This is a genomic window from Streptococcus sp. SK643, assembly GCF_000259505.1.
Lineage (GTDB): Bacteria > Bacillota > Bacilli > Lactobacillales > Streptococcaceae > Streptococcus.
In genome coordinates this window covers 230,687-346,029 of the sequence record NZ_AJMM01000008.1, presented here as the reverse complement: position 1 = coordinate 346,029, position 115,343 = coordinate 230,687, and the positions used below count along the sequence as shown (strand labels likewise).

The window sequence follows — 115,343 nt, the reverse complement described above, 5'->3', positions numbered from 1 at the left end:
TGGCTATGAAGCACAAGAAAAAGCCCATACCTACAGACTTTCTTCTAATACCTGCCTTACGGGCGATGTGATTGGTGATTATAGCTTTGAAAATCCAGTCCAAATCGGAGACAGACTTTATTTTGAAGACATGGCCATTTATTCCTTTGTCAAAAACAATACCTTCAACGGTATTGGCCTCCCAAGCCTTTATATTATGGATGAAAATGGAGATTGTGACTTGGTCAAGGCTTTTGGTTATCAAGACTTTAAGGGGAGATTATCATGATGAACAGTCCCAAAAAATTAGGCTATCGTATGCCAGCAGAGTACGAACCACACCATGGTACCCTCATGATATGGCCGACACGACCAGGTTCATGGCCCTTTCAAGGTAAGGCAGCTAAAAAGGCTTTTAGCCAGATTATCAAAACCATAGCAGAAGGGGAAACAGTCTATCTCTTGGTGGAGCAAGACTATCTATCTGAAGCCCAAGACTACCTTGGAGATAGCGTTGTTTATTTAGACATTCCTACCAATGATGCCTGGGCGCGTGATACAGGTCCGACTATTCTCCTTAATGATAAAGGCCAGAAATTAGCCGTGAATTGGTCTTTCAATGCCTGGGGAGGAACCTATGATGGTCTGTATCAAGATTATGAAGCAGATGACCAAGTAGCCACTCGTTTTGCTGAGGCCTTGGAAATACCTGTTTACGATGCCAAGCCTTTTGTACTGGAAGGCGGCGCTATCCATAGCGATGGACAAGGAACCATTCTCGTAACTGAAAGTTGCTTGCTTAGTCCTGGTCGCAATCCTAACCTGACTAAAGAGGAAATCGAGAATACCTTATTAGACAGCCTTGGAGCTGAAAAAGTTATCTGGCTGCCTTATGGTATTTATCAGGACGAAACCAATGAACACGTTGACAATGTTGCTGCCTTTGTTGGTCCTGCTGAGCTTGTTTTGGCTTGGACAGATGATCAAAACGATCCCCAGTATGCTATGTCAAAAGCAGATCTCGAACTCTTAGAGCAAGAAACAGATGCAAAAGGTCGTCACTTCACCATTCATAAATTGCCTATACCTGCAGTTCGACAAGTTGTGACAGAAGAAGATCTTCCTGGTTATTCCTACGAAGAAGGAGAAGAAGAGCGATACGCAGGTGAAAGGCTTGCTGCTTCCTATGTCAATTTCTATATTGCCAACAAGTCTGTTTTAGTGCCACAGTTTCAGGATAAAAACGACCAAGTAGCCTTAGATATCCTCAGTAAGTGTTTCCCAGACCGTAAAGTTATCGGAATACCAGCCAGAGATATTCTCTTAGGTGGTGGAAATATTCACTGTATCACCCAACAAATCCCAGAATAGGAGAAAAAGATGAGAAATGTAAAAGTTTCAGCCATTCAGATGCAATGTGCCAAGGATGTGGAAACAAATATTCAAACAGCAGAGCGTTTAGTACGTCAGGCTGCAGAACAAGGTGCACAAATTATTCTTTTACCCGAATTGTTTGAACGTCCATACTTTTGTCAGGAACGTCAGTATGACTACTACCAGCATGCCCAATCCGTAGCAGAAAATACTGCCATTCAGCATTTTAAGGTGATTGCTAAGGAACTACAGCTTGTTTTACCGATCAGTTTCTATGAAAAAGATGGCAATGTCTTGTATAACTCTATTGCCGTCATTGATGCAGATGGAGAAGTGCTGGGCGTTTATCGGAAGACCCACATACCAGATGACCATTATTATCAAGAAAAGTTTTATTTCACGCCTGGTAACACTGGTTTCAAGGTCTGGGATACTCGCTATGCTAAGATTGGGATCGGTATCTGTTGGGATCAATGGTTCCCTGAAACAGCGCGCTGTCTTGCGTTAAATGGTGCTGAATTGCTCTTTTATCCTACAGCCATCGGTTCAGAGCCGATTTTGGATACAGATAGTTGTGGTCATTGGCAACGTACCATGCAAGGACATGCAGCAGCAAATATTGTTCCAGTCATTGCAGCCAATCGCTATGGCTTTGAAGAAGTCACTTCAAGTGAGGAAAATGGCGGACAGAGTTCCAGTCTTGACTTCTACGGTTCCTCCTTTATGACAGATGAAACAGGAGCTATTCTAGAACGAGCTGAAAGACAAGAAGAAGCTGTTCTGTTAGCAACTTATGACCTAGACAAGGGAGCAAGCGAGCGCCTAAACTGGGGCTTGTTTCGAGATAGAAGACCCGAAATGTATCAACGAATTACGGACTAGTAGGAGAGAAATGAGAGATTCCTTCTGCTAGACTCGTTTTCACTAGCAACTATAAGGATACTAGGTCATCTAGCAAGTGAATTTTATATTTTAATCCTCTAAGGCTTTCTCGCGCTTTTATGCGAGGAGCTTTTCTGTTTAAGCTTTATCAATAAAACATGCTATAATAGTTGCAGAAAGGTTGGTATTTATGGCTAGGATATTGGTTATTGAAGACAATAGTGACATTCAAGAAATTTTGCGAACACTTCTTACTGAGGAGCATGAGGTGATTCAAGCCTTTTCAGGAACTGAAGGAATCATGCTTTTTGACCAAGGTGGGATTGAACTCGTTTTGCTAGATATCATGCTTCCTGGGAAAAATGGGGATCAGGTTTTAAAAGCCATCAGGGAACAAAGTCAAATTCCAGTCATTATGCTAACGGCTTTGAGCGATAAGAAGTTAATCAGTCAATACCTCTTAGACGGTGCCAATGATTACATAGTCAAACCTTTTGACTTAGACGAAGTCTTTGCTAGGGTTACTGTTCAATTACGTCAAAGCGTAGAAAAGCAATCTCTGGAGATAGGAAAAACTGAACATCTGCCACAAAACTTGAAAAATATCCAGTTTGATGCAGAAAGTTTTGAAATCAAAAATAGCCAGGAAACGATTCGCCTTGCAAAGAAAGAATGCTTGATTCTCCAAACTCTCCTTAAACACCCTAAGAAAATTTTCACCAAGGAAGAACTTTATGAATTGGTCTGGGAGGATAGCTACCTACCTGGAGATAATACCCTCAATACGCATTTGAGTAATCTTCGTAAAAAATTAAACCAGCTTGACCCCAATCAAGAATATATTGAAACCATCTGGGGAGTTGGGGTAAGATTAAAAGGAGACAAGCAATGACCTACATGATAATTTTTGTTCTACTGGTACTCCTAATTATTTTATCGATTGCATTGATTCGCTACCATCTAGCACTTAAAAACTTGAGTCAACAGATTGAAGACAAGATTCTTACGGGTAGTATGAAAAGAGTAGGGGTTAGCATTTTTTCCAAACATTTTTTACATCTCTACCAGCAAATTGAGAATCTATTTCAGGAAGTAGAGCAATCTCGATTGGTTATGAAAAGGGAAAAGCAGACTCTGGATATGGCCATCAGCAATATCGCCCATGATATTCGGACCCCTCTGACTATCGCGTCAGGCTACACCCAACAATTGATAAAATCTCCTGAAGACAAATCAGAAACCTTACAAAAAGTAGCCCAGCATCTTGATTTAGTTTCAAAACGTTTGGAGGCTCTCCTAGAATATCGTCGTTTGATGGAAGGAGCTGTCAAACCGAAACTGGAAGAAGTGGATTTTTCAGCTTTTATCACCAAAAAGACTCTGGCTTATTATGATGTTTTTCAGGCGGCAAATATCACGCTTGATTTTAAGGTTGAAGCTGGTTTAACAACGAGGACTGATGAAGACTTGCTGGATCGAATTTTACAAAATCTGCTTGGAAATGTCCTCAAACATGGCAAGGAAGAAGCACGTCTATCTTTGAGAAAGGAAAAGGAACAGCTTGTCTTAGAGATTGCAAACCTTGTCAAACAGCCCATCAAAAAAATAGAAAATCTCAGCAACCGTTTTTATTCTGAAAATATGTCGGATACTGAAGAATCCTCTGGTTTAGGTCTCTATATTACCGAGGAATTATGCCATCTTCTCGGTGCAGAGATGAAACTAAGCACAGATGGGAAATGGTTGTCGGTTTTCATTTACTTTTAACGAAAAGAAACCTCCTCTGTAAGCTAGAGGAGGTCATTTTTTATAAACTTTTCTTTTTGAAAACTGCCAGTCCACTTAGATTAAAGATTACAATAACAGCTAAGCTAACTATAAGTGTATAGAAAATGGATTCACTATTAGCAGTCATAGCATAGAAAAACTGCAAGGACAAATATGGCAAAATTTTGATACTTGGGAAGATGAGCATTGGCATAGAAAGTAAGATAGAGCTGACCAAATAGCCAATAAATACTGCAAGATAAGAATGAGTCAGGTAGAGAATAAAGGAAATAATCGAAAGCCAAGCGAGTAGGCATAGAAATTGAAGGAAAATCATTAAGAGGAGATTGGCAATAAAACCATCAGGCATCGTACCAAGTCCGTTCAGTAGAGTTGAGGGAACAAAAGCAATCACAAGGCTGGCGATGAGTTGCAAGAGTGCAATGCAAGTCAATACAAAGGCTTTGGCAAGGAAAAACTCGGTACGAGAAACACCCACTGTTAAATTATTTTTATAGAGTTTGCCGATTAAATCAACTCCAAGAACGAGGCAGGCTAGAACTATGCAGAGAAAAACGAGGTTTGAACCTTGACTAGATGCGTTAATAAGTGCCTGTACACCGTCCCAACCATGGGTTGGAATTTCTGGTTCTTCTGTATTGATTGCCATCAGATGACCAGTAGCTCCAAAAATAGCCCCCATTAACATGAGTACAAAGAGAATGACCTCTGTAATCCAAAAACCTTTGGAACGGAAAAGACGGTAAAAGTCTGCTTGAATGGTATGTATCATGATTTTCCTCCTATTGGACCAATTGAGTGAAGTATTCTTCTAGGTTTTGACGGGCATAGTAAATCTCGTCAATGGCAACATCTGCCAAGGTTAATTTCTTGAGAATCTGTTTGACATCTTGTTCCTGACCAAAGATATGGATTTCATTTTCTGGATTAACAACCTTGAACTGGAGCTGGATTTGTTCTTTCAATACTTGACAAGCTTTCTCTTGATCAGCTGTCTTAAGGACAATATAATCCTCACTTAGTGTTTCAAATTCAGCTTTGCTGATTTCACGGATAATCTTGCCTTGATCTAAAATACCAAAGCGATTAGCTACGAGGTAGAGTTCTGACAAGATATGGCTAGAGATGAGAATGGTGATTCCTTTTTCTTGATTGAGGCGTTGAATCATTAGTCGAAATTCTTTGATACCGATTGGGTCGAGACCATTGATAGGTTCATCTAAGATTAGGAAATCTGGTTTGGATAGGAGGGCAATGGCGATGCCAAGTCTTTGCTTCATTCCCAGAGAGAAATCTCGAAAGACTTTTTTACCTGTATCTGTCAAACCTACATAGTCCAGCGTTTCTCGAATAACTTGATCAGTATTTGGAATATGACGAATCATACAGTAATATTTCAGATTTTGATAGGCTGTTAAGTGATTATGAGCTACAGGTGATTCTATCACTGAACCTACTCTAGATAGAGCCTTGGTCCACTCATTTTCCGATTGACTAGAAAAGAGGGAAACAGTTCCTTTATCCGCAAACAGTAGTTGCGTAATGATTTTTATCAAGGTGGTTTTACCAGCTCCGTTCTTCCCGATAAGTCCATAAATATCTCCCTCTCTTATCGTTAAATGAAGATCCTGAAGAATAGCTTGTTTGTCAAATTTTTTGGACAATCCATGAATATCAAGTACTGTTTTCATGATTCTCTCCTTTTGATTTATTTTGTTAACTCTAGTATAAAGTATAGAAATCAAAGAAAGCTCAAGAATTTCTAAAGAGTTTCTAAAGTTTTAGGAATTCTTAAATATCAAAACCCAGTTGACATGAACTGGGCTTCTTAATTATAAAATATATTTCTCAATGGCACGCGCAACGCCGTCTTCTTCGTTGCTTGTTGTAACGTCATCAGCTAGGGATTTGACATAATCGCTGGCATTTCCCATTGCAATCCCAAGGCCTGCAAACTGGAGCATTTCGATATCGTTATTGGCATCACCCATGGCCATAATTTCTGATGGCTCAATCTTCAAAATCTCTGCTAGTCGAGAAAGAGCGGTAGCCTTTGTCGTACCAAGTGGCATAGCTTCATAAATGACAGGCTGCGAACGAACTCCACTGAATCGTTGACAGAGTTCTGTAGCAAAACGCTCTTCAAAATCGTCTGTTTGCTCCTCTGTACCTAAAAACATACCTTGGAACATACGATACTTGCCACTAGTTGCTTCCTCAAGGGAAATTTCAGTCAGGTCTGAGAAGACTAGGTCGGCATCATTTTGGATGACTTGATTGGGCTTGCCACCGAGGACAAAATAGTGTGTCTCGTCAAAAAGTGTCAACTGAACATCACTTTTTTCAGCTAGGTCATAGAGGTATTCAATATCATCTGGACTGAGTTCTTGCCAATCAACCAGACTCCAATCACTGGTCTGGTGAGTTGAGCAACCGTTGTTAACAATCACATACTCATTCTGGAGATCAAGCCCCAGTTTTTTGTAGTAGGGGAGGACACCAAAAAGCGGGCGACCTGTACAGAGAACAAGTTTGACACCTTTTTCAATAGCTTGGTGAATAGCAGTAATGTGAGCTTGTGGGATTTCCTTGGCTTCATTGAGGAGGGTTCCGTCCATATCCAAGGCTAGTAGTTTAATCATAGGTCTTCCTTCTTTATCTTTTGGTATTATTATAGCATATTTTGGAGGAAAGGAGGAGGAATCTTCGGGCTAATCATGGTATAATAAAAGGTAATGAAAAATTCCAACGAGGCAGAGATGAAATTACTTTATACTGATATTCGGACTTCTTTGACTGAAATTCTAACCAGAGAGGCGGAGGAGCTAGTTGCTGCTGGCAAGCGGGTCTTCTACATCGCTCCAAACTCTCTTTCTTTTGAAAAGGAACGCGCCGTGCTGGAATGCTTGTCCCAGCAGGCTTCTTTTGCGATTACCGTCACGCGCTTTGCTCAAATGGCTCGTTACCTGGTCTTGAATGACCTGCCTGCCAAGACCAGTCTTGATGATATCGGTCTTGGGATGGCCTTTTACAAATGCCTTGCCGAACTTGATCCTAAGGATTTACGTGTTTATGGAGCTATCAAGCAGGATCCTCAATTTATCCAGCAGTTGATTGAGCTTTACCACGAGATGACCAAAGCTCAGATGAGTTTTTTGGACTTGGAGAGTTTGACGGATGAGGATAAGAGAGCCGATTTACTCTTGATTTTTGAGAAAATAACTGCCTATCTTAATCAAGGTCAGTTGGCTCAAGGAAGTCAGTTATCCCATTTGATTGAGGCTATTGAGAATGACAAAGTTAGTAGTGATTTTACCCAAATCGCCTTGGTCATTGATGGATTTACCCGTTTTTCTGCCGAGGAAGAGCGGATTGTGGACTTACTTCATGGCAAGGATGTTGAGATTGTTATCGGGGCTTATGCTAGTAAGAAAGCTTATACCAGTCCATTCGCTGAGGGTAATCTCTACCAAGCCAGTGTAGAATTTCTTCATCATTTAGGTGCTAAATACCAAACGCCTGCTCTGGACTGTTCTCAAACTCATGAAAAGATGGATAGTTTTGACAAGGCATCTCGTATGCTGGAGTCGTCTTATGACTTTTCAAAATTAACATTGAATATAGATGATGAGGACCGTGAAAACTTACAAATCTGGTCTTGCTTGACGCAAAAAGAAGAGTTGGAATTGGTTGCACGTAGCATTCGTCAGAAATTACATGAAAATCCAGACCTGAGTTACAAGTATTTCCGTATACTTTTAGGTGATGTAGCTTCTTATCAGTTGTCTTTAAAGACCATTTTTGACCAGTACCAGATTCCTTTCTATCTTGGTAAAAGCGAATCCATGGCGCATCATCCTTTGACACAGTTTGTCGAGTCTATTTTGGCTTTGAAACGTTATCGTTTCCGCCAGGAGGATTTGATTAACCTTCTCAGAACAGGTCTGTATACTGACCTTAGTCAGACTGATATTGACGCATTTGAGCAGTATATCCGCTATCTTGGTATCAATGGCTTGCCAGCCTTTCAGCAAGCCTTCACCAAATCCCACCATGGAAAGTTTGATTTGGAAGGTTTGAATGCCCTTCGTCTGCGTATTTTAACCCCTCTTGAGTCTCTTTTTGCTAGCCGAAAACAGAAGGCTGAAAATCTCTTGCAAAAGTGGAACTCTTTTCTAAAAGAAGGAGCTGTGACCAAGCAGTTACAAGATTTGACAGCCACTATGGAAGCTGTAGAACAGGAAAGACAAGCCGAAGTTTGGAAGGCCTTCTGCCATGTTTTAGAACAATTTGCGACTGTTTTTGCTGGTTCACAGGTTAGTCTAGAGGACTTCCTAGCCTTGCTCAATTCTGGAATGAGTTTGTCCCAATACCGTACCATTCCAGCAACAGTAGACACTGTTCTGGTGCAGAGTTACGATTTGATTGCGCCACTGACTTCTGACTTTGTCTACGCTATTGGTCTGACTCAGGACAATTTACCAAAAATCGCGCAAAATACCAGTCTTTTAACTGATGAAGAAAGACAAAGCTTAAACCAAGCAACCGAAGAAGGTGTTCAATTACTGATTGCCAGCAGTGAAAACCTCAAGAAAAATCGCTATACTATGCTTTCATTGGTTAATTCTGCGCGTAAGCAGTTGGTCTTGTCAGCTCCAAGCCTTTTTAACGAAAGTGAAAGCAAGGAATCAGCCTATCTTCAAGAGCTAGTCCATTTTGGATTTAGCAGGAAAGAGAAGAGGTTTAATCACAAAGAGCTGTCTAAGGAGGATATGGGGTCCTATCACAGTCTTTTGTCTAGTCTGGTTGCCTATCACCAGCAGGGTGAGATGAGTGAGACTGAGCAAGATTTGACATTTATTAAAGTTCTGGCGCGTGTCATGGGTAAAAAACTAGACCAAAAAGGGCTTGCAAATCCAGCCCTCCCAACCAGTCCAAGCAGCAATCCCTTGACCATGGACACCTTGCAAGCTCTCTATCCTGCTGATCAGGAGTTTTACCTGTCTACCTCTGGTTTGACCGAGTTTTATCGCAATGAATACAGTTATTTCCTCCGTTATGTTCTAGGCTTACAGGAGGAATTGCGCCTACGTCCAGATGCTCGTAGTCACGGAAATTTCTTGCACCGTATTTTTGAACGTGCCTTGCAGTTACCTGACGAAGATTCCTTTGACAAACGTCTAGAACAAGCTATCCAAGAAACCAGTCAAGAACGCGAATTTGAAGCCATTTATCAAGAAAGTTTGGAAGCACAGTTTACCAAGGAAGTTCTACTTGATGTGGCGCGGACGACTGGACATATTCTCCGACACAATCCAGCTATTGAAACCATCAAAGAGGAAGCGAATTTCGGTGGGAAAGAGCAGGCCTTTATTCAATTGGACAATGGTCGCAGTGTCTTTGTACGAGGTAAGGTTGACCGAATTGACCGTTTGAAAGCTGATGGAGCGATAGGGGTAGTAGACTACAAGTCTAGTTTAACTCAGTTCCAATTTCCTCATTTCTTTAATGGGCTCAATTCCCAGTTGCCAACTTATCTAGCTGCCTTAAAGAGAGAAGGGGAGCAGAACTTTTTCGGCGCTATGTACTTGGAAATGGCTGAACCTGTCCAATCTCTGATGGCCGTTAAAAGTCTGGCAGGTGCAGTAGTAGAAGCTAGCAAGTCAATGAAATACCAAGGCCTCTTTTTAGAAAAAGAAAGCAGTCATTTGGGCGAATTTTATAACAAAAACAAGTCTAATCAGCTGACAGATGAGGAATTCCAGCTCTTACTAGACTACAATGCCCATCTTTACAAGAAAGCAGCTGAGAAGATTTTAGCAGGCCAGTTCGCCATTAACCCTTATACTGAAAATGGCAGAAGTATTGCACCGTATGTTCAGCAACACCAAGCCATCACTGGATTTGAAGCCAATTACCACTTGGGACAAGCCCGTTTCCTAGAAAAGTTGGACTTGGCTGACGGCAAGCGTCTGGTTGGAGAAAAACTCAAGCACGCTTGGTTTGAAAAAATAAGAGAGGAGTTGAATCGATGAAGCCCATTCCCTTTTTAACTGAGAAGGAAATTCAAAAATTACAAGAAGCAGAAGCGCACTCGAGCAAGGAACAAAAGAAAACTGCCGAGCAAATTGAAGCCATCTACACTTCTGGTCAAAATATCCTTGTCTCAGCATCGGCTGGTTCTGGGAAGACTTTTGTCATGGTCGAGCGTATTCTGGACCAATTAGCGCGTGGAGTGGAAATCAGTCAACTCTTTATCTCAACCTTTACCGTCAAGGCTGCCACAGAGCTTAAGGAACGTTTGGAGAAAAAAATCAGCCAACAAATTCAAGAAACGGATGATGTCGAGCTCAAACAACACTTGGGCCGCCAGTTGGCAGACCTACCCAACGCTGCCATCGGTACCATGGACTCTTTCACACAAAAATTCCTTGGTAAACATGGCTATCTGCTTGATATTGCGCCTAATTTCCGTATTTTACAAAACCAAAGCGAGCAACTCCTTCTAAAAAACGAAGTCTTTCATGAGGTTTTTGAAGCCCATTACCAAGGTAAACAGAAAGAGAAGTTTAGTCATTTGCTGAAAAATTTTGCAGGGCGTGGCAAGGATGAACGTGGTCTGCGCCAGCAAGTCTATAAAATTTATGACTTCCTCCAATCCACCAGTAATCCTCAGAAATGGCTGAGTGAATCTTTCCTCAAAGGCTTTGAAGAGGTTGATTTTAGCAGTGAAAAAGAAAGACTGACTGAGCAAATCAAACAGGCTCTTTGGGATTTGGAAAGCTTTTTCCGTTACCATCTGGATAATGATGCCAAGGAGTTTCCAAAGACTGCCTATTTAGAAAATGTCCAGTTGATTCTGGATGAAATTGGCTTCTTGAATCAAGAGTCCGATAGTCAGGCTTTTCAAGCAGTGCTTGCGCGTGTTGTTGCAATTTCGAAAGAGAAAAATGGTCGGGCTCTGACTAATGCCAGTCGCAAGGCTGATTTGAAGCCACTGGCCGATGCATACAATGAAGAGAGAAAGGCCCAGTTTGCTAAACTAGGACAACTAGCAGATCAGATAACGATTCTAGACTATCAAGAACGCTATCATCAAGACACATGGGAACTAGCTAAAACTTTCCAATCTTTCATGAGTGATTTTGTGGAAGCTTATCGTCAGCGTAAACGTCAGGAAAATGCCTTTGAATTCGCTGATATCAGCCATTACACCATTGAGATTTTAGAGAATTTCCCGAAAGTCCGTGAAGCTTATCAGGAGCGTTTCCACGAAGTCATGGTAGATGAGTATCAGGATACCAACCATATTCAAGAACGGATGCTGGAATTGCTGTGTAATGGTCACAATCGCTTTATGGTGGGAGATATCAAGCAATCCATCTATCGTTTCCGTCAGGCCGACCCTCAGATTTTCAATGCAAAATTCCAACGCTATGCGCAAAATCCAAAAGAGGGCAAGCTTATTCTCCTCAAAGAAAATTTCCGTAGTAGTTCAGAAGTACTGTCAGCAACCAATGATGTCTTTGAACGTCTCATGAATCAAGAGGTTGGTGAAATCAACTATGACAGCATGCACCAACTTGTATTTGCTAATACCAAGCTGACTCCCAATCCAGACAACAAGGCAGAATTTCTCCTCTACGACAAGGACGACACAAGTGAGGAAGAAGAGGGTCAGGCAGAAACGAAACTAACAGGCGAAATGCGCTTAGTTATCAAGGAGATTCTGAAACTTCATCAAGAAAAAGGTGTTGCCTTTAAAGAAATTGCCCTTCTGACCTCCAGTCGCAGTCGTAATGACCAGATTCTTCTCGCCCTGTCTGAGTACGGAATTCCTGTCAAAACTGACGGAGAGCAAAATAATTATCTCCAGTCCCTAGAAGTGCAAGTCATGCTAGACACCCTTCGTGTCATTCACAATCCCCTGCAAGACTATGCCTTAGTTGCCCTTATGAAGTCTCCAATGTTTGGCTTTGACGAGGATGAGTTAGCACGTTTGTCCCTTCAGAAAGCAGAGGACAAAGTCCAAGAAAATCTCTATGAAAAACTGGTCAATGCACAAAAAATGGTAACAAGCCAGAAAAACTTGATTCACACGGCCCTAGCTGAGAAACTAAAACAATTCATAGATATCTTGGCTTCTTGGCGACTGTATGCCAAAACGCACTCCCTCTATGACTTGATTTGGAAGATTTACAACGACCGTTTTTACTACGATTATGTCGGGGCTTTGCCAAATGGGCCTGCTAGACAAGCTAATCTCTATGCCCTAGCACTGCGTGCTGATCAATTTGAAAAGAGCAATTTCAAGGGCTTGTCGCGTTTTATTCGTATGATTGACCAAGTTTTAGAAGCCCAGCACGATCTTGCTAGCGTGGCTGTCGCACCGCCCAAGGATGCTGTAGAACTCATGACTATTCACAAAAGTAAAGGGCTGGAGTTTCCTTACGTTTTTATCCTCAATATGGATCAGGATTTTAACAAGCAAGACAGCATGTCAGAAGTCATTCTCAGTCGTAAAAATGGGCTTGGTGTCAAATATATTGCCAAAATGGAGACAGGAGCAGTGGAAGATCACTATCCTAAAACCATCAAACTCTCCATTCCGAGCCTGACCTATAGACAGAACGAAGAGGAATTACAGCTAGCTAGCTATTCAGAACAGATGCGTCTGCTGTATGTTGCTATGACACGGGCTGAGAAAAAGCTCTACCTTGTCGGTAAAGGATCTCGTGAAAAGTTGGAAGCCAAAGAATACCCAGCAGCTAAAAATGGAAAACTAAACAGCAACACTAGACTTCAAGCAAGGAATTTCCAAGATTGGATTTGGGCTATCAGTAAAGTGTTTGTCAAGGATCATCTCAACTTTAGCTATCTTTTTGTTGGTGAAGAGCAGCTGACTAGAGAATCTATCGGAGAGTTGGAAAACAAAAGTCCTCTCCAAGATAGCTCCCAAGCAGACAATCGTCAGTCAGAAACCATTAAAGAAGCTCTTGAAATGCTGAAAGAGGTGGAAGTTTATAATAGTATTCACCGCGCAGCCATTGAACTTCCTAGTGTTCAAACTCCAAGTCAAATCAAGAAATTCTACGAACCAGTTATGGATATGGAAGGTGTCGAGATTGCAGGTCAAGGCCAGTCAGTAGACAAGAAAATCAACTTTGATTTGCCAGATTTTTCAACCAAAGAAAAGGTAACAGGAGCTGAGATTGGTAGTGCTACCCACGAACTCATGCAGAGAATTGACCTCAGCCAGCGACCAACGCTTGCTAGCCTGACAGAAACTCTCAAACAAGTTCAAACCAGCCCAGCTGTCAGAGACAAGATTAATCTTGCGAAAATTCTTGCATTCTTTGACACAGCACTCGGTCAGGAAATTATCGCTAATACCGACCACCTTTATCGCGAGCAACCTTTCTCCATGCTCAAACGAGACCAAAAGAGTCAAGAAGACTTTGTTGTCCGTGGTATCCTTGATGGCTATCTACTTTACGAAGACAAAATTGTTCTTTTTGACTATAAGACAGACCGCTATGACGAGCCAAGTCAACTCATAGACCTCTATCGTGGTCAGTTAGCCCTATACGGAGAGGCTTTATCTCGAGCCTATTCGATTGAAAATATTGACAAATACTTGATTTTACTCGGGAAAGATGAGGTTCAAGTTGTAAAAGTATAATTTATACTCTTCGAAAATCTATTCAAACCACGTCAGCTTCCATCTGCAACCTCAAAACAGTGTTTTGAGCAACCTATGGCTAGCTTTCTAGTTTGCTCTTTGATTTTTATTGAGTATTAGAAAGGAGATCTCATGACACTTCCAGTTAGAAAATCCCTGCATGATGCGGTGTTACAGGCTTCAAAAGCTGATACTTGGGAGCAAGCTACCAAGGAATGGAATGAAGTTTCCTTGATTTTTAACGGTATCGGCCGTAGCAATTGTGTCTGTGGAAATGCTATCAAATACGCTTACGAACTCTTTAATGGTGTCACAGGCCAACGCCTCTTTCCGATTGGTAGCGATTGTGTTCGGCATTTTCATCGATTGACCCTTGACCGGCAACTGGAAGAGGAAGAAAAACTGCTCAGAAAGGTTGAAAATCTGACCAGAAAAGCCCAGAAAAAGGAAAAAATCAAGGTCAATAAAAGTGACTTTGACAAGCGTCTTCTAAAGTGGCTCTGGGAAAAAGGTGTTTTTAAAGCCAATCGAGGAAATCAATTTACTCCAGAAAGAGATTATGAACTATTTCTTGAAGTTTTTAGAGGAGGAAGTTGGACCAAGGCAGAGCCCAAGAAGAAGGCTCGGATGGAAGAAGTCCTTGAAAAGTGTATCAAACCCTTTTTACTTGGAAAACCAGATGACCAACTCTACCTTGTCAAACTAGGTAAGGAAAAAATCGACTACGAGCAAGACCTACGTATCCAGGCAGAGAAAGAGCGCAAGAAGAGGGATAAAATCGCCAAGCAATATGCAGACAATCTAGTCCTAGCTATGGGACCCGCAGAGCGTGCTTATCAAGATTACTTTGGATTTACAGAGACCTTGACCCAAGAAGAACGCAAGTGGGAGAAAATTCTTTTTGGTAAAAATAGAGCAGAACGGGCTGTCAAGTCCAAACAATACCAAAAAGAGCTGGAAAAAGACCAACGAATTGCCAGTCAGGATCCAATTGAAAGAAAACAGAAGCAGACCTGGCTTATCAATTCCTACTTCAGGGACATACCTGATGAAAAATCCCGATTTTCACGTCTTCTCATAGAATACCGTAAAACAGGATACATTCCCTTTTCACAGGACTTCCTCACCGAGCCGATCATTGACTTTTTCTATAAAATGAAAGCTTTTGAGTTTGAAATTTCACCAGATCAAGTTCGAGATTTTCTAAAAGAAAGCCTCCAGTCAGATCATTTATCATCTGCACAAAGAGTTTGGAAAGAAGGTATTTTAACCAACTGTATCAAACCATTTTTAGACCGATTAGTTATTTAAGTAAAAACCTAGCTTGGGAAAATCAGGCTAGGTTTTAGTTTTCTATCTGAAATCTATACTATTATGAAAAATATTTATACATATCGTTCAAAAGCTAAAGAACTAATAGTTTTTTACTTCTTAATTTGAAATTTAATTCTGAATATAAGTAAAACAGCTTTTACAATAAAGACTCCCAAATTTTAGAAATCCTATGTTTGTATTTAAGTTTTTTTTTGTTTAGAAAAGTAAATACTAGCTAGTATCAGTAAGTTAAAAATTAAGTAAAAAATCTACAAATTATAGAAAAGAATTGAAAATTGTAAGTTTATATAATTAAACTGTTGAAAAATCTTATATTATTTTATAAAATAGTAATTATAATAAAAGAATGCGCTTTCAAAAAAGTAAAGCGTTTACTAAAAGGAGGACTTTATGGATAAAGGCCATTGGAATCGGAAAAGAGTTTATAGTATTCGTAAGTTTGCTGTTGGAGCTTGCTCCGTTATGATTGGAACCTGTGCAGTTCTGTTTGGAGAAAATATAGCTGGCGAATCTATAGTATATGCAGAAGAAAATCCTGTCACTCAAACTGTAGAGAAAGAAAATAAGGATAATCCGACAGTAGAAAATAAGGGTGGTCAATCTTTAACTACTAAAGATGAGGTTGCAAGTCCAGAACAAAACATTCCTAATCCAAATGAGACCTCTAATAAAATTAAGAAAGATGCTGAAGTTCTAGCACCTAAAGAAGAAAAAGCAGCCATTAAGCAAGTAGAAAAGGCTCCAAAGGTTGAAACTCAACCCACAAGTCAAGAAAAACCTGTAAAAGAAGATGTTGCTAAAGCTGTAACAAATGAAGAAGTGAATCAAATGATTGAAGACAGAAAAGTGAATTTTAATCAAAATTGGCACTTTAAACTCAATGCAAATTCTAAAGAAGCGATTAAACCTGACGCAGATGTGTCTTCATGGAATAAATTAGATTTGCCACACGACTGGAGTATTTTCAACGATTTTGACCATCAATCCCCTGCACAAAACGAAGGTGGGCAGCTTAATGGTGGTGAAGCTTGGTATCGTAAGACATTTAAACTTGATGAAAAAGATTTAAATAAAAATGTTCGTCTGACTTTTGATGGTGTCTACATGGACTCACAAGTATATGTCAATGGTCAGTTAGTAGGACATTATCCAAATGGTTATAACCAATTTTCTTATGACATTACTAAATATTTAAATAAGGATGGCCGTGAGAATGTAGTTGCTGTTCATGCAGTCAACAAACAGCCAAGCAGCCGTTGGTATTCAGGAAGTGGTATCTACCGTGATGTGACTTTACAAGTGACTGATAAGGTCCATGTGGAGAAAAATGGTACAACTATTTTAACACCAAAACTAGAGGAGCAAAAAAACGGTAAGGTAGAAACTCATGTAACAAGTAAAATTGTTAATACTGATGATAAGGACCACGAACTTGTTGCTGAATATCAAATTGTTGAACGTGGTGGACAGCCTGTAACAGGCTTAGTTCGTACTTCTAGTCGTACTTTGAAAGCTCATGAAACGACACAACTTGATGCTATTTTAGAAGTTGAAAAACCAAAGCTCTGGACAGTCCTAAGTGATAAACCTGCTTTGTACGAATTGGTTACTCGTGTATATCGTGACGGTCAGTTGGTGGATGCTAAGAAAGACCTGTTTGGTTATCGTTACTATAACTGGACACCAAATGAAGGTTTCTCTTTGAATGGTGAACGTATTAAATTCCATGGAGTTTCCTTGCACCACGATCACGGAGCACTTGGAGCGGAAGAAAACTACAAAGCTGAGTACCGTCGTCTTAAACAGATGAAAGAAATGGGTGTCAATTCCATTCGTACAACGCATAACCCTGCCAGTGAGCAAACCTTGCAAATAGCTGCTGAACTTGGTTTGCTTGTTCAAGAAGAAGCCTTTGATACTTGGTATGGAGGTAAGAAACCATATGACTACGGACGTTTCTTTGAAAAAGATGCTACTCATCCAGAAGCTAAAAAAGATGAAAAATGGTCTGATTTTGACTTACGTACCATGGTTGAAAGAGGCAAAAACAATCCAGCTATCTTCATGTGGTCAATTGGTAATGAAATCGGTGAAGCTAATGGTGATGCTCACTCACTAGCTACAGTAAAACGTTTGGTTAAGGTTATAAAAGACGTTGATAAGACGCGCTACGTCACTATGGGAGCAGATAAGTTCCGTTTCGGTAATGGTAGTGGTGGACATGAGAAAATTGCCGAAGAATTAGATGCTGTTGGCTTTAACTACTCTGAAGATAACTATAAAGCTCTTCGAGCTAAGCATCCAAAATGGTTGATTTATGGTTCTGAAACCTCTTCAGCAACTCGTACTCGTGGTAGTTATTATCGTCCTGAACGTGAATTGAAACATAGTAATGGACCTGAACGTAATTACGAACAGTCAGACTACGGTAATGACAGAGTTGGCTGGGGTAAAACAGCTACAGATTCATGGACTTTTGACCGTGACAATGCTGGCTATGCTGGTCAATTTATCTGGACTGGGACAGACTATATTGGGGAGCCAACACCTTGGCATAACCAAAACCATACGCCAGTTAAGAGTTCATACTTTGGTATTGTTGATACTGCAGGTATTCCGAAACATGACTTCTATCTCTACCAAAGTCAATGGGTTTCAGTTAAAAAGAAACCAATGGTCCACCTTCTTCCTCACTGGAACTGGGAAAATGAAGCCTTAGCATCAAAAGTAGCTGATTCAGAAGGCAAGATCCCAGTTCGTGCTTATTCGAATGCTTCTAGTGTAGAATTGTTCTTAAATGGCCAGTCTCTAGGAGAGAAGAAATTTAACAAAAAGCAAACTAGCGATGGAAGAACATACCAAGAGGGAGCTAATGCTAAAGAGCTTTATCTCGAGTGGAAGGTTGCTTATCAACCAGGAACTCTAGAAGCAGTGGCTCGCGATGATGCTGGTAAAGAGATTGCAAGAGATAAAATTACTACTGCAGGTCAACCAGCAGGTGTTCGTCTTATCAAGGAAGATCATGCAATTGCAGCAGATGGAAAAGACTTGACTTATATCTACTACGAAATCGTTGACAGCCAAGGAAATGTAGTGCCAACTGCTAATAATCTGGTTCGCTTCCAATTGCATGGACAAGGACAGCTAGTCGGTGTCGATAATGGGGAACAAGCTAGCCGTGAACGTTACAAAGCGCAGCCAGATGGTTCGTGGGTTCGTAGAGCCTTTAATGGTAAGGGCGTTGCAATTGTCAAGTCAACTGAGCAAGCAGGTAAATTCACGCTTACTGCTCATTCTGATCTCTTGAAGTCTGCGCAAGTAACTGTCTTTACTGGTAAACAAGAAGATAAAGAAAAAACAGTTTTAGGAACAGAAACACCAAAAGTACGCACAGTTATTTCTCAAATTCCAAAAATGCCGAAAACAGTCGCTTTTGTATATAGCGATGGCAGTCGTGAAAAACATCCAGTAACATGGTCACCAGTTGATGTGAGTCAACCAGGAGTTGTGACTGTTAAAGGAATAGCAGAGGGTCGTGAGGTTGAGGCTCGTGTAGATGTTCTTGCAATTGCAAAAGAACTTCCAACCGTTAAACGTGTTGCTCCAGGAACAGATCTGAATGATGTTGATAAATATGTTTCTATCGCAGTAACAGATGGTAGCGTTCAAGAATACGAAGTAGATAAGTGGGAAATAGCAGAGGCAGACAAGGCCAAACTTTCAGTTGCAGGATCTCGAATTCAAATGACTGGTCAACTAGCAGGTGAAACCATTCGTGCTACTCTTGTTGTTGGAGAAGGGGAAGTTTCTGAACCTGTAGTACCAAATGTAAGTGTTGGTGGAGAAGCTATTTCAGGACTTTCAAGCCAAAGCCCAATGCATTATAAAACTCTTCCTTACGGTGCACACTTGCCTGAAGTAACTGCAAGTGCTGAAAATGCTGATGTTACAGTTCTTCAAGCAAGTGCAGCAAATGGTATGCGTGCAAGCATCTTTGTTCAATCAAAAGATGGAGGCCCTCTCCAAACTTATGCTGTTCAATTCCTTGAGGAAGCACCAAAAATTGACCATTTAACTCTACAAGTTGAGCAAGCAGCATCTCTTAAAGAAGACCAAACAGCAAATCTTTTAGTACTTGCACATTATCAAGATGGTACCCAAGCAGTTTTACCAGCTGATAAAGTTACCTTCTCTACTAGTGGTGAAGGGGAAGTAGCGGTTCGTAAAGGCATGCTCGAAATGCATAAACCAGGTGCTGTGACTCTTAAGGCAGAGTATGAGGGAGCTAAAGGTCAAGTTGATCTCACGATTCAACCAAATACTGAAAAGAAAGTTGTACAAGCCATTCGACCAGTAAATGTAGTGACTGACTTGCATCAAGAACCAAGTCTTCCAGCAACAGTTACTGTTGAATACGATAAAGGTTTCCCTAAAACTCATAAAGTCACTTGGCAATCTATTCCAAAAGAAAAATTAGATCGTTATCAAACCTTTGATGTTTTAGGAAAAGTTGAAGGAATTGATTTAGAAGCACATGCTAAAGTATCTGTAGAAGGTATCATATCTGTTGAAGAGGTCAGCGTAACAACTCCAATTTCTGAAGCTCCAAAATTACCAGAAAGTGTTCGTACTTACGATTCTAACGGTCAGGTTTCATCCGCTAAGGTAGCTTGGGATGTTATTAGTCCGGATCAATACGCTAAAGAAGGCAACTTCACAGTTAATGGCCGACTAGAAGGTTCTCAATTGACAACCAAACTCCATGTTCGTGTATCTGCTCAAACAGAGCAAGGTGCTAACATTTCTGATCAATGGACCGGTTCAGAATTACCGCTTGCCTTTGCATCAGACTCAAATCCGAGTGATCCAGTTTCAAACGTCAACGATAAATTAATTTCATTTAATGATCGACCAGCAAACCGTTGGACAAACTGGAATCGTAAACCAGAAGCTTCAGTTGGTGTTCTGTTTGGAGATTCAGGTATTTTGAGTAAACGTTCAGTTGATAACTTGAGTGTCGGATTCCATGAAGACCACGGAGTTGGTGTACCTAAGACCTATGTGATTGAGTATTATGTCGGTAAGACAGTTCCAACTGCACCTAAAAATCCAAGTTTCGTAAGCAATGAAAATCATGTCTTTAATGATGATGCCAACTGGAAACCAGTAACAAATCTGAAAGCACCAGATCAACTTAAGGCTGGAGAAATGAATCACTTTAGCTTTGATAAGGTGGATACCTATGCTATTCGCATGCGCATGGTTAGACTTGACAATAAGAAAGGAACTTCCATCACAGAAGTGCAGATTTTTGCTAAACAAGTTGCTGCAGCTAAACAAGGACACACCAATATTCAAGTTGACGGTAAAGATTTAGCAAACTTCAACCCTGAGTTAAAAGATTACTATCTTGAGTCTGTAGAGGGTAAAGTTCCTTCAGTAACAGCTAGCGTAACGAATAATGGTCTAGCAACTGTCGTTCCAAGCGTTCGTGAAGGTGAGCCTGTACGTGTTACTGCAAAAGCAGAAAATGGTGATATTTTAGGAGAATACCGTCTACACTTTACTAACGATAAAGAGCTGCTTTCTAGTAAACCTGTTGCAGCAGTTAAACAATCTCGTTTGTTACAATTAGGGCAACAGTTAGATCTACCAAGCAAGGTTTCTGTATACTTCACAGGTAAAGATGCTTATGAAGCAAAAGATTTGGCAGTTGAATGGGAAGAAGTTCCAGCAGAAAATCTGAACAAGACAGGTCAATTTACTGTTAGAGGACACGTTCTAGGTAGTGACCTTAAAGCTGAAATCTCTGTTCGCGTAACAGATAAATTAGGTGAGGTTCTTTCAGATAATCCTGAATACAATGAAAATGGTAATCAAGCCTTTGCCTCTGCAACGAATGATATAGATAAAAATTCTCATGACCGTGTAGATTATATCAATGATGGGGATCATTCAGAAAATCGTCGATGGACAAACTGGTCTGCATTACCATCTGCTAATCCAGAGGTCTCTGCAGGTGTTATTTTCCGTGAAAATGGTAAGATTGTTGAACGCACTGTTGCTCAAGCAAAACTTCAATTCTTTGCAGATAGCGGTACTGATGCGCCTTCTAAACTTGTTCTAGAACGCTATGTTGGTCCAGAGTTTGATGTTCCTACATACTATTCAAATTATCAAGCCTATGAAGGAAACCACCCATTCAATACTCCTGAAAACTGGCAAGCTGTTCCTTATAAAGCAGATAAGGAAATTGAAGCTGGAGATCAAATCAATGTATCATTCAAGCCTGTTAAAACCAAAGCCTTGAGATGGCGTATGGAGCGTAAAGCTGATAAGAAAGGTGTCGCGATTCTTGAGATGAGCTTCCTTGCTCCTAGTGAATTACCACAAGAAAGTACAAAATCTAAGATTCTTGTAGATGGAAATGAGCTCCCTAATTTTGCAGAAGATCGTCAATATTATCAAGTAACTTATAAAGGGCAACGTCCAAAGGTCTCAGTTGAAGAAACTGATCACGTTGCTTCAACCGTTGTAGATAGTGGACATGATAATCTACCAGTGCTTGTTCGTTTGGTTTCAGAGAGTGGTAAACAAGTTAAGGAATACCGTATCCAATTTACAAAAGAAAAACCTTTATCTGAGAAGACTGTAGCTGCAGTTCAAGAAGAGACTTCAAGACTTGATGTTGTTGAAAAAGAGTTAGCCTTTAATACAATTGAGAAGAAAGATTCAACTCTCTATATTGGTGAAACTCATGTAGAACAAGAAGGTCAAGTTGGTAAGGAACGAATCTTTACAATTGTAAATCCTGACGGAACTAAGGTGGAAACAGGTCGTGAGGTCGTACAAAAACCAGTTAACCGTATCGTCTTGTTAGGTACAAAAGTAGGAACAGCTTTACCAGAAGATGAAGTGAAGAACCTTGTTCTAGACAGACCAGAACTAATTCTTGAAGAAGAAACTGTTGATTTCAAAGTTGAAGAACGGAAGAATCCAAAACTATATATTGGTGAAACTCGTGTTCTTCAAGAAGGTAAACAAGGTGTCCGAGTTCATTTATATGAAGTTGAAAATGGTAAACGTCAGCTGAAAGAATCTTATGATAAAGTTGCTCTACAAAACCGAATAGTAGAAATTGGCACTAACCCTGGAACAGCTTTACCAGAAGATGAAGTGAAGAATCTTGTTCTAGACAGACCAGAACTAATTCTTGAAGAAGAGACAGTTGACTTTAAGGTAGTGGAACATAAGACTGACAAGTTATATCAGGGTGAGACTCATGTGCTTCAAGAAGGACAAAAGGGATTGCGCATTCGCTTATATGAAGTTGTAAATGGTAAACGTACTCTCAAAGAATCTTATGATAAAGTTATTGCCAAGGATCGTATCGTAGAAGTCGGTTTAGCAAAACAATCAAGCAAACCACTTTCAGACACTAAAACTACTGTTGAACAAGATGTTTCTAAACTTGTAGCTAAGGATAATATGAAACCATTAGCTCAAACCATCACAAAAACTCAAGATGTATCAGATAAAGTTGCTATAGAACAAAATTCTTCAACTCAATCTAACACTAAAGCAGAGAAATCTCAATTACCAAATACAGGAAGTGAAAATAATCAAGCAACAGTGGCTGCAGGGTTAGCACTTCTTGGATTAGGAGTAGGATTAGCTTCAGTAAAAAATAAAAAAGAAGATTAATCTGTTTTTAAACTTCGATTCTTGATTAAAAGAATCGAAGAATGAGAGATTTCACTACATTATAAATGTGAGATGAAAAAGAGAGAACAAATGTTCTCTCTTTTATTTTAATATTCTTATTTTGTTAAAATTAAGAGAATACTTTATTTAAATAATAAAATTAGAACATAAAATTATTTATGTAATATTTTCACCTTAACTATAAGGCTATGCAAAAATTCTTAATTTATGATAAGATATTAAATAAGGATAACTCAATATATATAATATGTTTGGGAGTAGTACAATCATATTCTCTCTTTAAAGTAGGAGTCTTGGTAATATATATCTGACCTCTATTAGAGAAATATAGAATAGATCGGATTTCAATCAGATAGCAAAATAAACTTAAAAAAAAACTGAGAATTGTAGTACATGTGCGATTTCTAATTATTGTACGCAATACCTGATATTGTATTATCAGAATCGGGTGATAGAAGAAATTGTTCTGCGATGTGCAAAAAGACAGCTTTAGCAAGGAGTATCGTCTATGCAGATTTATCTTAAACCACTTCGTTGGTATCTTGTCTTTAATCTTTTTTTTGGTGGTGTTTCCAATGTCTGCACTGCCTTGCTACCCTATTTCACCCAGGAATTGGTTCGGGGGCATTATCAAATTGCCTTGTATGGCTACTGCCTGGCGGTGGTGGGCTATCTGGCTTGCAACTACATCCAGATGCGTTTGGATTGGAAGCAAGCAATCATCTTTTCGACCCAGCTTAAAAATGATTGGTTTCATTCGCTTTTGGAGCTAGGACACCACGATTTTAAACAGAAAACGGTGGCGGAGTATATTTCCTATCAAGCAAACGACCTCGATTCCTTGGAGAAGGACTACCTACCACCTCTTATGAGTTTTATCAAGCAAATTTTGCGGATTCTCATTTACACTGTAGTGATTAGTCACACCATCAATTCTTTGGTCGCTTTGATTTTGCTTGTTTCGACATCTATCAGTATTCAAATTCCCAAGATTGTGGGGAAGTTGACAGCTCAACGTCGGCAGGTTTATCTGGAAAAGCAGGGTGATTACTATCGTACTTTGGAGGATTTGCTCAAGGGACACCATCTGGTTAATCAAGTCACCCTGTCTGGCTTTCAGGACCAGCAACGAAATGCTCTCAATACCTTGCAGGATAAGTATTTGGGTTACGGTTTGACCAAAATTATGGGTATTCTGTTGACTGGGCTTTCCTTTGAGTTTATCAGCATTGTCCTTTTCGCCTATCTCGCCTACTCCCTTGTCACCCAGCAGTTGGGCATTCCTGAGGTTGTGGCTAGCTTTGGCTATATCACTGCTTTTTCGGAGCCAATTCAGGAAATCCTATATGACCTGCAAATGCTGGAGTCGGTCAAACCTGTGGTGCAAAGCTTCCAAGCAATTGTCAGCCGTCCGTCCGCTGTTCAGGCACCTCAGATGTCTTTCGAGACCCTGATGCTAAACCATATCACTAAACGACTGGGGTTGTCTGGTTTGACGATCCCCCACGTTGAAATTCGTAAGGGCGACAAAATTGCAATAATCGGTGAAAATGGTTCTGGAAAGAGTAGTCTGCTCAACATTTTAAACGGGACTGATCAAGATTTTCAAGGAGAAATCTTGCTTGATCAGCTTCCTGTACATCAGATCTGGGGCAAATTTGGTATGATTTTGCAGCAGGAGCACACTTTTATCTCATCTTATGAAAATAATGTCACTATTTTCAATACTTTTGAGGCTAATTTTAGGGATGAAGAGTTTGAAAAGATACCACCCCAGTCCCTGTCAGGTGGTCAGCAACAATGCATGTATCTAAATCGGGAAATAAATCGTCAGAGTCCTCTAATTATCATGGATGAGCCTTTTTCTGCTTTGGATGCCAGCCAGTTTCAAAAGGAATTAGACAAGGTACTTAGCTTGTCAAATGCTGTTGTCCTTACACTTCACCGTCAAGAAGAGGCGCTATCACGCTTTGATCAGGTCTGGGAAATCAAGGATGGGGAGTTGGTTGTCGTGAAAAGAGTTCTAAAACAGAACTAACATAAGCTTTTCACAAGTTCAAAAGAGTTTTCACAAGAATCTAATTTTTGACATTCCTTACTTTCGAGCGAATCCAGAGGAGATTATCTCCATCGTTGATGTCAATGGTACTATCAGGTCAACCTTTATCAATCTTTTGGCAGGATTTTCTTGAAGGATAAGGGCGGCGATGTCCGGGTGCAAGGCATTTCGTATCGCTCCAAGAAAATCCATTCTCTGGTCATGTTTGTCTTGGAGAGCGACCAGGGATTCTACAGTTATCTGACTGCTATGGGAAATCTCCAGTATTTTCTACGTTTGAATGGGACGCTAGCTCATATTAAAGCAGAAGTGAATGACTTGTATGACTAGCTAGCTTTCAATCTCAAAAGGAATACGCTGGTTTTGGAGCTTTCTCAGGGTAATCGTCAGTAATTGACCTTGATCTTAGCCTTGAGGCAAAAACTAAAAGAACATCATGATTCCATTGTAAATCTTCTAATAGATAATACAGGACAATTGGAAGAACTAGCTATCTTTGAAAGAATTCAAATTTACCAACGATATAGAAGTTGTGTATATGATTCAGATGGAGATAAAACTTCAACAACAATCCACCTTCATTACTTACTATTTGAAGAATGGAAGAAAGTTTAGAAAGAGATACTTAAATCTGGAGAAGAAAGATTAAAAGATTTACCTAATCGAAATGCTTGTTATATCACGAATTTTAAAATAAAGTCTATTGATAACTTTTGTTAGTTGTTTGAGATGGACGAAAGGTCTTTGGAATCAAAAAAGCGTATAATATCAAGTGTTGAAAAAATTGATATTTTGTTTTTTGGATCTTAGTCAACAGTAGTTGATTGAATATAAAACTGGAGAGAAGAGAATCCGTTTTTTTAAAATTGTTAAAGTCCTGAGCAATCTTTTTTGTTGATAATTCGAGAAAATTTGTGATTGTTCTTGACGAGAGAAGTCTCAGCTGATTTCCTTGCGGATATCCAAATTAATAGCTTCCATAAATCTAAATATTATAAGGTCTTTAATATCGAGTAGTTTTATGATAAAATGTAATTGTTGCGTATGATTCTTTCTAATGATAGTTTTGTAGTTTTTCATTATAGATATCATAGTTACTTACCTAAAATATTGTTTCGAATTTACTATAAAAATTCAAAAAAGATATTGTCAAATACCACCCACAGTTTGATATAAAGATTGTGAAATCAAGTGAGAATCAAATCAAAGGTTTTTCCCTTACATGGTAGTTTTGGTGTTCGCTTGGTGTTTAGACAATAGTAAAATAAAATAAGGGCTCTCAACCCTTGCTACGAAAGGAAAAAAACTCAATGGCTACTATTCAATGGTTTCCTGGCCACATGTCAAAGGCTCGTAGGCAGGTTCAAGAAAATTTAAAATTTGTTGATTTTGTGACAATTTTGGTGGATGCTCGTCTACCATTATCTAGTCAAAATCCTATGTTAACCAAGATAGTTGGTGATAAACCAAAGCTATTGATTCTAAATAAGGCAGACCTTGCTGATCCAGCTATGACCAAGGAATGGCGCCAGTATTTTGAATCACAGGGTATTCAAACCCTTGCAATTAATTCAAAAGAACAAGTTACTGTAAAAGTAGTGACAGATGCCGCTAAAAAACTCATGGCAGATAAGATTGCTCGGCAGAAAGAACGTGGTATTCTGATTGAAACCTTGCGTACCATGATTATCGGTATTCCAAATGCTGGTAAATCAACTCTTATGAACCGTTTGGCTGGTAAGAAAATTGCTGTCGTTGGAAACAAACCTGGTGTCACAAAAGGGCAACAATGGCTTAAAACAAACAAAGACTTAGAAATCTTAGATACCCCAGGGATTCTTTGGCCTAAATTTGAGGATGAAACTGTTGCCCTTAAGTTGGCGCTAACAGGTGCTATTAAAGACCAGCTCCTTCCCATGGATGAAGTGACTATTTTCGGTCTTAACTTCTTTAAAGATCACTATCCAGATAAACTAGCTGAACGTTTCAAACAAATGAATCTTGAAGAGGAAGCTCCAGTCATCATTATGGATATGACTCGAGCTCTAGGTTTCCGTGACGACTATGACCGTTTTTACAGTCTTTTTGTCAAAGAAGTCCGTGATGGAAAACTCGGTAACTATACCTTAGATACATTGGAAGACCTCGATGCCGACAATTAAAGAAATTAAAGAACTTCTAGCAAGCGTTCACCAACTTGACAGTCCAATATTTAATGAATTAGCTAACGATTCAAGGACTGGAGTGGTTAAAGAAATCCAAAAACGTAAACAGGCCATTCAGGCAGATATAGATGAAAATATTCGCTTGGAAAATATGCTTACTTATGAAAAAGAACTTTATAATCAAGGATTAGCCTTGATTGCAGGTGTTGACGAAGTGGGGCGTGGTCCTCTGGCTGGTCCAGTAGTGGCTGCAGCAGTTATTTTGCCTCAAGGTTGTAAAATTAAGGGCCTAAACGACAGTAAAAAAATTTCAAAAAAGAAACATTTTGAGATTTTTCAAGCTGTTCAAGAACAAGCCCTGTCAATCGGAATCGGAATCATCGATAATCAAGTCATTGACCAAGTTAATATCTATGAAGCGACCAAACTAGCTATGAAAGAAGCTATTGCTCAGTTAAGTCTACAGCCTCAACACCTTTTGATTGATGCCATGAAACTAGATTTGCCTATTTTTCAGACATCTATTATCAAGGGAGATGCCCATTCACTCTCTATCGCAGCGGCTTCAATTGTAGCTAAAGTTACACGTGACGAACTCATGAAGGATTACGATATCCAGTTTCCTGGTTATGATTTTTCAGCAAATGCTGGTTATGGAACAGCCAAGCACTTGGAAGGTCTTGAAAAACAGGGGATTACTCCCATTCATCGTTTAAGTTTTGAACCGATAAAATCCATGGTTTCATCAAAGCAAGAAAGTTAAATTAAGGAATTAACAATGGAAGAACAGACGGAAATAATCCGCTCTAAAAAAGAGTTTGCTTTTGCATCCAGTACCATACTAGCCCAAGTAGGAAGAGGAATTATTGTCGGCCTTGTTGTCGGCATAATAGTTGGATCCTTTCGTTTACTTATAGAAAAAGGCTTCCACTTGATTCAAGGACTATACCAAGATCAAGCACATCTAATCCCTAATCTATTTATACTTGGATTTTTTTATTTCATCATTTGCCTACTCAGTGCCAAACTAACAACATCAGAAAAGGATATTAAGGGATCAGGAATTCCTCAAGTTGAAGCTGAATTAAAAGGGCTTATGTCTCTTAACTGGTGGAGTGTTCTTTGGAAAAAGTATCTTCTTGGTATACTCGCAATTGCTAGCGGATTGATGCTGGGGCGTGAAGGTCCCAGTATTCAATTAGGAGCTGTTGGCGGAAAAGGAATTGCAAAATGGCTCAAATCAAGTCCAGTTGAAGAGCGTTCTTTGATTGCTAGTGGAGCTGCTGCTGGCCTAGCTGCCGCCTTCAATGCTCCCATTGCGGGACTCCTATTTGTAGTGGAAGAAGTCTATCACCATTTTTCACGTTTTTTCTGGGTATCTACGCTTGCAGCTAGTATCGTAGCAAACTTTATCTCACTGTTGATGTTTGGTTTGACTCCTGTACTGGATATGCCCGATAACATCCCTCTTATGACCTTGGACCAGTATTGGATTTATCTTCTTGTGGGGATTTTTCTGGGACTTTCCGGCTATCTTTATGAAAAAGCTGTGTTAAATGTTAGCAAAGTTTATGACTGGATTGGTCAAGTAATCCATCTTGATAAAGCCTATTATCCAATTTTAGCCTTTATACTCATCATTCCTGTTGGTATCTACACGCCAGATATTCTTGGGGGTGGAAATCAGCTAGTCCTTTCTCTAACTAGCCAAAATTTTAGTTTTCAAATCTTATTAGCATACTTCATCATCCGCTTTATTTGGAGTATGATTAGTTACGGAAGTGGTCTTCCAGGGGGTATTTTTCTTCCGATTCTAGCACTTGGTTCTCTCCTTGGAGCTTTGGTTGGTGTTATTTGTGTCAATTTAGGAATAATCAGTCAAGATCAATTTCCTATCTTTATTATTTTAGGTATGAGTGGGTATTTCGGTGCTATTTCAAAAGCACCCCTGACAGCTATGATTCTTGTAACAGAGATGGTTGGTGATATCCGTAACCTCATGCCACTTGGACTGGTGACACTCGTTGCCTATATCATCATGGATTTGCTGAAAGGTGCACCAGTATACGAAGCCATGCTTGAAAAAATGCTACCAGATGAAGTTACGGATGAAGGAGAAGTGACATTAATTGAAATACCTGTATCCGATAAAATAGCTGGAAAACAAGTCCATGAACTTAACCTACCACATAATATTCTTATCACTACCCAAGTGCATAACGGAAAAAGCCAAACTGTTAATGGCTCAACTAGAATGTATCTTGGTGATATGATCCATCTGGTCATTCCAAAAAGTGAAATTGGTAAAGTAAAAGATTTGTTGTTGTAGATCAAAAATATTATTACATAATTTTTATTATGTAATAAATGTATCAAGAATATTTTGTTGATTTTGATAAGGGAGGACATACATCATAATGAAAATACTAGATGCTCTATATGAGTTTTATGGTGATTTTGAATTCATTAAAGAAAAGTGGAATGAAAAATACGAAGGTATTCTTATCAAAATAAAGGATGAGCAAGGATATAAAAGATGCCGCTTAGCAAAAAGAACACCGAAAAAAGAAGGATATTTTACAGTTTTTTGGAAAAAAGACAAAAATAACATGAACATTCCTTATACCAATGAAGATTTGGGAACTGAACTTGTTATCGTTGTCATCGATAATGATAAAAAGGGGCTATTTATTATTCCAAACGAAGTTGCTACTTGTAAGAAAATTCTCTCAACAAAAAACAGCAAAGGAAAAATGTCCATGCGATTTTATCCGCCTTGGTGCACAAATTTAAATACAACGGCTCAATCAACACAAAAATGGCAATTGAAATTTTTTAGAGAAATTGAATTATAAGAATGACTTTGAAAAATTTCTAGTAGATTCATATCAAACACAAAGACTTGGTTCTTTTTTCATAAGAACCAAGTCTTTGTGTTAGTTTCTCAGGAATAAAGTACATTATAGACAATTTTTGTCGAAAAAATTTTTTAGTTATTAAAAATGAAATCATTTTTGGTTTTTTTTAGTTATTCTATTAAAAAGCTCTATAACATCTTTCCGAAAAACTATAATTTTCTTGAAAAATATATAAGTCTATGCTATACTACTAGTAGACTGATTTAGGGAGAAACTTGATGAAACGTGAGATTTTATTAGAACGTATTGACAAACTAAAACAAATAATGCCCTGGTATGTTTTGGAATACTACCAATCTAAGTTGGCTGTTCCATACAGTTTTACTACCTTGTACGAATACCTTAAGGAATATGACCGTTTTTTCAGTTGGGTTTTGGAATCTGGCATTTCAAATGCTGATAAAATGTCTGATATTCCTTTATCTGTCTTGGAAAATATGTCTAAGAAAGATATGGAATCCTTTATTCTCTATCTACGTGAACGTCCATTACTAAATGCCAATACAACTAAGCAAGGCGTTTCTCAAACAACCATCAATCGAACATTATCTGCACTTTCAAGCCTCTACAAGTATCTAACTGAGGAAGTTGAAAATGATCAAGGCGAGCCTTATTTTTATCGTAATGTAATGAAGAAAGTTTCAACTAAGAAAAAGAAAGAAACCCTTGCTGCTAGAGCTGAAAATATCAAGCAAAAACTTTTTCTAGGTGATGAAACTGAAGGTTTCCTTACCTATATAGACCAAGAATATCCTAACGAGTTGTCAAATCGAGCACTCTCATCTTTTAATAAAAATAAAGAACGAGACTTGGCTATTATTGCCCTTCTCTTGGCGTCTGGTGTACGTTTGTCAGAAGCGGTTAACCTAGATCTAAAAGATCTGAATCTTAAGATGATGATTATAGATGTCACTCGAAAAGGTGGAAAACGAGATTCAGTAAACGTTGCTGCTTTTGCTAAACCTTATTTAGAAACCTATCTCTCTATACGAAATCAACGCTACAAGACTGAAAAAACAGATACTGCACTCTTTCTGACTCTATACCGTGGGATTCCAAATCGAATTGATGCTTCTAGTGTTGAGAAGATGGTTGCCAAGTACTCTGAGAACTTTAAAGTACGTGTCACACCCCACAAACTCCGCCATACACTAGCAACTAGGCTCTATGATGCGACCAAATCTCAAGTATTGGTCAGTCACCAGCTAGGTCACGCAAGTACTCAAGTCACTGACCTCTATACTCATATCGTCAATGATGAGCAAAAAAATGCTTTAGACAGTCTATGATTTTACATAAATTATATTATGTATAAATTCTATGAAAAAGATACTAGATAACTAGTCTTTAAAATCAGAAAAACGCATAATACCAGGTCTTGAAAAAACTTGATATTATGCGTTTTGTTATGAAAATTTTTTATTCATTCTCTATTAAAACAGATTTTATTAAATTTAAGAACTGACTTTTTTCATCACAACTTGTAGACGCCATTCATATAATAGACCTGTGGTCACTAAACTTACGATTAGACCAATCCAATAGCCGTATGCTCCTAAATCTGTTAGATGCTCTAGCATGAAACCTAGTGGAATGGAGACACCCCAGTAGCCAATTAAACCCAAGTAAAAAGGAACCACAGTATCCTTATATCCTCTTAGAATACCTTGAAGGGGAGCTGCAAAGGTATCAGCTAACTGAAAGAAGAGGCTGTAAGTTAAAAATATTGCTGTTGTTTCTATAAATTTCGGATCATTTCCATATAAACTAGCTACATTATCTCTAAAAATATAGAGGAAGGTCAAGGTAAAAACTGCAAAAACAAGGGCTACACTTCTTCCTATATGAATAAATTTTTTAGCATCTTGGAATCGTTTAGCTCCAAGTTCATAAGATACAACAATCGCCATGGCAGAAGAAATACTCATGGGAAAGGCGTACATAAGTGTTGAAAAGTTCATAGCCGATTGATGACTGGCTATGATGAGCGATGAAAATTTAGCCATCAACAAGCCGACTACAGAGAAAACAGCAACTTCAGCAAAAACTGTTCCTCCTATTGGCAAACCAAGTCGGACACCTTCCTTTATTCTTTCAAAATCAAGAGGGGTGATTTTGGAAAACTGATATTCTTTTAGCTTCTTATTCTTTATCAACATGAAAATTGAAATGGTTAGAAGGCACCAATAAGCTAGAGATGTTCCTAAACCAGCTCCTGCTCCTCCTAACTCAGGCAAGCCAAAAACTCCATAAATCAAGAGATAGTTGAAGCCACTATTTAGAGGCAATAACAAAAGCATCAGATACATGGAAAGTTTTGTAAAGCCTAAGGAATCCAACAAGGAACGGATAACACTAAAAAGTAGGAGAGGGATAATTCCAATCACTAAAAACTGTAAGTAGTGTACAGCTACTGCTGCCACCTTTGGTTCTAAGCCAATATGATTTAAAATGGATGGTGCTAGGAAAATCACCAATCCAAATAAGAAGATAGAAAGTCCTAAAGCTATGTAAATAAACTGATAAAAATCAGAAGCAACTTCTTCCTTTTTTCCTCTCCCTAAATTGTGTCCAATAATGGGAATCATAGCATAGACGATACCTGTCAAAAATGTGAAAAAAGGGTTCCATAAACTAGTTGCTGTAGAGACACCAGCCAAATCCATGGTATTGTATTGACCTGTCATAGTGGTATCTACAAAGGAAGCGGAATAATTGGCAAATTGATAAATCAGGATAGGGAAAAATATCTTTAAAAATAAGATAAACTTGTCTTTAAAACGATGAGTTGGATACATAAAAAGTCTCTATTCTTTAAAATAATAGAGCAGGGTTCTAACTAGTTTTCATAGACAATTTGTCCTTTACAGATGGTATATTTGACCTGCCCTTTTAAGTTTTCACCGATAAATGGTGAATTGGCTGCTTTAGAAGCAAAATGTGAATCAACAAGACGGTCAGCCTTGGCATCAAAAATAGTAATATCAGCCGGACCATTTTCAGCTAGGCAGCCTGCTTCAAAATTATATAGTTTTGCAGGATTGTATGTCATTTTTTCAAGCAATTCCATCAAGGTTAACTCACCAGATTCCACCAAATAGGTCAAGCCGAGAGACAGGGATGTTTCTAAGCCAGTCATACCAGATGGCGCTTTGGTAATATCCTCAACATTTTTCTCATCTGCATGATGAGGCGCGTGGTCAGTCGCGATAACTGTGATGACACCTGACTTTAGACCTTCGATAACAGCACGACGGTCTGATTCCAAACGAAGTGGAGGATTCATCTTAGCATTGCTACCTTGAGTCAAAAGAAGTGCTTCTGTCTTAGAGAAATGCTGTGGCGCTACTTCTGCTGTGACTTGCGCACCCAGCCCTTGAGCAAACTCCACTACTTTAACACTTTCTTCCTTAGATAAATGCTGAATATGAACATGGGCCTTGGTTGCATAGGCAATCATGACATCACGCGCCATCATAGCGTACTCAGCCACCCCAGTCGCACCGCAGATATGGAAATGTTCTTTAGCGATATTTTCATTAAATCCAAGAATCCCATTCAATCCTGGATCTTCCTCATGAAGACTAATAAAAGTATTAAGCTTTTTAGCTTCCTCCATGGCTTCCTTGACAACTTTACTACTTTCAAGTGGGATACCGTCGTCTGAGAAACCAACCGCACCAGCTTCTAAAAGCGCCTCAAAGTCAGTCAAATCCTGCCCATTAAAATTCTTAGTAATGGTCGCAACCGTCTTAACATTAATCTTTTCCTTGGCAGCTGACTGGAGAACTTCTTGCAAAGTCTCCACGTCCGATATGGTTGGACTGGTATTAGCCATCATAACGACAGTAGTAAAACCACCTGCAGCGGCTGCAAGGGCTCCGGTATGAATATCTTCCTTGTGGGTCTGACCAGGTTCACGGAAATGAACGTGGATATCAACCAAACCAGGAGCAACTACAAGACCTGTAGCATCGATAATGTCTACTCCTTCTTCTTTGATTTCTGGCGCAATTTTGGTAATCTTTCCATCCTCGACTAAGACATCACACACTTGATCCAAACCAGACTTGGGATCCATTACACGACCATTTTTGATTAGTAGCATCTGCTTTCTCCTTTATTCATAGAAATCAACTTGGGTATCCAACAATTTATCCCCATCATAAACAAACTTGGCTGAAAAGAAGGGTTTATCTTCTAAAAGCCACCCAACAAAGGTATGGTCACCTTCCCAAGTCGGCTTACTCAAAACCTCGTCATAGGGGACCCATTCCAGCGTCCCCTCATTGCAATCAATCAAATTCCCCTCAAACTCCGTCACCTTAAAAACATAGGTGTACCAGTCTAAATCTGGTGTGAATTCAGGAAAAGTGATAACACCTTTTAGAACTGGCTTGGCTTTGAGTCCTGTTTCTTCAAGGATTTCACGTGCTGCACATTCCTGTGGAGTCTCACCACGCTCCAGCTTACCACCCACACCAATCCATTTTCCTTCATGGACATCATTTGGCTTCTTATTACGATGGAGCATGAGCAGTTCTTTCCCGTTATCAATGTAGCAAATCGTCGCTAACTGAGGCATATTCTCTCCTTATCTAAGCCAATCGATTGGCTCTTGTCCTGTCTCTTTTAAGAATGCATTGGCCTTGGAAAAAGGCTTGGAACCCCAAAATCCTCTATAAACCGACAAAGGACTGGGATGGGCTGATTCGATAATCAAGTGATGAGGATTGGTAACTAAGGCCTTCTTCTTGCGTGCATAAGCACCCCAGAGTACAAAAACGACTGGTCTATCTAGATGATTGACCACCTGAATCACAGCATCCGTAAAAGGCTCCCATATCTGTCCGGCATGACCATTGGCCTGTCCAGCAGGAACAGTCAAACAAGCATTAAGAAGCAAGACTCCTTGTTCAGCCCAAGCTGTCAAATCATGAGATTTCTTAACACCAATATCATCTGACAATTCTTTCAAGATATTTTGTAAGGATGGCGGAGTTGGGATAGAGTCAGGTACAGAAAAACTCAAGCCCTGCGCTTGACCTGGTCCGTGATAGGGATCTTGCCCTAGAATCACCACCTTAACTTCTTCAAGCGGTGTTGTCAAGAGAGCCTGAAAAACCTTTTCTTTAGGCGGATAAATAGTCCCCTGAGCATAGACCTGATTCATAAACTGATTGATTTTCCCGAAATAACCCTCAGGTAATTGCTCCTTAATCAAAGCATGCCAAGACGAGTGTTGCATCTTTCCCTCCTTTATCTTATCCATCTAAGAGCACGTCTTAATTCATCCGTACCATTTTTAAAAAAGCATAAACCATGTGCAAGTATAATCTTATCCGGTTTCCAGTTTAACATACGGGAAAAGGAAACCTTTGCTTCCCTTTGTCTTCCTAAAAAAGTCATCCGATAATCAATAGGAGTTTGACCATCAGGGGCTGTTACACGAGCTAAACGATAGAATTTTCTGCGGATTGGACTAGCTATCTTTTCAGGTTCAAAATTCTCTATAAGGTCTGTTACAATGAGTGTTTTAGTTGATTTATGAAAAAACACGACCTCTTCGATGACAGAACTTCCCTTAAAAATAAGCTGATCAATCTCATCAGACCATAGGTCAGGAGCCTTATCTGTTAAGGCAGCATCAAATTCCACCTTGACATTCTGACTTTTCGCTCTCTCTTCAACTCCTGGACTAGACCATGCTTGCGCATGAGGATATCTTTTTCTCCAATCTGCAATATAGGCGTAGTGAATCTGATTTGGTGAAATCAGGTAAGCTACTCTGCCCAAAGCGTCCAGTTCAGTAAAGAGTTTCTCGTTTGGTGCAATAGGAGAATGAATCCAAAGTTTGCCATCATTTAACTTAATCACCGTCATACGTGTCTGAAAAGGAAGTTTGAAGATCTTCATATCCATTTGAATCAAATCACCATCCACTATCCAGATATTTTGATCAACTTCCTTTAGTGTATACAATGGTTCATAAAGAGAAAGTTCAGGCCTTGACATCGTTAACTATTCCTTCGTTTTTACTGCCTCTATTATAGCAAAAAGTGGCTTTCTAAACCACTTTTTACAGTTTATCTAAACAATCCAGCAAGTCTTGGTAAGAATAGACTTCGTAAGTCGGCTGGGCTTGTGTGTGATTTTCGAGGTGATGAGGATTATACCAGATAGTGTCTATCCCAGCATTATTGCCACCTTGAATGTCGGCGGTTAGGGAATCTCCAATCATCAGCGTCTTTTCTTTACTAAAACCTGCAATCTGTTGGCCAATCTTTTCATAAAAGAAAGCATCCGGCTTTTGTGTTTGCAACTGTTCAGAGATAAAAACTTGATTGAAATAAGGTGCTAGACCAGATTGAGCCAAACGTCCCGTCTGAATGGCAGTAATGCCATTTGTCGCAGCATATAGCTCATAATCTCGCTCGATAAGGCTGTCTAAGAGTTTATGAGCGCCCGATAGTGTTTGTCCCTGCTGGGCGAGGTAAAATTGGTAACGCTGGGCTAGAAAACTACCGTCTTTTTCCTGTCCAAAATGAGCAAATAAACGAGAAAAGCGCGTGTTAACCAGCTCTTGTTTACTAATTTTCTTTTGCTCCAAGTCCTTCCAGAGAGCTTTGTTCATAGGAACATAATAGTCTTTATAAGCCTGAATATCTTCAACTCCTTCTTCTTTTAGAAGTTGCGTCAAAGCCACATCCTCAGCAGCATCAAAATCAAGAAGAGTGTGGTCGAGGTCGAATAGTAGAAATTTGTAAGGCAATTTGAGTTTTTCCTTTCCCAAGTATCACTTGTATTATTATAGCACAAGCTTGCCTGATAACGTAATTAATTTTTAGGCAAAACTCCTTTCTGACTATTTATATAAGTAACAAACAATTATTTATTAGGAAATCTAAATGTTTTAAATTCACAATGGTCTTTTTAAATAGTTAAAGCTCTTTACAGATGCTTTGATGTGCTTTGAGTTTTTTCAGAGCCCAATCATAGTGACTGGAGGTGCTACTGACAAAGTAGGAACCTAAACTTGTCCCACCGGTCCACTTATAGACACCTTTAGTAAATAGTTCATCATTGCTAAAGGCTTCTATCAACTCTAAAACCTCTCTATGTGATTGTTCTAGGAGTCTAGTCGCTTCTTCTAAGGACGTTTTCTGGTGCTTCTTCCAAAAAGCGACATTCATTTGTCCATAAGTTTTCCAATTATAAGGTTCAGGGAGAAAAGCTCTCTCATAACCTTCTTGATTAGAATGTACCCAGATCAAAAGTAACTGATGCCATTCATAAAGATGAATCAAGACATCCCGTAGATTCTTATCCCTTTTCCAGTGCGCTTCTTTTTTCTTTTGGTCTCTTGAAAAATCAAATGGAGTCTGTAGCTCATTTTCACTTAGTTGGGAGATAAAACGATTGAACTTTTCATAGTTTTCCTTAGAGGTCAGCACTAGCTCCTCTTTTGTTTTTGGTCTAGGCACAGAGTTCTCCCTTCATATTGCTAATTATTATAAAAAATTTTTTCTCCTGTAATCTTTGTGCAAGATTTAAAATCACAAATCTCACAACTTATCCTTTAATTTCTCCACAAAGAGATAGGCTGCTGGACAGGTCAAAGTATTCTTAATCGTTAGATGATTTATTTGATGAATCTTTTTACGGTCTGTGTGTGGAAATTCTCGACAAGCCTTTGGACGAACATCGTAGATGGAACAGAGATTATCTCCTCCTAAAAATGGACAAGGCATGGATTTAAAAACCTTATCCCCATCTTCATCTACCTGAAGGAATTCTGCTTCAAAAGCTGGTAATTTCATCTTAAAATACTTGGCTATTCGTGTAATATCCGCTTCTTTGAAGTCAGGTCCCAAGGTCTTACAACAGTTAGCACAGGCAGTACAGTCAATTTCAGCAAAGACTTCTTCATGAATTTGCTGGGCTATTTTATCCAAATTCTTAGGTGGCTTTTTCTTTAGATTAGCCAACACTTTGCGATGCTCTTTCTGTTTTTGCAAAGCTAGCTGATGGTAGTATTCAATATCAATTTCTTTTGGCATGGTATCTCTCTAATATTGTTCTTTATAGATTTTTTAGCATTTTAATGATGCTAAAAGAAGTTAGTGTTCATTAGCATCTAGACTTGCTTTTATTTATAAAATTTAAAGCTATATTTCTTATATCGCAAAGCCTATTATACCATATTTTCCCCATAAAATTATCTACATATAAAAGAACACCCTTAGGTGCTCTCTCTTATATATCTGTCAATGGTGTTGCAGTATCTGGTGAGGTATCATAAACCTTAAAGTCTACTCCAACTCCCAGATCAGCTTGTGCTAGCTGATTGACCATGGTCATGTGGGCTAACTCCTTGATATTGTTCTCCTTAGATAAATGTCCAAGGTAAATCTTTTTAGTGCGATTTCCTAAGGTCCGAATCATAGCTTCAGCACCGTCTTCGTTAGAAAGGTGACCGAGGTCTGATAAAATCCGTTGTTTCAATTTCCATGCATAGGAACCAGCTCTCAAGATTTCTACATCATGATTAGACTCTATAAGATAACCATCTGCATTCTCCACTATTCCTGCCATACGATCACTAACATAGCCCGTATCAGTCAAAAGGACAAAGCTCTTATCATCCTTCATAAAACGGTAAAACTGAGGGGCAACAGCATCATGGCTAACCCCAAAACTCTCGATATCAATATCTCCAAAAGTTTTAGTTTTCCCCATTTCAAAGATATGTTTTTGAGAAGAATCGACCTTGCCAAGATACTTACTGTTTTCCATAGCTTGCCAAGTTTTTTCATTAGCATAGAGATCCATGCCATATTTACGAGCAAGTACACCTACTCCATGGATATGGTCTGAATGCTCATGCGTAATTAAAATGGCATCCAAGTCTTCTGGTTTTCGATTAATCTCAGCCAATAGACTAGTGATTTTCTTACCAGATAAGCCTGCATCTACTAAAATTTTCTTTTTTGGTGTCTCCAGATAAAAAGAATTTCCACTGGATCCTGACGCTAAAATACTGTATTTAAAGCCTTTTTCATTCATTCTAGTCTTCTACTTCGTCCTCCCATATTTCTTCTTTTACGGCGTCCTTATCATAAGGGAGCACAATGGTAAAGGTTGAACCTTTACCGTATTCACTTTTGGCCCAGATAAAACCTTTATGTTGTTTAATGATTTCTTTAGCAATAGATAATCCTAGACCAGTACCGCCTTGGGCACGACTTCGAGCACGATCCACACGATAAAAACGATCAAAAATACGAGGCAAATCTTGCTTAGGAATTCCTAAGCCTTGGTCTGAAATAGATAAAATCATCTGTTCATCTGTCGTTTTCATGCTGACAGTTATTTTCCCACCGTCTGGTGAATACTTAATGGCGTTATTAAGAATGTTATCGATAACTTGGGTCATCTTATCAGTATCAATCTCAATCCAAACTGATGTAATAGGATAATCTCTTACTAGTTCATATTTTTGTTGATCATCTTGTGATTTGATTGTATCAAAACGGTTTAATATAAAGGTGATAAAGGCAGTAAAGTTAATCAACTCAACATCTAAGTGACTAGTGGTATTATCAATTCTAGACAAGTGTAAGAGGTCTGTTACCATCCGCATCATACGATTGGTTTCATCTAGAGATACTTTGATAAAATCAGGGGCAACAGGCTCAGAAAGAGCACCTTCATCCAAGGCTTCAAGATAGGATTTAACACTAGTTAAAGGAGTTCGTAATTCATGACTGACATTCGAAACAAAGAGTCTGCGCTCTCGTTCTTCCTTTTCTTGCTCTGTTGTATCGTGTAATACGGCTACTAAACCTGATATAAAACCAGACTCACGACGAATCAATGCAAAACGGACACGAAGTATCAGATACTCACCATTATCATCTTGGGAATCAATCATAAGTTCGGGAACTTTTGTAATTAAATCCCTAAGCTCATAATCTTCCCCAATATTTAATAAATCTAAAATATTTTTGTTTAGGGCATCTTCCTTTTGTATTCCTAATTGTTTCTTGGCCATATCGTTTATCATGGTTATTTTTCCACGACGATTGGTTGCAAGGACCCCATCAGTCATATAAGAAAGAATACTATTTAATCTCTTAGTCTCTTGCTCAAGATTTTCTTGTGTTAGGCGGATAACTTCTGATAAATCATTTATATTGTTTGTAATGTTTGTAATTTCAGAGCTTCCCTGCATATCCAATACTCGAGAATAATCTCCTGAAATCAGGTCCTTTACTTTTTGATTAATCTGCTTCAAACGAATATTATCTCGCCGATTTTCAAGCAATAGCAAGGTAACGACCATGATAAAGCCTATCAAAATTAGAATGAAGATAAAATCCCTAGTTAGAACTATTTCTTTCAATAATTTAATCATTATTTCTCATATAATAGCCGACACCACGACGTGTTAAAATATACTCTGGACGACTTGGGGTATCCTCGATTTTTTCACGTAAACGTCTTATAGTGACATCTACAGTACGTACATCACCAAAATAATCATATCCCCAAACCGTCTCAAGCAGATGTTCTCGAGTTATAACTTGGCCAATGTGAGATGCTAAATGGTACAAGAGTTCAAATTCTCGGTGGGTTAATTCAAGTTCTTCACCGTATTTTTTGGCTACGTACGCATCAGGTACAATTTCTAAATCACCGATTATCAATGGTTGAGTCTTTTTCTCTTCGGAATCTTGACTATCGACAGATACAAGTTCTGTACGACGGAGAAGCGCCTTAACACGTGCCTGTAACTCACGATTTGAGAAAGGCTTTGTGACATAATCATCCGCACCAAGTTCTAAACCAATGACCTTATCAAATTCGCTATCTTTAGCAGAAAGCATGATAATAGGAACACTACTTGTTTTTCGAATAGTTTTGGCAACTTCCAGCCCATCAATTTCTGGCAGCATCAAATCCAAGATAATAACATCTGGTTTCTCTGCTTCAAATTGTTCCAAAGCCTCACGTCCATTAAAAGCAGTTACAACTTCGTAACCTTCTTTACTCATATTAAATTTTATAATATCTGAGATCGGTTTTTCGTCATCTACGATTAATATTTTTTTCATTTATTCACCTTTTTTCTACTATTATATCAAAAAATAAAAAGAAGACACAATTGTTAGGCTTGGCTATCATACAATCCTGATCTTTGATAAGCTTGCCAAATTTTTTGTTGGGGCTTAGCAAATGGATAATCTTTAAACTCTTCTGGTGATAACCAGCTCACTTCTCTATCTTGAAATTCATGGAAATCATTGACTTGACCTGCTAAGATTCTTACATGCCACTTACGATGACTAAAGACATGCTTAATTTGTTCAAATTGATAGTCCATCCAATTAACTTCCAGATCATAGTCTTGTTGAAAGCTCTCTTTGGGACTAGGACCAAAATAGATACTTTCTTCAGAAACCTGATGAAAAAGATCAATTTCCTCTTCTTGTGAAAAATCATTAACTTCTATCAAGGGAAAATGCCAAAAACCTGCCAAAAGTTTCTCGCTTTCATTTTTTTCAAGTAAAAATTTACCATCTTTATTTTGAACTACTAAAGCATTGAGATAAATGGGAATAGGTTTTTTCTTTGGAGCTTTAATTGGGTAACGGTCCATAGTTCCATTTTGATAAGCTGCACTAAATTCCTTTACCGGACTTTCTTCTGGCCGTGGATTTACTGGTGATTCAATATCAGAACCCAGGTCCATAAGAGCTTGATTAAAGTCACCTGGTCGTTTGGGATCTATTAAGATTTCCATCATGGCTTGGAAAATCTTTCGATTGCTTGGGTTCCCAATATCATGATTAACCTCAAATAAGCGAGCTAAAACACGCATGACATTACCATCTACAGCCGGTTCCGGTAAGTTAAAAGCAATACTTGAAATAGCTCCCGCGGTATAAGGACCAATCCCTTTCAAACTAGAAATTTCTTCATACGAGTTGGGAAATTGACCTCCAAATTCAGTCATGATTTGCTGAGCTGCAGCCTGCATATTACGTACTCGAGAATAATAACCTAAACCTTCCCAAGCCTTCAACAAACGTTCTGCAGGAGCATCAGCCAAATTTTCTACAGTTGGAAACCATTCTAAAAATCTTTTATAATATGGAATGACAGTATCCACTCTTGTCTGCTGGAGCATAATTTCAGATACCCAAATGTGATATGGATCTCTACTTCTTCTCCAAGGCAAATCACGTTTATTATTATCATACCAGACGAGCAACTTTTTTCTAAAAGAAAAAATCTTTTCATCAGACCACATGTCAATACCAAATTGTTTTAAATCTAACATATATCTAGTATAACATAGATGGCTCTAACTGTCTGTTTATGAATATATTCTCTTTAATGCACTTATTTAACTATATTATTTGAAACATTAAACACATAGAATTAAAGGGCTATCTAATCGTAAAAAATACTTCTTGTTAGGAATACAATTTTAAAATAGTTGGACTATATTTTGGATGATTTTTGGGTAGACATAACAAAAACCCTTTTTAATCAAGGGTTTTTCAGTTCATATTATGCTAATTGCCGGGATTGAACCGGCGACCTCATCCTTACCATGGATGCGCTCTGCCAACTGAGCTAAATCAGCTTACATGAAAAGTATACTATATTTATAAGTTTTTGTCAAGATTTGCAAAGTTTGAAAAAGTGAAAAAGCTAGATGATTATCAACTAGCTTTTATTTGTTATCTGGTAAGATCAATTCGTCGCGCAATTTTACCTATAATAATGGCCCCAACAATTAATGAAGCAAATTCACCGATACCTGTTGTAACCCAAGTAAGGAAAAATGGCAATTGAGCTACGATATTTAACTCTGCTGCAATGGTAAACATAGAAAGTGAAAAGAGGATTGAAAAGTAAAAATGATCTTTTCGAATTAAACCATTAAAGAGGTAATCCTTGCTATATTTACTAAATAGCCAGACTCCTAAACTGAGGAAAACTAAAGTTGAGCCTCCACCAACATACACGTCTAGCATTCCAAAACTAAAGAAATTCGCAATCATACAACCAAGAGTCACACCTATGATGTATTTAGGATTATAGAAGGCCATAAAGTTCATCATTTCGGAAATACGAAACTGATAGGCGCCGTAGCTAATAGCATTAAGTGGTGGTGTAATGGTTAAAACTATATAAATGGCAGCAACAATTGAGATATCTGCTATATCACGAATAGTAAATTTTTTCATCTTTTCTCCTTTGGCGGTTTCCCACGTAAAATATGCTTGGTGAAAGAAGCTAAGCACCAAGGGTTGTTTAAATCAACTTTACTAGTATAGCACAAAGGCTTGCTTTATGCTATACTTAAATCATGAAAAAACGATTAATGTTCCTCTTTAACAGTGAACTCTTATCCTATATCTTTTTTGGTGGAGCAACAACACTTATTTCTATCATAACTCGATTAGGAATTTATCATGTAACACAGCAAGAACTCTTTGCAACAACTTTGGCAAATATAGTCGGAATTCTATTTGCATTTATAACCAACGATACAATTGTATTTAAGCAAGAAAGAAAAGATTGGCACCTTCGTTTGATTAAATTTTCAACTAGTCGGATTTTTACCTTACTACTAGATTTGTTACTCACCTATATTTTTGTAACCAAATTTCCTCAGATTATCGGACAATTTGTATATAATAACATTACCAATGTAAATGCAATTGAAACTTTTATATCACAAACCTTGATTATAATAATAAATTACTTTCTCAGTAAAATGTATATTTTTAACAAATAATTTGAATAATGTAAGCATATGGGTTGATTTCTATTTTAATTTAAGATATAATTAAGAATAAAATTTATGAAAGGATTTTATAAAAATGTTAAAAGATCTTAAAGCATTTTTACTTCGTGGTAATGTTGTTGACCTTGCTGTCGGTGTGATCATTGCCTCTGCTTTTGGTGCAATCGTTACATCACTTGTTAACGATATCATCACTCCACTTATTTTGAATCCAGCCTTGGAAGCTGCGAAAGTACAAAACATCGCTGAGCTTGCTTGGAATGGTGTTACATATGGTAAATTTTTGAGCGCTGTTATTAACTTCCTAGTTATCGGTACTGTTCTCTTCTTTGTTATTAAAGGTATCGAAAAAGCTCAAAGTCTTACTAAGAAGGAAGAAGCTGCTGAGGAAGCTCCAGCTGGTCCAACTGAGTTGGAAGTACTTCAAGAAATCAAAGCTCTTCTTGAGAAAAAATAATCGATTAAAAGGATCTAGCACAAAGCTAAATCCTTTTTTCTTTACTCTTTTGGTAACTTACCTGCTTTCTCAAGCATTTTCTTGATAAGATATGGCATCTTAACATTTTCACGACCTTTTTTCTCAATCAATTTTTTCACAAATTCTGGCATTTGTAAATCTTGAGATTCGGCCAAGATATTTTTCGTTTCATCTGAAGGAACTAGCTCATCAAAGGTTTCTTCTTCTGGGAGAAATTCCTTAAATTCTTTGTTCTCATTAGCTCTGACGGTATTAACCAAGGCATCAATCAAGCGAGAATCCGTATTTGGCATTGGTGGACGATGGTAGTTCACACCCAGTTGCTTACATAAATCATAACATTCTACATCATTATCAAATAAAACTTCAATGTGCTCACTAATAAAACTAATAGGTACAAAAATATAATGAGCTGGATGTTTTGTCTGTTCTCTAAGATATTCTAAGACATCTGGCTTAATCCATGGAATACCGATGTCACTCTCACTTTGCCAGGTGTTAGTATATTGCTCAGAACTCAAACCTAGTTTTTCAGCGACTAGCTTGCTATTTTCAAAAATTTGGTCAATATATGGGTCACCAAAATCCAAGGCAAAAATAGGCACACTATGGGCAGAAAAGATGACTTTAAAGCTTTCTTGCTTCACTTCATATTTTAAAATCTTATCAATTTCATCTGCCCAATAGTTTAAGAGCGCTTCTTCTTGATACCAGTCCTTAATAACTAAAAATTGAATTTGTTTGCTTTCTAAAAATTTCTCGTATCCCATGACAGAATAAAAAGAATAATGGGGCTCCAAAATCAAGCAAATACACTGCTCGATTCCGTCTGCTTCCATCTGACCTATCACATCTGGGATAAAGGGTCTAGAAAACTTATTAGCAAAATAGACACTGTATTCATTCCCTAGCCTCTCTTCTACCAAAGCAACCTCTTCCCGGGTAATTTTTTGAAGAGGTGTTCCTCCAATTAGTACATAATTATCGTAGAGCGTTTGAATTTCGTGATCTTGCGGTCTCACTCCACGACGAATATTTGTGAAAAAATCAGCCACACCTTCAAAGGTAATCTCTTCTGGCGAGCCGAAAGTCATCATTAAAATTGCTTTTTTCATAATCGCTTCCTTGTGATATTTTTATCAAGTTTATTTTATCATTAATTCGTTGATAAGTAAACGCCAACATAGTGAATTTCCCTAACTTCTGTCTTTTGTTTTTCTCCCTTTTCTATGATACAATGGAAAAAATGAAATCAAAGGAGTTTTTTATGACTTATCCCAATCTCTTGGATCGATTCCTAACCTACGTTAAGGTCAATACGCGCTCTGATGAACACTCTACTACTACTCCAAGTACGCAGAGTCAGGTAGATTTTGCTACAAATGTTCTTATTCCTGAAATGAAACGTGTTGGATTACAAAATGTTTATTATCTACCAAATGGTTTTGCAATTGGAACCTTACCAGCCAATGATCCATCTTTAACACGTAAGATTGGCTTCATCTCCCACATGGATACTGCTGACTTTAATGCCGAAGGAGTCAATCCACAGATAATTGAAAACTACGATGGTGGTGTGATTGAACTAGGAAATTCTGGTTTCAAACTAGATCCCGCTGACTTCAGGAGTCTGGAGAAATATCCAGGTCAAACTCTTATCACAACAGATGGTACAACCTTACTAGGAGCAGATGATAAGTCTGGAATTGCTGAAATTATGACAGCAATTGAATACTTGAATGACCATCCAGAAATCAAGCATTGTGAGATTCGTGTTGGATTCGGTCCTGATGAGGAAATAGGAGTCGGTGCAAATAAATTTGATGCTGAGGACTTTGATGTAGATTTTGCCTACACTGTTGATGGTGGTCCACTGGGAGAACTTCAATACGAAACCTTCTCAGCAGCAGCTGCAGAAATTCATTTCCAAGGCCGCAATGTCCATCCTGGGACTGCAAAAGGGCAAATGGTAAATGCTCTTCAATTAGCTATTGATTTTCATAATCAACTCCCTGAAAATGACCGTCCTGAGTTAACAGATGGTTACCAAGGTTTCTATCATCTTATGGACGTTACAGGTAGTGTTGAAGAAGCGCGTGCAAGCTACATCATCCGAGACTTTGAAAAGGATGCATTTGATGCTCGCAAGAAAACCATGCAAGTAATTGCAGATAAGATGAATCAAGAACTTGGTAGCACTCGAGTTACACTAACTCTCACTGATCAGTACTACAATATGAAAGAGGTCATTGAAAAAGATATGACTCCTATCACTATTGCAAAAACAGTCATGGAACAACTCGAAATCAAACCAATCATTGAACCAATTCGTGGAGGTACAGATGGTTCTAAGATTTCTTTTATGGGAATCCCAACTCCAAATATCTTTGCTGGTGGAGAAAATATGCACGGTCGTTTCGAGTACGTGAGTCTCCAAACCATGGAACGTGCTGTTGATACAATCATTGGTATCGTAGCCTATAAGGACTAAAAAATACGATGTAGCTTAGCTACATCGTATTTTTAAATTATTCAGCAGGTTTAACTTGATCAGAAACTGCGTTCGTAGATTCTTCTGCAGCTTTTTCTGAATTAGCTTCACTAGGTTTAGGAGCTAGTGTATCGCTCGGTTTATTTTCTTCTCTAGTAGTTACACTATCACCCTCAGCTTTAGGGGCTTCACCAGTTTCTGTGCTTGAGGCTGGTTTAGTACCTTCACTTGTAGCTTCAGTTGTAGCTTTTGGTTCAGCTTCTGTTCCTGAAACTGCCTTAGACTTGATTTCTTGATTCAAGGCTAGTATTGTTTTGGCTAATTCAAGTAAAGCTTCTTTATCTTTACTTTTTGCTGCGAGCTGGTCAAGTAATGCATCTACTTTATCGAAGTCTGCATCAGAACCATGGTTATTTTCTAGATAAGTATGAAGTGAAATTAGACTATCATATAATTTTTGATAGAGAACCAGTGTTAGTGGGTCTTGTTCTTCATTCTCTTTTTCTTTTTGTAGAGTAGATGCAATTCGTGTCAAGAGATCTTTAGCTTGAGTATTGACTTCATCTAAAGCAGCATCAGTCTTATTAGCAGCAGATTTCAAATTTTCTACTTCTTCTGCCAAGGATTGTTTGATTCCTTCTTCTTTAACTTGAGCTAAGAATTGCTCTGCTTTGTTCAAGAGACCTTCTACTTCCTCTTTGCTTACATGATTGACATGTTCCTCCTTCTTAAGGTCAGGATAGAGTTCTTTTAGGAATTCATAGATTGCTTGCTTAGCAGATTGACTATCAACTTTTTCTTTATCTAAAACTGTTTCATTTACTTTTGCAGTAGTTGGCTGATTTTTCAAAGCCTCTTCTACTTCTTGTTTTGTTTGGTAAATGCTTGGGAACAGTTTATTCAAGTCTGTAGCCTTAAGGAAGGATTGGGATTGATAAAGAGTCCATGTTAAATCCGCTACTTTATTACGAAGCTCATTACTTAAACGACCATCATTTACATGCTCATAGAAGTACTTGATGTATTCCACTGTTGTAGCACCAGTACGATCATTAAAGTCTTGAAGAGCTTGTAGTTGTGATTCAACTGCTGATAAACCAGCTTCATCTTTTGCTAACTTAGCTTCTTGAAGACGAACTAGAAGGTCTTTTTTCGGAAGCCCATAGCTATCAGTATCTAGTGTATTAATTTTATCAATTAATGCCTGATACTTCTTATCTAATGGACTTGTTTCGACTGGTTTGACACTTTCATCAATATGAATATATTGCTTATCAAAGAGATCAAGTGTTGCAAGATAACCCGCAGTCGAGTTGGTTGCTAGTTTCTTCATGTTTTCAGTAAATTGACCCAAAGCCAACTCAATCTGTCTTTGTTTGATTGGTTGATCTTGATAGAGCGTTCTACTTTCAGCAAGAAGTTGATCTACTTTTGCCAAGACTGCTTTTTCATCAAATGCTCCAGGTTGATAATTTGATTGCAATGCCGGAATCTTATTCTTCAAGGCAACTTCGTACCCTTTGGTTTGAACCTTGATGTAATGATTATGGTCTCCGTGAGGAATGACGAAACTACCATTTTCAACCTGTAAACTATATGGTGAGACACCATCACGCAATGCGGTCGTATAAAGTTCATTCAGAAAATCTAATTCTGGATTTCCAGTTTGAAGTGGAATTCGAACATGCTCTTTTCGAACAGCATATGGATGGATATGAGTAGGATCATAAGCTTGGTCTGGATTACCAAATACAAAGAAACCATTTGAAATTCTGATGGCTTCTAGTGGCACACCATAGGTCTTTGAAATATAAGCCATTTTTTCTTCATCACTAGCATCTCTAGAGAATGATTCAACAGATTTTGCAAGTGGCTGAACAGGCTCGACATAATGATTTGATTTCAAGTGATCTTGAGCTGCTTTGATTTGATCAGGTGTCAAATCTTTCTTAAAGAAGTAATGATTGTGATCGCCATGGCTCATAACAAATCCTTGCTCGTCTTCGCTGATAACTCTATCCGCATCAAAGCCGTGATCGTGTTCTTCATGGTGATGACCATGTTCACCTTCATCATGATCGTCATCATGTGCTGGACTTGGTGTTACTGGTGATTTAGATTTCAAGTGATCTTGAGCTGCCTTGATTTGCTCAGGTGTCAAATCTTTCTTAAAGAAGTAATGATTGTGATCACCATGACTCATGATAAAGCCAGCCGCATCTTCGCTGATGACTCTATCCGCATCAAAGCCGTGATCATGGTCTTCACCATGATGGTGGTCATGCTCATCTTCATCATGGTCCTCATGACTTGGACTTGGTGTCACTGGTGACTTAGCTTTCAAATGATCTTGAGCTGCCTTGATTTGTTCAGGTGTCAAATCTTTCTTAAAGAAGTAATGATTGTGATCGCCATGACTCATAACAAATCCTTGCTCGTCTTCACTGATAACTCTATCCGCATCAAAGCCGTGATCGTGTTCTTCATGGTGATGACCATGTTCATCTTCATCATGATCGTCATCATGTGCTGTACTTGGTGTTACTGGTGATTTAGATTTCAAGTGATCTTGAGCTGCTTTGATTTGATCAGGTGTCAAATCTTTCTTAAAGAAGTAATGATTGTGATCACCATGACTCATGACAAAACCTTCTGAATCTTCACTTATAATTCTATTTGCATCAAAACCATGACCGTGTTCCTCTTCTTCATGGTGAACATGTGGTAACGGATTATTTGGTGTAGAATTAGAAGGATTTTCTAAGCTTGGAGTATTAGATTGTGATTGATGATTGTTAAGAGATGATTTAGGGATATAGTGATAGTGGTCCCCATGTCGTACAATATAAGCATCGCCAGTATCTCTGACAATATCATTAGGGTTAAATACATAACCATCATCTGCTGCAGAAACACCATTATTCGGTGTCAGTGACAAGGGTTGACTGAGAGCTGAACTATTGCCAGATAAATAAGCTTTTGCTGCAGCTAATTCTCCAGCTGAGAGATCACTCTTAGGAATGAAATGATAATGACCACCGTGAGGTACAATATAACCATCACCTGTATCCTTAATGATATCTGAAGCGTTAAATACATAACCATCATCAGTTGTATAACGCCCTTGTAACTTAGCTACTGAGACTTCAGCGCTAGCTGTTTTATCTTCTTTTCCGTGTTCTTGTTTCTGACGATTAATTTCATCTTTGGTTCTTACATTATCGGCATGAGCAGCATCTTTAAGGTAAACATAATATTTTCCATCTACCTTAATAATATATCCTCCCTTAACTTCACTGACAATATCTTGATCTTTCAGCTGATAGTTGGGGTCTTTCATTAATAACTCTTCACTAAAGAGTGCATCAAAAGGAACCTTACCATTATAATAGTGATAATGATCACCATGAGAAGTTACATAGCCTTGATCCGTAATTTTAATAACAATTTGTTCAGCTTGAATTCCTTCTTTTTGACTAACCTGATCTGGAGTCAAATTTTCAGTTTTCTTAGTATCTTTATTCCCGTTTACATATGAAACACGATTTTTGTCGGTATTGGCCTGCTGACTATGCTGGTTCAGAGCATAAACACACAGACTTAAGGAAAGGATAACAGCAGATCCAGCTGCTATATATTTCTTTTTAAATTTCATAAATCCCTCATTTCTATGATTGTTTAAATATTTATTTCTTTAATTAGTAGATAACATACATAGTTTTTTAACTGGTTATTTAACCATTTAATTAACTAGTAAATATTCTACATCTTTTAAATTAGGATGTCAAGATTTTTTATATGTTTTTAAAAAAAAGAGCCAGCACATACCCTTACTGACTCTTTTGATTTATTATCTCAATTATAAAAAATAAAGAAAACGGTTAAACTAAAGATCTATTGTAAGAATCAACCCTACATTTTTTAGTCTAAAATTTTTCTTACTTTAGTTCCTCAAGTAAAGTAAGCATATTTTCTTCCAAATTATCTAAATAAGACTTATCATTTTCAGGATCAGCTTCTAGTGGATTTAAAGTTTTCAGACTCACACCTACTGATTTTACAAGTGTTTCGGCAACTTTTGAAGAAGCATTACTTTCTGTGAAGATTGTCTTTACCTTATAGGATTTCACAAATTCTTGTATTTCTGTTAATTGTCTTGGACTTGGTTCTTGTTCTGGTGATATACCTGCAATTCCTAGTTGATTTAATCCAAATCTCTTAGCTAGATATGAAAATGCCGTATGTTGCGTAACAAAAGTCTTTTGACTTACTTTGTCAAATTTGTCTTTATATTTGTCATTCAAGTCGTTAGCTTTTTTAATAAATTCTTTAGCATTTTTTTGGTAGGTATCTTTGTGCTCACCATCAATATCTGATAATTTATCAGCAATAATCTGCGCTTCCTCTGCAGCTTTTAATGGATCTAACCATGTGTGTGGATCATAAAGAGTCTTCTCATCAACTCCATCTCCTGCTTTGATATCCTCTAATCCTGGTACACGCTCTAATGCCATACCTTCTGAAGCTTCTAAAACTTTAACTTTAGATTTTTTCAAATTTGGGTCCAAGCTCCCAGCCCAAGATTCCAATGTATGGGAATGATAGATAAAAACATCTGCATCATAAATTGCTGCAATATCATTTGCTGAGGGTTCAAACGAGTGAATACCGCTACTAGATTGAATCATACGAACATCATTCAAATCCCCGGATACTTCTTTTACCATGGCGTAAATAGGATAAAAACTGGTTACAATTTTCATTCCTTTTACCTCTTGTGTTTCTTTTTTACTACAAGCACCTAAAGTAAAAATTAAAACGCTAAATAGTAGCATTAATAAAGTTCTTCTTTTCATCTCAACTCCATATAAATTAATTAACCGGTAAAAATTGTACTCCTATTTTTTTGTATTGTCAAGTTTTTTAGGAATTGACACATGCTATTGCGTAAACTCATAGTTAGTTTTAATTATAAAGAAAAAAGAATTCCTTCAAACTATTTTTATTTATAACATTTATTCTCTTACTTCTCTAATAATACGTTTTAGATTTGAATGACTAAACCTTAGACATTATTCATTCTACATAACAGTTTGTAGAATTTTATCAATTAAATAATTTTCATTATAAAACACCCCAAAAGTTAGATTTTTTGTGTCCAACTTTTAGGGTGTTATTCACTACAAACTTTTTTTAGGATATATAACCTACTATTTAAACTTTTGTCATATTTTATTTTGAATTACTTGCTTTTAACAAACCTAATAGTTTTTCAACTTCAGTCATAATCTGATTATTGTCCATCGTTTGTAAATTAAAACTATTTCTCAAACCAGCAAGGGTTTCTGAAGCATTAGATTTGATAGCATCATCTGTTATTTTTGCCAGTAATTCTTCTGCTTCTTTTAATTTAGCTTCCACTTTTTCTGACGCTACTTGAGGAACTTCAGGTTCATCTGGTGTAGCCTCAGCATCAGATTCTGTATTAGATTCTGATGGTTTATAAAGATTATTTGCTGATGGAGCAATGTTTTCAGGATTTTTATTTTCAGAACTTGAACCACTATTAGAAGCAGTATCTTCGTGAGTTTTTTCAGTTTTATCACTGTTCTCAGATTTATCACTAATACTATTATCTTGATTTCCTTTATTTTTAAGAACATGATCACTAGCATTTCCCCAACCTTCATCAGAATGAGGTCGTTCATCAGGATGTTCAACATAATATTTAACAGTTGCAAATAAATCTTCTAAAGTATATCCTTTAGGTGCTTCGTAAAGACCTTCATCATACCATGAAAATTTAAGATTATGATAATGATCAAAGTGAGGGATGACAAAGTGACCATTTTGTACAGCAACAGTATATTGTAGATGATTTGGTATTTTATCTAATGGTACTTTTTTCTCACCTTTCACTCTGTTATAGATTGCTTCAGAACCACTTGTTTTAGGATCAACTTTTTCCTTTTCATTAGAAGTAGATGGTTGTAATCCTTTATCTTTAGTATAAGTTTCAGCAGCAGCTCTTTCTGCTTCGGATAAACTCTCTTTTTTAATCCAGTGGCTATGATTCAGGTGAGGCGTTACATAAGCATTTCCTTCATCGCTTTCAATATCATTTACATCAAAGATATATCCGTCAGATGTTGTGTATTTACCTGCTAGTTTTGCCAATTTAATTTCATCATCTGTGTAGGCAATTTGTGAATTTGGTTTACCAACTCTTTCTGGATGAGTGGTTAAAGAAAGGATTTTCAATATATCATTAACCAAACTTACTTTATCCGATGATTCATCGTTTAATCGAGATACTAATTGATCTAAGGAACGGTATTCAGAAGAAGAACTATTATTTTTAGAAATCGCCTTATGTGCTAAACTTAACAAATCATAGGCTCTATCATAAAATTCTTTATTGCTAGGTGATATGTTGTCTTTTTTAGGAGGTAGTTTATGGACAACTTCTTCTTTAGTAGGCTCTATCTTATTTTCTTTAATTGGCTTACTTTCAACTGGCGTATTGATTTTCGTAGTTGAAGCAGGTTTTAAAGGAGTTACACTTACTAATGTGCCAACATTTTGTCCTTTTATAGGGATTACACGGGCAATTTTTTCTTCCAGTGAAGACATTTGTGAGTAAGGAATAAAGTGGAAATGATCACCATGAGGGACAGCGACACCGTTTGCAGTACGGTTTGTTATTTGTGCGGGATCAAATACTAATCCGTCAGACTCGACATGTCGCTCTGATAGAGGTTTAGCATATAATTCTTTCAAAAGTGCCGGAATATCTTCTCTTTGTTTATCCTTGTGACTTGGAGTGTTATTTAAACCTGGTGTTTTTGGCAGACTTGGTTGACTTACTGAAGGTTGTGTGGTTGAGCCACCATAAGGTTTATTAGAAAAAATTGGGAGAGTTCCATCCTGATTTTGGTGATAAGTTGAACCTATATTCAAATGTGGAGTTTCTACCAAATTTGGTTGACTTGAATTTGAATCATCTCTGCTTGGTTGACTTACTGAAGAATGAGAACTTTGTTTGTTGTTCCAATAAGCTTGAGCTGCTGCTAGCTCTCCTGCAGACAAATCACTCTTAGGAATATAGTGGAAATGATTGCCATGCGGTACAACAAATGCATCACCTGTATCTTCAATAACATCTGTCGGACTAAAGACATATCCGTCATCTGTGGTATAGGCACCACCACTTCCTCTATTTGAAGATTGAGAATTAGAAGGATAGTTTAAATTTGAACTTGCAACACTTGATGATGTAGTACTTTGAGGATAGTTTTCACCTTCCTCTCCACCCCCACCACCGATTGGAAGATTACGAGCTAATGTTTCTTCCAAAGCAGACATTTGTAAGTATGGAATAAAATGGAAATGATCTCCGTGAGGGACCACTACACCGTTTGCAGTACGTTTTGTAATCTGAGCTGGATCAAAAACTAACCCATCAGATTCTACATGCCGTTGGCTTAGTGGTTGAGCATATAGTTCTTGAAGTAGACTGTAAAGATTACCATCGCCACTAACAGAATTATTAGCTCCTCCAGCTCTATTTGAATTATAGGCAACTGAACTTAAGCGGCCTCCCTTTCCAGCAAGAAATGCTTCTGCCGCCGCTAATTCACTAGCTGATAATTCACTCTTAGGAATATAGTGGAAATGGTTGCCATGAGGAACAATATAAGCATCACCCGTATCTTCTATAATATCTGACGGATTAAAGATATAGCCATCATCTGTTGTATAACGTCCTTGCGCTTTAGCGGCTGCAACGGCATCATCATTATTTTTATTATGATTGTGACTATGTTCTTGTTTTTGACGATTGATCTCTGCTTTAGTTCGGATATTATCTGCATGAGCTAAATCTTTAATATATACATAATATTTCCCATTAACTTTGATAATGTATCCACCCTTGATTTCATTGACGATATCTGAATCTTTTAACTGATAGTTAGGATCTTTCATCAATAATTCTTCACTGATGATAGCATCATAAGGAACCTTACCATTGTAATAATGATAGTGGTCTCCATGAGATGTTACGTACCCCTGATCTGTAATCTTAATAACAATTTGTTCAGCATTGATACCTTCTTTTTTACTAACTTCATCTGGAGTCAAGTTTTCTGCTTTTTGGCCAACTTGTTTACCATCAATATAAGAAACACGATTATTTTCTTTTGTAGTTTGTGCTTGATGGAGTCCTAACTCATAAGCGCAAACACTTAACACTAAAGCGGCTGCCGAACCAGCTATATATTTCTTTTTCATTGTTCACCTCACTGTAGTTCTTCTGCTAATACACCCATATTTTCTTCAAGATTTTCTAGATAACTTTTGTCATTTTGTGGGTCTGCCTCTAAAGGATTTAGAGTTTTAAGACCCACACCTGTTGATTTGACAAGAGTTTCAGCTACTTTTGAAGATGCATTACTTTCTGTAAAAATCGTTTTAACTTTATAAGTTTTCACAAATTCTTGAATTTCTGTCAGTTGTCTTGGATTTGGTTCTTGATCTGGTGATATACCAGCAATACCTAATTGTTTGAGACCAAATCTCTTAGCCAAATAAGAAAAGGCTGTATGTTGAGTTACAAAGGTTTTTTGACTAGCCTTCTCAAATTTTGGTTGGAATTTTTTTGTTAATTCCTGTGCTTTTTTAATGAATTCTTGAGCATTTTTTTGATATGTATCTTTATGCTCGCTATCAATTTCAGATAACTTATCTGCAATAATCTGAGCTTCTTCACCAGCTTTCTCAGGATCAAGCCATGTGTGAGGATCATAAAGTGTTTTTTCATCAACACCATCCCTTGCTTCAACATCTTCCAAGCCAGGGACTCTTTCTAAGGTCATACCTTCAGATGCTTCTAAAACCTTAACCTTAGATTTCTTCAAATTAGGGTCAAGACTTCCAGCCCATGATTCTAAAGTATGAGAATGATAAACAAAAACATCAGCGTCATAGATAGCAGCAATATCATTTGCAGAAGGCTCAAAAGAATGAATACCACTACTTGACTGAATCATCCGTACATCGTTTAAACCACCGGATACTTCCTTAACCATAGCGTAAATAGGATAAAAGCTAGTGACAATTTTCATCCCTTTACCAGTCTGACTTTCTTTTTGACCACATGATCCAAGAAAAATCAGTAAAATACTTAAGAAAAGTAAAAATAAATTTTGTTTTTTCATAAAAACTCCTTTACTATTTAATTAACTGGTTAAGAGTATACTCTTATTTTTTTTCAAAGTCAAGTTTTTAATGATATATTTAATATATTTTTCTTTATAAAAAATTTTTCACAAAAAAAGAACCCTGCGACAAAGTCACAAGGTTCATAAGATTAATCAAAATTAACGTATTCTTTTTGAAGTTCAAGAACTTCTTCCATTGTTGAGCATTCTGTAAGGGCACGATTTGCGTACTCTTCCATTTTTGCAGTATCCAATTTCTTCATCAAGCTACGTGTACGAAGTACTGAAGTTGCTGACATAGAGAACTCATCCAAGCCCATTCCGACAAGAAGTGGAACAGCTTTTTGGTCACCAGCCATCTCACCACACATACCAGCCCATTTACCTTCAGCGTGAGCTGCCTTGATAACGTTGTTAATCAAGCGTAGGATTGATGGGTTATATGGTTGGTAAAGGTATGAAACTTGTTCGTTCATACGGTCTGCTGCCATTGTATATTGGATCAAGTCATTTGTACCAATTGAGAAGAAGTCAACTTCTTTTGCAAATTGGTCTGCAAGCATAGCTGCTGCAGGAATTTCAATCATGATACCAACTTGGATGTCTTCTGCTACTGCAACACCTTCTGCAAGAAGATTTGCTTTTTCTTCGTCAAAGACTGCTTTAGCTGCACGGAATTCCTTCAAAAGTGCAACCATTGGGAACATGATACGCAATTGACCATGAACAGATGCACGAAGAAGAGCACGAATTTGTGTGCGGAACATAGCATCACCAGTCTCAGCAATAGAGATACGAAGGGCACGGAAGCCAAGGAATGGGTTCATTTCATGTGGCATATCGAAGTAAGGAAGTTCCTTATCTCCACCGATGTCCATTGTACGAACGACAACTGGTTTACCATTCATTCCTTCAAGAACAGCTTTGTATGCTTCATATTGCTCGTCTTCTGTCGGGAAGTCTTGAGAATCCATGTACAAGAATTCTGTACGGTAAAGTCCTACAGCTTCTGCACCGTTATCATTAACACCTTCAACATCTTTTGGAGTACCGATGTTAGCAGCCAACTCGAAGTGTTTACCGTCAGCAGTCACTGTTTGAGCATCTTTCAAAAGTGCCCATTCAGCTTTTTGTTTAGCATAAGCTTCACCAGCTGCTTTAAATTCTGCTGCTTGTTCATCTGTTGGGTTGATAATTACTTCACCAGTAATTCCGTTAACGGCAAGGATATCACCGTCTTTCACTACTTCAGTGATGTTATTTGTTCCCAATACAGCTGCAATTTCAAGTGTACGTGCCATGATAGCTGAGTGGCTTGTACGTCCACCGATGTTTGTTACAAAAGCTTTTACAAAGTTTTTGTCCAATTGAGCTGTATCAGATGGTGTCAAGTCATGCGCAATGACGATTACTTCTTCATTGATAGAAGCTGGGTTTGGCAATTTCTTACCAAGAAGGTTTGCCAATACACGTTTTGTCACGTCGCGGATATCCGCTGCACGTTCTTGCATATATGGGTTGTCTTCCATGCCTTCAAAGATAGTGATGAACATGTCAGTCACTTCTTTAAGACCTGCTTCAGCATTGACTTTCTTAGCACGGATTGTTTCTTTAATCTGACCAATCAATTCTGGGTCAGCAAGAACCATCAAATGTGCATCAAAAACTTGAGCCGCTTCTTCACCAAGCGTACCTACAGCCTTCTCACGGATAAGAGAAAGCTCGTTTTGAGAAGCTTCAAGAGCTACATCCAAACGAGCCTCCTCTGCATTTGTATCTTCGACTGAAAGAGTCTCGAATGACAAATCCGGTTGAACGAGTAGATATGCTTTTGCAACAGCAACACCATCAGATGCTGCAATTCCTTTAAGCATTTCTGTCATCTCTCTTATGCCAACCCTTCTTTTTCCATAGTTTCAGTGATAGCAGCAATTGCGTCATCTGCATCTGCACCTTCAGCTGAGATAGTTACGTCAGCACCTTGGCCAACACCAAGACTCATAACACCCATGATTGATTTAAGGTTAACTGATTTACCTTTGTACTCAAGAGTGATATCTGAAGCAAATTTGCTAGCAGTTTGTACCAACAATGTTGCTGGACGTGCGTGAATACCTGTTTCTGCCACTACGTGGAAATCTTTAGAAGCCATAGTTTGACTCTCCTTTTGTTCTTTCTTTTTTGAGTTATGTGATAACCCTTACAATTTGGTATTATATCATCTTCTAGGAATTTTTTCAAGCATTTTATGGGATTTATTCGATTTCCTTTCAGATAACTTGCTGAAAATCTTCTATCCTAAATAACAAAACACAGGATATAGTTTTTCAAAAAACAACTTATAGGATTTTCTTTGCTGTTTTATAAACAATACACTATATATTGTGTTTTGGTGGGTTTGATAGAAAAAAAGACCACTATATTTAGTTATAAATCATTGACAAAAATTTATTTTCTGATATACTAGGATAGTATTAAATTTTAAAGAGGAGTTACACAATGGTAACTGTTTATTCTAAAAACAACTGTGTCCAATGTAAAATGACCAAACGTTTCTTGGACAGTAATAATGTCGCTTATCGTGAAATCAACCTTGATGAGCAACCTGAATACATCGATCAAGTTAAAGAGCTCGGTTTCAGCGCAGCTCCTGTTATCCAAACACCAACTGAAGTCTTTTCAGGTTTCCAACCAGGAAAACTGAAACAATTAGCTTAATCTTAAAACATCATCCAGAAGAAAACTGCTTCTAGGGCTAACTTAGAAGCCTTTCTTTTGCAATTAGATAAGGGAAATTTTATGGGATTAAAACATCTTGAGGACGTGACTTACTTCCGTCTCAATAACGAAATCAACCGTCCAGTCAATGGACAAATCATGCTTCATAAAGATAAAGAAGCCTTGGATGCCTTCTTTAAAGAAAATGTAGTTCCAAACACTATGGTTTTTGATTCAATCACTGATAAAATCAACTACCTCATTGAACACAACTACATCGAAACAGCCTTTATCAAGAAATATCGTCCAGAATTTTTGGAAGAATTGTCGCAATTTATCAAAGACCAAAACTTCCAATTCAAATCTTTCATGGCAGCTTATAAATTTTACAATCAATATGCCTTGAAGACAAATGATGGTGAATACTATCTTGAAAGTATGGAAGATCGTGTACTCTTTAACGCACTTTATTTCGCAGATGGTAATGAAGCTATCGCTACTGATATTGCAAATGAAATCATTCACCAACGTTACCAACCTGCTACTCCTTCCTTCTTGAACGCTGGTCGTGCCCGTCGTGGTGAGTTGGTCTCTTGTTTCTTGATTCAAGTTACGGATGATATGAACTCTATAGGCCGTTCTATCAACTCTGCCCTTCAACTGTCACGTATCGGTGGTGGTGTGGGAATTACTCTCAGCAACCTTCGTGAAGCTGGTGCTCCTATTAAAGGATATGAGGGAGCCGCTTCTGGTGTCGTACCTGTTATGAAACTCTTTGAAGACAGTTTCTCTTACTCTAACCAATTGGGACAACGTCAAGGTGCTGGTGTTGTTTACCTTAACGTCTTCCACCCAGATATCATCGCCTTCCTTTCAACTAAGAAGGAAAATGCTGATGAGAAGGTTCGTGTTAAAACACTTTCTCTCGGTGTTGTAGTACCAGACAAATTCTACGAATTGGCTCGTAAAAATGAAGACATGTACCTATTCAGTCCTTACTCTGTTGAACTTGAATACGGTATTCCATTTAACTACATCGATATTACTGAAAAATATGATGAACTTGTAGCCAATCCAAATATCCGTAAGACAAAAATTAAGGCCCGTGATTTGGAAACTGAAATTTCTAAATTGCAACAAGAATCTGGCTATCCTTATGTAGTCAACATCGATACTGCCAACCGCGCAAATCCTATTGATGGAAAAATCATCATGAGTAACCTGTGTTCTGAAATTCTCCAAGTTCAGGAACCAAGCTTGATTAACGATGCTCAAGAATATCTCCAAATGGGTACTGATATCTCATGTAACCTTGGTTCAACAAACGTTGTCAACATGATGACTTCACCTGACTTTGGTCGCTCTATTCGAGCTATGGTGCGTGCCTTAACCTTTGTTACAGATAGCTCCCATATCGTAGCGGTTCCTACTATCGATAACGGAAACAGCCAGGCACATACCTTTGGTCTTGGTGCCATGGGACTTCACAGCTACCTTGCCCAACAATTGATTGAATATGGATCACCCGAATCTGTTGAGTTCACTAGCATCTACTTCATGCTTATGAACTACTGGACTTTGGTGGAGTCAAACAATATCGCACGTGAACGTGGTATCACCTTCCACAACTTTGACAAGTCAGATTATGCCAACGGTACCTACTTTGAGAAATACTTAACTGGCGAATTTGTTCCAACATCAGACCGTGTCAAAGAACTCTTTAAAGATGTCTTTATCCCTAGCGCAGCTGATTGGGCTGAACTTCGTAACAAGGTTCAAGCAGATGGACTTTACCACCAAAACCGCCTTGCTGTAGCACCAAATGGTTCTATCAGTTATATCAATGATGTTTCTGCTTCTATCCACCCTATTACTCAACGGATTGAAGAACGACAAGAAAAGAAAATCGGTAAGATCTACTATCCTGCTGCAGGATTGTCTACAGAGACTATTCCTTACTACACTTCTGCTTACGACATGGATATGCGTAAAGTAATTGATGTCTACGCAGCTGCAACTGAACATGTAGATCAAGGACTATCCCTCACTCTCTTCATGCGTAGTGACATTCCAAAAGGTCTTTACGAATGGAAGAAAGAAAACAAACAAACGACACGTGACTTGTCAATCCTTCGTAACTATGCCTTTAACAAGGGTATCAAGTCTATCTACTACGTTCGTACCTTTACTGACGATGGTGGAGAAGTTGGCGCTAACCAATGTGAAAGTTGCGTTATTTAGTTTTTAACCAAAGTAATTACTATTTCTCTGTAATTTTAGTAAGCTAACTTCAAAAGAGAACTTGGTCAAGCATTTTATAAACTAGCTAAGCACATGTAAAAGTCGGTTCTCCGACTTTTTGTGCGATACACTAAAGGAATTATCATAAAGCAAAAACGATTGTACAACAGCGTTATTATATACAGAAAGAGATTTCAAATGGAAACTTACTACAAAGCCATTAACTGGAATGCCATCGAAGATGTCATCGACAAATCAACTTGGGAGAAGTTAACGGAGCAGTTCTGGCTCGATACACGTATCCCCCTATCAAATGACTTGGATGACTGGAGAAAATTATCAAATAAAGAGAAAGACTTAGTCGGAAAAGTCTTTGGTGGTTTAACCCTTCTTGATACTATGCAGTCTGAAACAGGTGTTCAGGCGCTTCGTTCAGATATCCGTACGCCACACGAAGAAGCTGTCTTCAACAACATCCAATTCATGGAATCAGTCCACGCAAAATCTTACTCTTCTATCTTCTCAACTTTGAATACAAAATCTGAGATTGATGAAATTTTCGAATGGACCAATACAAACCCTTACCTACAAAAGAAGGCCGAAATTGTCAATGAAATCTATCTCAATGGTAGTCCACTTGAGAAGAAAGTTGCCAGTGTCTTCCTTGAAACCTTCCTCTTCTACTCAGGTTTCTTCACTCCCCTCTATTATCTGGGCAACAACAAACTTGCCAACGTAGCAGAAATTATCAAATTGATTATTCGTGACGAATCTGTTCACGGTACCTACATCGGTTACAAGTTCCAGCTTGGTTTTAATGAATTACCAGAAGAAGAACAAGAGAAACTCAAGGAATGGATGTACGATCTCCTCTATACTCTTTACGAGAATGAAGAGGGCTATACTGAGAGCCTCTATGATGGTGTTGGTTGGACTGAAGAAGTTAAAACCTTCTTACGCTACAACGCTAATAAGGCCCTTATGAACCTAGGTCAAGATCCTCTCTTCCCAGATTCAGCAGATGATGTCAATCCAATTGTTATGAACGGAATCTCTACAGGAACTTCCAACCATGACTTCTTCTCTCAAGTCGGAAATGGTTACCTCCTAGGTGAAGTTGAAGCCATGCAAGATGATGACTATAACTATGGCCTATAATATGACCAAACACATTCTTTAAATATGGTTTGTTTAAAACAACCATATTTTTTTTGTTTTTGTTTTCTTTTGTTTTTTAAATTGATTGATTGAATACTTTATGATAAAATAGTAATAGAAATTGAGGTGATGATCATGCTAAAACAAGAGAAACTAGATAATATTCTAGAAACTGTAAATACAAAAGGTACAATTACTGTAAAAGAAATTATGACCCGTCTTGATGTATCAGATATGACAGCTCGAAGATATTTACAGGAATTGGCTGATAAGGACCTCCTTGTTCGTGTTCATGGTGGTGCTGAAAAGATGCGCTCAGGTTCTCTCCTAAATAATGAACGTTCAAACATCGAAAAGCAAGGTTTACAAATTGCAGAAAAACAAGAAATCAGCCGTTTTGCTGGCCATCTAATCAATAAAGGGGAAACTATCTTTATTGGTCCAGGAACAACACTGGAGAGTTTCGCACGTGAACTTCCTATTGATAATATTCGTGTTGTAACAAACAGTTTACCAGTCTTTCTCATCCTAAACGAACGAAAACTAACAGATTTGATTTTAATTGGTGGAAACTACCGCTCTATCACTGGAGCCTTTGTAGGAACATTAACCTTGCAAAACTTGGCCAATCTTCAATTTTCTAAAGCCTTCGTTAGCTGTAATGGTATTAAGGACAATGCGATTGCGACCTTTAGTGAAGAGGAAGGTGAATCTCAACGCATCGCCCTCAATAATTCCAATAAAAAATACTTACTAGCTGACAACAGTAAGTTCAATAAATTTGATTTCTATACCTTCTACAATATCTCTGATATTGATACCATCGTTTCAGACTCTAAACTGAGCAAAGAAACATTAGAACAACTTTCAAAACAAACAAAAATTATTCTTTCTAAACCATAAAACTATCCCCACCGATTGGTGGGGATTTTTATCTACAGATTAGTCTATAATCTGACTTTCTGCTACTTTCTTGTACCAATGAGCTGATTTCTTTGGATAACGTTCTTGAGTTTCAAAGTCTACATAAAAGAGACCGTAGCGTTTTTCATAACCGTTTGACCATGAGAAGACGTCCATCAATGACCAAATGAAGTAACCTTTTACATTAGCTCCATCTGCAATTGCATCAGACAAGACCTCCAAGTGTTGTTTGACATAATCAATCCGGCCATCATCGTAAACAGTGTTATCAACGAACTCATCTTTATATCCAAGACCATTTTCAGTGATGTAAATCTTCTTGTAGTTTGGATAATCTTTCTTAACACGCATGATTTGGTCGTACAAACCTTGAGGATAGATAATCCAGTCCCAATCTGTGCGTGGAACATAGTCAGGAGCTACACGACGTCCGATACCTTTGATTTGGTACTTAGAACTCCCCTTTTCTCCCTTACCATTGTGGATGATTTCTGTTTCACAATCACAAGCTTCCATCCAGTCACTCATATAGTAGTTAATACCAAGGAAATCGTTCAAATCTTTTGCTGCTTCTAATACTGCGAAATCTTCTTCACGAAGATCTAAGCTACCACCATTGACGGATAAAATATGGTTGACGCCTTCCATCGTTTTATCTGAATAGCGGCCTAGATAAGTTGCATCCAAAATAAACTTGTTGTGAATAATGTCTTCCAACTCAGCTGCATGAACATCTGCTGGATTTTTAGGATCTAAAGGATACTTAGTTGGCAGTGCGTGAACAACACCAATTTCACCTTTATAACCTTTATCTTTATATAATTTAACTGCTCTTGCATGAGACACCATCATATTGTGGTGCGATTGGAAGACTTTGGCAAGGTCGTACTGAATACCTGGAGGGAATTTACCAACCAAGTATTGACCATCACCAATTGGCCCAATTTCATTAAAGGTTGTCCAATAGTTTACTTCTGGAAATTCTTCAAAACAGAAGGCAGCGTAGTCTACAAAGTGTTCGATATTTTCACGGTTTAAGAAGTCTCCATTTGAGTGGAGAGCTTCTGGCGTGTCAAAGTGATGAAGAGTTACAAAAGGCTCAACATGACGTTTGTGACACTCTGCAAATAGATTATGATAAAACTCAACACCTTTAGCATTTACTTGACCGTAACCGGTTGGGAAAATACGTGACCAAGCAATAGAAATTCGAATACCATTGACACCATACTCTTCTGCCAACTTGAGGTCAACTGGGTATCGATTGTAAAAATCACTAGCTGGTTCTGCAGTGTACCAGTAGTTATCTTCAAGATATTTATCCCAAGCAACTGGTCCTTTCCCATCAGTATGTGTAGCACCTTCTGCTTGATAGGCAGCTGTTGCGCCACCAAAAATAAAGTCTTTTGGTAATGTTTTTGTCATTTTTTTCACCTATTTCTTGATTTAAATAAAGTAAAAGTGAGAGGAGAGGAGTCAGTGAGCCATCCTTCTCCATCTCACTTCTTGTACCAAGTCACCGAATTGTGACATGAGGAGGTAAAAACGATATCTTTTTACCGACGAATTAATAAGGCGATTAGGAAATTCGCCATAGCTATTTCCGTAACGAGAGGAGACTGTTTCAGAGTCCCTATTATTAATCGAATTGTGACATGAGGAGGTAAAAACGATATCTTTTTACCGACGAATTAACAAAGCGATTAGGAAATTCGCCATAGCGATTTCCGTAACGATAGGAGACTATTTCAGAGTCCCTATCGTTAATCGAATTGAGCTTGTACGAATGCAAGAGCACCTTTTCCATCACGAGTTAATTTAATGTATTGAGCGCCTTCTGTTTTCGCAAGTTTAATATCGAGTTTATCAGTTTCTGCTTTCATATCTTCAAAGTTTGAAGCAACTTGAGGGGCAAGGATAACCAAATCAAACTCTGGCAACATTTCACGGTGAGCACCATAACCACCTGCTGCTGCTTTCACAGGAACATTGTACTCTGCAGCTGCCTTATTCAAAGCATTTGCAAGGAGACCACTTGTACCTCCACCAGCACATAGAACGAGAACATTTGTTTCTTCAGTGATTTTATTTTGTACTGCTTCTACACCCGCTTTCTCAAGAATAGCATCCGCTTTTGCAGTGTTAAAGTTTGCAGCAACTTTTTCTTTCAATTCATCATTAGACTTACCTGAACGTTCTTCTTCGAGAATTTGTTCGTCATATACTTTAAGGAATGGATAGTAAATGACTACGTCAACCACAATTAGAAGGGCAGCAAGAATGAACGATAGAACTTGGAAGTTAGTACCAAGAACTAGACCTAGTGGAGCTGGAGTTGTCCATGGTAGATTAGCAGTAAATGAGTTCATTCCAAGTGTTTCAATAAAGAATTTGAAGATCCAAACGTTTGCGATTGGAGCAAAGATAAACGGAATGAAGAAGATTGGGTTCAGTACAAGAGGGGCACCAAACAAGATTGGTTCGTTAACACCGAAGAAGGTTGGGACTACAGATGCACGTCCGATGGCACGGTTACGTTTTGATTTTGTTAACCACATGAACATGAACGGAACTACTAGAGTTGCTCCTGTACCACCCATAGTAACGATAAACATTTGTGTACCAGAAGTTAGAATCTTATCTGCATGCATACCTTGTTGAAGGAGATTCAAGTTGACTTCGGCATTTGCATAAGTAATAGCTGCAATAGCAGGCTCAACGATAGAAGGACCATGAATACCTACAAACCAGAAAAAGGCAAAAGCTCCAAAGATAATGGTAATACCTAGATAACCATCAGCTGCTGAGAATAGAGGGGCAAAGAATTTACCAATTGCTTCAGCTACACTTGCGCCAGCAAATTGACGAGCAAGAAGGTCAAGGGCGTAAAGTGAAACAACAGATAGAGTAAATGGAATAACGTCTTTAAATACTTGGGAGATATTTGGCGGAACTTCGTCCGGCATACGAATGGTAACGTTGTTCTTAACACAGACCTTATAGATAGCTACAGTCACAAAGGCAGCAAGGAAGGCTGAAAGCAAACCTTTTGTTCCAAGGAATCCTGTTGCAAAGCCACCTTCAATTGGATCAGCTGCCAACATTAACAAACCAACAATCGCTGCCAACAGTGTTGACATATAGTTGATTTGATTGGTTTTCTCCATGCTACGGTTGACTGAGTCGGTCAATGACTTAGCTGTTGTACCAGCTACCAAGAGAGCCAGAATACCCATAGAATAGCTATAAGGTTTCATCAGAAAAGCTACAACTTCTTCAGACCATTTAAAGCCCCATGAGTTTGGTACAAAGGCAATCAAGATAAAGATACTTGAGAAGAGAATAACAGGCATACCTGCAATGAAACCATCACGAATAGCACGAAGATAGATATTACGAGATAGTTTCTCAAAGAATGGCTTTCCTTTCTCGATAAATGCAATTAATTTATTCATTACTTAACTCCTCTCTTATAAAGTTCGATTAAGTGGTGCATCAAATCTTTTAACAAGATGGTTGTCATCAAGTGGTCTTGGCCATGCATCATGGTTACACTATAAGCTAAGTCCTCACCTGAAGCTTCCTTAGTTAATAGACTTGTTTGCGCGTGGTGAGCCTCTGCAATACAGCTACCAGCTTCCTCGACTAAGCTATCTGCTTTCGCAAAATCGCCAGCTTCAGCAGCCTTTAAAGCTTCCAATAGTTTTGAACGAGCATCGCCAGCATAGGCTACGATTTCAAAACCTAACAATGTTACTTCTTCTCTATTCATGATAGAATTCTCCTTATATAGTTTTAAATAAATTTTTATGACAATAAACGTTGGATATGTAGAACTAGATAAACTCGTTCACTTTTATACAAATCAAGACCCGTATGTTGCGTAATCACATCATAGATCTTGGAACCAATCTCGAAGGCTTTTGGATAGGATTGTTTGATATGGTCTTCCATATCCAGAAGTGATTGATTATCATCTCTGGATCTATCCAAATAATCCAAGAAATAATTCAAATGAATCATAAAACGATCATAGAAATGATTATTCTCTTTGGTTCGTTGAATTGCATAGTCCTTTAGCACTTCTTCAACATTCCTGAGAATTTCTTTCCTCTTATCAATAGACTCCACAAGTTCAACTTCATTTTCACCTTCGGCATTAATGAAATGATAAGCAATCCGAATAATTTCGTCCTCAGGAAAATGATCCGCTAGCTTCTGTCGGTAAATTTCAAATGCTTCATTTGCGATTTGAAAAGCGACAGGATACTTAGTGGAAATATCTGGAAGATTACTATCCTTGTACCTTCCTTGTGCTAGAGCTTGGTAAGAACAGTAAATATGATCTGTCAAGGTTACGTAGAGATACTCTTGAATCGGATAATGATATTTCTTTGATAGCTTATCAATGATTTCATAAGTCACTGTGATAAAATCAAGCGGAACATCTTTGAGGAGAGCCATAAAGTTTTCTCTTGACTCTTCAGTCTTCATCCGAAAGATTTTCTCAACCTGATGTTCAGCAATCAAATCTCCCTTCTTCTTTCCAAATGCAATCCCCTTACCAATCACAATCACTTCTTCTCCTTTATCATTTCTGACAAGCGAGACATTGTGATTCATTGGATTTAGAATTCGATACATGTCAACCTCCTTTTATATCTTAAAGGCATATGAGTACAAAAAATGACCACAAATGAACTAGAAAATCATCCGATTTCTAATTCACCTGTGATCATGCCTAATATTACTTAGTAACACTCACCTTGTATTAACTTGTGATTTAAGTATAGCACAAGTAAGTTATTTTGTAAACCTTTACATACAACTTTTTTTAAATTTTTTTAGATTCATGTTCCTAACCTAGGAGGACTTGCTTACACGCGTTCTTTCCATGAAGTCGCTGTTGTTTGAAGAACTTTATTGAGCTCGTCAATGTTTTCAAATCCAGTTGTGCGAAGCCATTCGCGAGCTGCTGCTTCACCATCTTTGATGTATGCTTCAACTGATCCAGCCCATGTAGCACGGCCACAAAGAACTCCGTTAAAGTTTGCACCTGATTCATGAGCAAATACAAGAGTATCTTGGAAAAGTTTAGCTGATACACCAGCACTCAAGTAGATGTATGGCAAGTTAGTTGCTTCATCTTGTGCTTTAAAGAAGGCTGCAGCTTCTTCGCGTGTATAAACCACTTCACCTTCTGCGAAGCCTTCAACATATTTAATGTTAACAGGAACTTCTACTTTCAAGACATCAATGTTAAAGCGTGGGTCTGAGAAGACTTTCATAGCACCGATAACTTTGTGTGGTTTTACTTTAGCGTATTCTACAGAACCTGCGTCCGCAATTTTTTCATCGTAAGCAAGGATTTCAAGGAAGAATGGGATATCTTCAGCCACACATTCAGAACCGATACGTTCGATGTAAGCTTGTTTTTCTTGGTTGAGTTCGTCTGAGCTATCTACATCGTAGTAAAGCAAGAATTTAACTGCATCTGCACCTTCTTCTTTAATACGTTTTGCAGACCAAACATCCAAGCAGTCTGGCAAGCGTTTTGTACTTGTTGTATCATAACCTGTTTTTTCATAAGCAAGGAGAAGACCAGCTTTTTCATCAAGAGCTTTAGTCGCTGGAAGTCCATACTCAGGGTCAAGAAGCATAGATGAAGCGTATTTAGTCAATTCATCTGCTACTAAAACTTTAAGTTCTTCCATTTGAGCTACAGTTGGTTCTTCTGTTTGGTATTGAGCCATGAGACGTTTCAAAGCACCACGTTGGTCAAATGCAAGAGCTGAGATGATACCATTTTCATCAGAAAGTTTTTCTAAGCGAGCACGTTTTTGTTCTGTTAAAGCCATTTTATACCTCTTTTACTATTAATTGATCATATAGAGCTTGATAGTTGGCCATGTTGACATGACCAGTCATTTTTTCTTGAGCATTGAGCATACCAAGGACATTTGCCTTGATGAGTAATTCTGCATCAGATTCTTTGTGAAGAAGTCCTGAAGAAATCCCTGCTACAGTAGAATCTCCAGATCCAACAGGATTGACTACCTGAATTCTAGGAATATCTACCTTGTAGAAAGTGTCACCATGTTTGGCAAAAGCACCGTTGGCACCAAGTGAAACGATAATCCATTCAATACCTACAAACAAAGGTTCTTGAAGGACTTCTTTTAATTCATCTAAATCTTTTGAAACTTCTTTTCCTAGAAGCTGTGACAGTTCTTCATTGTTTGGTTTTATTACAGTTGGTTTATGAGGAGATTCAAGAACTGCTTCTAGAGCAGCTCCTGAACAGTCCAGTACAACAGGTTTTCCAGCATTATTTGCAATTTTTACAAGTTGAGCATAGTAGTTAACCGGAAGACCGGCAGGTAAACTACCTGAAATAGCAACAACTTCTACATTATCAAGAAGTTTTTCAAAATGAGCCAAGAAGCCTTGACCTTCTTGTTCCAAAACCTCTGGACCTTTTTCTAAAACTTCTGTTTGGTTTTCTCCATGAAGAATAGCAATACAGTTTCGAGTTTCTCCCTGAATAGAGAAGAAACATTTGGTTACTTTATCATCAATATTTTCAACCAAGTATTCGCCAAGTTTCCCACCAACTAAACCAGTAGCAGCTACAGGATCGCCAAATTCTGAAAGAACACGGGTTACATTCAGACCTTTACCACCGGCTGTTTTTGTGACATCAACTACTCGATTGACAGTATCAATTTTTAACTCATCCAAAGGATAGGAAATATCAATAGATGGGTTCATTGTGACTGTTAAAATCATAGGTCACCTCTTAGTCGTGATATTCTCCACGATCCCATTTTTCTAGGAATTCTGTAAAGAAGTTTGCGTCGGCTTGATGTGCATTGTGACTTTCCACATGTTCAATCTTAGCAATCAATTTTTTGTTTTCTTCAGATGGTTTGTATTCAGCGTTGATGAAAGCTTCAATAATATCACACATGAGCAATTCACCAGTAATCTTACCACCAAAACCAATAACGTTAGCATTCAATTGTTCTTTAGCATAAAGAGCTGTTGTCATATCACGAACCAAGGCAGAACGTACACCTGGAACTTTATTTACAGCGTTGTTGATACCAACACCTGTACCACAGATACACACCCCAAGATCAGCTTGACCGCTAACAACTGCTTCACCTACTTTTTTACCAAAGATTGGGTAGTGAGTACGTGTATGGTCATATGTACCAAAGTCAATGACTTCATATCCTTTTGATTTCAAAAATTCTGAAACCGCCATTTTTTCATCTGTTACGATGTGGTCACATCCAATTGCAATTCTCATTTTTAACTTACCTTTCTTATTGTAATCTAATTAGCACATTTTGTTCAACATATCAACACGAATCTGGTGACGTCCACCATCGTATTTACCGTTAACAAATCCTTTAGCAATGTTTTTAGCAAGTTCATCTCCAACAAGTTGTGCACCCATTGTGATCATACGTGAGTTATTATGTCCACGAGTCATATATGCTGAGCGTTCGTCAGAAACTTCTGCAGCAACCATTCCTTTAATCTTAGTCGCTACCATGAAAGGACCAGCACCATAAGCATCAATAACAATACCAAGGTTTTGCTCTTCTTTATTTACTTCTGCAGCAACAGCAAGAGTTACATCAACAAAATCTTGTCCTTCTGCTGTAACATCCACAACGTGGAAGTTTTCTTTTTCTAAGAAGTCTTTTACAACTTCTTTCAATCTTAAACCTGCAGCGTCTGCACCGATAACAATAGCCATATTGTTTACTCCTTTTTATTTTTCTAGGCCAGTAAATCTTAATCGTACAATTTTAACAATAAAAATTATCTGGCAGTTTATTAACATCAATAATTGTTCAGATGATAAACATCCTTACGATACCTTTAAGAGAACTTAAAGGGGTTTTTCTTTACTTATAAAGAAAATATAACAACCTACTATTTGTTTGCTTCAAACAAGATTTGTTGCTTACAAACATAATATACTCTTATTTTTGAAAAAAGTCAACAGTTAATGTTTGTTTTCTGTTTTAATTTTAAAGAATTTCGATATCAAAACCAATTTGGTCTACCTGACCTGCATCTAAGAGTCGAACATTCTTTTTATCCTCCAAATGATCACCTTCTTCTAGAGATGTTGATAAGCCAGACCAAGGTTCAAAGGCAATAAAAGGACCTTTATTTAATGTTGACCAAATAATGAGATTAGAAAACTCTTTAAAGTCGACTTTTAGACCTTTATTGTGCTTACGAGATCGTAATGTAATCGTTCTAGATTTTAATTCATCAAGTGTAACAGCATCTACACTAAAAAGATCGTAACTTAGATCTAATTCTTTTTGATTTGATAGCCATGGACTTCTATCATTAAAATCCAGCATACCAGTTTCAGGAAAAGGACGTGGAACGGTGCAAGTCTCTTCGTTTTCGAATTCTAAGTAGTAATCTTCATAGGATTCATCTTCAGAAAGAGGACAATTAAAACCAGGATGACCTCCAATAAAGTATGGCATCACTTTATTAGTTTCTTTATTAAAAATTTTATATTGTGTACGAACAGTTTTTTCAATAACTGTATAAGTAATTTCTAAACGGAAATGATAAGGATAGTTTTCATAAGAAGATCGGTCATCTTCAATCGCAAAGGTTACACTATTATCAGTTTTTTCTACCAAGTTAAACTCTTTCTTGCGAACTAATCCATGTCTTGGAATAGTTCCTTTAGATTCATTTCCTTTACTATCTACATAAATAGCCGTATCATCACGTAACGAGCCACAGATCGGAAATAGAACTGGTGCTTGACCACCCCAGTATTTAGCATCACCTTGCCATAAATATTCAATACCGTCATTGTCTTTAATTGATGAAAGAGCGCCACCGAGTGTTTTAAACTCAACTGTTAATTTATCTGATTTTAATTCAATCACTGTTATTTACCTCCGAATTTTTATATTTAAGAAAAAAACTAGGCTGTCACTCCCAATTAGGAAATTGACAACCTAGCTTTTACAATTTACATTTTATAGGAGTGCATTATTTTGCGTTTGCTGCGTATTCTTCGTTACGTTTGATCATTTGTTTTCTATACCAAGCAAAGATACCAACATAGAATACAAGGAATGCAGCTGCACCAAGAAGTGCTGTTACATCACCAGTTGTTGCGTTACCAATTGCCCAACCAAATAGTTTTTCAATTGGTCCTTCAAGAGTTGAGTGAGTAATCAATTGTGTTTGGCTAACACCTTCTGGGAAGGCACCTACACCTTTAGCAAGTTCAGTAGCAAATGGTGCGATAAGAGTACCTGAAAGAAGGAAGAGTGGCAACAAGAGTGTTCCGAAGATAATCATACGGAGCAATTTACCACGAGTTACAACCAAGAGAGCTGGAGTAACACCCATAGCGATGATACCTGCAAGTGGCAAGATACCATTTCCGACGTTTGAAAGAAGCACAGCTTCGATCAACATGATTGGTGCAAGTACGTTCGCACAAGCCCAAACTTCAGCACGACCAGCGATGAAAGGCCAGTCAAGACCGATGTTGAATTTACGTCCTTGAAGACGTTTAGTAGCAACGTTTGTAATACCTTGTGAAAGAGGTTCTACAGCTGCGATAAACCATGAACCGATAAGTGAGAAGAGTTCCAAAGATACACCAGCTGTTAAACCAAGAGACAACCAACCTTTAATGACTAATTGCCAGGTTGCAGCTTCTTCAACTCCAGCAACTGGATGTGGAGTACCCATCAAACCGATAACGATACCAAGAATGAAACCGATGAAGAATTTAGATCCCCAGAAACCGATTTTCTTGTTCAATTTCGCAGCGTCAAAGTCATATTTATCAAGACCTGGGAAGAATTTTTCAAAGATCTTATCCAAAACCATGATAACTGGGTTCATCATGTAGTTCATGTGAGTTGAAGTCATTGGTGATGAACTTGGTGCATTAAGAAGATCGTCGAATGTTGGTTTCATCAAATCAGAGTTGATAATTTTCAAAACCCCAACGAGAACAACTGCTGCAGTCGCGATGAAGAGTGAAACCCCTTGGCTGACACCATTGTTATCAGCATACCATTTTATCAAAAGACCTGTGATTGACAAGTGCCAAATATCGAAGATATCGACGTCGAGTGTATCAGTTTTCTTCATTGCAAGCATCACTACGTTGACAATCAACATGATAAGCAAGAAGTAAAGTGTCCAAGCAGATCCCCAAGTGATTGTAGCAAGTGGTGCCCAACCAACGTCAGTGATATTCAATTGGATACCAGTGTTTTCAACGAATTTTGCAAGTGATGCTGAGAAAGCACCGTTCAGCATTCCGATGATAGCACCGATACCAGTAAGGGCGATGGCAAGTTTGATACCACCTTCAAGTGCTTTGGAGAATTTCACTCCAAAAAGCAGAGCCAATACTGTCAAAATGATCAGCATGATGATCGGTCCACCCATCTCCAAGATAGGTTTGAACAGCTTATTGGCTAGTTCGATAATGACATCCATAATATTTCCTCCCTTTTTATATTATATGAATGATAACAAATTTAAATTAGTTTAAACAATGTTCTTTGATAGCAGCTTCAATATTATCAAATACTGGAGCGCTCATTGCTGGAATACGGAATAAGATTGGTCCAGCTTCAATTACTGGAATACCTGGGTCAAAGCCAAGATCTGTAGCAGCAATTGGTGTGAAGATGTCATAACCTTTGATAAGGTCTTCGTTAACATCTTTAACCATAACTGCATCGCAGTGTACATCGTAACCGCGACTTGCGAGTTCTTCTTCAAGAGCACTTTTAATTTGGTGGCTTGAGTTAACACCTGCACCGCAGGCAGCAAGAATTTTAATCATATAGATTTCCTCCGATTATAATTTTAATTGACGTTATTAAGCTGTTGCTTCAGTAATATATGAGTAAAGAGCTTCTGGTTCTGAAATTTTAGCCAAATCTTCCAAATGGCCATTCCCAGTAAAGAAATCCATCAACTGAGCGAGAATGTTCGTTTGACTTGAACTTGAGTTATTAATGATAAAGAAGAGTAAAGATACTTCTACTTCCTTATCAGGTGCAATCATGTTGTGGAAAGTCACTGGTTTTTCCAGTCTTACGACTACAACCTTTTCTGCTAGATTATGGACTGTGTCTGTATGAGGAATCGCCACATTTGGCAAATCCTTTCCAAGAAATTCCATATCTAAGCCAGTTGGAAATGACTTTTCACGAGTGATCAAGGCTTCACGATAAGTTGGAGCTACGATTTCTCGTTCTTCCAATAAAGTTGCTACCTGATCAAAGAGCTGTTCTTGATTATTCGCTTCTAGACAAAAGACTAGGTCTTTATCAAAGAAATGATCTAATCCCATAAGGTCTCCCTTCTTTCCATTAACTTTATGCTATAAGTATAACACTATATGAAATCGTTGTCAATATTTTTCTGTTCTTTTTTGTCTTTTTTTTGCTAATTTTGTTCATTTTTGATTTATTGTCCCAAAACAAACACTATAAACAAACACTTCAAACATTTTTTAATGACTTAAACAAAAAACAGGATCCCAATCCTGCTTTAATAATTATTTTTGAATAGTCCAACTCTCTTCAATCATAGGAAGTAGATTTTTTAATGTCTCTGGAGTCCCTTCTAAAGCAACATATCTGAACTTACCATCACTAGATTTAAAAATCCATGTAATAATGTATTTTCCAGACTTAGAGATTGCGTTAACCACATAGGCTTCATAACCTCCAATAGTTGACTTAGATCCCCAAACTTTAGTGAATTCTGGATTACTTTCTTTTGAAGTAAAAATACTATCAGAAATACGAACTGTTTCTAATTTTTGAAATTCACTATCAGAAATACCAAATTGTTCTGCTTTAAAGGTATTCAAGGTCACAATATTTACATCCGTACCGTCTGAATATTGAATATCATTGCCTCCCTGTACTTCATTGAACCTTACCCAAGACTTTGGCACTTTAACAAAACCATACTCATCAGAGCCAATCACTTGACTTTCTTCTGAATTCTGTGTGCTACTAACAGCGCTTGAACTAGTTGAATCTTGACTACTTGAAGAGCTAGTTGTTTTACTTGAATTTGCTTGGGTTTGAACTTGATTTGAGCATGCCACTAGCGCGACACTTGTAAGCAAAATAGATGCTAAAAGTAAATTTTTTTTCATAATAACCTCCGTATATTACTTTACCATAAATGGAGTTGATTTACAATTTTTACTAAAAATATAAAAACTCTTGAATGGATTTCAAGAGTTTTTATAGAATCATTATTCTTCATCCATACTCAAGACGCTAAGGAAAGCTTCTTGTGGAACTTCTACTGATCCGATAGCTTTCATGCGCTTCTTACCAGCTTTTTGTTTTTCAAGGAGTTTGCGTTTACGAGAAACGTCACCACCGTAACATTTAGCAAGTACGTTCTTACGAAGGGCCTTGATATCAGTACGAGCAACAATCTTGTGTCCAATAGCTGCTTGAATTGGAACCTCAAATTGTTGGCGAGGGATAATTTTCTTAAGTTTATCAACGATGAGTTTTCCACGTTCGTAGGCAAAATCCTTGTGAACGATAAAGCTGAGTGCGTCGACCTTATCCCCATTCAAGAGGATATCCATTTTCACCAGCTTAGACGGACGATACTCTGACAATTCGTAGTCAAAACTTGCATAACCACGTGTCGAAGACTTAAGTTTATCAAAGAAGTCAAAGACGATTTCAGCCAGTGGAATTTGATAGATAACATTAACTCGATTATCATCGATATAGTCCATCGTCACAAAGTCCCCACGCTTACGCTGTGCCAACTCCATTACTGCTCCTACAAACTCCTGTTGTACCATGATTTGCGCCTTAACATATGGCTCTTCAATAGTTGCAATCTTAGTTGGATCTGGGAATTCAGACGGGTTGGACACATCCATAGACTCACCGTCAGTCAAATTAACCTTATAGATAACAGACGGAGCTGTCATGATTAAGTCGATGTTAAACTCACGTTCCAAACGTTCTTGGATAACATCCATATGGAGAAGTCCAAGGAAACCACAACGGAAACCAAATCCAAGTGCCTGAGATGTTTCTGGTTCAAATTGGAGACTAGCATCATTGAGTTGCAATTTTTCAAGGGCTTCACGTAGGTCATTGTACTTGTTTGATTCGATTGGGTAGAGACCCGCAAAGACCATAGGATTCATCTGCTTGTAACCATGTAATGGCTCAGTCGCAGGATTGGTTGCCAAGGTAACGGTATCACCCACACGAGTGTCTTGAACCGTCTTTATAGAAGCTGCAATATAACCAACGTCACCAGTAGCAAGGAAATCACGACCAACTGCTTTCGGTGTAAAAATACCAACTTCTGTCACATCGAAGGTCTTGCCATTGCTCATAAGCTGAATCTTATCGCCAGGTTTGACCACCCCATCCATGACACGAACTTGGAGGATAACCCCACGGTAAGCATCGTAAACTGAGTCGAAAATCAAGGCCTTAAGTGGCGCCGTCACATCACCCGTTGGTGCTGGTACTTTTTCTACGATTTGCTCGAGAATTTCTTCGATACCGATACCTGCTTTGGCAGATGCTAAAACTGCTTCGCTGGCATCCAAACCAATGACATCCTCAATCTCTGTACGCACGCGCTCTGGATCTGCTGCTGGCAAGTCAATTTTGTTAATGACAGGCATGATTTCCAAATCATTGTCCAAGGCCAGATAAACATTGGCAAGGGTTTGAGCCTCAATCCCTTGGGCAGCATCGACCACCAAAATCGCACCTTCACAGGCAGCTAAGGAACGTGAAACTTCATAGGTAAAGTCAACGTGCCCCGGTGTATCAATCAAGTGGAAAATATAAGTTTCCCCATCTTTTGCAGTATAATTGAGCTCGATGGCATTGAGTTTAATGGTAATCCCACGTTCTCGCTCTAGATCCATGCTATCCAAAAGCTGGGCCTGCATTTCACGACTGGATACTGTCTCTGTCTTTTCCAAAATGCGGTCTGCTAGAGTCGACTTTCCATGGTCAATATGGGCGATAATAGAGAAGTTTCGGATCTTCTCCTGTCGTTTTTTCAATTCTTCTAAGTTCATGATTCTCTTCCTTTCAGGGTATCTATTTATTATAAATTGTTTTTGACATTTTGACAAGACCATACCCTGCTAGGAGTACTAATCTTCAGCAACAAAGCCGTCATTTTTGATAAAGTGGTGTTCTGTCATTCCTTGGTCTGTAAAGACAATCCCATGAAGGACACCACCATAGACAGCTCCTCCGTCCATCCCAATCTTACCATCTTCTGTTATCCAAAGCTCTTCTGTACCACGCTCTTGCTTTAACAAACCATAGACAGGTGTATGACCAAAGACAATGGTTTTCCCAGTATGATTTTCAGCTTCGTGGAATGGTTTTCTCAGCCAAACTTTTTTATAATCTGTTGTTTCATGCCAGTCGTCCAAGGTCAAATCAATACCTGCGTGCACAAAGATATACTTATCTGTCTCTACCACAAAAGGCATTTGACGAATAAATTCGACCAAGTCTGCCGCTTCAGTAGCAACACGCTTGGCATCCTCAACTCCATCAACTGTTGCATCCAAAGGACGACCTAGGATAGAGTTAATAGTTGTGTCTCCACCATTGCGACGATAGTGATCATAGCTTTCTTCTGGATCATCTAGCCAAGTCAAAAACATATACTCGTGATTTCCTGACAAACAGATCGCCCCTTTATTGTCCACTAAGTCCTTAACCATCTTTAGAACACGACGACTATCTTCACCACGGTCAATCAAATCTCCTAGAAAGAGCAACTGAGTCTGACCATCCCATGTTTTGAGAAGGTCTTCCAGCATTCCTGCTTTTCCGTGGACATCTCCAATTACATAATAGTCTGTCATCTTATTTCTCCCTGTTTCTCAACAATTCTCTAGCTTGCGTCAGAGCTGCTTCTGTCACATCATCACCTGCCAACATCTTGGCAACTTCCTCCACTCGCTCTTCAACCGTCAAGAGACGAACAGTCGAAACTGTTGAATGGTCATTACTAATCTTCTCAATAAAGAATTGATAATCTGCAATCGCAATCACTTGTGGTAAATGGGAAATAGCAAGAACCTGACCATGCTGACCGATTTTATGAATCTTTTGAGCAATTGCTTGGGCTACACGACCAGATACTCCTGTATCCACCTCATCAAAGACAATACTAGTCTTTCCTTCTTTACGAGAAAAGGCTGATTTGATAGCGAGCATGAGTCGAGATAATTCTCCACCAGATGCTACTTTTACAAGAGGTTTAAAGTCTTCGCCAGGGTTGGTTGAAATGTAGAACTCAACTGTTTCATTGCCTTCACGGCTGAATTTACCCTTGCTAAAAAGAACCTGAAACTGGGCTTTTTCCATATACAGGTCTTTCAATTCTTGTTTAATCTCAGCTTCTAGTTGTTGAGCCAATTCATGACGAGCAGATGCAAGCTGGCCTGCAAAGTCGATAAGATTAACTTCCAATTTCTTGAGCTCAGTTTCCATATCTTCAGAAGAAAGATTATTGCCTGTCAAGAGATTGTATTCATCTATGATTTTAGCAAGATAAAGCAAAACATCATCTACAGTTCCACCATATTTACGTGTAATGGTATGAAGAAGATCCAAGCGACTTTCAACCTGCATGAGACGATTGCCATCAAAGTCTAAATCATCAATAATCCCTTCCAAACGCTTGCTAATATCTTCTAAGACATAGTAAGTCTCAGAAAGTGAAGCTGAAATATCACGATATTCTGGATCAAACTCTTCAACACTTTCCATGTCATTCATGGCTGAACGGACATGGGCTAGACTTGAAAAATCTTCATTGTCCAACATGCTATAAGCATTTGTTAAAGTATCGGCAATATTCTTGTGATTGAGAAGTTTATCTCGCTCTTGATTGAGAGCTATATCTTCACCCGGCTTCAAGGAAGCTGCCTCAATCTCTGCTATTTGAAACTCCAACATTTCGATACGAGCCTTATGTTCCTCTTGGTTTTTCTTGACTTCCAGAACTTGCTTACGCATTTTTCGGTAGGTGTCAAAAGATTCCTGATAAGACTCTTTTAATTGCCAAAAAGCAGTATCTCCAAATTCATCCAACATTTGAATATGGTGTTGGGGTCTCATCAATTCTTCCTGGTCATGCTGGCCATGAATATCGACTAGGTGTTGCCCAATAGCACGTAAAACAGACAGATTGACCATCTGACCATTGACACGACTGATACTACGTCCATTTTGTAAAATCTCTCGGCGAATGATGATTTCATCGCCTAATTCTAAGCCCTGCTCCTCAAAAAGTTCCTGCAAAAGGCGGCTATTCTCAACTGAGAAAAGTCCTTCAATCTCTGCCTTTGGCTCACCATGACGAATAACATCTGTCGTAGCACGAGCTCCCAACATCATATTCATGGCATCAATGATAATCGACTTCCCTGCACCCGTTTCACCAGTCAGAACTGTCATCCCTGTTTCAAAATTGAGAGAAATAGATTCAATAATGGCAAAGTTTTTTATTGAAATTTCAAGTAACATATAGACCTACCAATTTTTTACTTGTTCATATATTTCCTTAGCTAGACTTTCACTTCTAGCAATAACTAAAATTGAGCTATCATCTGCCAAACAAGAGAAAATCTTATCTGAAAAATTCTCGATTAACTGAGCTTTGACAAAGGCAGTGTTCCCTGGAACAACTTGGAGGCTAATCATCTTATCCATCCACTCTGCCGATTCAATATTATCTTCAGCAAGCTGTAAACTTTTTACGACTGACTTTGGTAACTCGTAGACATATGTGTTATCCTTCAAAGGAATTTTAACAATCCCCAATTCTTTAATATCTCGTGAAACTGTCGCTTGTGTGGCAGTAATTCCTGTTTCCTTTAAATGCTCCACAATTTCTTCTTGTGTTCCGATCTGGTAATCTGTTACAAATCGTCTGATTTTTTCAAGTCTATCTTTTTTATTCATTTTTAAACTGACTATGCGCCCTTTCTACTACTTCATCAATATCCCCAAGAACTTGATTACTTGCAAAATCTTCTTTCTTCAAATAGGCAAGGAATTCAATATTTCCGTGTCCACCCTGAATCGGAGAAAAGTCCAAACCAAGAACTGAAAATCCTGCTTCAACTGCCATGGTAGTAACTGCTTCAAGAACAGTCTGATGAACCTTGGCATCTCGGATAATTCCATTTTTTCCAATCTGCTCACGACCTGCCTCAAACTGGGGCTTAACCAGAGCCACAACCTGACCTTGATCTGCCAAGACACGGTGCAAGGCCGGCAAAATCAGACTGAGGGAAATGAAACTTACATCAATACTGGCAAAGCTCGGCTCCTGCTCGAAATCAGTCTTTTCAGCATAGCGGAAATTAAACTGCTCCATGCTGACAACCCGTGGGTCTTGGCGTAATTTCCAAGCCAACTGATTGGTACCAACATCGACTGCATAAACTAACTCAGAACCATTTTGCAACATGACATCGGTAAAACCACCAGTAGAAGCACCGATATCAATTGTGGTCGCCCCATCAACTGACAAATCAAAGAACTGCAAGGCCTTTTCTAATTTCAAACCACCACGGCTGACATACTTGAGTTTTTCACCCTTGAGTTTCAGCTCGGTGTCATCTGGAATTTTCTCTCCTGGCTTATCAAAACGCTCTCCGTTGAAAACTGCTACAACTAGTCCAGCCATCACACCACGTTTGGCCTGCTCTCGCGTTTCAAACAAACCCTGTTTATAAGCTAGTACATCCACTCTTTCCTTAGCCATTGATTCTCAAACTTTCTACTACTTTTACAATTGATTCTATCTCAAAAGCTACCTGCTGAGCAATTTCTTCTAAGTTTGCATTAGCTTGATCCAGAGTCTGGTTACAAAAGGCAATAGCCTCTTCCAATCCCAACAAGGCAGGATAGGTTGACTTTTCTGCCTGTAGATCCTTTTGTGGTGTCTTGCCGATTTCCTCAAAACTAGCTGTCACATCAAGTACATCATCTCGAACTTGAAAAGCAAGCCCAATCAATTCCCCAACAGTTTTCAGCTTCACCTGCATTTCAGGTGCCAATTCGGCTATGATGGCTGCTGCTTGGAAGGGATAGGCTAGTAGTTTTCCAGTCTTATTAGCATGGATAGTCTGAAGTTCTTCCAAAGACAAATGCTGATGTTCACCCTCCATATCCAAAACCTGCCCTGCCACCATGCCTAGACTTCCTGAAGCAAGCGATAAGTTGGCAATCAAGTCCACCTTGATCTGACTTGGCAAATCTGCCTGCGCTATCAAGGCGTAAGGATCTAGAAATAAAGCATCTCCAGCCAAAATCGCCATAGCTTCACCGAATTTCTTGTGATTGGTCAAGCGTCCCCGACGGTAATCATCATCATCCATAGCTGGAAGGTCATCATGAATTAAACTCCCTGTGTGAATCATCTCCAAGGCTGCCGCCACCTGCGCGTGAGCCGGTTTAATAACAACCTGCAAGGCTTCCAGAACTTCTAACAAGAGAAAAGGCCGAATACGCTTGCCACCAGCATGAATGGAATAGAGAACAGACTCTCGTAAACTAGAGGCAAACTGCTGGTCACCATAAAAATCTTCCAAGGCCGACTCGACAAGAGCTAATTTTTCTTGCTTCTTCATTCAAAATCACTTTCTGTTCCGTCTTCTTGCATGACCTTGACCAGGGTCTTTTCAGCCTTATCCAGCGTCGCTTGAAGCTCTTTTGACAAGACCATGCCCTTTTGAAAGGCAGCAATCGCATCTTCCAGAGCAATTTCACCATTTTCCAAGCTTTGGACAATGGTCTCCAATTCTGCTAGATTTTCCTCAAATTTCTTTTGTTTTGACATCTTTAACCTCTAATTCTACTTGACCATCTCGCATCAACAGCGTTACTCGGTCTTTTTTCTTCAAACTCTCAACCGAATCAACTACAGACTCTTCTTTTTTGACAATTGCATAACCACGCGCCACGATTCGACTGGTATCCAACATCAGCAAGGCTTCTGAAAGTCGCTTGACCTCAGCAACCTTGGCGTCATAAACCAGCGCCATTTGGCTACGGAGGAGCTTGTCCAACTGAGCTAGTCTATCCTGATAGCGTTGAATTTTGGTAACAGGCGATAATTGGACTAGTTGATGGCTCCTTGCTTGTACTAGCTGTTTGTTATCGGAAATCCGTGTTCGCAAACTTTGTTTTAAGCGCAATTGCAGTTGATCTAAGCGTTGCAAATAGCCATCATACAAGCGCTCTGGCTGTCTAAAGATAACAGACTGACTGCATTTTTTCAAAGCTTCTTGCTTCTTAGATAGGACATTTCGGACTGCCGTTGCCATCCGTTTTTCCTGATTTTGCAAATGAGCTAATAGATCCAACTTGGTCACAGGTGTTGCCAGTTCAGCTGCAGCTGTTGGCGTTGCAGCTCGTCGATCTGCCACAAAATCCGCCAAGGTCACATCCGTCTCATGCCCCACACTAGAAATAACTGGCAAACGAGACTCAAAAATAGCACGTACCACAATTTCTTCATTAAAGGCCCAGAGATCCTCTATGGAACCACCACCACGACCAATAATCAGCAAGTCCAAATCGTCCCGTTGATTAGCACGCGCAATATTACGAGCAATTTCCTCCGCAGAACCCTCACCTTGTACCTTTGTCGGATAGAGAAGAATGTCGACACCTGGAAAACGTCTGCTGACAGTCGTGATAATATCTCGAATAACGGCTCCACTGCGACTGGTTACTACACCTATTCTCTTAGAAAATTGGGGCAGAGGTTGCTTGAAGCGTTCTTGAAACAGACCTTCTTCAGCTAGTTTTTTCTTGAGTTGTTCAAACTGAATCGCAAGCGCACCAACCCCATCAGGTTCTGCCTTTTCAATGATGATAGAGTAACTTCCACTTGGTTCATAAACCTGCACACGCCCAATCACATTGATCTTCATCCCTTCTTCCAGATCGAAACCTAATTTCTGATAAATCCCAGACCAAATAGTCGCTTGAATAACTGCGTGATCATCCTTTAGGGAGAAATATTGGTGAGTAGGTCGTTTACGAAAGTTGGAAACTTGACCAGTTAAATAGACCCGTTCCAAGTAAGGGTCTTTATCGAATTTCATTTTCAGATACTTGGTCAAAGTTGTTACCGATAAATACTTTTCCATCTCCACCTACTATTCATTTTCTTGTTCTTTCATGGGTATTATTATACCAAAAATATGCCTAAAAATCTCCATTTATGTACCATTATGAGAGAAAAATAAAAAAGGAGGCATGGCCTCCTCATCTGATTATTTGCTGATTCGAGCTTCTTCCAAAATCTTAGCAATCTTAGTGGTCAACAGATCGATAGCCACTGTATTGCTGACTCCCTCAGGAATGACGATATCAGCATAACGCTTGGTTGGTTCGATAAACTGATGGTACATAGGTTTGACCACGCCTAAATACTGGTCAATGACGCTATCAAGACTACGGCCACGTTCTTCCATATCACGCTTGATACGACGAATAATGCGCACATCATCATCCGTATCCACAAAAATCTTGATATCCATCAAATCACGCAGACGCTTATCCTCCAAGACCAAAATCCCCTCAACGATAAAGACATCTTGAGGCTCCTGACGATAAGTCTTGCTACTCCGTGTATGCTCTGTATAGTCATAAGTCGGAATATCCACTGGACGCCCTGCCAACAATTCCTTAATCTGCTCGATCATCAAATCTGTATCAAAGGCAAAAGGATGGTCATAGTTGGTTTTGACACGCTCTTCAAAGGTCAAATGAGACTGATCCTTGTAGTATGAATCATGCTCAATCATGGAAATCTTTTCATCAGGAAAATGCGATAAAATGGCTCTTGAAACACTGGTCTTACCACCACCAGAACCACCTGTCACTCCGATAATGATTGGTCTATTTTGCATGCTATCCTCCGTTTTTTTATCCGTCGTCTATTCTATCACATTTTTTGCAAAATTTATAGTCTGGTTTGGATAGTCTAGGGGAAGAATTCCAATCCCTACACCCCAGTTAAACTAGCTAAAAACCTTCCTTGGCTTGTAGAGATTGTCCCGTTTTTCAAGAATGGCTAGCAATGTATCTCCTTCAAAGGCAGCCAGTTCTTGTTCTGTTTGTTCGAGTTCGATAAAACGACCAAAGCGTACTTCTTTAGCCTCTTCTGGAGTTAGTAAAACTTTGACGAGGTCTCCTGTTCCAATCTCTAGAGGATGGAGAAAGTCAAATTGGCCAGCCTCTACTTTTTCAGCAATTTCTTCCAAGGTAAGAGCATCTTCTAGTTGTAAACCTGCAGCACTAGTACGAGTCAGATGTGACATATGGGCCGCATAGCCAAGCTTCTCTCCCAAATCAACTGACAAGGTACGAATATAGGTTCCCTTGCTACATTTCACACGAAAAGTGAATCGTGCAAGATGACCCTCATAAGAAATCGGACTTGTCCGTTCAAATTGATAAATGGTCACCTGACGTTCTGGACGCTCTACTTCTTGACCAGCACGCGCATACTCATAGAGCTTGCGACCATTAACCTTAACAGCTGAATACATAGGCGGAATCTGGGTAATAGGCCCAGTCAAGCTAGCGATTGCTTCATCGACAAGATTTTCATCCAAGGGCGACAAAACGGATGTCTCAGCGACCACTTCCCCACTAGCATCCTCTGTCGTCGTGGAATAGCCCAGAGTGATTTCCCCCTCATAGACCTTTCCCTCATCCTGCATAAACTCGACCATGCGTGTTGCCTTGCCAACCGCAATGGGCAAAACACCCACTACATCCGGATCCAAGGTCCCACCATGACCAATCTTCTTGGTTCCCAAAATCTTACGCAGTTTAAAAACCGCATCATGCGAGGTCATCCCTGCTTCTTTTTTTAAGTTGATAATACCGTTCATTTTTGCTTTCTAATTCCCTTTTCACTTTACATCAACATATTCTATCTTAGACAGATTTTAAAACTATATCAGCTCATTTTTCTAAATACTTCCTAGCTTCCTGAACATAAAAGAGTTCTGGATTTTCATGGGCGATACTTTCAAACAAACTACGGGCACGTTCTTCATCTCCTTTTAGCTGAGCATTGAGAGCTCCGTAATAAGAAAACACGATTCGAGCTAGCTTACTTTCTGGTTCAGTAATGTCGAAGTAGTCGTTCACTTCTTTATTGAACACAATATCTTTTATGGCTTGGGCTTGAGCAACAAGTGTAGCTTTGCCTCCTTTAAAATCTGGTGCCTTGGACAATTGTTCCTCAAAGAAAGCAATATCTTGCGCATCTTGAAGATGAATGGAAACTGTTAATAGTTCAAAGCTTGATATTAAAAACGCAGGGGTTCTGAATCTCTTCCAAATTTTTTTCAAATCATATTTGGACATATTTTCCTTGGCAGCTTGAAAATCTCCTTTTAAATAAGCCACTCGACCTTGGATAATTTGGTAATTCTCACGATATGTTGCCCTAAAGGGCTTAATAGATTTTTCTGATTGAACTCTTAACATGTCTTCATATAGCTTAAGATCAATAGAATCGTGTAACACTAGAACAATAACTTTTCTAGATACAAATCTTAAATAAAATACAAAGACGAGAACTAAAAAGTCAATAACTAATAATATGAGTCCCAATATTTCCAAATTGCTTTGAAATATTAAAAATACTGCCATCACATAAACAACCAAGACTAAAAATAAGCAAATTAGAATAACCCTATCAAGTTGTAAAAGAGTGTTTTCTGTCGCCCTACTTACTATTTTTTTTACTAATTTCATATATTATTCTCATTTCACTAATTCTAAATATTTCTTCGCTTCCTGAACATAAAAGAGTTCTGGATTTTCATGGGCGATACTTTCAAACAAACTTCGGGCACGTTCTTCATTACCTTTTAGCTGAGCATTAAGAGAGCCGTAATAAGAAAACATGATTCTAGATAGCTTATTTTCAGGTTCAGTGGTGTCAAAGTAGTCGTTTGATTTTTTCTTTAAAACAATATCCTCTATAGCTTTTATTATGTTTATTACATTCGTCTTCCTAGCAACCTGAGAATTTGTTCGAACTTTTAATGTAGCTAACATATCGATTTGGTTCGAAATTTCTTCTGCTCTATCAGCATGGATTAGAGAAAGAATCTTAAAGTAAGTTGTGGATAATTCGATTTCAAATTTCTTATTAAAATTTTTATCCTCAAAATTTATTCGTTCCAAATTATCAAATGTTTCTTCAAACTTTCCTTGGTAGTATAGCGATTGGGCAATAGCTAGTAAATAATTTGCATTATTAAACAGTTGTTGAGACTTGACTGAGTGTTCAGCCATATAACGATAATAACTTATGTGCTTGTCGAAATTAATATCTGTCAAAAAGATATTATCTACAGCTAATTTAACCAGTTTATTGTTTAATGAAATCAATGTCTCAAACCCAAAACATACTACCGTATAAGTAATGAATTTCATAAAATTCATTTCCCCACCTTTAAATAATTCAACAACCATGCCTATAAATGATAGGCAAACTATAGGAATTAAGCAAATGTATACTATTTTTGTCAAATTATATAATTTGGGAATTTCAAATCTAGATATTTTCAACGAATAGTTATTTAATATCTCTTTCACCATTATCCTCCATTGTAGAACTTAAATATAAGAAGTCGATCGCAATTACTAGAATCGCTATCAAGAATCCAAATGTAAATGCACTAACTGTAACACCATCAATTGAAGTACCAATAACAAAAACTGTAGCAACTACCTCTTCCCCAGTTTTAAACCTATTCTCCAAGCTCTACCTTTCACAATCTCGTCTCGTCAGTAAATTTAACTGTTTCATAATCTTATTATCCGGTTTGTGCACATCAACATAAGTGACACAAGTTACGAACTTATATCAGTGTTTTCTAAATACTTCTGCGCTTCTTGAACATAAAAGAGTTCTGGATTTTCATGGGCTATGCTTTCAAACAAACTACGAGCACGAGCTTCATCTCCTTTTAATTGGGCATTGAGAGCGCCATAATAAGAAAACATGATTCGAGCCAACTTATTTTCTGGTTCGGTGGTGTCGAAGTAGTCTGTAACTTCTCCATTGAGTATTTTTGATACTGGTTCAATTAAATCCAACATTCTATTTTTATCAATTCTTTTAATTTTTTTCCAATCGTAAGATACTAAAATTTTAGAAATTTCACCTCTCTCCCTTAAATGAAGATATGATAATGATTCTATAAATACGATGTTTAGTTCATAAATACGTTTCAAATTCAATTTAGAACTTTTAACTCTTATTCGTTCAGCATATTGGATTGCCTCACTAAAATTCCCTTGATAGAAAGCACACCTAGCTAAACCCAGATTTAGGGCATTTAAATTCCCTGTTTTATTATCAGGCCGCCTTTCATAAGTTTCAGTTAAAAGAGAAATATATTTTATAAAATTCACTTGCTCGTATAAAATAACTTCTGCAACGTGATTTACTAAAAAATGAGTTATTACAACGATAATAGTCAGTAATGTTAGAAATATAAGCAATAATGTAGTCAAGACGGTTGATTTTACGAATAATAAACTAATTGCTATTGCAATAATTGACCAACGTAGATAAAATAAAATAAAAACCTCCAGTATGCTGCAGATTCGAACTGATGACCAATTCGAGATATTCTTAGAAATATTATCTAACATAAAAAACTCCTATAAAAAATTACAAACTAATTTATATAAACAAACTAGCTAAATGAGCTAGCAAAGTACCCCCAGATTTTAAGAAAAATTAATTCTATTTTATCAGCTGACCATGTTCTAATAATTTCTATAGTTCTTTTCATATAACACTCCTGTTTTTAAGATAATCTCACTCCCCCTTCAATGCTTCAAACTTAGCCTTCATAGTTGGATTTTTCCGGGTCAATTTTTTGACGGAAACGTCTTCCAATTTATTGTTTGCGAGACGGAGTTGGTTTTCAGATGTTGTCAGGAACTTCTTAACCTCTTCCATGCGTTTGATAGCCTTGTCGATTTCATCGATTGCCTTACCAAAGTTGGTCGAAGCTGAATTATAGTTCTTAGCAAAAGCTAGTTTAAAGGCATCCAAGTCTTCTTCAAAATGCGTAATGTCAATATTTTGTTCGCGAACCAAGGCCAACTCCTGCTTGTATTTTAGGGAATTTAGCGCCGCATTACGTAAGAGACCAATCAACTGGATAAAGAATTGAGGACGAACCACATACATCTTTTCGTACTCGTGGCTGACGTCTACAATCCCTGTGTTAAAGTAGTCATTATCAGCCTCAAGCATGGTCACCAAAACAGCATATTCGCAGTTCTTCTCCCGACGGTCCTTATCCAATTCCTTGTAAAAATCTGCATTCTTGTGCTTCTTCTCTGTTCCATCCGCTTCGTTTTTCATCTCAAACATGATGGAAATGATTTCGACCCCATTTTCATCACATTCACGGAAGATAAAGTCCCCCTTAGACCCACGCGCAGAGACCTTGTTATCCTTCTCAAAGTAAGCATTTGGAAAGGCAAAACTACGGACCTTGTTAAACTCACTCTCTGCATACTGTTCCAGACTTTCACCTATAGCTTTTGTCGATTGTTGAGCCTTAAAATTCTTATAAAACTCGACCTGTTCACTTGCTGCCTTGAGCTGAGCTTCGTAGTTTTGCTTAACTGAAGCAAGAGAAAGCTCGTTTTCCTTTTCTTGTAAAAGAAGTTGATTTTTAACCTGATCTCGTTCTTTTTCTAGATTTGAAAGAGTCTTTTGCAGTTGATTTTCATGCTCCAAACGCAAGGTAGCCAACTGGTTTTCCAAGGCCTGTACTTCCTTGTCCTTAGCCAATAAAACCTCATAGCTTGTCTGTTCAACTTCTTTCTTGGCCAATTCTTTTTCTGTATCAAAGTTTTGGATTTGACTCTGTAATTGCGCAATTTCTTGATCCTTTTGAGCCAGTTTAGACTGTTGTTCATTCATGGCCTTTTGCTCAGCCAAGGCCAGTTCCTGCTTCATCCGATCGTGCAATTCCTTATCAAACTCTGCCGTTCTCACTTGGGACAAAAGTTCAGCATACTGACTTTCATTTACTGTAAAGACTTCCCCACAGTTGGGGCATTTGATTTCGTTCATAGGGTTCCTCTTTCTAGACTTCTTTAACCATTATATCATGCCTGAAGGAAAATCAAAAACAGCGAGTCGAAACCCACTGTTTATCTTCTTTTACTTTAAATTTTTTCCAAGGCCAAGCGCAAGTCTTCAATCAAATCTTCTACATTTTCAAGTCCGATAGACAAGCGGATTTGGTTTGGTGTGACACCTGCTGCTTCCAGGTCTTTTTCTGACAATTGACCATGAGTGGTTGTAGCTGGATGGACAACAAGAGACTTGGCATCTGCCACGTTTGCTAGGTCAGAGAAGATTTCTAAATGATCAATTACCTTGCGGGCTTCTGCCTCCCCACCTTTAACATGGAAGGTAAAGATTGAACCCACACCTTTTGGAAGGTATTTCTCAGCCAAGGCATGATAAGGACTATCTGCAAGTTTTGGATAATTTACTTTTTCTACCTTAGGATGGTTAACAAGGAAATCAACAATTTTCTCTGCATTTTGCACATGGCGTTCCACACGAAGTGAAAGAGTTTCAAGTCCTTGGAGCAAGAGGAAGGCATTAAATGGAGACAAGGCCGCACCCGTATCACGAAGCAATTGGACACGGACAGCGATAATAAAGGCTGCCGCACCCACATCACGAGTATAGCTCAAGTTGTGGTAGCTTGGGTCTTCCTCAACAAATTGAGGGAATTTCCCTGAAGCTTCCCAGTCAAAACGACCACTATCGACAATCACTCCACCAATAGTTGTACCATGCCCACCGATAAACTTAGTCGCAGAGTGAATGGCGATATCTACACCGTGAGAAAAGACATTAATCAAATAAGGTGTAGCAAAAGTATTGTCAGAAACAAGTGGAATCTGGTGTTTATGCACAATCTCAGCCAATTTTTCCAAGTCAGGAATGTTTATCAAGGGATTCCCCAAGGTTTCAATCAGAACAAGCTTGGTATTGTCATTGATGGCTGCTTCTACTTCCTCCAAATTATCAACATCGACAAAGGTTGTTGTGATCCCATAACGAGGAAGGGTTTCTTTCAAGAGATTGAAGGTTCCACCGTAAATAGTTGATGCTGCTACAACATGGTCACCTGCATGAGCAAGAGCCAAAATCGTATAAGTCACTGCGGCCATACCTGATGCTGTTGCAAGAGCTCCGACACCACCTTCAAGGGCAGCAATTCTTTCTTCAAAAGCAGCTGTTGTAGGGTTAGTGATACGAGTATAAATGTTTCCTGGTTTTCTCAAGGCAAAAAGATCTGCAGCCTCCTCAGTATCATCAAAAACAAAGGATGTAGTCTGATAAATAGGCACTGCACGAGACTTGGTAGCTGGATCCACAACTTGACCAGCATGTAGTTGCAAAGTTTCAAATTTAAAATCACGAGTCATAAAACGACCTCCAAATAGTTTGATTAAGGATATTGTAGCACCTTAAGGTATAGTTTACCAATATTAGTTTTCTATATTTTGATATAAGAAATAGCTATTACCTTATTTTAAAAATGAAAAAAGCACGACTCAATCGTGCTCATTTTTTTAATCTACATAAGTATCTTCGTTTTTATTGAGGAAGGCGTATGGAAGCCCCATCAAGAGACCACCACCAATCAAGTTTCCAACGAAGGTTACACCCCAATGACGAAGAATATTTCCGATACCAAAGTTAGCAATTTGATCAGATACTACACTGAATTTCACAATCGCGAAAGAAGCAAAGTTCGCAGCAATGTGCTCATTTGTTAAGAATACAAACATGTAGATAGCAGATAAAACAATCCATAATTTTGCTGCACTATCTTTTACCAAAACAAAAGCAAGAATCGCAATGTTAACAAAAATATTTGCTAGAATCCCCTCGAGTAATACTAATTCATTAGCACGACCTAATTTCATCTCAACAACTCCTGAAATAAAACTTTCATGAGTTAGTTTAGCAAATGCAGCTGAATTGGCAAATCCCCAACCAGCTAATAGGGCACCAACTAAGTTGAAAAATGTACAGTAAAGTAAAATTTCTGCCGTTTTTTTCCAGTTAATTTTCTTTAAAAAAGTACCAGCAGTTAAGAACATCATATTTGAGGTTACCAACTCTGCATTCAAGAAAACAATATAAACCAATCCCCAAGCGAACACAAACGGAAAGAGGAAACGTCCGCTTCCTGGTGCAATCTTGTTAATCAAATCAGCCCCAACTGCACCTGCAGCCGTACTGAAGGTTAAAAACGCACCTGCGAACATGGAACGAATTGCATACTTAAATTTGCTTTTATTATAAAGACTTTCTTTCTTCTTGCAAGCAAATTCAATCTTTGAAATAAACTCTGAAGAGACCATAATAAACTCCTAAACTTTTATTTGTGATAATTATAACATAAATTCGACATTATGGGAAGGTTTTCCTAGACCACTTTTTTAAAAATGATAGCTGTAGTAATCGATTACATAACATTTATAAACGAGCTTATGAAATTTTTACTTATTCATTATGTTTAAAATATATTATGCAACAATACAAAGAAAAATTACACATTTGATCAGTTACAAATTCCATCTAGTTAACTAAAAAAGAGAATCAATATGATTCTCCCTCTAATCTAAAAGTTTTTAATCTACATAAGTATCTTCATTTTTATTGAGGAAAGCATAAGGTAGGCCTATCAAAAGTCCACCACCGATAAAGTTTGCAATAAAGGTTACACCCCAATGACGAAAAATATTTACAAGATCAAAGTGTTCTACCTGGTCAGCAACAATACTAAATTTCATTATACTAAAAGAAGCAAAGTTTGCGGCAATGTGCTCATTGGACAAGAAAACAAACATAGTAATAGCAGATAATATAATCCATAGTTTTGCTCCACTATCTTTTACTAGAATCGAAGAAAGAATAGCAATATTTACAAAGACATTTGCAAGAATACCTTCAAGTAATACCAAATCACTAGGACGAGCCAACTTTTTAGCTACTAGCTTTGTAAGAAAACTATCATGGGTCAGATGAGAAAATGCTGAAGAGTTTGCAAACATCCAACCTGCTACTAATGCACCAATTAAATTAAATAAGGTACAGTATAACAAAATGATTAATGCCTTTTTCCAGTTTATTTTTTTCAAAAATGCTCCCGCTGTTAGATACATCATATTTGAAGTAACCAATTCAGCATTTAAAAAAACGATATAAACGAGTCCCCAAGCAAAAACAAAGGGGAAAAGGAAGTATCCGCTACTTGGGACAATACTGTTTAGTAAATCAGCACCAATCGCTCCTGCAGCTGTACTAAAGGTTAAAAAAGCACCCGCAAACATAGACCTAATAGCATACTTACACTTGCTTTTATTGAAAAGACTTTCTTTCTTTTGACAATAATAATCTATTTTCGAAATGAACTCTGAAGAACTCATAAAAACCTCCTTTTTGTACTCAACATTATAACATGGTTTTATTTAAATAATCAATAGAATTCTTATATTTTAATAATCAGATAAGAATATTTTATTTCAAGTAGTCTGTAGCTAGATAAACAACATACTTGAAATATATTTGATTGTCAAAATTTTTGTATCATCCATGATATTCTCCTGCTAGTTAGATATGTAAAAAACCAGTGAAAATTTCTCTTCACTGATTCTTTAATTATAAAGTAAATTGTTTATAAGGTTGATTAAAAGCCGTTAAAATTTCTTCTGATGTTTGCGAATAATCCATTGTTTCTTTCAGATCACCTTTAACAATAGTCCGCTCTGTAGCAGCTGCATCTTCACAAGTCACTAGAGTAATTTCATCAACACCATCTCGATCTTCTATCTCATCAACACGATCTGGTGTGACTGTTTTAACTTCACGGATTTCATAAGTATAAACCTTATTCTTGTCTGTCACATAAATTTTCATACCTTTTTTAGCACGGTCTAGTGGAGAAAAGAGCATTTGGTTAGCATTTTCAACACTAAAGACATGGTGACTAGCAAGCGAATAATTTCCTTTACCCATCACTTGATCTCGTTTCATAGTACCTGCTCCATACAAGAGATTCACATTATCAAGACCTTTAAAGATCGGTAAATTAATCTCTACTTCAGGTATTGCGATTCCTCCGATGACTGGCAATTTTTGAGCATCCCATTGAGAGGCTAAAACAGCTTCAGATGAAAGAGCTTTTACTGAATCAAAATCATAATTTCCTTCAGTAACTTGATTTTCTTCAATTTTCTCTTTAGATACCTGACTGACTTGATATTTATTTGTATTCCAAACTATAAAAGCATCACGAATTTTTGAATTAAAAATTAAAGCAATCGAGATTAAGATCAGAAATACTGCTAAAATATTAGTTAAGAGATTTTTATGCTTATTTTTCTTTTTTCTATTTTTTTGAAACATTATGCTTCACCTTCTGTTTGGTTTTCTGTCCCAACTTCTTCTTTCTCTGCTGCAACGCTTGTGAAGGTTACAACCTTAGCCTCTTGATCAAGGCGCATTACTTTAACTCCCATAGTAGAGCGACTTGTTTGTGAAATATTAGCTACATTTGTACGAATCATAACACCTGTATCGGTGATAATCATCAAATCTTCATCGCCTTTTACTGTCAAGAGACCAGCTAGAGGACCGTTCTTATCAGTTATTTTAGCCGTTATTAGACCTTTACCACCGCGGCCTTTAGTTGGGTATTCAGTGGCTACAGTACGTTTACCGTACCCTTTTTCAGTGATAACAAGAACCTCATCTTTATCAGTAATAAGTCTTGCACCTACCACAGTATCACCTTCACGAAGATTCAAACCTTTAACACCTGTTGCACTTCGGCTCATTCCACGGACTGTAGATTGATTAAAGCGAACCGCATAGCCTAACTTGGTACCAATGATAATATCTGCATCTTTCTCTGTTAATAAGACATTAATCAACTCATCTTCATCTTTAAGGTTCAAGGCTTTGAGTCCATTTTGACGAATATTGGCAAATTCCTTAACACTGGTTCTCTTTACAATACCAAGACGAGTCGTGAAGAAAAGATAAGCATCGTCACTTCGTTCTGATTCAACATTGATAACAGTTTGAATACTTTCACCTTCGTCTAATTTTAAGAGATTGACAATTGGTAATCCTTTAGCTGTACGTCCATACTCAGGAATCTCATATCCTTTCAGGCGATAGACACGCCCCTTATTTGTAAAGAAGAGCAGATGATCATGAGTGCTAGTTGAAACCAAGTCACGAACAAAGTCATCATCCTTAACACCTGTACCTTGAACGCCGCGACCTCCACGTTTTTGAGCTGTAAATTCACCTTGGTCTAATCGTTTAATGTAACCCTTGTTCGAAAGAGTAATCAACACATCAGACTCTTCAATCAAATCTTCATCTTCTAGAGTCAAGACTTCTCCAACCATCAACTCTGTACGACGCTTGTCACCAAACTTACGTTTGACTTCATCCAATTCTTCCTTGATAATTTGCGCCACGCGATCAGGTTTGGCAAGAATATCCGCCAAGTCTGCAATCAAAGCAATTAAATCATCATACTCAGACTGAATCTTGTCACGTTCCAAGCCTGTCAAACGACGTAGACGCATATCAAGAATAGCTTGACTTTGACGCTCAGAAAGTTTAAACTTGCTCATCAACTCTGCTTGAGCTTCTGCGTCTGTCTCACTTGCACGGATAATACGAATGACTTCATCAATATGATCAAGAGCAATCAAGAGACCTTCTAAAATATGAGCACGCGCTTCTGCTTTTTCCTTATCAAAACGTGTACGACGAACAACAACTTCTTTTTGATGTTCGATATAGGCATCCAAAATCTGACGAAGGGACAAGATCTTTGGTACACCATTTTGGATAGCTAGCATATTGAAACCAAAGTTGGTTTGCATCTGGGTCATTTTAAAAAGATTGTTTAGAATAACATTGGCAGAGGCATCCCGTTTCACTTCAATAACAAATCGAACCCCTTCACGGTTAGATTCATCTCTAACAGCTGTAATTCCTTCAATGCGTTTTTCCTGAACTAACTTCACGATATGCTCATGTACCTTGGTTTTATTAACCATGTATGGAAACTCTGTCACGACAATTCGTTCACGGCCAGTCTTAGTTTCCTCGATCTCTGTGCGAGAACGAAGAACAATGGAGCCCTTACCGGTTTCGTAAGCCTTATGTATACCTGATTTACCCATAACAAGCGCTCCAGTCGGAAAGTCTGGACCAGGCAATACTTCCATTAGGTCTCTTGTCGTCACTTCTGGATTGTCCATAACTAACTTCACTGCATCAATGGTTTCACCCAGGTTATGAGGTGGAATATTGGTTGCCATACCGACAGCGATACCAGTAGCTCCATTAACTAAAAGATTTGGAAAACGAGCTGGTAGAACCAGAGGTTCACGTTCATTGGCATCATAGTTATCTACAAAGTCAACCGTATTTTTGTTAATATCACGAAGCATTTCAAGAGCAATCTTGCTCATGCGAGCTTCAGTATAACGTTGTGCTGCAGCACCATCGCCGTCCATGGAACCAAAGTTACCATGCCCATCTACAAGCATATAACGGTAGCTCCACCATTGAGCCATACGGACCATAGCTTCATAAATGGATGAATCTCCATGTGGATGGTATTTACCCATAACATCCCCTGTAATACGAGCAGACTTTTTATGGGGTTTGTCCGGTGTAACACCAAGCTCATTCATTCCATAAAGAATCCGGCGGTGAACAGGTTTTAGTCCATCTCGAACATCAGGAAGAGCCCGCGCTACGATAACACTCATGGCGTAATCGATAAAGCTTGTCTTCATCTCCTTTGTCAGATTGACATTCACTAAATTTTTATCCTGCATTAATAAATGCCTCATTTCACTATTAGTAACTAGATATATTATACCATAAACTGCCCCTTATTTCACTCATCTAAAACCACTAAAACGTTTACATCATAGACAAACAGGAATAATCCGTGACAAAGTATTTTAAAAGTGATAGAATGAAAATAAATGGGGAAACCCGAAAAAAAAAAAGAAGGAGAAATTCAGAAGAATGACTTTAACTAAACAACATAAAAAAGTGATCCTTATCGGTGATGGTGCCGTTGGTTCATCTTACGCTTTTGCACTTGTTACCCAAGGAATTGCACAAGAACTAGGAATTATTGAAATTCCTCAATTGTTTGAAAAAGCAGTTGGTGATGCTGAAGATCTCAGCCACGCCCTTGCCTTCACTTCACCTAAAAAAATCTACGCAGCTAAATACGAAGACTGTGCTGATGCTGACCTTGTAGTTATCACTGCAGGTGCTCCTCAAAAACCAGGTGAAACTCGTCTTGACCTTGTAGGTAAGAACCTTGCTATCAACAAATCTATTGTTGAACAAGTTGTTGCTTCTGGTTTCGACGGTATCTTCCTTGTAGCAGCTAACCCAGTTGACGTGTTGACTTATTCAACATGGAAATTCTCTGGATTCCCTAAAGAACGTGTTATCGGTTCAGGTACTTCACTTGATTCAGCGCGTTTCCGTCAAGCTCTTGCTGAAACAATCGGTGTTGATGCTCGTTCAGTCCATGCTTACATCATGGGTGAACATGGTGACTCAGAGTTCGCTGTTTGGTCTCACGCTAACGTTGCCGGTGTAAAATTGGAACAATGGTTACAAGATAACCGTGACTTGAACGAAGCTGACCTTGTAGAATTGTTCATCTCAGTTCGTGACGCTGCTTACTCAATCATCAACAAAAAAGGTGCTACTTACTACGGTATCGCAGTTGCCCTTGCTCGTATCACTCGTGCTATCCTTGATGACGAAAATGCAGTTCTTCCACTTTCAGTCTTCCAAGAAGGCCAATACGGTGTTGAAAATGTCTTTATCGGTCAACCAGCTATCGTTGGTGCTCACGGTATTGTTCGTCCAGTAAATATCCCATTGAACGATGCAGAAACACAAAAAATGCAAGCATCTGCAAAAGAATTACAAGCAATTATTGATGAAGCATGGAAAAACCCTGATTTCCAAGCAGCTTCTAAAAACTAATAATAAAAAGCTCTCTTTCATAGGGAGCTTTTTTGTCATTTTTTTCGACTATCAAACTAAAAAATCCTATTAACCAAGCTAGAAAGCTTGATACAATAGGATTTTTTGAATGATATTATTTAACAGCGTCTTTAAGAGCTTTACCAGCTTTGAATGCTGGAACTTTAGAAGCTTTGATTTTGATTTCTTTACCAGTTTTTGGATTGCGACCTTTACGAGCAGCACGTTCACGAACTTCAAAGTTACCAAAACCAATCAATTGAACTTTTTCACCAGCTGCAAGGTATTCAGTTACTGCTACTAATACAGCTTCAACTGCTGCTGCTGAATCTTTCTTAGTTAATTCTGTAGCTTCTGCTACTTTAGCGATCAAATCTTGTTTGTTTGCCATGTTAATGATTCCTCCAAAATAATTTATAATTAACAAATATAATCATATCCTAAAATCCGCTTTAGGTCAAGTTAAAAACACTAAAACTTCCTATTTTCTTTAGTTTTTTAGGAATGATAACGAACCAATATAGCCCAAGCATTTTCACCAGTATGGGTCTGAATAATTGATCCAGTTTCTAAAACTGAAATAGGCTTTTCAACATAAGCTTGTAAGCTTTCTTTCATCTCTTTTGCCCATTCAGAGTTACCTGAATAGGATATACCAATTTCGGTTACAGAACGTCCAGCTAGGGATGAAGTAAATTCATCTAACCACTTCTTAAAAGTTTTAGCACCACGCCCTTTGACAATTGGTTGTAATTCATCATTCTTCATTTGCATAACAACACGAATGTTTAGTAAAGAACTGAGTAAACCTGTTACTCGTCCAATACGTCCACCCTTAACAAGGTTTTCTAAAGTAGAGACACCAATATATAGTTCTGTATTATTTTTGATTTCTTCTACTTGTGACAAGATTTCATCTATGTCTTTTCCTTCTTGTGCTAACCTTGCTGCTTCAACAACTTGAAACTTCAAAGCCTGGTCTGTAAATGAACTATCAATAACGGTCACATCTGCTGTTGACAAACTAGCACCTTGACGAGCTGCTTCAACAGTTCCAGAAAGTGCATGCGACATATGAATAGCTAAAATCTTACTTCCATCCTTGGAGAGATCTTCGAATATTTCAGCAAATACTCCGACGGGTGGTTGACTAGTCTTTGGAAGATTTTTACTTTCCTGCATCAAGTGAAGAAAAGTACCTTCCTCTTTCAAATCAGCATCAGAATAAACAACATTATCAATCATTACAGATAGAGGAACAACTGTGATTCCCAATTGATTTACTAGTTCTGTTTCAATAGTAACTGAAGAATCTGTTACAATTTTAATTTTTGTCATAGTTTCAATCTTTCTATTTTATGATTCAGATTGGTTTTCCTAATTTTTATTATATCAAAAAAAGTTTGAAAAACCTAATGAGGTCACTGAAAATTTTCCAAAAAATTTGATATAATCAACTTATAAGAAAAGAGGTTGCCTATGATTAAAAAAATTACTCCCATTCTAACAATTTTATTAGGAGCTGCTATTTATGCCTTTGGTCTTACCTATTTTGTTGTCCCCAATCATCTATTTGAAGGAGGAGCTACTGGGATAACCCTTATAACTTTTTATCTTTTTCAAATACCCGTTTCCCTTATGAATCTCCTCATCAATATTCCACTTTTTATTGTCGCTTGGAAGATATTTGGTGCAAGATACCTGTACTCAAGTATCTTAGGTACGATAGCTTTATCTGCTTGGTTAGCTTTATTTGAAAGATTTCCTCTTCAGATTGATCTTCAAGGCGATTTGCTCATAACTTCCCTTATTGCAGGTATTTTAATGGGAATTGGTTTAGGAATTATTTTCAATGCTGGAGGTACAACAGGTGGCACTGATATTCTTGCACGTATTCTAAATAAGTATACCCATGTTTCTATGGGAAAACTCCTTTTCATTCTAGATTTCTGTATTCTCATGCTGATTCTCCTTATCTTTAAAGATTTGCGCTTAGTTACCTACACTCTCCTCTTTACCTTTATCGTTTCACGCGTAATTGATTTAATAGGGGAAGGTGGATATGCTGGAAAAGCTTTTATCATAATTACCAAGCTTCCTGATGAACTTGCCAAACAAATCAACGATGATCTTGGTAGAGGAGTCACTTTTATTCATGGCCAAGGTTATTACAGTGAAGAAGATTTGAAAATCATTTATTGTATAGTGGGAAGAAACGAAATTGTCAAAATGAAAGAAATGATTCATCGTATAGACCCACAAGCCTTTATCACGATTGCTGAAGCACACGAAATTCTTGGTGAAGGTTTTACTTTTGAAAAGGAAGAAGGTTGATTCAATCTCATCAAAACTTCTAAAAGTTCTTTAATATCTCTTTTCTTCATTACGTTAATTAATATTTACCTTTATTTACTTCTACAAAATCAAAAGACCTAGATAGACAATCATTACATCTTTCTAAGTCTTTTTTAATTTTTATCCATTATTATTAGAAGTATCCATCACTTCTATACTTGAATGTTTATAGCCATAACTAAAATAAATGAAAGATCCAATTAAAAGAGCTACTAGGAAAGCAAACCATGTTTCCGCATTATACTGTAACATAAATGATAAACAGACAACAATTGAGAGAATTGGTAATAACGGAACAAAGGGAGTTTTAAATTCACCCTTAGCAGGTAATCCTTTTCCTCTACGTAATTTTATCAGACCATAAGCTAACATCATTAAATAAGCTAATGTACAAATATTTAAGAAGGAAGCGATACTTGCAAGTGGAAAAATACCCGCTGCTATGGCTGATGCTAATCCTGTTAAGATTGTTGCATTTTTTGGAATTTTACTTGTTTTCGTTAATTTCTTAAATGTTCCTGGTAGTAAGCCATCACGTGCTAAACTATAAATCATACGAGATAGAGCGTAGGTCATAGAAATACATACTGTAATCAGTGTTAAAATAGCAACTAATGAAACATAGTTAGCCGCCCAACTTATTCCAATACTACGTAAAGAGAAGGCAACAGCATCATTAACATTTAATTGACTATAATGAACAATACCTGTTAAAACTAAAGTCACGAGAGCATATAAAATGGTTACAATAGATAGAGAAAGTACAATTCCTCTAGGAATATTTTTTTGAGGGTTTTTCACCTCATCTACAGCCATAGAAATTGATTCAAAACCTAAAAATCCAAAGAACATCAAGGAGGCACCAGCCATAATACCAGTACTAGCACCATAAATTTGACCAAATCCATATGGGGCAAAGTCAGACCAATTATCAAGTTTGATGTGCCAAATTCCCACTAAAACAAATAGTGCTAAAGCAGAAAATTTCAAAATGACTAGAAGCGAATTAAAACGTAAAACAGCTTTAGCATTTAATAAAACTAATAAAGTTACAAATAATAAAACTAGGATTGGTAAAAGGTCAACAAAGGTGCCATCTTGTGGATTGAAAGTTCCATTTAAAGCTTTAGGCAAAGAAATTCCATATTGGAGTAACAATCCTTTAAAGTAGGCTGCCCAACCTGATGCAACACCAGAAATAGCGGTCATAAATTCCATCATTGTTAACCAACCAGCTAACCAAGCAGGGAACTCCCCTAAAATAGCATAAAGATAGCTATAGGCACCACCTGTTGCAGGAATACGAGAAGCAAATTCTGCAAAAAATAAAGCAGATAAGGCAACACACAAAGCTGAGATAACGATTGAAATAACTAGAGATGGTCCAGCTAGTGTAGCTGCTGCAGTTCCAGTAATCGTGAACACACCTGTTCCAACCATAGCACCAATTCCAAGTAGGATTAAATCCCATAACTTCAAATGTCGATGCATTTCAGTTTTATCTAAACTAACATTCTTAGTTCTAAATATATTCATATTCTTTCTCCAAATAAAATGATGATTCTATTTTACCATAAATATAGGATTTAGGTGCATATTTATTAAAATTTTACAAAAAAAAACTGACTACGCTTAGTAATCAGTCTGCTTACATCTTTGTTTAATTCATTTCTTTAAATGCAGCTTCTGCATCAGCATTACTAATAGCACCAAATTGAATCTTTCCGATTTTTCCTTGACTATCGATTAAATACTCTGTTGGAATACTTCGAATCTGATATGCCTGGAACGTGGTTGCTTTAGTGTCATATAGGACTGGAATATCCTTATATCCTTGTTCTTGAAACCATTTTGGAAATTCTTCAACTGTTTTTTCACCTTGAATTCCAGGCGCGATAACACTTAAAATTTCAAAATCACGATCTTGTTTCGCTGCCAACTCCATTAACTCAGGCATACTTTTTCTGCAAGGTCCACACCAAGAAGCCCAAAACTTCAAATAAACCTTTTTACCCTTATAATCAGAAAGTTTGACTTCTTTGCCATCCATTGATTGTAAAGCAAAATCTGGCGCATCTTTTCCTACAGCAATTTGTTGTACAGGTGCTTGTTGGACTTGTTTTTGGGATTCTTGTGCGCCTTGAGTCTTTTTATCTTCTTCACTACAAGCCATTAATACCACCAATGATAAGAGACTCAATCCTGTAAGCATTATTTTTTTCATTTTTCTCTCCTTTTTATCCGAGTAATCCTGATAAAGCATTTAGTTGCCCTAACATTAATAAAATTCCCATTAATATTATGAGGAAGCCTCCTATTTTCTTAAGTAATAGCATATGAGGTTTGATTTTACTAAAATAAGGCATGACAATTCCTGAAGCTAAAGCTAAAATTAAGAAAGGAAGTGACATTCCCAAAGTGTAGATTAAGGTTAATAGAGCTCCCTGTACTGCCCCATTACCACCGGATGCTGCCAGTGCTAGGACAGAACTTAAGATAGGTCCAATACAAGGTGTCCATCCAAAACTGAATGTAATACCTAGTAAAAATGCAGATAAATAACGATTAGAAGTCGATTTTTTTAAGCTAATACTTTTTTGAACCTCTAATTTCTTAAAATGAAAAATTTCCATCTGATGGAGACCTAACAAGATAATGATAGTTCCCATTGCATATCTAAACCAAGTTGCATACAAGAGATTCCCAAGGAAACCTGCACCAAATCCTAAAATAAAGAAAATAAGAGAAATACCTGCAATAAAGCAAAGCGTTCTGATAAGCCCTGACCATGCAACCTTTTTTCCAAATAGTGAAAAGTATTTTTCATTATCTTGATCATCTAATAAAATACCAACATAAACTGGTAGTAATGGAAAAATACAAGGTGAAAAAAAGGAAAGTACACCAGCTAAAAATACTGAAATAGAAAATAGTATGTTTTCCAATAAATAACCTTCTTTCATAAGAATAATTCCATTGTACTATAAATATAATTTTTTGTAAGAATTCTGCTACGGTAGAAATCTTAAAAATAAAAAAGGAGCCTTGCCCCTTTAAATCTAATTAATATGTGCCTTCTTCACCTTGACTGGTCAAGATTACAGGACCATCCTTGGTAATAACGAATTGATGTTCATATTGACAGGATAGACCACCGTCAATTGTCTTATGTGCCCATCCCGTTTTCATATCTGTATCGATTTCCCAATCGCCAGTGTTGATCATCGGTTCAATCGTCAAGACCATTCCTTCACGAAGACGGAGACCACGACCAGCAATACCATAGTTAGGAACCATTGGTTCTTCATGCATAGTCGGCCCTACACCATGCCCAACTAAATCTCGGACAACACCGTAACCACGACTTTCAGCGTATTCTTGAATAGCAGCACCAATATCACCAATACGGTTACCCACTACCGCTTGCTCAATACCTTTATACATAGCTTCTTTGGTAACGTCCATCAGGTTTTTCACTTCTTCAGACGGTGTACCAACTGCATAAGCCCAGCATGAGTCTGCCAAACCACCAGAATAGCTTTGGGTATATTTTTTTACTTGCTCTACATTGTTGAAGTTCAGTTTAGAGACGTTAAGATCAGATTTAGCAATAGGACCACCTAAAACCATATCAACTTTAAGCAGGTCACCATCCTTCAAGATATAATGACGAGGAAAAGCATGGGCTACTTCATCATTAAGAGAGCAACAGGTAGCATAAGGATAGTCCATCATTGCACCGTCAACTCCAATCTGAAGCGGAAGGAAATTTTCTTCTTTACAACGTCGACGAACATACTCCTCGACTTCCCACATATCGATACCGGGCTTGATCAAATCACGTAAACCGATATGAATACTAGCCAAGAAATCACCTGCCTTATCCATGGCTTCGATTTCACGTGCTGATTTTAATGTTATCATGTTTTTACCTAGTTTCTAAATAAGATTCTAATTGATTTTTACCGTTACATTTGCTTTTGAAACAATTTGATGACCGTGATAAATATCATAATCAATAATAGCAGATCGTCTTGTATGATGGATGATACGAGCTTGGATACGTAAAGTATCATCTATCTGGACAGCCTGTAAAAAGTAAATAAGCATTTGTTCAATAATAAGACTACGTCCACTATTGACAACTAAATCTTGTGTCATATGACTCAAAATTTCTGCCAGTACACCATTTGCAAGAACTCTATTTTTTTCTAGCATAAATGGTTCTACTGTAATGACCACTTCATCATGATGATAAGAAAGTTTCTGTCCAATTTGTTCTGAAAAAGTTGGAAGAGCTGAAACTTGAGAGCGACTCATCTTTTCCATAACATCTCTTCTAGTAACGACACCAAGTAAGGTTTGATTACTTCGTACCACTGGAACCATCTCAAAGTCTTCTGCAATCATTCTTTGGCTAACATTAGCAATATTGGTCGCTAAACCAGTAAGGAAAACACTACGTGTCATAACCTTATCAATAGTTGTACTGGGAGACTTGTCACCAGCATCTCTCATGGTTACAACACCAACAACAACTTGGTGTTGGTTAATCACTGGAAAACGGCTACTTCTATTTTTCCGTACCAAATCTAGATAATCTTTTACTGTATCTGTTTCCCGAAGAAATCCATACTCATGACTTGGTCGATAAAGTTTCTCTACTGTTAAGATATCTGTTTTAATCTGTACGTTTGACAGAGCTTTGTTAATCATAGTTGCTACTGTAAAAGTATCATGTTTACTTCTTAAAACAGGAATTCCTTTTTGGTTAGCAAGTCGTAATACTTCTTCATTTACACGAAAACCTCCTGTCACAAGAACAGCATTTTCATTTTCTAATGCAAGAAGTTGGATACGAGTCCTGTCTCCTACAATCAATAATCCTCCATCATGAAGATAGGATAAAATATTTTGCTCAGTCATAGCTCCGATAGAGAACTTACTGAATTCCCTCTCTAGACCTTCTTTTCCAGCTAAAACTTCAGATGAGGTAACATGAGCTATTTCTGCATAATTCAATTTTTCAATAGCTACTTTTTTCGATTTAACACGAATTGTACCACTACGAGGACGAGTCTCCACTATTCCACGATTTTCAGCTTCTTTGATGGCACGATAGGCTGTTCCGTCACTAACTCCCAAATGATTAGAGATACTGCGGACACTAACACGCTTACCAACTGGTAATTCTTCCAAATAACTTAGAATTTCCTGATGTTTACTCATCGAATTCTCCTTTTACATATCGAAATTCAAGATAATCGCGCATTTTTCTTGTATAACGATCACTTCCCTTAAACTGACGAAAAAGACTAAATCCAGCTTTGAGAGCAACTTTTTGACTCGCTTTATTTTCTACATGAGTAATAATAGATAATTGCCTTAAACCTAATTCTTCAAAAGAAAGTTGGACAAGCTTTCGAACAACTTCAGTCATGTACCCCTTGGACCAGGAATCTATTTTCAAAAAATAACCTATTTCAGCTTCTTTTTTTATCTCATCAAGTCTTTCAAACTTAATTGAACCAATCATTTGCTGATGTTCCTGATCACAAATAGCCCAAACACCCAAAGGTGATTTCATAAAATAATTAGCCAGTGTATATTGGCTTTCTTGTAAACTAGTTTGACTTGGAAATATGAATTGTAAATTTTCAGGATTTGTAGCAATCTCATAGAAGGCCTGGCTATCACTAAAAAAGAAAGGACGCAAATACAAGCGATCCGTCTCAAAAAAAGAAAACTCTGCTAATTTGGTCCAAATATTCATAAACACCTCAACGGTTTAGTCCTCAACTAGTGCAATATCTGCTCCTAAATTACGTAATTTTTCTATGATATCTGAATAACCACGTAAGATAAACTCGACATTTATTATTTCTGTTTGTCCTTCAGCCATCAATCCAGCAATCACTAATGCAGCTCCGGCTCTCAAGTCAGTAGCTTTAACACTTGCTCCACGCAAACTATTACCACCAGTATATAAAATGTGACCATTAGTTGTTGAAATATCCGCATCCATCTTTGCTAATTCGAAAACATGATTTATACGTTTTTCATAAATCGTGTCGACAATAGTACCACGACCTTCAGATTTGAGCAAAAGAGGAGTAATTGGTTGTTGTAAATCTGTAGCAAAACCTGGATATGGAGCTGTTTTAATATTAATTGCTTTTAAATTAGCTTGCTCTTCAACAAAGATACTATCTTCTGAAACAGTCATTCGAACACCCATTTCTTCCAATTTGGCAATAAAACCTTCTAAGTGTTCGTAAAGTACGTTATTAATACGAATTCCCTTACCGACTGCTGCAGCCAATGCGATGTAGCTCCCTGCTTCAATACGATCTGGAATCACTTGGTGACGAGTACCATGAAGTTTTTCAACTCCATCAATAGTAATAATATCCGTCCCAGCTCCTCGGATATGAGCTCCCATATTATTCAAAAGGGTTGCGACATCAATAATTTCAGGTTCACGAGCTGCATTTTCAATGATAGTCCGTCCTTTAGCTTTTACTGCAGCAATCATTGTATTGATAGTTGCTCCAACACTAACGGTGTCCATATAGATGCTCGCACCATGAAGAAGTTTTCCTTGGGTAGATAAATTCATATTATCTCCCTTATAACTCACCTTAGCTCCCATCGCTTCAAAAGCTTTTAGATGAAGGTCGATTGGTCGAGGACCGAGGTCACATCCACCTGGAAGCCCTACTGTAGCCTCACCAAATCGGCCTAGTAAGCTACCATAAAAATAATAAGATGCGCGAAGACTATTTATCTTGCCATAAGGCATAGGAATATTTTGCACACCTCTTGGATCAATCTCCAAAACATCATCATAACGCTTAACAGTTGCTCCCATTAATTCCATTATTTCAACCAAACTAGCAACATCAGAAATATCAGGAACACAGTCCAAGATCACAACATCGTCAGCCAAGATTATAGCTGGAATTAAGGCCACTACACTATTTTTTGCACCACTAATGGTGATTTCACCTTTTAATGATAAACCACCATTGATAACAATTTTTTTCATTTTAAATTTTTAATACTCTTTCAAAATTTCTAAAAAGGTCCTACATTAAAGTATATCATAATTTCTGTCTTTTTTCCATCCTTTATAATTTTTAATAAATGTTATCAATAAATAAATATCAAAACAAAAATAGCCTATCACACAAGCGATAAAGCTTGATATGATAGGCTCTTTTTCATTTTGATTAGCGTACTGTACGGATACGCATTGTGTTTGTACGAACAGCTTCTCCAACAGGAACACCAGCAACGATAACAATATCATCACCTGACTCAACAAGACCTGCTTCAACCGCTTTACGTTCAGCGATTTCAAACATGTCATCAGTTGATGAAGGAGCATCTGTTAACATTGGGATAACACCCCAGTTCAACATCAATCCACGCTCAGTCAATTCGTCAAATGTCAATGCCAAGATGTCAGCATCAGGACGGTATTTCGAAATCAAACGAGCTGTGTGACCTGTCTTAGTAAGAGTTACAATCAATTTAATATCCATTGAGTTAGCAGCGTCTTTAACTGCTGAAGCCATAACTTCAGTCTTAGAGTTACGCTCGAAATTATCAGAGTTCAAACGTCCATACTCTTTAAGAAGAGTTTGTGCATTTTTATCAATTGTAGCCATTGTAGTTACTGACTCAAGTGGGTATTTTCCATTTGCAGACTCACCTGAAAGCATAGTAGCATCAGTTCCATCGATTACAGCGTTAAATACGTCTGATACTTCTGAACGAGTCGCACGTGGTTTTTCAGTCATTGTTTCAAGCATGTTTGTAGCTGTAATAACGACTTTACCAGCTGCGTTAACTTTAGTGATAATCATTTTTTGGTAAACTGGAACCATTTCGAATGGTACTTCGATACCCATGTCACCACGAGCAATCATAATACCATCAGCAGCTTCGATGATTTCATCCAAGTTATCAATACCTTGTTGATTTTCAATTTTAGCGAACAATTGAACGTGTCCGTTTCCAGTTTCTTTACAGATTGCACGAACTTCTTCAACGTCTTTTGCAGTACGGACAAATGAAATCGCAATGAAGTTAATTCCTTGTTCAAGACCAAAGCGGATGTCATCGTTATCACGTTCAGCAAGTGCTGGGAAAGGAATTTTAGTGTTAGGAATGTTTACACCTTTTTGTTTTGCAATAACACCGTCATTTTCAACTTCAACTTCAAATTCACGAGTTGCATCATCTTTCGCAACTACACGAAGACCAAGTTTACCATCGTCAATCAAAACTTGGCGTCCAACTTCAACATCATCATAGATATCAAGTGAACCAGCAACGTTCAATGCAATTACTTCACGAGTTGATTGAATTCCTTGTTTAGTTGCAACACGAATTTTTTCACCAGTTGTGTAAGAGTATTCTTTTGCATCTCCTTCGAACAATTCTGTACGGATTTCTGGTCCTTTAGTATCAAGAAGGAAACCTACTTTTTTACCTGCAAGTTTTTCAGCAAGTTTAACAGTTGCCATACGGTCACCTTGTTCTTGGTGGTCACCGTGAGAGAAGTTGAAACGGAATGTATTTGCACCAGCTTCAATCAATTTAGCAATATTTTTAGCTGAAGCTTCAACATCAAGTTTTCCACTCCAGTATCCATCTTCACCATATTTTTTACCACCACGGATTTCAACCGCAGGACCCAAAGTTGCAACGATTTTTACACGTTTGTTCATGATTTTTGTGACTCCTTTATATATATGACCTTTTTGGTCTAGTTAACTAAATTATGGATTATGATAAGCTTTTATTCAAGTTTGAAAGCTCAAGATCTGCTTTATGTGGGTTGTTAACCACAATCTTACCATCTGCAGTCAAGCTAAACAATGCCCCTTCTTCTGCAGTACCAAGAATTGGGTTTTCAACCATTTTCTCATTACGGATACCTACCGCAACGCCGCCGATACCTTCTTTAAGAAGTTTAACAGCATGTGCTCCCATACGAGAAGCCAATACACGGTCACGCGCAGTTGGAGAACCACCACGTTGGATATGTCCAAGTTCTGTTACACGAAGATCACTTGTGTCTCCAGCTTCTTTAAGTTTTTGACCAAATTCAGCAGCAGACATAACACCCTCTGCTAAGACGATGATATTGTGTTTTTTACCACACTCATAACCACATTTAATGCTCTCTACGATATCTTCAAACTTGAAGCCTTCTTCAGGAATGATGATTTCATCAGCACCAGTTGCAATACCAGCCCAAAGAGCGATATCACCAGCGTTACGTCCCATAACTTCGATAACAAAAGTACGACGGTGACTTGATGATGTATCACGAATCTTATCGATAGCATCCATAGCAGTAGTAACTGCTGTGTCAAAACCGATTGTGAAGTCAGTACCAACGATATCATTATCGATTGTACCAGGAAGACCGATAGCTGGGAAGCCGTGTTCAGTCAAACGCATAGCACCGTGGTAAGAACCGTCACCACCGATAACAACTACACCTTCAATCCCGTGTTTTTTTAATTGCTCAATCCCTTTAAGTTGCCCTTCAAGTTGAGCAAACTCTGGGTAACGAGCTGAGTGAAGGAAAGTACCACCACGAGAAATGATGTCTCCTACTGAAGCTGCATCTAAGGGATGAATTTCACCAGCAACCATACCAGCATATCCATCATAGATACCAAATACTTCCATTCCTTCTGAAATTGCTTGACGAACTACCGCACGAATGGCAGCATTCATACCAGGGGCGTCTCCACCACTAGTCAAAACAGCAATACGTTTCATTTGGTTTATGCTCCTTTTTCTTTTAACATTCTAACTGATTATATCACAATTAATTGGAAAATTCTTCTATTTTCCGTAATTTTAGCGATAAATCGTTTTCATAACAATTCCATTTAATTTTGACTCTAACTCAGGAGATTTCATTACAAAATGTTTAGAGCTGATAATTGTTTGTTTTTCCTCCTCATACCTTATTATAACTGGAATTGGACCTTTAAAATCATCTAAAATTTGAAAGATTACTTGATCATTTTCATGATTTTTAACTTGTATCCAAAATCGCTCTGCTACTGCTTCTCTGATTTCTTGTGCAATCATTTGCAAACGACCATCACGAGACTGTACTTTCCCTTTTATATAATAAAAGCCACCTTCTTTAAGTTCATGCCCCTCTTTTCTATATATTTCAGAAAATAAGGTCACATCTAGTCTCTTTTTACTATCATCAACTTGTAAAAAGGCCATATTTTCGCCTTTTTTGGTTCGAATAATTTTAATTTTTTGAATTTCAACCAATATAATACAAGTTAAGTTATCTGTTAATTGTGCTATTGAGGTTATAGGATAAATAGCTTTTTTTGCTATCGTTTGTAGCGGATGCTTACTAATTCCTACTCCAAGAAGTTCATATTCTTGGTAAAATTTTTCTTGTTCAGTCCAATCATCAGAATCTAGCCAATTATAAATGGAATCACCAAATAAACCTTGCAGTATCTCTGCAAAATCAAATAAGTTTTGTAAATTTATAAATACTTTTTGGCGATTTTGTTCAAATGAATCAAATAGTCCAACTTTTACTAGTGGCTCAAGAAGAGGAATTTTACGATAATTTTTAGGAAGCTTGGAAATAAAATGCTCAATATTTGAAAAAGGTCTATTTTCAATGATCCAAAGGGCAAGATCTTTACTAACTCCTTTAATAGATTTTAAGCCAAGATAGATCTTTTTGTTTGAGATTTTATCGTGATAAGGTATCGTATTTAAATCTAATGGCGCTACTTCAAATCCCATCTCTAAAGCATCTGTGAGGTAATCACTGCTAGAAGCATTCAACAATACTTGATAAAAGATAGCTGGAAAATGGGTTTTAAAATAAGCTAATTGAAAAGCTAGAGCAGAGTAAGCATATGCGTGAGATCTGTTAAAGCCATAACCCGCAAATTTTTCCATCACATCAAAAACTTGTTCTGCTTTTTCCTTACTATGACCATGTTCTACTGAACCTTGAATAAAGGAAGCCCTCATTTCATGCATAGCTACTGGATCTTTTTTCCCCATAGCCCTCCTTAAAATATCAGCTTTCCCCAAACTAAATCCTGCAAAGCGTTGAGCAACCTGCATGACCTGCTCTTGATACAGCATAATTCCATAGGTGGGAGCTAAAATATCTTCTAAAACTGGATCTAACACAGTCACTTGTTCCTGACCATGTTTTCTAGCGACGAAGTTATTGATGTAATCACTAGCCCCTGGTCTATTTAATGAAGTAGTTGCTACTACTTCTTCGAAACATTCTGGTTTCACACGCTTAAGTAAACGTATGGCTCCAGCTTGTTCAAATTGGAAGATCCCTTTTGTATTACCAGAAGCAAAAAGCTCCAAAGTTGCTCTATCTTCTAGATTAATTTCTTTTATGTTTAGATGAATTCCTTCTGATTCTTTCAATAATTCTGCCATTTTTTGGACAAAGGTTAAATTTCGGAGACCTAAAAAGTCCATTTTTAACAAACCACTCTCCTCAACACCGTGAGCATCATACTGTGTTAGGGGAATTTCATCACCATGTTTTAGAGGAATGTAATTTGTTAAATCTTGGTCACTGATTACCACACCAGCAGCATGTACCGACGTCTGTCTTGGATATCCTTCAATCTTACAAGCAATTTCAAAAGCTTTTTGATATTCTAGTTTACTATTGATTTGCTGGCGAAACTGGAGATTCCCCTCATAAGCCGTCTTAAGAGTATCACGAAAATTAATTTTTTTTGTGATTGCTGTCAATTCATACTCTGGTACCCCATAACGTTTCAAAACATCACGAAGCGCTTGCTTGGCACCAAAGGTTGAAAAAGTAAGAATTTGAGCAGCATGTTTACTACCATATTTATTACCAACATACTTAATAAAATCTTGACGATGAATATCAGGGATATCAATATCAATATCCGGCATAGTATAGCGTTCACGGTTAAGAAAACGTTCAAAAATCAGATTTTTCTCTACAGGATCAATTCCAGTAATATCAAGAGCATAGGCAACTAAACTACCAACTGCAGAACCCCGTCCCATACCCATATAGTAGCCTTCACTAGTTCCGAAACGAAGCAAATCCCAAACAACCAAGAAATAGTCATCAAATCTCATATCATGGATGACTGCCAATTCTTCTTCTAAGCGTAGCTTATACTTGTCTCCAAACAAACCTTTTTGAGCTAGTCCTTGCTCTGCTCGTTCTCTCAATTCTTCTACTGCTGGTCTATTCGGATTAAAACGAGGTAGTTTCAAACTAGTATCAAAATCATAAGATACAGTTGAAATAAGATTCTCCAAGTTTTCAATAGCTTGAGGAAAGCGTTCTTGAAACAATTTTTTTAAAGATTTGGCTGATAAAAACACATCTTGTTGAGAGGGCATTGGAACTTCTCTCAAAGGAACATTTTCTTTAATTGCTTTTAGGACTTGTAAAACTTCCCTATCATTTTTTTCAAAAGAATTGACACGATAAAGGGGCAAAATAGGACGATTGAATTCTGTTACCAAGGTTTCCGGATAAACACCAATATAGTAATCACAACCTAAATCAAGGTTTTCAATACCAGAAAAATAAGGAACAATTACCGCGATATCAAATAGATACTGGGATAGGACAGACCAATCTTTCTCACCTTGCATCTTAGCTGTAGAGAGCTTCATCAACTGTTGATAACCCAGACTAGATCGCGCTAAAAAACGCAGATTAAGATCAATCCCATCAACTAGTGTAGTCATTTCAACCCCAAGTAAGGGGCTAAGGCCATATTGATTTGTAATCTCTAGAAAGTCAAAAGCACCATAAAGATTGTCAATATCCATCATAGCCAAATGAGTATAGCCATAGTCTTTTGCTACTTTCACATACTTGTCGATTGAAATGACACTATCCATAAAACTATAGACTGTTTTTGTATCTAGTTGTGCGATCAATTTACACTTCTCCTCTATCGTTCGTTCTCACTATATTATACCATTTTCTTTAAATTTCTATTAGTATTACTGATGCTTTAATGTTTAATAACTCAAATCCTAGTTGACTAGACAATCCTTGCACGATTATCAAAAGTATCACTAATATTTTTGTATTTAAGCTTATCATTTTACATGTTTTTTTATAAATACTTATTTTTATTTATTATAATTTCTATGAACTTTTATAGTTTCTTTTCTCTCTATTTTTTGATATAATAACCTTAATATATTTCATTAATAGGAGGTTTTATGCGTTTTAATCAATTTAGCTATTTTACGCTACCTAGAGATACAATCATCTTTGAATTAAAAAAGTATGGATTTAATTTTCCAGTCAACATTACAAATAAAAAAATGCTTGAAGCGTTTCTTATTCGTTTCTTTTTTAATTATAAAGATAGTACCTATCCTCTGTCCAGTTTAGCAGTTGATAAAGAAACTGACTTACTGACTTTTTTTCAGTCAGAAAAGGATTTGACTGCAGATATTTTCTATACTGTAGCCTTTCAACTCTTAGGTTTTTCTTACTTGATTGACTTTGAAGACAGTGATGTTTTTCGTAAAGAGACTGGATTTCCTATTGTATATGGTGACTTGATTGAAAATCTCTATCAGTTGCTCAATACTCGTACCAAAAAGGGAAATAATCTTATCGACCAACTTGTCAGTGACGGTCTTATTCCTGAGGATAATGACTATCACTACTTTAACGGCAAGAGTTTGGCTACTTTTTCTAGCCATGATATCATTCGAGAAGTCGTTTACGTTGAGTCTCGTGTCGATACTGACCAAAAAGGTCTTCCAGACCTAGTCAAGGTCAGCATTATTCGGCCTCGTTTTGATGGGCAAATCCCTGCTATCATGACAGCCAGTCCCTATCATCAGGGAACAAATGACAAAGCTAGCGACAAAGCTCTTTACAAGATGGAGGGCGAGCTTGAGGTTAAACCTGCACACAAGATTGATCTAGAAGAACCTCAATTAAATTTCGTCCAACCTCATGGTCAAGCTGAGCTTGTGGCAGAAGCTGAGGAAAAGCTAACGCACATCAACTCTAGCTATACACTCAACGACTACTTCCTTCCACGAGGTTTTGCCAATCTCTATGTTTCAGGTGTCGGTACCAAAGACTCTACTGGTTTCATGACTAACGGGGACTACCAGCAAATTGAGGCTTATAAAAATGTCATCGACTGGCTTAATGGTCGTTGTCGTGCCTTCACTGACCACACGCGCCAACGTCAAGTCAAGGCTGACTGGTCAAACGGAAAAGTAGCTACAACTGGACTTTCCTATCTAGGCACCATGTCCAATGGTCTTGCGACTACAGGTGTAGATGGTTTAGAGGTTATTATTGCCGAGGCTGGTATTTCTTCGTGGTACAACTACTACCGTGAAAACGGTCTAGTAACTAGCCCAGGTGGTTATCCAGGTGAGGACTTTGACTCCCTTGCTGAACTAACCTACTCTCGTAATCTCTTGGCTGGTGACTATATCCGTGGTAATGAGCCTCACCAAGCTGACTTAGAAAAAGTAAAAGAGCAGTTAGATCGCAAATCTGGTGACTACAATCAGTTTTGGCATGACCGTAACTATCTGCTCAATGCCCATAAGGTAAATGCTGATGTTGTCTTTACTCATGGTTCTCAGGATTGGAATGTCAAACCACTTCATGTTTACCAGATGTTTCACGCCCTTCCTGCTCATATAAACAAGCATCTCTTTTTCCATAATGGTGCCCATGTGTACATGAATAACTGGCAATCCATTGATTTCCGTGAGTCCATGAATGCCTTATTGGCTAAGAAATTATTGGGACAGGAAACGGATTATCAACTTCCTACTGTTATCTGGCAGGATAATACCGCTCCTCAGACTTGGCTATCACTTGATACCTTCGGTGAGCAAGATAACTTTGAAACCTTCGCACTTGGTCAAGAAGAGCAAGTTATTCAAAACCAGTACTCAGATAAGGATTTTGAGCGTTATGGTAAGACATACCAGACCTTCAATACGGAACTTTATCAAGGGAAAGCAAACCAAATTACACTTGACCTTCCTGTGACTAAAGATCTTCACTTGAACGGTCGAGCTCAGCTAAATCTTCGCATCAAATCCAGCACAAACAAAGGTATTTTATCTGCTCAACTACTGGAACTTGGTCAAAAGAAATACCTACAACCTTATCCAGCTATTTTAAGTGCTAAAACCATTGACAACGGTCGCTATCATATGCTGGAAAATCTCTGTGAATTGCCATTTCGTGAAAATGAACAACGAGTCGTGACAAAAGGCTACCTCAACTTACAGAATAGAAATGATTTACTGTTAGTAGAGAATATAACTGCAGATCAATGGATGGATATCCAGTTTGAACTGCAACCAACTATTTACAAGTTAAAAGAAGGAGACACTCTCCGTTTAGTCCTCTATACTACTGACTTTGAAATCACCATACGTGACAATACCGCTTACCACCTGACTGTTGATCTTGAACAGTCTACTCTTATCCTACCTTGTCAAAAGGTATAATATATCAGACTTTCAATACGGAAATATTCCAAAGAAAAGTCAATCACATGATCATTTGCTTTCCTAGAATCAAATATTTCCACATGATAGTCGAACTAAACATAAATCTTGTATCAAATCAAGACCAAATAAGAAATTATGATAATCCGCCTGCTTGAACTTGGACAAAAAATCAACAACCCTATCCAACAGTTCAGTCTGGAAGGACTA

Annotated in this window: 93 protein-coding genes, 1 tRNA gene, 1 pseudogene and 1 riboswitch (1 of these 96 cut by a window edge); of the genes and pseudogenes, 27 read left to right on the top strand and 68 right to left on the bottom strand. The window is 37.9% G+C overall.

Going from position 1 to position 115,343, the window contains the following annotated elements:
- The 5 genes from nspC to HMPREF1117_RS06090 all read left to right on the top strand — a co-directional run.
- A protein-coding gene (nspC, locus tag HMPREF1117_RS06110; RefSeq protein WP_000764391.1) for a carboxynorspermidine decarboxylase crosses the window boundary here: on the top strand, positions 1–268 show its end. The gene continues 860 nt to the left of window position 1, outside the view; 268 of the gene's 1,128 nt are visible here — the last part of the coding sequence; its start codon lies beyond the left edge, outside the window; its stop codon occupies positions 266–268.
- Positions 265–1,350, top strand: coding sequence for an agmatine deiminase (gene aguA / locus HMPREF1117_RS06105; protein ID WP_000982061.1), 1,086 nt, complete (start codon positions 265–267; stop codon positions 1,348–1,350). The genes nspC and aguA overlap by 4 nt, the downstream gene beginning before the upstream one ends.
- A 9-nt stretch (positions 1,351–1,359) precedes the next feature.
- Positions 1,360–2,235: an N-carbamoylputrescine amidase gene (gene aguB, locus HMPREF1117_RS06100; RefSeq protein WP_001246718.1), complete on the top strand. Its 876-nt coding sequence runs from the start codon at positions 1,360–1,362 to the stop codon at positions 2,233–2,235.
- Between the two features lie 190 nt (positions 2,236–2,425).
- A complete protein-coding gene (locus HMPREF1117_RS06095; protein ID WP_000101113.1) occupies positions 2,426–3,127 on the top strand; it encodes a response regulator transcription factor in 702 nt (233 codons plus the stop codon).
- Positions 3,124–4,002 carry a sensor histidine kinase gene (locus tag HMPREF1117_RS06090; protein ID WP_000221842.1) on the top strand — a complete coding sequence of 293 codons (879 nt, stop codon included), beginning with the start codon at positions 3,124–3,126 and terminating at the stop codon, positions 4,000–4,002. The genes HMPREF1117_RS06095 and HMPREF1117_RS06090 overlap by 4 nt, the downstream gene beginning before the upstream one ends.
- Before the next feature lie 40 nt (positions 4,003–4,042).
- Here HMPREF1117_RS06090 and HMPREF1117_RS06085 read toward each other — a convergent pair whose 3' ends face one another.
- The 3 genes from HMPREF1117_RS06085 to HMPREF1117_RS06075 form a co-directional block, all read right to left on the bottom strand.
- A complete protein-coding gene (locus HMPREF1117_RS06085) occupies positions 4,043–4,795 on the bottom strand; it encodes an ABC transporter permease (protein WP_000581980.1) in 753 nt (250 codons plus the stop codon).
- Between the two features lie 10 nt (positions 4,796–4,805).
- Entirely contained in the window at positions 4,806–5,714 is a 909-nt protein-coding gene (locus tag HMPREF1117_RS06080; RefSeq protein ID WP_000859636.1) for an ABC transporter ATP-binding protein, read from the bottom strand.
- Between the two features lie 141 nt (positions 5,715–5,855).
- Complete coding sequence (locus HMPREF1117_RS06075) at positions 5,856–6,665, bottom strand: Cof-type HAD-IIB family hydrolase (RefSeq protein WP_000593604.1); 810 nt, start codon at positions 6,663–6,665, stop codon at positions 5,856–5,858.
- A gap of 117 nt (positions 6,666–6,782) precedes the next feature.
- On the opposite strand from HMPREF1117_RS06075, the gene rexB reads away from it, so the two are divergent.
- From rexB to xerS, 12 genes and pseudogenes are all read left to right on the top strand, one after another.
- Entirely contained in the window at positions 6,783–10,058 is a 3,276-nt protein-coding gene (gene rexB, locus HMPREF1117_RS06070; RefSeq protein WP_007556695.1) for an ATP-dependent nuclease subunit B, read from the top strand.
- Positions 10,055–13,705 carry a helicase-exonuclease AddAB subunit AddA gene (addA, locus tag HMPREF1117_RS06065; RefSeq protein ID WP_000802639.1) on the top strand — a complete coding sequence of 1,217 codons (3,651 nt, stop codon included), beginning with the start codon at positions 10,055–10,057 and terminating at the stop codon, positions 13,703–13,705. Before rexB ends, addA begins: the two co-directional genes overlap by 4 nt.
- A gap of 132 nt (positions 13,706–13,837) precedes the next feature.
- Complete coding sequence (locus tag HMPREF1117_RS06060) at positions 13,838–15,016, top strand: hypothetical protein (protein WP_000174784.1); 1,179 nt, start codon at positions 13,838–13,840, stop codon at positions 15,014–15,016.
- A 414-nt stretch (positions 15,017–15,430) separates the two neighbouring features.
- Entirely contained in the window at positions 15,431–22,744 is a 7,314-nt protein-coding gene (bgaA, locus tag HMPREF1117_RS06055) for an LPXTG-anchored adhesin/beta-galactosidase BgaA (protein ID WP_000357370.1), read from the top strand.
- A gap of 529 nt (positions 22,745–23,273) precedes the next feature.
- Positions 23,274–24,803, top strand: coding sequence for an ATP-binding cassette domain-containing protein (locus HMPREF1117_RS06050; RefSeq protein WP_001167817.1), 1,530 nt, complete (start codon positions 23,274–23,276; stop codon positions 24,801–24,803).
- A 150-nt stretch (positions 24,804–24,953) separates the two neighbouring features.
- On the top strand, positions 24,954–25,154 hold the full coding sequence (locus HMPREF1117_RS11980; RefSeq protein ID WP_231160762.1) for a hypothetical protein: 201 nt from the start codon (positions 24,954–24,956) through the stop codon (positions 25,152–25,154).
- A 96-nt stretch (positions 25,155–25,250) separates the two neighbouring features.
- A pseudogene (locus tag HMPREF1117_RS11975) lies at positions 25,251–25,544 on the top strand (hypothetical protein); the annotation flags it as partial.
- A gap of 590 nt (positions 25,545–26,134) precedes the next feature.
- Positions 26,135–26,986, top strand: coding sequence for a ribosome biogenesis GTPase YlqF (gene ylqF, locus HMPREF1117_RS06040; RefSeq protein ID WP_000201312.1), 852 nt, complete (start codon positions 26,135–26,137; stop codon positions 26,984–26,986).
- A complete protein-coding gene (locus HMPREF1117_RS06035) occupies positions 26,973–27,752 on the top strand; it encodes a ribonuclease HII (RefSeq protein ID WP_001142115.1) in 780 nt (259 codons plus the stop codon). The genes ylqF and HMPREF1117_RS06035 overlap by 14 nt, the downstream gene beginning before the upstream one ends.
- Before the next feature lie 15 nt (positions 27,753–27,767).
- The gene (locus HMPREF1117_RS06030) at positions 27,768–29,318 is read left to right on the top strand and encodes a ClC family H(+)/Cl(-) exchange transporter (RefSeq protein WP_000392587.1); all 1,551 of its coding nucleotides are present in this window, start codon (positions 27,768–27,770) and stop codon (positions 29,316–29,318) included.
- Positions 29,319–29,406: 88 nt separating this feature from the next.
- Positions 29,407–29,844 carry a MepB family protein gene (locus HMPREF1117_RS06025; protein ID WP_000696088.1) on the top strand — a complete coding sequence of 146 codons (438 nt, stop codon included), beginning with the start codon at positions 29,407–29,409 and terminating at the stop codon, positions 29,842–29,844.
- A 281-nt stretch (positions 29,845–30,125) separates the two neighbouring features.
- Complete coding sequence (xerS, locus tag HMPREF1117_RS06020) at positions 30,126–31,196, top strand: tyrosine recombinase XerS (RefSeq protein ID WP_000817859.1); 1,071 nt, start codon at positions 30,126–30,128, stop codon at positions 31,194–31,196.
- Between the two features lie 165 nt (positions 31,197–31,361).
- On the opposite strand, the gene HMPREF1117_RS06015 is transcribed toward xerS, so the two are convergent.
- The 14 genes from HMPREF1117_RS06015 to HMPREF1117_RS05950 form a co-directional block, all read right to left on the bottom strand.
- On the bottom strand, positions 31,362–32,705 hold the full coding sequence (locus tag HMPREF1117_RS06015) for an MATE family efflux transporter (protein WP_000283631.1): 1,344 nt from the start codon (positions 32,703–32,705) through the stop codon (positions 31,362–31,364).
- A gap of 41 nt (positions 32,706–32,746) precedes the next feature.
- On the bottom strand, positions 32,747–34,015 hold the full coding sequence (locus HMPREF1117_RS06010; RefSeq protein WP_000924474.1) for a dihydroorotase: 1,269 nt from the start codon (positions 34,013–34,015) through the stop codon (positions 32,747–32,749).
- 12 nt (positions 34,016–34,027) lie between these two features.
- Positions 34,028–34,492 (bottom strand): NUDIX hydrolase, encoded by a 465-nt coding sequence (locus HMPREF1117_RS06005; protein WP_001135778.1) that lies wholly within the window; start codon positions 34,490–34,492, stop codon positions 34,028–34,030.
- A gap of 9 nt (positions 34,493–34,501) precedes the next feature.
- A complete protein-coding gene (locus HMPREF1117_RS06000) occupies positions 34,502–35,155 on the bottom strand; it encodes a uracil-DNA glycosylase (protein WP_001164855.1) in 654 nt (217 codons plus the stop codon).
- A gap of 11 nt (positions 35,156–35,166) precedes the next feature.
- A complete protein-coding gene (locus HMPREF1117_RS05995; protein ID WP_000089459.1) occupies positions 35,167–35,922 on the bottom strand; it encodes a DUF4336 domain-containing protein in 756 nt (251 codons plus the stop codon).
- A gap of 64 nt (positions 35,923–35,986) precedes the next feature.
- A complete protein-coding gene (locus HMPREF1117_RS05990; protein ID WP_001146403.1) occupies positions 35,987–36,679 on the bottom strand; it encodes a YjjG family noncanonical pyrimidine nucleotidase in 693 nt (230 codons plus the stop codon).
- A gap of 169 nt (positions 36,680–36,848) precedes the next feature.
- Positions 36,849–37,391, bottom strand: a complete 543-nt coding sequence (locus HMPREF1117_RS05985) for a ClbS/DfsB family four-helix bundle protein (RefSeq protein ID WP_001137904.1) — start codon at positions 37,389–37,391, stop codon at positions 36,849–36,851.
- Positions 37,392–37,472: 81 nt separating this feature from the next.
- Complete coding sequence (locus tag HMPREF1117_RS05980) at positions 37,473–37,967, bottom strand: YkgJ family cysteine cluster protein (RefSeq protein ID WP_001123660.1); 495 nt, start codon at positions 37,965–37,967, stop codon at positions 37,473–37,475.
- A 196-nt stretch (positions 37,968–38,163) separates the two neighbouring features.
- Positions 38,164–38,973 (bottom strand): MBL fold metallo-hydrolase, encoded by an 810-nt coding sequence (locus tag HMPREF1117_RS05975; RefSeq protein ID WP_001003068.1) that lies wholly within the window; start codon positions 38,971–38,973, stop codon positions 38,164–38,166.
- Between the two features lies 1 nt (position 38,974).
- Entirely contained in the window at positions 38,975–40,324 is a 1,350-nt protein-coding gene (vicK, locus tag HMPREF1117_RS05970) for a cell wall metabolism sensor histidine kinase VicK (RefSeq protein WP_000593666.1), read from the bottom strand.
- Entirely contained in the window at positions 40,317–41,024 is a 708-nt protein-coding gene (gene yycF / locus HMPREF1117_RS05965) for a response regulator YycF (RefSeq protein ID WP_000722060.1), read from the bottom strand. Before yycF ends, vicK begins: the two co-directional genes overlap by 8 nt.
- Before the next feature lie 53 nt (positions 41,025–41,077).
- Complete coding sequence (gene mutY, locus HMPREF1117_RS05960) at positions 41,078–42,253, bottom strand: A/G-specific adenine glycosylase (protein ID WP_000886185.1); 1,176 nt, start codon at positions 42,251–42,253, stop codon at positions 41,078–41,080.
- Positions 42,254–42,489: 236 nt separating this feature from the next.
- Positions 42,490–42,562, bottom strand: a tRNA-Thr gene (locus tag HMPREF1117_RS05955).
- 97 nt (positions 42,563–42,659) lie between these two features.
- The gene (locus HMPREF1117_RS05950) at positions 42,660–43,169 is read right to left on the bottom strand and encodes a QueT transporter family protein (RefSeq protein ID WP_000714751.1); all 510 of its coding nucleotides are present in this window, start codon (positions 43,167–43,169) and stop codon (positions 42,660–42,662) included.
- A riboswitch (PreQ1 riboswitch) is annotated at positions 43,167–43,263 on the bottom strand. (Overlaps the previous gene by 3 nt.)
- Positions 43,264–43,291: 28 nt before the next feature.
- On the opposite strand from HMPREF1117_RS05950, the gene HMPREF1117_RS05945 reads away from it, so the two are divergent.
- Both HMPREF1117_RS05945 and mscL read left to right on the top strand, forming a co-directional pair.
- The gene (locus HMPREF1117_RS05945; RefSeq protein WP_025171580.1) at positions 43,292–43,723 is read left to right on the top strand and encodes a GtrA family protein; all 432 of its coding nucleotides are present in this window, start codon (positions 43,292–43,294) and stop codon (positions 43,721–43,723) included.
- 85 nt (positions 43,724–43,808) lie between these two features.
- On the top strand, positions 43,809–44,189 hold the full coding sequence (mscL, locus tag HMPREF1117_RS05940) for a large conductance mechanosensitive channel protein MscL (protein ID WP_000910203.1): 381 nt from the start codon (positions 43,809–43,811) through the stop codon (positions 44,187–44,189).
- A 41-nt stretch (positions 44,190–44,230) separates the two neighbouring features.
- Here mscL and hemH read toward each other — a convergent pair whose 3' ends face one another.
- Complete coding sequence (gene hemH / locus HMPREF1117_RS05935) at positions 44,231–45,325, bottom strand: ferrochelatase (protein WP_000709231.1); 1,095 nt, start codon at positions 45,323–45,325, stop codon at positions 44,231–44,233.
- A 152-nt stretch (positions 45,326–45,477) separates the two neighbouring features.
- Between hemH and pepT the strand changes: the two genes are divergently transcribed.
- Positions 45,478–46,701 carry a peptidase T gene (gene pepT / locus HMPREF1117_RS05930; RefSeq protein ID WP_000222026.1) on the top strand — a complete coding sequence of 408 codons (1,224 nt, stop codon included), beginning with the start codon at positions 45,478–45,480 and terminating at the stop codon, positions 46,699–46,701.
- 37 nt (positions 46,702–46,738) lie between these two features.
- Here pepT and HMPREF1117_RS11570 read toward each other — a convergent pair whose 3' ends face one another.
- The 6 genes from HMPREF1117_RS11570 to HMPREF1117_RS05895 all read right to left on the bottom strand — a co-directional run bounded on the left by HMPREF1117_RS11570 (position 46,739) and on the right by HMPREF1117_RS05895 (position 58,074).
- Positions 46,739–50,356, bottom strand: a complete 3,618-nt coding sequence (locus HMPREF1117_RS11570) for a pneumococcal-type histidine triad protein (RefSeq protein ID WP_000669441.1) — start codon at positions 50,354–50,356, stop codon at positions 46,739–46,741.
- 283 nt (positions 50,357–50,639) lie between these two features.
- Positions 50,640–51,557 (bottom strand): metal ABC transporter solute-binding protein, Zn/Mn family, encoded by a 918-nt coding sequence (locus tag HMPREF1117_RS05920; protein WP_000830264.1) that lies wholly within the window; start codon positions 51,555–51,557, stop codon positions 50,640–50,642.
- Between the two features lie 376 nt (positions 51,558–51,933).
- Positions 51,934–54,993, bottom strand: a complete 3,060-nt coding sequence (locus HMPREF1117_RS11380) for a pneumococcal-type histidine triad protein (protein WP_000731394.1) — start codon at positions 54,991–54,993, stop codon at positions 51,934–51,936.
- 8 nt (positions 54,994–55,001) lie between these two features.
- Positions 55,002–55,919 carry a metal ABC transporter solute-binding protein, Zn/Mn family gene (locus HMPREF1117_RS05905; RefSeq protein WP_000744517.1) on the bottom strand — a complete coding sequence of 306 codons (918 nt, stop codon included), beginning with the start codon at positions 55,917–55,919 and terminating at the stop codon, positions 55,002–55,004.
- 152 nt (positions 55,920–56,071) lie between these two features.
- Positions 56,072–57,805, bottom strand: coding sequence for a phosphoenolpyruvate--protein phosphotransferase (gene ptsP, locus HMPREF1117_RS05900; RefSeq protein WP_000138146.1), 1,734 nt, complete (start codon positions 57,803–57,805; stop codon positions 56,072–56,074).
- Positions 57,806–57,810: 5 nt separating this feature from the next.
- Entirely contained in the window at positions 57,811–58,074 is a 264-nt protein-coding gene (locus HMPREF1117_RS05895; RefSeq protein WP_000146948.1) for a phosphocarrier protein HPr, read from the bottom strand.
- A 347-nt stretch (positions 58,075–58,421) separates the two neighbouring features.
- On the opposite strand from HMPREF1117_RS05895, the gene nrdH reads away from it, so the two are divergent.
- From nrdH to HMPREF1117_RS05875, 4 genes are all read left to right on the top strand, one after another.
- Positions 58,422–58,640, top strand: coding sequence for a glutaredoxin-like protein NrdH (gene nrdH / locus HMPREF1117_RS05890; RefSeq protein ID WP_000259240.1), 219 nt, complete (start codon positions 58,422–58,424; stop codon positions 58,638–58,640).
- Between the two features lie 81 nt (positions 58,641–58,721).
- Positions 58,722–60,881, top strand: a complete 2,160-nt coding sequence (gene nrdE / locus HMPREF1117_RS05885) for a class 1b ribonucleoside-diphosphate reductase subunit alpha (protein ID WP_000523269.1) — start codon at positions 58,722–58,724, stop codon at positions 60,879–60,881.
- Between the two features lie 198 nt (positions 60,882–61,079).
- Positions 61,080–62,039 carry a class 1b ribonucleoside-diphosphate reductase subunit beta gene (nrdF, locus tag HMPREF1117_RS05880; RefSeq protein ID WP_000451382.1) on the top strand — a complete coding sequence of 320 codons (960 nt, stop codon included), beginning with the start codon at positions 61,080–61,082 and terminating at the stop codon, positions 62,037–62,039.
- Positions 62,040–62,174: 135 nt separating this feature from the next.
- Positions 62,175–62,942 carry a DeoR/GlpR family DNA-binding transcription regulator gene (locus HMPREF1117_RS05875; RefSeq protein ID WP_000917578.1) on the top strand — a complete coding sequence of 256 codons (768 nt, stop codon included), beginning with the start codon at positions 62,175–62,177 and terminating at the stop codon, positions 62,940–62,942.
- A gap of 39 nt (positions 62,943–62,981) precedes the next feature.
- Here the strand turns inward: HMPREF1117_RS05875 and lacG are convergent, their stop codons facing one another.
- The 32 genes from lacG to gyrA form a co-directional block, all read right to left on the bottom strand.
- Entirely contained in the window at positions 62,982–64,388 is a 1,407-nt protein-coding gene (gene lacG, locus HMPREF1117_RS05870) for a 6-phospho-beta-galactosidase (protein WP_000169252.1), read from the bottom strand.
- 338 nt (positions 64,389–64,726) lie between these two features.
- On the bottom strand, positions 64,727–66,418 hold the full coding sequence (locus tag HMPREF1117_RS05865) for a lactose-specific PTS transporter subunit EIIC (RefSeq protein WP_001037357.1): 1,692 nt from the start codon (positions 66,416–66,418) through the stop codon (positions 64,727–64,729).
- Positions 66,418–66,735 (bottom strand): PTS lactose/cellobiose transporter subunit IIA, encoded by a 318-nt coding sequence (locus tag HMPREF1117_RS05860; RefSeq protein WP_001078324.1) that lies wholly within the window; start codon positions 66,733–66,735, stop codon positions 66,418–66,420. Before HMPREF1117_RS05860 ends, HMPREF1117_RS05865 begins: the two co-directional genes overlap by 1 nt.
- 35 nt (positions 66,736–66,770) lie before the next feature.
- Entirely contained in the window at positions 66,771–67,607 is an 837-nt protein-coding gene (locus tag HMPREF1117_RS05855; protein WP_000285710.1) for a PRD domain-containing protein, read from the bottom strand.
- Between the two features lie 233 nt (positions 67,608–67,840).
- On the bottom strand, positions 67,841–68,821 hold the full coding sequence (lacD, locus tag HMPREF1117_RS05850) for a tagatose-bisphosphate aldolase (RefSeq protein WP_001229128.1): 981 nt from the start codon (positions 68,819–68,821) through the stop codon (positions 67,841–67,843).
- 1 nt (position 68,822) lies between these two features.
- Positions 68,823–69,752: a tagatose-6-phosphate kinase gene (locus tag HMPREF1117_RS05845; RefSeq protein WP_000604248.1), complete on the bottom strand. Its 930-nt coding sequence runs from the start codon at positions 69,750–69,752 to the stop codon at positions 68,823–68,825.
- A gap of 10 nt (positions 69,753–69,762) precedes the next feature.
- Positions 69,763–70,278, bottom strand: a complete 516-nt coding sequence (gene lacB, locus HMPREF1117_RS05840; RefSeq protein ID WP_001216923.1) for a galactose-6-phosphate isomerase subunit LacB — start codon at positions 70,276–70,278, stop codon at positions 69,763–69,765.
- 30 nt (positions 70,279–70,308) lie between these two features.
- Positions 70,309–70,734: a galactose-6-phosphate isomerase subunit LacA gene (gene lacA / locus HMPREF1117_RS05835; protein WP_001018896.1), complete on the bottom strand. Its 426-nt coding sequence runs from the start codon at positions 70,732–70,734 to the stop codon at positions 70,309–70,311.
- Positions 70,735–71,011: 277 nt separating this feature from the next.
- Positions 71,012–71,905 (bottom strand): aldose 1-epimerase family protein, encoded by an 894-nt coding sequence (locus tag HMPREF1117_RS11565; RefSeq protein WP_000571437.1) that lies wholly within the window; start codon positions 71,903–71,905, stop codon positions 71,012–71,014.
- A gap of 106 nt (positions 71,906–72,011) precedes the next feature.
- Positions 72,012–73,487 (bottom strand): PTS galactitol transporter subunit IIC, encoded by a 1,476-nt coding sequence (locus HMPREF1117_RS05825; protein ID WP_000382519.1) that lies wholly within the window; start codon positions 73,485–73,487, stop codon positions 72,012–72,014.
- Between the two features lie 46 nt (positions 73,488–73,533).
- Complete coding sequence (locus HMPREF1117_RS05820) at positions 73,534–73,839, bottom strand: PTS sugar transporter subunit IIB (protein ID WP_000590546.1); 306 nt, start codon at positions 73,837–73,839, stop codon at positions 73,534–73,536.
- Between the two features lie 36 nt (positions 73,840–73,875).
- On the bottom strand, positions 73,876–74,352 hold the full coding sequence (locus HMPREF1117_RS05815; RefSeq protein WP_000521970.1) for a PTS sugar transporter subunit IIA: 477 nt from the start codon (positions 74,350–74,352) through the stop codon (positions 73,876–73,878).
- Positions 74,353–74,559: 207 nt separating this feature from the next.
- The gene (locus tag HMPREF1117_RS05810) at positions 74,560–75,171 is read right to left on the bottom strand and encodes a hypothetical protein (RefSeq protein ID WP_000739902.1); all 612 of its coding nucleotides are present in this window, start codon (positions 75,169–75,171) and stop codon (positions 74,560–74,562) included.
- A gap of 102 nt (positions 75,172–75,273) precedes the next feature.
- A complete protein-coding gene (gene lepA, locus HMPREF1117_RS05805; RefSeq protein WP_001047211.1) occupies positions 75,274–77,097 on the bottom strand; it encodes a translation elongation factor 4 in 1,824 nt (607 codons plus the stop codon).
- 78 nt (positions 77,098–77,175) lie between these two features.
- The gene (locus HMPREF1117_RS05800) at positions 77,176–77,904 is read right to left on the bottom strand and encodes a metallophosphoesterase family protein (protein ID WP_000133361.1); all 729 of its coding nucleotides are present in this window, start codon (positions 77,902–77,904) and stop codon (positions 77,176–77,178) included.
- 1 nt (position 77,905) lies between these two features.
- Positions 77,906–79,573, bottom strand: coding sequence for a DNA repair protein RecN (gene recN / locus HMPREF1117_RS05795; protein WP_000923624.1), 1,668 nt, complete (start codon positions 79,571–79,573; stop codon positions 77,906–77,908).
- 6 nt (positions 79,574–79,579) lie between these two features.
- Entirely contained in the window at positions 79,580–80,011 is a 432-nt protein-coding gene (locus tag HMPREF1117_RS05790) for an arginine repressor (protein WP_001034309.1), read from the bottom strand.
- Entirely contained in the window at positions 80,004–80,819 is an 816-nt protein-coding gene (locus tag HMPREF1117_RS05785; protein WP_001041043.1) for a TlyA family RNA methyltransferase, read from the bottom strand. Before HMPREF1117_RS05785 ends, HMPREF1117_RS05790 begins: the two co-directional genes overlap by 8 nt.
- Complete coding sequence (locus HMPREF1117_RS05780; RefSeq protein WP_000743825.1) at positions 80,812–81,687, bottom strand: polyprenyl synthetase family protein; 876 nt, start codon at positions 81,685–81,687, stop codon at positions 80,812–80,814. Before HMPREF1117_RS05780 ends, HMPREF1117_RS05785 begins: the two co-directional genes overlap by 8 nt.
- Positions 81,684–81,896 (bottom strand): exodeoxyribonuclease VII small subunit, encoded by a 213-nt coding sequence (locus HMPREF1117_RS05775; protein ID WP_000043226.1) that lies wholly within the window; start codon positions 81,894–81,896, stop codon positions 81,684–81,686. Before HMPREF1117_RS05775 ends, HMPREF1117_RS05780 begins: the two co-directional genes overlap by 4 nt.
- The gene (gene xseA, locus HMPREF1117_RS05770; RefSeq protein WP_000417453.1) at positions 81,874–83,214 is read right to left on the bottom strand and encodes an exodeoxyribonuclease VII large subunit; all 1,341 of its coding nucleotides are present in this window, start codon (positions 83,212–83,214) and stop codon (positions 81,874–81,876) included. The genes HMPREF1117_RS05775 and xseA overlap by 23 nt, the downstream gene beginning before the upstream one ends.
- Before the next feature lie 126 nt (positions 83,215–83,340).
- Positions 83,341–83,979, bottom strand: a complete 639-nt coding sequence (gene udk, locus HMPREF1117_RS05765) for a uridine kinase (RefSeq protein WP_001181375.1) — start codon at positions 83,977–83,979, stop codon at positions 83,341–83,343.
- A gap of 111 nt (positions 83,980–84,090) precedes the next feature.
- Positions 84,091–84,969, bottom strand: coding sequence for a tRNA pseudouridine(55) synthase TruB (truB, locus tag HMPREF1117_RS05760; RefSeq protein ID WP_001013285.1), 879 nt, complete (start codon positions 84,967–84,969; stop codon positions 84,091–84,093).
- Positions 84,970–85,042: 73 nt separating this feature from the next.
- A complete protein-coding gene (locus tag HMPREF1117_RS0102050) occupies positions 85,043–85,843 on the bottom strand; it encodes a hypothetical protein (RefSeq protein ID WP_000780009.1) in 801 nt (266 codons plus the stop codon).
- Between the two features lie 9 nt (positions 85,844–85,852).
- Complete coding sequence (locus tag HMPREF1117_RS05755) at positions 85,853–86,695, bottom strand: hypothetical protein (RefSeq protein ID WP_000237863.1); 843 nt, start codon at positions 86,693–86,695, stop codon at positions 85,853–85,855.
- A gap of 255 nt (positions 86,696–86,950) precedes the next feature.
- Positions 86,951–87,757 carry a hypothetical protein gene (locus HMPREF1117_RS05750; RefSeq protein ID WP_000886496.1) on the bottom strand — a complete coding sequence of 269 codons (807 nt, stop codon included), beginning with the start codon at positions 87,755–87,757 and terminating at the stop codon, positions 86,951–86,953.
- Positions 87,758–87,926: 169 nt separating this feature from the next.
- Entirely contained in the window at positions 87,927–89,201 is a 1,275-nt protein-coding gene (locus HMPREF1117_RS05745) for a DUF2130 domain-containing protein (RefSeq protein WP_001002605.1), read from the bottom strand.
- A 95-nt stretch (positions 89,202–89,296) separates the two neighbouring features.
- On the bottom strand, positions 89,297–90,577 hold the full coding sequence (locus HMPREF1117_RS05740) for an O-acetylhomoserine aminocarboxypropyltransferase/cysteine synthase family protein (RefSeq protein WP_000196303.1): 1,281 nt from the start codon (positions 90,575–90,577) through the stop codon (positions 89,297–89,299).
- Positions 90,578–90,724: 147 nt separating this feature from the next.
- Positions 90,725–91,522, bottom strand: coding sequence for a formate/nitrite transporter family protein (locus tag HMPREF1117_RS05735; protein ID WP_000254766.1), 798 nt, complete (start codon positions 91,520–91,522; stop codon positions 90,725–90,727).
- Positions 91,523–91,792: 270 nt separating this feature from the next.
- The gene (locus HMPREF1117_RS05730; protein WP_000098926.1) at positions 91,793–92,590 is read right to left on the bottom strand and encodes a formate/nitrite transporter family protein; all 798 of its coding nucleotides are present in this window, start codon (positions 92,588–92,590) and stop codon (positions 91,793–91,795) included.
- A gap of 232 nt (positions 92,591–92,822) precedes the next feature.
- Positions 92,823–93,569, bottom strand: coding sequence for a class A sortase (locus tag HMPREF1117_RS05725; protein WP_000486836.1), 747 nt, complete (start codon positions 93,567–93,569; stop codon positions 92,823–92,825).
- Positions 93,569–96,034: a DNA gyrase subunit A gene (gyrA, locus tag HMPREF1117_RS05720; protein ID WP_001153011.1), complete on the bottom strand. Its 2,466-nt coding sequence runs from the start codon at positions 96,032–96,034 to the stop codon at positions 93,569–93,571. Before gyrA ends, HMPREF1117_RS05725 begins: the two co-directional genes overlap by 1 nt.
- Before the next feature lie 196 nt (positions 96,035–96,230).
- Between gyrA and HMPREF1117_RS05715 the strand changes: the two genes are divergently transcribed.
- Entirely contained in the window at positions 96,231–97,217 is a 987-nt protein-coding gene (locus tag HMPREF1117_RS05715; RefSeq protein WP_000176424.1) for an L-lactate dehydrogenase, read from the top strand.
- A 115-nt stretch (positions 97,218–97,332) separates the two neighbouring features.
- Here the strand turns inward: HMPREF1117_RS05715 and HMPREF1117_RS05710 are convergent, their stop codons facing one another.
- Both HMPREF1117_RS05710 and HMPREF1117_RS05705 read right to left on the bottom strand, forming a co-directional pair.
- Positions 97,333–97,608 (bottom strand): HU family DNA-binding protein, encoded by a 276-nt coding sequence (locus HMPREF1117_RS05710; protein WP_001284646.1) that lies wholly within the window; start codon positions 97,606–97,608, stop codon positions 97,333–97,335.
- A gap of 107 nt (positions 97,609–97,715) precedes the next feature.
- Entirely contained in the window at positions 97,716–98,555 is an 840-nt protein-coding gene (locus HMPREF1117_RS05705; protein WP_000161411.1) for a DegV family protein, read from the bottom strand.
- A gap of 141 nt (positions 98,556–98,696) precedes the next feature.
- Between HMPREF1117_RS05705 and HMPREF1117_RS05700 the strand changes: the two genes are divergently transcribed.
- Positions 98,697–99,551: a YitT family protein gene (locus HMPREF1117_RS05700; protein ID WP_000592047.1), complete on the top strand. Its 855-nt coding sequence runs from the start codon at positions 98,697–98,699 to the stop codon at positions 99,549–99,551.
- Between the two features lie 141 nt (positions 99,552–99,692).
- On the opposite strand, the gene HMPREF1117_RS05695 is transcribed toward HMPREF1117_RS05700, so the two are convergent.
- The 10 genes from HMPREF1117_RS05695 to HMPREF1117_RS05650 form a co-directional block, all read right to left on the bottom strand.
- Entirely contained in the window at positions 99,693–101,108 is a 1,416-nt protein-coding gene (locus HMPREF1117_RS05695; protein WP_001020336.1) for an APC family permease, read from the bottom strand.
- 124 nt (positions 101,109–101,232) lie between these two features.
- Complete coding sequence (sdbB, locus tag HMPREF1117_RS05690; RefSeq protein WP_000723324.1) at positions 101,233–101,796, bottom strand: thiol-disulfide oxidoreductase-associated lipoprotein SdbB; 564 nt, start codon at positions 101,794–101,796, stop codon at positions 101,233–101,235.
- A 13-nt stretch (positions 101,797–101,809) separates the two neighbouring features.
- Positions 101,810–102,517, bottom strand: coding sequence for a thiol-disulfide oxidoreductase-associated membrane protein CcdA2 (gene ccdA2, locus HMPREF1117_RS05685; RefSeq protein WP_025171579.1), 708 nt, complete (start codon positions 102,515–102,517; stop codon positions 101,810–101,812).
- A 118-nt stretch (positions 102,518–102,635) separates the two neighbouring features.
- Positions 102,636–103,496, bottom strand: a complete 861-nt coding sequence (locus tag HMPREF1117_RS05680) for a methionyl aminopeptidase (RefSeq protein WP_000631533.1) — start codon at positions 103,494–103,496, stop codon at positions 102,636–102,638.
- Positions 103,497–103,523: 27 nt separating this feature from the next.
- On the bottom strand, positions 103,524–104,801 hold the full coding sequence (gene spxR / locus HMPREF1117_RS05675) for a CBS-HotDog domain-containing transcription factor SpxR (protein ID WP_000033815.1): 1,278 nt from the start codon (positions 104,799–104,801) through the stop codon (positions 103,524–103,526).
- Positions 104,794–105,345 carry a GNAT family N-acetyltransferase gene (locus tag HMPREF1117_RS05670; RefSeq protein ID WP_001028716.1) on the bottom strand — a complete coding sequence of 184 codons (552 nt, stop codon included), beginning with the start codon at positions 105,343–105,345 and terminating at the stop codon, positions 104,794–104,796. Before HMPREF1117_RS05670 ends, spxR begins: the two co-directional genes overlap by 8 nt.
- Before the next feature lie 15 nt (positions 105,346–105,360).
- On the bottom strand, positions 105,361–106,620 hold the full coding sequence (locus tag HMPREF1117_RS05665; RefSeq protein ID WP_000724902.1) for a UDP-N-acetylglucosamine 1-carboxyvinyltransferase: 1,260 nt from the start codon (positions 106,618–106,620) through the stop codon (positions 105,361–105,363).
- 184 nt (positions 106,621–106,804) lie between these two features.
- Positions 106,805–108,310, bottom strand: a complete 1,506-nt coding sequence (pyk, locus tag HMPREF1117_RS05660; RefSeq protein ID WP_001042834.1) for a pyruvate kinase — start codon at positions 108,308–108,310, stop codon at positions 106,805–106,807.
- A 58-nt stretch (positions 108,311–108,368) separates the two neighbouring features.
- Positions 108,369–109,376 (bottom strand): 6-phosphofructokinase, encoded by a 1,008-nt coding sequence (gene pfkA / locus HMPREF1117_RS05655; RefSeq protein WP_000820861.1) that lies wholly within the window; start codon positions 109,374–109,376, stop codon positions 108,369–108,371.
- An 81-nt stretch (positions 109,377–109,457) separates the two neighbouring features.
- Entirely contained in the window at positions 109,458–112,559 is a 3,102-nt protein-coding gene (locus HMPREF1117_RS05650; RefSeq protein ID WP_000561489.1) for a DNA polymerase III subunit alpha, read from the bottom strand.
- A 291-nt stretch (positions 112,560–112,850) separates the two neighbouring features.
- Between HMPREF1117_RS05650 and HMPREF1117_RS05645 the strand changes: the two genes are divergently transcribed.
- Positions 112,851–115,133 (top strand): Xaa-Pro dipeptidyl-peptidase, encoded by a 2,283-nt coding sequence (locus HMPREF1117_RS05645; RefSeq protein ID WP_001211993.1) that lies wholly within the window; start codon positions 112,851–112,853, stop codon positions 115,131–115,133.
- The last annotated feature ends 210 nt before the right edge of the window (positions 115,134–115,343 follow it).

What these genes read in the sequence shown, in the direction of transcription:
- aguA (WP_000982061.1), top strand. Translation starts at nt 265, where the DNA reads ATGATGAACAGTCCCAAAAAATTAGGCTATCGTATGCCAGCAGAGTAC.
- aguB (WP_001246718.1), top strand. Translation starts at nt 1,360, where the DNA reads ATGAGAAATGTAAAAGTTTCAGCCATTCAGATGCAATGTGCCAAGGAT.
- HMPREF1117_RS06095 (WP_000101113.1), top strand. Translation starts at nt 2,426, where the DNA reads ATGGCTAGGATATTGGTTATTGAAGACAATAGTGACATTCAAGAAATT.
- HMPREF1117_RS06090 (WP_000221842.1), top strand. Translation starts at nt 3,124, where the DNA reads ATGACCTACATGATAATTTTTGTTCTACTGGTACTCCTAATTATTTTA.
- HMPREF1117_RS06085 (WP_000581980.1), bottom strand. Translation starts at nt 4,795, where the DNA reads ATGATACATACCATTCAAGCAGACTTTTACCGTCTTTTCCGTTCCAAA.
- HMPREF1117_RS06080 (WP_000859636.1), bottom strand. Translation starts at nt 5,714, where the DNA reads ATGAAAACAGTACTTGATATTCATGGATTGTCCAAAAAATTTGACAAA.
- HMPREF1117_RS06075 (WP_000593604.1), bottom strand. Translation starts at nt 6,665, where the DNA reads ATGATTAAACTACTAGCCTTGGATATGGACGGAACCCTCCTCAATGAA.
- rexB (WP_007556695.1), top strand. Translation starts at nt 6,783, where the DNA reads ATGAAATTACTTTATACTGATATTCGGACTTCTTTGACTGAAATTCTA.
- addA (WP_000802639.1), top strand. Translation starts at nt 10,055, where the DNA reads ATGAAGCCCATTCCCTTTTTAACTGAGAAGGAAATTCAAAAATTACAA.
- HMPREF1117_RS06060 (WP_000174784.1), top strand. Translation starts at nt 13,838, where the DNA reads ATGACACTTCCAGTTAGAAAATCCCTGCATGATGCGGTGTTACAGGCT.
- bgaA (WP_000357370.1), top strand. Translation starts at nt 15,431, where the DNA reads ATGGATAAAGGCCATTGGAATCGGAAAAGAGTTTATAGTATTCGTAAG.
- HMPREF1117_RS06050 (WP_001167817.1), top strand. Translation starts at nt 23,274, where the DNA reads ATGCAGATTTATCTTAAACCACTTCGTTGGTATCTTGTCTTTAATCTT.
- ylqF (WP_000201312.1), top strand. Translation starts at nt 26,135, where the DNA reads ATGGCTACTATTCAATGGTTTCCTGGCCACATGTCAAAGGCTCGTAGG.
- HMPREF1117_RS06035 (WP_001142115.1), top strand. Translation starts at nt 26,973, where the DNA reads ATGCCGACAATTAAAGAAATTAAAGAACTTCTAGCAAGCGTTCACCAA.
- HMPREF1117_RS06030 (WP_000392587.1), top strand. Translation starts at nt 27,768, where the DNA reads ATGGAAGAACAGACGGAAATAATCCGCTCTAAAAAAGAGTTTGCTTTT.
- HMPREF1117_RS06025 (WP_000696088.1), top strand. Translation starts at nt 29,407, where the DNA reads ATGAAAATACTAGATGCTCTATATGAGTTTTATGGTGATTTTGAATTC.
- xerS (WP_000817859.1), top strand. Translation starts at nt 30,126, where the DNA reads ATGAAACGTGAGATTTTATTAGAACGTATTGACAAACTAAAACAAATA.
- HMPREF1117_RS06015 (WP_000283631.1), bottom strand. Translation starts at nt 32,705, where the DNA reads ATGTATCCAACTCATCGTTTTAAAGACAAGTTTATCTTATTTTTAAAG.
- HMPREF1117_RS06010 (WP_000924474.1), bottom strand. Translation starts at nt 34,015, where the DNA reads ATGCTACTAATCAAAAATGGTCGTGTAATGGATCCCAAGTCTGGTTTG.
- HMPREF1117_RS06005 (WP_001135778.1), bottom strand. Translation starts at nt 34,492, where the DNA reads ATGCCTCAGTTAGCGACGATTTGCTACATTGATAACGGGAAAGAACTG.
- HMPREF1117_RS06000 (WP_001164855.1), bottom strand. Translation starts at nt 35,155, where the DNA reads ATGCAACACTCGTCTTGGCATGCTTTGATTAAGGAGCAATTACCTGAG.
- HMPREF1117_RS05995 (WP_000089459.1), bottom strand. Translation starts at nt 35,922, where the DNA reads ATGTCAAGGCCTGAACTTTCTCTTTATGAACCATTGTATACACTAAAG.
- HMPREF1117_RS05980 (WP_001123660.1), bottom strand. Translation starts at nt 37,967, where the DNA reads ATGCCAAAAGAAATTGATATTGAATACTACCATCAGCTAGCTTTGCAA.
- HMPREF1117_RS05975 (WP_001003068.1), bottom strand. Translation starts at nt 38,973, where the DNA reads ATGAATGAAAAAGGCTTTAAATACAGTATTTTAGCGTCAGGATCCAGT.
- vicK (WP_000593666.1), bottom strand. Translation starts at nt 40,324, where the DNA reads ATGATTAAATTATTGAAAGAAATAGTTCTAACTAGGGATTTTATCTTC.
- yycF (WP_000722060.1), bottom strand. Translation starts at nt 41,024, where the DNA reads ATGAAAAAAATATTAATCGTAGATGACGAAAAACCGATCTCAGATATT.
- mutY (WP_000886185.1), bottom strand. Translation starts at nt 42,253, where the DNA reads ATGTTAGATTTAAAACAATTTGGTATTGACATGTGGTCTGATGAAAAG.
- HMPREF1117_RS05950 (WP_000714751.1), bottom strand. Translation starts at nt 43,169, where the DNA reads ATGAAAAAATTTACTATTCGTGATATAGCAGATATCTCAATTGTTGCT.
- HMPREF1117_RS05945 (WP_025171580.1), top strand. Translation starts at nt 43,292, where the DNA reads ATGAAAAAACGATTAATGTTCCTCTTTAACAGTGAACTCTTATCCTAT.
- mscL (WP_000910203.1), top strand. Translation starts at nt 43,809, where the DNA reads ATGTTAAAAGATCTTAAAGCATTTTTACTTCGTGGTAATGTTGTTGAC.
- hemH (WP_000709231.1), bottom strand. Translation starts at nt 45,325, where the DNA reads ATGAAAAAAGCAATTTTAATGATGACTTTCGGCTCGCCAGAAGAGATT.
- pepT (WP_000222026.1), top strand. Translation starts at nt 45,478, where the DNA reads ATGACTTATCCCAATCTCTTGGATCGATTCCTAACCTACGTTAAGGTC.
- HMPREF1117_RS11570 (WP_000669441.1), bottom strand. Translation starts at nt 50,356, where the DNA reads ATGAAATTTAAAAAGAAATATATAGCAGCTGGATCTGCTGTTATCCTT.
- HMPREF1117_RS05920 (WP_000830264.1), bottom strand. Translation starts at nt 51,557, where the DNA reads ATGAAAAGAAGAACTTTATTAATGCTACTATTTAGCGTTTTAATTTTT.
- HMPREF1117_RS11380 (WP_000731394.1), bottom strand. Translation starts at nt 54,993, where the DNA reads ATGAAAAAGAAATATATAGCTGGTTCGGCAGCCGCTTTAGTGTTAAGT.
- HMPREF1117_RS05905 (WP_000744517.1), bottom strand. Translation starts at nt 55,919, where the DNA reads ATGAAAAAACAAAATTTATTTTTACTTTTCTTAAGTATTTTACTGATT.
- ptsP (WP_000138146.1), bottom strand. Translation starts at nt 57,805, where the DNA reads ATGACAGAAATGCTTAAAGGAATTGCAGCATCTGATGGTGTTGCTGTT.
- HMPREF1117_RS05895 (WP_000146948.1), bottom strand. Translation starts at nt 58,074, where the DNA reads ATGGCTTCTAAAGATTTCCACGTAGTGGCAGAAACAGGTATTCACGCA.
- nrdH (WP_000259240.1), top strand. Translation starts at nt 58,422, where the DNA reads ATGGTAACTGTTTATTCTAAAAACAACTGTGTCCAATGTAAAATGACC.
- nrdE (WP_000523269.1), top strand. Translation starts at nt 58,722, where the DNA reads ATGGGATTAAAACATCTTGAGGACGTGACTTACTTCCGTCTCAATAAC.
- nrdF (WP_000451382.1), top strand. Translation starts at nt 61,080, where the DNA reads ATGGAAACTTACTACAAAGCCATTAACTGGAATGCCATCGAAGATGTC.
- HMPREF1117_RS05875 (WP_000917578.1), top strand. Translation starts at nt 62,175, where the DNA reads ATGCTAAAACAAGAGAAACTAGATAATATTCTAGAAACTGTAAATACA.
- lacG (WP_000169252.1), bottom strand. Translation starts at nt 64,388, where the DNA reads ATGACAAAAACATTACCAAAAGACTTTATTTTTGGTGGCGCAACAGCT.
- HMPREF1117_RS05865 (WP_001037357.1), bottom strand. Translation starts at nt 66,418, where the DNA reads ATGAATAAATTAATTGCATTTATCGAGAAAGGAAAGCCATTCTTTGAG.
- HMPREF1117_RS05860 (WP_001078324.1), bottom strand. Translation starts at nt 66,735, where the DNA reads ATGAATAGAGAAGAAGTAACATTGTTAGGTTTTGAAATCGTAGCCTAT.
- HMPREF1117_RS05855 (WP_000285710.1), bottom strand. Translation starts at nt 67,607, where the DNA reads ATGTATCGAATTCTAAATCCAATGAATCACAATGTCTCGCTTGTCAGA.
- lacD (WP_001229128.1), bottom strand. Translation starts at nt 68,821, where the DNA reads ATGGCTTTAACAGAACAAAAACGTGCTCGCTTAGAAAAACTTTCTGAT.
- HMPREF1117_RS05845 (WP_000604248.1), bottom strand. Translation starts at nt 69,752, where the DNA reads ATGATTTTAACAGTCACAATGAACCCATCTATTGATATTTCCTATCCT.
- lacB (WP_001216923.1), bottom strand. Translation starts at nt 70,278, where the DNA reads ATGAGAATTGCAATTGGATGTGACCACATCGTAACAGATGAAAAAATG.
- lacA (WP_001018896.1), bottom strand. Translation starts at nt 70,734, where the DNA reads ATGGCTATTGTTATCGGTGCAGACGCTGCAGGTTTAAGATTGAAAGAA.
- HMPREF1117_RS05825 (WP_000382519.1), bottom strand. Translation starts at nt 73,487, where the DNA reads ATGGATGTCATTATCGAACTAGCCAATAAGCTGTTCAAACCTATCTTG.
- HMPREF1117_RS05820 (WP_000590546.1), bottom strand. Translation starts at nt 73,839, where the DNA reads ATGATTAAAATTCTTGCTGCCTGCGGTGCAGGTGTTAACTCAAGCCAC.
- HMPREF1117_RS05815 (WP_000521970.1), bottom strand. Translation starts at nt 74,352, where the DNA reads ATGGGATTAGATCATTTCTTTGATAAAGACCTAGTCTTTTGTCTAGAA.
- HMPREF1117_RS05810 (WP_000739902.1), bottom strand. Translation starts at nt 75,171, where the DNA reads ATGAAAAAAAATTTACTTTTAGCATCTATTTTGCTTACAAGTGTCGCG.
- lepA (WP_001047211.1), bottom strand. Translation starts at nt 77,097, where the DNA reads ATGAACTTAGAAGAATTGAAAAAACGACAGGAGAAGATCCGAAACTTC.
- HMPREF1117_RS05800 (WP_000133361.1), bottom strand. Translation starts at nt 77,904, where the DNA reads ATGACAGACTATTATGTAATTGGAGATGTCCACGGAAAAGCAGGAATG.
- recN (WP_000923624.1), bottom strand. Translation starts at nt 79,573, where the DNA reads ATGTTACTTGAAATTTCAATAAAAAACTTTGCCATTATTGAATCTATT.
- HMPREF1117_RS05790 (WP_001034309.1), bottom strand. Translation starts at nt 80,011, where the DNA reads ATGAATAAAAAAGATAGACTTGAAAAAATCAGACGATTTGTAACAGAT.
- HMPREF1117_RS05785 (WP_001041043.1), bottom strand. Translation starts at nt 80,819, where the DNA reads ATGGCTAAGGAAAGAGTGGATGTACTAGCTTATAAACAGGGTTTGTTT.
- HMPREF1117_RS05780 (WP_000743825.1), bottom strand. Translation starts at nt 81,687, where the DNA reads ATGAAGAAGCAAGAAAAATTAGCTCTTGTCGAGTCGGCCTTGGAAGAT.
- HMPREF1117_RS05775 (WP_000043226.1), bottom strand. Translation starts at nt 81,896, where the DNA reads ATGTCAAAACAAAAGAAATTTGAGGAAAATCTAGCAGAATTGGAGACC.
- xseA (WP_000417453.1), bottom strand. Translation starts at nt 83,214, where the DNA reads ATGGAAAAGTATTTATCGGTAACAACTTTGACCAAGTATCTGAAAATG.
- udk (WP_001181375.1), bottom strand. Translation starts at nt 83,979, where the DNA reads ATGCAAAATAGACCAATCATTATCGGAGTGACAGGTGGTTCTGGTGGT.
- truB (WP_001013285.1), bottom strand. Translation starts at nt 84,969, where the DNA reads ATGAACGGTATTATCAACTTAAAAAAAGAAGCAGGGATGACCTCGCAT.
- HMPREF1117_RS0102050 (WP_000780009.1), bottom strand. Translation starts at nt 85,843, where the DNA reads ATGAAATTAGTAAAAAAAATAGTAAGTAGGGCGACAGAAAACACTCTT.
- HMPREF1117_RS05755 (WP_000237863.1), bottom strand. Translation starts at nt 86,695, where the DNA reads ATGGTGAAAGAGATATTAAATAACTATTCGTTGAAAATATCTAGATTT.
- HMPREF1117_RS05750 (WP_000886496.1), bottom strand. Translation starts at nt 87,757, where the DNA reads ATGTTAGATAATATTTCTAAGAATATCTCGAATTGGTCATCAGTTCGA.
- HMPREF1117_RS05745 (WP_001002605.1), bottom strand. Translation starts at nt 89,201, where the DNA reads ATGAACGAAATCAAATGCCCCAACTGTGGGGAAGTCTTTACAGTAAAT.
- HMPREF1117_RS05740 (WP_000196303.1), bottom strand. Translation starts at nt 90,577, where the DNA reads ATGACTCGTGATTTTAAATTTGAAACTTTGCAACTACATGCTGGTCAA.
- HMPREF1117_RS05735 (WP_000254766.1), bottom strand. Translation starts at nt 91,522, where the DNA reads ATGGTCTCTTCAGAGTTTATTTCAAAGATTGAATTTGCTTGCAAGAAG.
- HMPREF1117_RS05730 (WP_000098926.1), bottom strand. Translation starts at nt 92,590, where the DNA reads ATGAGTTCTTCAGAGTTCATTTCGAAAATAGATTATTATTGTCAAAAG.
- HMPREF1117_RS05725 (WP_000486836.1), bottom strand. Translation starts at nt 93,569, where the DNA reads ATGTTTCAAAAAAATAGAAAAAAGAAAAATAAGCATAAAAATCTCTTA.
- gyrA (WP_001153011.1), bottom strand. Translation starts at nt 96,034, where the DNA reads ATGCAGGATAAAAATTTAGTGAATGTCAATCTGACAAAGGAGATGAAG.
- HMPREF1117_RS05715 (WP_000176424.1), top strand. Translation starts at nt 96,231, where the DNA reads ATGACTTTAACTAAACAACATAAAAAAGTGATCCTTATCGGTGATGGT.
- HMPREF1117_RS05710 (WP_001284646.1), bottom strand. Translation starts at nt 97,608, where the DNA reads ATGGCAAACAAACAAGATTTGATCGCTAAAGTAGCAGAAGCTACAGAA.
- HMPREF1117_RS05705 (WP_000161411.1), bottom strand. Translation starts at nt 98,555, where the DNA reads ATGACAAAAATTAAAATTGTAACAGATTCTTCAGTTACTATTGAAACA.
- HMPREF1117_RS05700 (WP_000592047.1), top strand. Translation starts at nt 98,697, where the DNA reads ATGATTAAAAAAATTACTCCCATTCTAACAATTTTATTAGGAGCTGCT.
- HMPREF1117_RS05695 (WP_001020336.1), bottom strand. Translation starts at nt 101,108, where the DNA reads ATGAATATATTTAGAACTAAGAATGTTAGTTTAGATAAAACTGAAATG.
- sdbB (WP_000723324.1), bottom strand. Translation starts at nt 101,796, where the DNA reads ATGAAAAAAATAATGCTTACAGGATTGAGTCTCTTATCATTGGTGGTA.
- HMPREF1117_RS05680 (WP_000631533.1), bottom strand. Translation starts at nt 103,496, where the DNA reads ATGATAACATTAAAATCAGCACGTGAAATCGAAGCCATGGATAAGGCA.
- spxR (WP_000033815.1), bottom strand. Translation starts at nt 104,801, where the DNA reads ATGAGTAAACATCAGGAAATTCTAAGTTATTTGGAAGAATTACCAGTT.
- HMPREF1117_RS05670 (WP_001028716.1), bottom strand. Translation starts at nt 105,345, where the DNA reads ATGAATATTTGGACCAAATTAGCAGAGTTTTCTTTTTTTGAGACGGAT.
- HMPREF1117_RS05665 (WP_000724902.1), bottom strand. Translation starts at nt 106,620, where the DNA reads ATGAAAAAAATTGTTATCAATGGTGGTTTATCATTAAAAGGTGAAATC.
- pyk (WP_001042834.1), bottom strand. Translation starts at nt 108,310, where the DNA reads ATGAACAAACGTGTAAAAATCGTTGCAACTTTGGGTCCTGCGGTTGAA.
- pfkA (WP_000820861.1), bottom strand. Translation starts at nt 109,376, where the DNA reads ATGAAACGTATTGCTGTTTTGACTAGTGGTGGAGACGCCCCTGGTATG.
- HMPREF1117_RS05645 (WP_001211993.1), top strand. Translation starts at nt 112,851, where the DNA reads ATGCGTTTTAATCAATTTAGCTATTTTACGCTACCTAGAGATACAATC.